Origin of the sequence: uncultured Eubacterium sp. (assembly GCF_934561735.1) — a bacterium.
In the GTDB taxonomy this organism is placed as follows: Bacteria; Bacillota; Clostridia; order Oscillospirales; family Acutalibacteraceae; genus Eubacterium_R.
Genome location: NZ_CAKTGT010000004.1, coordinates 57,672 through 145,041 on the forward strand (window position 1 = coordinate 57,672; position 87,370 = coordinate 145,041).

The 87,370-nt window shown below is 41.5% G+C and carries 76 protein-coding genes and 1 pseudogene (1 of these 77 running past the window's edge); 26 read left to right on the top strand and 51 right to left on the bottom strand.

Annotated elements, in window-relative coordinates:
• On the top strand, positions 1-813 hold the 3' portion of the coding sequence (locus Q0E08_RS04990; RefSeq protein ID WP_294777601.1) for a flippase. The gene continues 633 nt to the left of window position 1, outside the view; only the last 813 of its 1,446 coding nucleotides appear in the window; its start codon lies off the left edge, out of view; it ends in the stop codon at positions 811-813.
• Positions 810-1,790 (top strand): DUF6625 family protein, encoded by a 981-nt coding sequence (locus Q0E08_RS04995; RefSeq protein WP_294777603.1) that lies wholly within the window; start codon positions 810-812, stop codon positions 1,788-1,790. The genes Q0E08_RS04990 and Q0E08_RS04995 overlap by 4 nt, the downstream gene beginning before the upstream one ends.
• Before the next feature lie 45 nt (positions 1,791-1,835).
• Here Q0E08_RS04995 and Q0E08_RS05000 read toward each other — a convergent pair whose 3' ends face one another.
• Positions 1,836-2,870, bottom strand: a complete 1,035-nt coding sequence (locus Q0E08_RS05000) for a zinc ribbon domain-containing protein (RefSeq protein ID WP_294777605.1) — start codon at positions 2,868-2,870, stop codon at positions 1,836-1,838.
• 226 nt (positions 2,871-3,096) lie between these two features.
• Here Q0E08_RS05000 and Q0E08_RS05005 point away from each other — a divergent pair, with 226 nt between their 5' ends.
• Genes Q0E08_RS05005 through Q0E08_RS08890 form a run of 4 tightly spaced genes read left to right on the top strand, consistent with a single transcriptional unit; the run spans position 3,097 to position 6,193 of the window.
• The gene (locus Q0E08_RS05005; RefSeq protein ID WP_294777607.1) at positions 3,097-3,309 is read left to right on the top strand and encodes a FeoA family protein; all 213 of its coding nucleotides are present in this window, start codon (positions 3,097-3,099) and stop codon (positions 3,307-3,309) included.
• Between the two features lie 25 nt (positions 3,310-3,334).
• Positions 3,335-3,556 carry a FeoA family protein gene (locus Q0E08_RS05010; RefSeq protein WP_177665634.1) on the top strand — a complete coding sequence of 74 codons (222 nt, stop codon included), beginning with the start codon at positions 3,335-3,337 and terminating at the stop codon, positions 3,554-3,556.
• A 51-nt stretch (positions 3,557-3,607) separates the two neighbouring features.
• Positions 3,608-5,767: a ferrous iron transport protein B gene (feoB, locus tag Q0E08_RS05015; protein ID WP_294777609.1), complete on the top strand. Its 2,160-nt coding sequence runs from the start codon at positions 3,608-3,610 to the stop codon at positions 5,765-5,767.
• A gap of 30 nt (positions 5,768-5,797) precedes the next feature.
• Positions 5,798-6,193, top strand: a complete 396-nt coding sequence (locus Q0E08_RS08890) for a FeoB-associated Cys-rich membrane protein (protein ID WP_367118526.1) — start codon at positions 5,798-5,800, stop codon at positions 6,191-6,193.
• Positions 6,194-6,509: 316 nt separating this feature from the next.
• Here the strand turns inward: Q0E08_RS08890 and yfbR are convergent, their stop codons facing one another.
• The 11 genes from yfbR to prfB form a co-directional block, all read right to left on the bottom strand.
• Complete coding sequence (yfbR, locus tag Q0E08_RS05030; RefSeq protein WP_294777611.1) at positions 6,510-7,100, bottom strand: 5'-deoxynucleotidase; 591 nt, start codon at positions 7,098-7,100, stop codon at positions 6,510-6,512.
• The gene (gene aspS / locus Q0E08_RS05035) at positions 7,093-8,883 is read right to left on the bottom strand and encodes an aspartate--tRNA ligase (protein ID WP_294777613.1); all 1,791 of its coding nucleotides are present in this window, start codon (positions 8,881-8,883) and stop codon (positions 7,093-7,095) included. Before aspS ends, yfbR begins: the two co-directional genes overlap by 8 nt.
• The gene (gene hisS / locus Q0E08_RS05040) at positions 8,876-10,225 is read right to left on the bottom strand and encodes a histidine--tRNA ligase (protein WP_294777615.1); all 1,350 of its coding nucleotides are present in this window, start codon (positions 10,223-10,225) and stop codon (positions 8,876-8,878) included. The genes aspS and hisS overlap by 8 nt, the downstream gene beginning before the upstream one ends.
• Before the next feature lie 70 nt (positions 10,226-10,295).
• Positions 10,296-10,712: a methylglyoxal synthase gene (locus tag Q0E08_RS05045; protein ID WP_177665652.1), complete on the bottom strand. Its 417-nt coding sequence runs from the start codon at positions 10,710-10,712 to the stop codon at positions 10,296-10,298.
• A gap of 101 nt (positions 10,713-10,813) precedes the next feature.
• Positions 10,814-12,841 carry a penicillin-binding transpeptidase domain-containing protein gene (locus Q0E08_RS05050; RefSeq protein WP_294777618.1) on the bottom strand — a complete coding sequence of 676 codons (2,028 nt, stop codon included), beginning with the start codon at positions 12,839-12,841 and terminating at the stop codon, positions 10,814-10,816.
• Between the two features lie 35 nt (positions 12,842-12,876).
• Positions 12,877-13,392: a rod shape-determining protein MreD gene (mreD, locus tag Q0E08_RS05055; protein ID WP_294777620.1), complete on the bottom strand. Its 516-nt coding sequence runs from the start codon at positions 13,390-13,392 to the stop codon at positions 12,877-12,879.
• Between the two features lie 10 nt (positions 13,393-13,402).
• On the bottom strand, positions 13,403-14,236 hold the full coding sequence (mreC, locus tag Q0E08_RS05060) for a rod shape-determining protein MreC (protein WP_294777622.1): 834 nt from the start codon (positions 14,234-14,236) through the stop codon (positions 13,403-13,405).
• 15 nt (positions 14,237-14,251) lie between these two features.
• Positions 14,252-15,232, bottom strand: a complete 981-nt coding sequence (locus tag Q0E08_RS05065) for a rod shape-determining protein (protein ID WP_294777624.1) — start codon at positions 15,230-15,232, stop codon at positions 14,252-14,254.
• Between the two features lie 402 nt (positions 15,233-15,634).
• On the bottom strand, positions 15,635-17,590 hold the full coding sequence (locus tag Q0E08_RS05070) for an MFS transporter (RefSeq protein WP_294777626.1): 1,956 nt from the start codon (positions 17,588-17,590) through the stop codon (positions 15,635-15,637).
• 104 nt (positions 17,591-17,694) lie between these two features.
• The gene (locus Q0E08_RS05075; protein ID WP_294777629.1) at positions 17,695-18,549 is read right to left on the bottom strand and encodes a polysaccharide deacetylase family protein; all 855 of its coding nucleotides are present in this window, start codon (positions 18,547-18,549) and stop codon (positions 17,695-17,697) included.
• Positions 18,550-18,613: 64 nt separating this feature from the next.
• A complete protein-coding gene (prfB, locus tag Q0E08_RS05080; protein ID WP_294777630.1) occupies positions 18,614-19,732 on the bottom strand; it encodes a peptide chain release factor 2 in 1,119 nt (372 codons plus the stop codon).
• A gap of 230 nt (positions 19,733-19,962) precedes the next feature.
• On the opposite strand from prfB, the gene Q0E08_RS05085 reads away from it, so the two are divergent.
• The 5 genes from Q0E08_RS05085 to Q0E08_RS05105 all read left to right on the top strand — a co-directional run bounded on the left by Q0E08_RS05085 (position 19,963) and on the right by Q0E08_RS05105 (position 24,515).
• On the top strand, positions 19,963-21,321 hold the full coding sequence (locus Q0E08_RS05085; RefSeq protein WP_294777632.1) for an SLC13 family permease: 1,359 nt from the start codon (positions 19,963-19,965) through the stop codon (positions 21,319-21,321).
• A gap of 12 nt (positions 21,322-21,333) precedes the next feature.
• The gene (locus Q0E08_RS05090; protein WP_294777634.1) at positions 21,334-21,927 is read left to right on the top strand and encodes an AAA family ATPase; all 594 of its coding nucleotides are present in this window, start codon (positions 21,334-21,336) and stop codon (positions 21,925-21,927) included.
• A gap of 58 nt (positions 21,928-21,985) precedes the next feature.
• Positions 21,986-22,729 carry a class I SAM-dependent methyltransferase gene (locus tag Q0E08_RS05095; protein ID WP_294777636.1) on the top strand — a complete coding sequence of 248 codons (744 nt, stop codon included), beginning with the start codon at positions 21,986-21,988 and terminating at the stop codon, positions 22,727-22,729.
• Between the two features lie 486 nt (positions 22,730-23,215).
• Entirely contained in the window at positions 23,216-23,557 is a 342-nt protein-coding gene (locus tag Q0E08_RS05100; protein ID WP_294777638.1) for a VanZ family protein, read from the top strand.
• 37 nt (positions 23,558-23,594) lie between these two features.
• A complete protein-coding gene (locus tag Q0E08_RS05105; protein WP_294777640.1) occupies positions 23,595-24,515 on the top strand; it encodes a hypothetical protein in 921 nt (306 codons plus the stop codon).
• A 71-nt stretch (positions 24,516-24,586) separates the two neighbouring features.
• Here the strand turns inward: Q0E08_RS05105 and glgA are convergent, their stop codons facing one another.
• The 4 genes from glgA to glgB are packed head-to-tail and all read right to left on the bottom strand — an operon-like array spanning position 24,587 to position 30,429.
• Positions 24,587-26,014: a glycogen synthase GlgA gene (gene glgA, locus Q0E08_RS05110; protein WP_294777643.1), complete on the bottom strand. Its 1,428-nt coding sequence runs from the start codon at positions 26,012-26,014 to the stop codon at positions 24,587-24,589.
• Positions 26,015-26,026: 12 nt separating this feature from the next.
• Complete coding sequence (glgD, locus tag Q0E08_RS05115; RefSeq protein ID WP_294777644.1) at positions 26,027-27,148, bottom strand: glucose-1-phosphate adenylyltransferase subunit GlgD; 1,122 nt, start codon at positions 27,146-27,148, stop codon at positions 26,027-26,029.
• 2 nt (positions 27,149-27,150) lie between these two features.
• Entirely contained in the window at positions 27,151-28,356 is a 1,206-nt protein-coding gene (locus Q0E08_RS05120; RefSeq protein WP_294777645.1) for a glucose-1-phosphate adenylyltransferase, read from the bottom strand.
• Positions 28,357-28,374: 18 nt separating this feature from the next.
• The gene (glgB, locus tag Q0E08_RS05125) at positions 28,375-30,429 is read right to left on the bottom strand and encodes a 1,4-alpha-glucan branching protein GlgB (protein ID WP_294777647.1); all 2,055 of its coding nucleotides are present in this window, start codon (positions 30,427-30,429) and stop codon (positions 28,375-28,377) included.
• 334 nt (positions 30,430-30,763) lie between these two features.
• Between glgB and Q0E08_RS05130 the strand changes: the two genes are divergently transcribed.
• From Q0E08_RS05130 to purB, 5 genes are read left to right on the top strand one after another with little or no spacing between them, the layout of a single operon-like run.
• Positions 30,764-31,279, top strand: a complete 516-nt coding sequence (locus tag Q0E08_RS05130; RefSeq protein WP_294777649.1) for an ANTAR domain-containing response regulator — start codon at positions 30,764-30,766, stop codon at positions 31,277-31,279.
• Between the two features lie 8 nt (positions 31,280-31,287).
• The gene (dapF, locus tag Q0E08_RS05135; RefSeq protein WP_294777651.1) at positions 31,288-32,139 is read left to right on the top strand and encodes a diaminopimelate epimerase; all 852 of its coding nucleotides are present in this window, start codon (positions 31,288-31,290) and stop codon (positions 32,137-32,139) included.
• A 24-nt stretch (positions 32,140-32,163) separates the two neighbouring features.
• Positions 32,164-33,381, top strand: a complete 1,218-nt coding sequence (locus Q0E08_RS05140; protein WP_294777653.1) for an LL-diaminopimelate aminotransferase — start codon at positions 32,164-32,166, stop codon at positions 33,379-33,381.
• Between the two features lie 47 nt (positions 33,382-33,428).
• On the top strand, positions 33,429-34,139 hold the full coding sequence (gene purC, locus Q0E08_RS05145) for a phosphoribosylaminoimidazolesuccinocarboxamide synthase (RefSeq protein ID WP_078767768.1): 711 nt from the start codon (positions 33,429-33,431) through the stop codon (positions 34,137-34,139).
• Positions 34,139-35,572, top strand: coding sequence for an adenylosuccinate lyase (gene purB, locus Q0E08_RS05150; protein WP_294777655.1), 1,434 nt, complete (start codon positions 34,139-34,141; stop codon positions 35,570-35,572). Before purC ends, purB begins: the two co-directional genes overlap by 1 nt.
• Positions 35,573-35,659: 87 nt before the next feature.
• Here the strand turns inward: purB and Q0E08_RS05155 are convergent, their stop codons facing one another.
• The 13 genes from Q0E08_RS05155 to miaB form a co-directional block, all read right to left on the bottom strand.
• Entirely contained in the window at positions 35,660-36,517 is an 858-nt protein-coding gene (locus tag Q0E08_RS05155) for an HAD-IIB family hydrolase (RefSeq protein ID WP_294777656.1), read from the bottom strand.
• Complete coding sequence (locus Q0E08_RS05160; RefSeq protein ID WP_294777658.1) at positions 36,501-37,430, bottom strand: RluA family pseudouridine synthase; 930 nt, start codon at positions 37,428-37,430, stop codon at positions 36,501-36,503. The genes Q0E08_RS05155 and Q0E08_RS05160 overlap by 17 nt, the downstream gene beginning before the upstream one ends.
• Entirely contained in the window at positions 37,423-37,920 is a 498-nt protein-coding gene (lspA, locus tag Q0E08_RS05165) for a signal peptidase II (protein WP_294777661.1), read from the bottom strand. Before lspA ends, Q0E08_RS05160 begins: the two co-directional genes overlap by 8 nt.
• Positions 37,921-37,983: 63 nt before the next feature.
• A complete protein-coding gene (gene ileS, locus Q0E08_RS05170; protein WP_294777663.1) occupies positions 37,984-40,773 on the bottom strand; it encodes an isoleucine--tRNA ligase in 2,790 nt (929 codons plus the stop codon).
• A gap of 31 nt (positions 40,774-40,804) precedes the next feature.
• Complete coding sequence (locus Q0E08_RS05175; RefSeq protein WP_294777665.1) at positions 40,805-42,061, bottom strand: DivIVA domain-containing protein; 1,257 nt, start codon at positions 42,059-42,061, stop codon at positions 40,805-40,807.
• Between the two features lie 14 nt (positions 42,062-42,075).
• Complete coding sequence (locus Q0E08_RS05180; protein WP_294777667.1) at positions 42,076-42,564, bottom strand: cell division protein SepF; 489 nt, start codon at positions 42,562-42,564, stop codon at positions 42,076-42,078.
• Positions 42,565-42,584: 20 nt separating this feature from the next.
• A complete protein-coding gene (locus Q0E08_RS05185; protein ID WP_294777669.1) occupies positions 42,585-43,310 on the bottom strand; it encodes a YggS family pyridoxal phosphate-dependent enzyme in 726 nt (241 codons plus the stop codon).
• Complete coding sequence (locus Q0E08_RS05190; protein WP_294777673.1) at positions 43,291-44,520, bottom strand: HlyD family efflux transporter periplasmic adaptor subunit; 1,230 nt, start codon at positions 44,518-44,520, stop codon at positions 43,291-43,293. The genes Q0E08_RS05185 and Q0E08_RS05190 overlap by 20 nt, the downstream gene beginning before the upstream one ends.
• A gap of 16 nt (positions 44,521-44,536) precedes the next feature.
• Positions 44,537-45,454, bottom strand: coding sequence for a tRNA (adenosine(37)-N6)-dimethylallyltransferase MiaA (miaA, locus tag Q0E08_RS05195; protein ID WP_294777676.1), 918 nt, complete (start codon positions 45,452-45,454; stop codon positions 44,537-44,539).
• Entirely contained in the window at positions 45,454-47,361 is a 1,908-nt protein-coding gene (gene mutL / locus Q0E08_RS05200; protein ID WP_294777678.1) for a DNA mismatch repair endonuclease MutL, read from the bottom strand. Before mutL ends, miaA begins: the two co-directional genes overlap by 1 nt.
• Before the next feature lie 29 nt (positions 47,362-47,390).
• Positions 47,391-50,027, bottom strand: coding sequence for a DNA mismatch repair protein MutS (gene mutS, locus Q0E08_RS05205; RefSeq protein WP_294777680.1), 2,637 nt, complete (start codon positions 50,025-50,027; stop codon positions 47,391-47,393).
• 55 nt (positions 50,028-50,082) lie between these two features.
• Entirely contained in the window at positions 50,083-50,493 is a 411-nt protein-coding gene (locus Q0E08_RS05210) for a YlbF family regulator (protein ID WP_177665709.1), read from the bottom strand.
• Positions 50,490-51,920, bottom strand: coding sequence for a tRNA (N6-isopentenyl adenosine(37)-C2)-methylthiotransferase MiaB (gene miaB, locus Q0E08_RS05215; protein ID WP_294777682.1), 1,431 nt, complete (start codon positions 51,918-51,920; stop codon positions 50,490-50,492). Before miaB ends, Q0E08_RS05210 begins: the two co-directional genes overlap by 4 nt.
• A gap of 179 nt (positions 51,921-52,099) precedes the next feature.
• On the opposite strand from miaB, the gene malQ reads away from it, so the two are divergent.
• Positions 52,100-53,674, top strand: coding sequence for a 4-alpha-glucanotransferase (malQ, locus tag Q0E08_RS05220; protein WP_294777684.1), 1,575 nt, complete (start codon positions 52,100-52,102; stop codon positions 53,672-53,674).
• 53 nt (positions 53,675-53,727) lie between these two features.
• Here malQ and Q0E08_RS05225 read toward each other — a convergent pair whose 3' ends face one another.
• The 10 genes from Q0E08_RS05225 to Q0E08_RS05270 form a co-directional block, all read right to left on the bottom strand.
• Positions 53,728-54,687: a diacylglycerol kinase family protein gene (locus Q0E08_RS05225; RefSeq protein WP_294777686.1), complete on the bottom strand. Its 960-nt coding sequence runs from the start codon at positions 54,685-54,687 to the stop codon at positions 53,728-53,730.
• 35 nt (positions 54,688-54,722) lie between these two features.
• The gene (locus tag Q0E08_RS05230; protein WP_294777688.1) at positions 54,723-56,003 is read right to left on the bottom strand and encodes a galactokinase family protein; all 1,281 of its coding nucleotides are present in this window, start codon (positions 56,001-56,003) and stop codon (positions 54,723-54,725) included.
• Between the two features lie 23 nt (positions 56,004-56,026).
• The gene (locus tag Q0E08_RS05235; protein ID WP_294777690.1) at positions 56,027-56,797 is read right to left on the bottom strand and encodes a hypothetical protein; all 771 of its coding nucleotides are present in this window, start codon (positions 56,795-56,797) and stop codon (positions 56,027-56,029) included.
• Between the two features lie 20 nt (positions 56,798-56,817).
• Positions 56,818-57,951, bottom strand: coding sequence for a bifunctional chorismate mutase/prephenate dehydratase (locus Q0E08_RS05240; protein ID WP_294777692.1), 1,134 nt, complete (start codon positions 57,949-57,951; stop codon positions 56,818-56,820).
• A 17-nt stretch (positions 57,952-57,968) separates the two neighbouring features.
• Positions 57,969-59,042, bottom strand: a complete 1,074-nt coding sequence (gene aroC, locus Q0E08_RS05245) for a chorismate synthase (protein ID WP_294777694.1) — start codon at positions 59,040-59,042, stop codon at positions 57,969-57,971.
• Complete coding sequence (gene aroA / locus Q0E08_RS05250; RefSeq protein WP_294777696.1) at positions 59,023-60,231, bottom strand: 3-phosphoshikimate 1-carboxyvinyltransferase; 1,209 nt, start codon at positions 60,229-60,231, stop codon at positions 59,023-59,025. The genes aroC and aroA overlap by 20 nt, the downstream gene beginning before the upstream one ends.
• Positions 60,231-61,283: a 3-dehydroquinate synthase gene (aroB, locus tag Q0E08_RS05255; protein ID WP_294777698.1), complete on the bottom strand. Its 1,053-nt coding sequence runs from the start codon at positions 61,281-61,283 to the stop codon at positions 60,231-60,233. The genes aroA and aroB overlap by 1 nt, the downstream gene beginning before the upstream one ends.
• On the bottom strand, positions 61,283-62,110 hold the full coding sequence (locus Q0E08_RS05260; RefSeq protein WP_294777700.1) for a prephenate dehydrogenase: 828 nt from the start codon (positions 62,108-62,110) through the stop codon (positions 61,283-61,285). The genes aroB and Q0E08_RS05260 overlap by 1 nt, the downstream gene beginning before the upstream one ends.
• A 173-nt stretch (positions 62,111-62,283) precedes the next feature.
• The gene (locus tag Q0E08_RS05265; protein ID WP_294777702.1) at positions 62,284-62,433 is read right to left on the bottom strand and encodes a hypothetical protein; all 150 of its coding nucleotides are present in this window, start codon (positions 62,431-62,433) and stop codon (positions 62,284-62,286) included.
• Positions 62,434-62,456: 23 nt separating this feature from the next.
• Positions 62,457-68,261, bottom strand: a complete 5,805-nt coding sequence (locus tag Q0E08_RS05270; RefSeq protein ID WP_294777704.1) for a hypothetical protein — start codon at positions 68,259-68,261, stop codon at positions 62,457-62,459.
• A 590-nt stretch (positions 68,262-68,851) separates the two neighbouring features.
• Between Q0E08_RS05270 and Q0E08_RS05275 the strand changes: the two genes are divergently transcribed.
• The 3 genes from Q0E08_RS05275 (at position 68,852) to Q0E08_RS05285 (ending at position 72,442) form a co-directional block, all read left to right on the top strand.
• The gene (locus Q0E08_RS05275; protein ID WP_294777706.1) at positions 68,852-70,084 is read left to right on the top strand and encodes an argininosuccinate synthase; all 1,233 of its coding nucleotides are present in this window, start codon (positions 68,852-68,854) and stop codon (positions 70,082-70,084) included.
• Between the two features lie 120 nt (positions 70,085-70,204).
• The gene (gene argH / locus Q0E08_RS05280; RefSeq protein WP_294777708.1) at positions 70,205-71,578 is read left to right on the top strand and encodes an argininosuccinate lyase; all 1,374 of its coding nucleotides are present in this window, start codon (positions 70,205-70,207) and stop codon (positions 71,576-71,578) included.
• Positions 71,579-71,596: 18 nt separating this feature from the next.
• Positions 71,597-72,442 (top strand): acyltransferase, encoded by an 846-nt coding sequence (locus tag Q0E08_RS05285; protein ID WP_294777710.1) that lies wholly within the window; start codon positions 71,597-71,599, stop codon positions 72,440-72,442.
• 47 nt (positions 72,443-72,489) lie between these two features.
• On the opposite strand, the gene Q0E08_RS05290 is transcribed toward Q0E08_RS05285, so the two are convergent.
• From Q0E08_RS05290 to Q0E08_RS05310, 5 genes are read right to left on the bottom strand one after another with little or no spacing between them, the layout of a single operon-like run.
• Positions 72,490-73,353 (bottom strand): hypothetical protein, encoded by an 864-nt coding sequence (locus Q0E08_RS05290; protein WP_294777712.1) that lies wholly within the window; start codon positions 73,351-73,353, stop codon positions 72,490-72,492.
• Positions 73,350-73,898, bottom strand: coding sequence for a hypothetical protein (locus Q0E08_RS05295; RefSeq protein WP_294777714.1), 549 nt, complete (start codon positions 73,896-73,898; stop codon positions 73,350-73,352). Before Q0E08_RS05295 ends, Q0E08_RS05290 begins: the two co-directional genes overlap by 4 nt.
• A complete protein-coding gene (locus Q0E08_RS05300; protein ID WP_294777716.1) occupies positions 73,899-74,732 on the bottom strand; it encodes a hypothetical protein in 834 nt (277 codons plus the stop codon). It lies immediately after the preceding gene.
• Between the two features lies 1 nt (position 74,733).
• Positions 74,734-75,675: a hypothetical protein gene (locus Q0E08_RS05305; protein WP_294777718.1), complete on the bottom strand. Its 942-nt coding sequence runs from the start codon at positions 75,673-75,675 to the stop codon at positions 74,734-74,736.
• Positions 75,653-75,943: a hypothetical protein gene (locus Q0E08_RS05310; protein WP_294777720.1), complete on the bottom strand. Its 291-nt coding sequence runs from the start codon at positions 75,941-75,943 to the stop codon at positions 75,653-75,655. The genes Q0E08_RS05305 and Q0E08_RS05310 overlap by 23 nt, the downstream gene beginning before the upstream one ends.
• Before the next feature lie 173 nt (positions 75,944-76,116).
• Here Q0E08_RS05310 and Q0E08_RS05315 point away from each other — a divergent pair, with 173 nt between their 5' ends.
• Genes Q0E08_RS05315 through Q0E08_RS05330 form a run of 4 tightly spaced genes read left to right on the top strand, consistent with a single transcriptional unit; the run spans position 76,117 to position 80,740 of the window.
• A complete protein-coding gene (locus Q0E08_RS05315) occupies positions 76,117-77,184 on the top strand; it encodes a D-alanine--D-alanine ligase family protein (RefSeq protein ID WP_294777722.1) in 1,068 nt (355 codons plus the stop codon).
• Positions 77,184-77,609 carry a DUF1934 domain-containing protein gene (locus Q0E08_RS05320; protein WP_294777723.1) on the top strand — a complete coding sequence of 142 codons (426 nt, stop codon included), beginning with the start codon at positions 77,184-77,186 and terminating at the stop codon, positions 77,607-77,609. The genes Q0E08_RS05315 and Q0E08_RS05320 overlap by 1 nt, the downstream gene beginning before the upstream one ends.
• 14 nt (positions 77,610-77,623) lie before the next feature.
• Entirely contained in the window at positions 77,624-79,312 is a 1,689-nt protein-coding gene (gene argS / locus Q0E08_RS05325) for an arginine--tRNA ligase (RefSeq protein ID WP_294777725.1), read from the top strand.
• Between the two features lie 24 nt (positions 79,313-79,336).
• Positions 79,337-80,740: a radical SAM protein gene (locus Q0E08_RS05330; protein ID WP_294777727.1), complete on the top strand. Its 1,404-nt coding sequence runs from the start codon at positions 79,337-79,339 to the stop codon at positions 80,738-80,740.
• A 61-nt stretch (positions 80,741-80,801) separates the two neighbouring features.
• Here the strand turns inward: Q0E08_RS05330 and ybaK are convergent, their stop codons facing one another.
• The gene (ybaK, locus tag Q0E08_RS05335; RefSeq protein ID WP_294777729.1) at positions 80,802-81,281 is read right to left on the bottom strand and encodes a Cys-tRNA(Pro) deacylase; all 480 of its coding nucleotides are present in this window, start codon (positions 81,279-81,281) and stop codon (positions 80,802-80,804) included.
• Positions 81,282-81,379: 98 nt separating this feature from the next.
• Complete coding sequence (locus Q0E08_RS05340) at positions 81,380-82,774, bottom strand: sodium-dependent transporter (protein WP_294777732.1); 1,395 nt, start codon at positions 82,772-82,774, stop codon at positions 81,380-81,382.
• A 173-nt stretch (positions 82,775-82,947) separates the two neighbouring features.
• On the opposite strand from Q0E08_RS05340, the gene Q0E08_RS05345 reads away from it, so the two are divergent.
• Complete coding sequence (locus Q0E08_RS05345) at positions 82,948-83,658, top strand: AzlC family ABC transporter permease (RefSeq protein WP_294777734.1); 711 nt, start codon at positions 82,948-82,950, stop codon at positions 83,656-83,658.
• Complete coding sequence (locus tag Q0E08_RS05350) at positions 83,658-83,987, top strand: branched-chain amino acid transporter permease (protein ID WP_294777736.1); 330 nt, start codon at positions 83,658-83,660, stop codon at positions 83,985-83,987. The genes Q0E08_RS05345 and Q0E08_RS05350 overlap by 1 nt, the downstream gene beginning before the upstream one ends.
• Before the next feature lie 56 nt (positions 83,988-84,043).
• On the opposite strand, the gene Q0E08_RS05355 is transcribed toward Q0E08_RS05350, so the two are convergent.
• The 5 genes and pseudogenes from Q0E08_RS05355 to Q0E08_RS05375 all read right to left on the bottom strand — a co-directional run.
• Complete coding sequence (locus Q0E08_RS05355) at positions 84,044-84,484, bottom strand: MerR family transcriptional regulator (RefSeq protein WP_294777738.1); 441 nt, start codon at positions 84,482-84,484, stop codon at positions 84,044-84,046.
• A 126-nt stretch (positions 84,485-84,610) separates the two neighbouring features.
• Positions 84,611-85,540: a zinc dependent phospholipase C family protein gene (locus tag Q0E08_RS05360; RefSeq protein ID WP_294777741.1), complete on the bottom strand. Its 930-nt coding sequence runs from the start codon at positions 85,538-85,540 to the stop codon at positions 84,611-84,613.
• Between the two features lie 157 nt (positions 85,541-85,697).
• Positions 85,698-86,693: an aldo/keto reductase gene (locus Q0E08_RS05365; protein ID WP_294777743.1), complete on the bottom strand. Its 996-nt coding sequence runs from the start codon at positions 86,691-86,693 to the stop codon at positions 85,698-85,700.
• 18 nt (positions 86,694-86,711) lie between these two features.
• Positions 86,712-87,080 (bottom strand): InlB B-repeat-containing protein, encoded by a 369-nt coding sequence (locus Q0E08_RS05370; RefSeq protein WP_294777745.1) that lies wholly within the window; start codon positions 87,078-87,080, stop codon positions 86,712-86,714.
• An 83-nt stretch (positions 87,081-87,163) separates the two neighbouring features.
• A pseudogene (locus Q0E08_RS05375) lies at positions 87,164-87,370 on the bottom strand (beta-methylgalactoside transporter); the annotation flags it as partial.

Consider the following 87,370-nt stretch of genomic DNA (forward strand, 5'->3'; position numbering starts at 1 on the left):
CTGTTTATACCAAGCATAGCAACACAGATATTTGCAGTGCTTGACAAATCGATGATAGGCTGGCTGACAGGCTCAATGGAGCAAAACGGATACTATGAGCAAGCATTTAAAATTATTGATATGATAATGGTTATCGTAACAACGCTCAGCACGGTTATGATACCTAAAGTTTCAAGAGAATTTAAAAACGGCAACAAAGATATTGTTGTAAAATCTCTTGACACATCATTTAAATTCATATTCTTTTTGAGCCTGCCTATGTGTTTGGGTGTAATAATAGTTTCGCCTATATTTGTGCCTTGGTTTTTTGGCAACGAGTTCACTCAAGCAACCTCAATTCTTCAAATACTCAGCGTTTTGTTTATATTTACGGGACTTAACAGCGTAACCGGCACGCAGTACCTGATTTCCACAAATCAAACAAACAAGCATATCATAATGCTTCTTATAGGCGGCGGCGTTAATGTTTTATGCAACTTTTTGCTTATTCCCAAAATCGCCGCAAATGGAGCCGCCATCGGTTCTTTGGTAGGTGAAATTGTTATTGCGATACTTGAAATAAGTTATTTGCAAATTACAAAGCAATACAAATTTACAAACATTATAAAAAGCTGCTACAAATTTGTCATTGCGGTTTTGATAATGAGTGCCGTTGGGTTTGCAATAACAAAATTTATGCCGAGCACGGTTTTGACAATGATACTCACCGCGGTTATATGTGCCGCTATCTATGTATTTGCTTTGCTGTTGATGAAGGAAGAATTTGTTTTAAACGAAGCAAAAAATATAATCAAAAGGATAAAGAAACAATGAAAACTATTGCATATTTTATTCCGTATTTCGGCAAATTGCCCGAAAGTGTAAATATGTGGCTACTGTCGTGCAAAATGAATCCTACCGTTAATTGGGTTCTTGTTACCGATGATAAAACACAATACAACTATCCGGATAATGTAAAAGTTGTATACTGTACCTATGAGGACTTCAAGAAGAAAATTCAGGATAACTACGACTTTACCGTAAACATTTACAAACCGTGGAAACTGTGTGAATTTAAGCCTGCATACGGAGAAATTTTTGCCGACCTGCTTCAAGGATATGATTTTTGGGGGCAGTGCGATATGGACCTCATTTGGGGCGACATAAGGAAATTTGTCACCGATGATATGCTGGAAAAATATGACAAAATCGGCTTTCAAGGTCATTCGACCCTCTACAGAAACACCCCGGAAAACAACGCAAGATACAAAAGTGAAATTCCCGGACTTCTTTCATACAAAGAAGCATTTGCTTCCGACAGAGGTCATTGCTTTGACGAAGTGGCTATTACGGAAATTTTTGACAAGCTCGGACTTAATCAATACACAGAAACAAACTTTGCCCACCTAAGTGCATTTTCAAACAGTTTTTACTTGGGTCACTTAGATAAAAGTGAGGACTACAAAAACAACCGTCAGGTTATAGTTTGGAAAAACGGCAAAATTTTCAGATATTACAATCATAACGGCAAAATGTATACCGATGACGAATTTATGTACTTCCATACATTTATGCGTCCTATCAAATACAAAATCGACAAGTATGACGAAAACTGTGTTTATGTTGCATATCCGGATGTTATTAAACGAATTGACGAAAAAGAACTTACATATGCCTTTGTCCAAAAGCACGGAACCTGCTCAATGCCGAAATTTTACATTCGCCTTGCTTGGAAAAACAGAAAAAAACTTACCGTAAAGAAAGTAATCAAAGGACTTAAACTCAAGCTTAAATGGAAAAAAAGCCAATAAAAAAAGCTCTCATCTTTAAAAACATTGATGAGAGCCTTTTTACTTTTACAGTCCGAAGAAATCCTCGGCATTTTTTACGCTGTTGTATTTGCGTGAAGTCAATTTGTTTTTGCCCTGACTTATTGTTTGCTTCTTTTTATCAAGAGTAAGCTCGTCCGTTTCACCGTCAGAAGTACTTATTGCAAGCTTATTTCCGTCAATCTTAAACTCGCCCTTATTGGTTGATACTACCCAATCATCTCCACCTGTTTTTGAATAATCGGTTGAGGTAAATGTACCGTCATCGTTAAACTTAAATGCCGAAATGCTGTAGTTGTCGGCATCATTGTACGGAGAAGTGTACCAGTAATTATCATAAATATAATCAACCGAACTTTGCTTTTCGGTTGTGGTTTCCTCCTGCTTAGCCGAAGTCGGCTCCTCGGTGGTGGTTTCATCAAGCGAATGGTCAAAAACTATGCTACTTGCATCAACTTTTGTACTGCCCGTGAAGTTAACCGTTTTATAATAAGTATATCTGTTGTCATCGTTATAATTTGAAAATGTCATTTCAAATGTATAGGTATAATTGCCTTTTTTCTTCAAATTAAGGCTGTCTGTATCAAAAAAGATACATCTGAAGGAATTGTCTACATTTTCGGTATAACTGTAATCAAACGATACAGGGTCATCTTTTTTTATGGTTTTTTCATCAACTACACCGTTATAAAGATTAACGCCGTGAATATACTGAATTGACGACGAATCATCGATTGTAACATAAATTACCTGCTCGTCACCGTTAATCAAACCGTATCCCGAGTTAAACGACAGTTTAGGTTTATCGCTTGAATTATGCATGCCGTAAAAAAAGAAATATGAAACAATGCAGGAGCCGATAATTACAGCAAGCGACAGAATAATCGCAAGTGCTTTTGTTAACGGTCTACGCCCTTTTCTTTTTGAAGAATACACATCCTGATAAACCTTATCCTGATTGGTAAGGAGAACATAATCGGAATTTTTATTGACTGTTGCGCCGCAATTTGGACAGATACTTGATTGCTTATCCACCTTTGCTCCGCAATTTTTACACTTCATATTTTCACCTACTATAATAATGTATAAAATAACTATATCGGTTTTGATTTTATTTGTCAACAATACTTGCAAAAATATTCAAAAAATTATTGACAAATATATTAGATTGATGTATTATATACACGGTTAGCAAGGTCTAACTAATATTTTTAGTATTTGAGTTAGTCTGAACTAACTATTTTTTAGGCATAAAGGTTAGCACGAACTAACTAAAGGAGATAATTTTATGATGCCATTAAAACTTGCCGGCATTGGTGAAGAATTGACCATAGGCAGAATTGCGGGACTCCCTGCCGTTAAGGCACACCTTGCGGATCTCGGCTTTGTTGTGGGTGCAAATATTACCGTTATTTCAAGCGTTGACGGTAACTTGATTGTCAATGTAAAAGGCAGCAGAATTGCACTCGGCGAAGATATGGCAATGAAAATTTTTGTTTAATATTTATTTATATAGGAGGAAAAATATGAAAACGCTCAAAGATGTAAAAATCGGCGAAACCGTAAAAGTTGTTCGTATTCACGGCGAAGGCGCACTTAAACGCAGAATTATGGATATGGGCATCACAAAAGGCGTAGAGGTTTATGTAAGAAAGGTTGCACCTCTCGGAGACCCTGTTGAGATTACCGTAAGAGATTACGAGCTTTCGCTCAGAAAAGCCGATGCAAAACTTATCGAAGTTGAATAATTTTTTTAACATAAGAGTTAGTTGTAACTAACTAAGAAAGGATGAAAACATATGGGTATTAAAATTGCTCTTGCCGGTAACCCTAACTGCGGTAAAACGACCTTGTTTAACGCACTCACGGGTTCAAACCAATATGTTGGTAACTGGCCGGGTGTAACAGTAGAAAAAAAGGAAGGCAAACTCAAGAAGCACAGTGATGTAACAATCACCGACCTTCCGGGTATATATTCCCTCTCCCCTTATACAATCGAAGAAATCGTTGCAAGAGATTATCTCATCAACGAAAAGCCCGATGCTGTACTTAACATCATCGACGGCACAAACCTTGAAAGAAACCTTTACCTCACAACACAGGTTGTTGAACTTGGTATTCCGGTTGTTGTTGCCGTAAATATGATGGATATTGTAAGAAAGAACGGCGACAAGATTAACATTGAAGAACTTTCTCGCCAGCTTGCCTGCCCTGTATACGAAATTTCGGCACTTAAAGGCACAGGCATTAAGGAAGTTGCAAATGCGGCTGTTGAGGCGGCAAGCAAAGAGCCTACTGAGCCACAACACAAATACAGCGGTGTTGTTGAGCACGCTTTGGCTCACATTGAAGAAGCTGCTTTGCATTCAATGCCCGACAATCAACAGCGTTGGTACGCAATCAAGATTTTTGAAGGCGACGAAAAAGTTCTTGAACAAGTAAAGATTGACTCTGCAACACTTGCACATATCAAAAACGATATTGAAAGTGCGGAGAAAGAACTTGATGACGATGCGGAATCAATCATCACAAACGAGAGATACCTCTACATTGCATCAATCATCAAGAGCGTATATACAAAGAAAAACAAAGGCAAGTTGACAACTTCCGATAAGATTGATAAAATTGTTACAAACAGATTTTTAGGTTTGCCGATTTTTGCCGGTGTTATGGCACTTGTTTACTTCATTGCAATGAAATGGATTGGTGCAATCGGTACTGACTGGGTAAACGATGTACTCTTTGGTGAATGGGTGCCAAGCCTTATTGAAAAAGCACTTGAGGGCAGAATTGCAGATTGGCTCTACGGTCTTATCCAAGACGGTATCGTGGCCGGTGTAGGTGCGGTTCTCGGCTTCGTTCCGCAGATGATTGTATTGTTCCTCTGCCTTGCATTCCTTGAGGGATGCGGTTATATGAGCCGTGTTGCGTTTGTAATGGACAGAATTTTCCGCAACTTCGGTCTTTCGGGTAAATCATTCATCCCTATGCTTATCGGTACAGGCTGCGGCGTTCCGGGTATTATGGCTTCTCGTACAATCGAAAACGAGCGTGACCGCCGTATGACAATTATGACAACAACATTCATTCCTTGCTCTGCAAAGCTTCCTATCATCGGTCTTATCGCAGGTGCATGCTTCGGCGGAAGCGGTTGGGTAGCAACTTCGGCTTACTTCATAGGTGTTGCCGCTATCATCGTTTCGGGTATTATGCTCAAGAAAACAAAGATTTTCTCAGGCGACCCTGCTCCGTTCGTAATGGAACTTCCGGCATACCATTTGCCGACAGTAGGCAGTGTGCTCCGTTCAACTTGGGAGCGTGCTTGGTCATTCATCAAAAAAGCAGGTACAGTTATCACACTTGCAACAATCCTCATTTGGTTCTTGCAGGCATTCACCTTTAAGGGCGGATTCCAAATGACAGACGATATGGACATTTCAATTCTTGCATACATCGGCAAGGCATTCTGCTGGTTGTTCATCCCACTCGGTTGGGGCGGTTGGAAACCTGCCGTTGCAAGCGTTACAGGTCTTATCGCAAAAGAAAATGTTGTTGGTACATTCGGTATTCTCTATCACTTTGCAGGCGAGCTTGCAGAAAACGGTGATGAAATCTGGGGCAACTTTGCCAAGGACCTCAATACACTCAGCGGCGGTCACGCAAGCCTCGCAGCTTACAGTTTCCTCATCTTCAACCTTTTGTGTGCTCCTTGCTTTGCGGCTATCGGTGCTATCAAGAGAGAAATGAACAACGCAAAATGGACTTGGTTTGCTATCGGTTACCAATGCGGATTTGCTTACATCATCGGTCTTATCGTATATCAGTTCGGCATCGCATTTGCAGGTGCACCGAATGTTATCGGTTTGATTGCCGCTATTGTTCTTACTGTAGGCATCCTCTACTTGCTCTTCAGAAAGAATAAGTATGACGACAACAAATTGACAGTTAAATCAAAGTAATTTATTACATAACAAAACGAGGTGATTCTTGTGATTGAATTTCTAAAACAAAATATGTACACAATCATTGTGCTTGCCGTACTTATAGTTATAGTTGCTCTCATCATAAGAAGTCTTGTAAATAAAAAAGGCGGAGGCTGTACAGGAGATTGTTCCTCCTGCGGCGGAAGCTGTTCATCGGCAGACGGTTCAAAATATATGGTGAAAACAACACTTGCGATTGACGGAATGATGTGCTCTATGTGCGAAAGCCATTTGCAAGATGCAATCAGGGCGAACTTTGATGTGAAAAAAGTGAAAGCAAGCCACCAAAAAGGCACAATAATCATCATAAGCAAACACCGCCTCGATGAAGAAAAATTGAAGAATGTAATTAGAGAAACAGGCTACACATTACAAAATATACAATTCGAATTAGCAAAATAGTAATCCCTTCCAAACACAGCCGGTTACTCTTTTACAATACCAAAGCTCGTGCAGACATCCCACCTGCACGGGCTAAAATATTTGTTTTATTTGATTAATTTTACTTCTATTTAATAATAGTGATTGTAAACTTTACGAATAAGTCAGGATTTTCTGACTTCTTTTTTGTAGCGTAGGGGCGAACTGTGTTCGCCTGCGGGAAGATAATATCTTCCCCTACAAATCAAAAACAAAATATGTTTACCTTTTAACCCCTCAGTCGCATATAAAATGCGACAGCTCCCCTTGAAAAAACAAGAGGAGCCCTAAATAGGTTTTATTTTGTGTGTTCATCAAGGGTGAGGTAATAGGCTTTGAGGAAGTGGTCGGAGAAGTATTTTACCTCCGGCATATCGATGTCGGCGATTTTTTGTTCCTGTGCCTTGAGGGCAATGTCAAATTCTCTGTTGCCCATTCTGTTTTCCTCAATACACTTGATGAGAGCCGAGATTTTGTCGGCAGCCTTAACAAGTTTCCACAACTCTTTTTCGTCCTCGTTCGGCTTGAACAAAGAGTTATATTCTGCCCTGTAATCATCAGGGAGCATTGCAAGAAGTCGTTGCCCCGCAACAGCCTCTATATCCTTATAAACACTTTTTATATCATCATTATAATACTTAACGGGAGTTGGCATATCGCCTGTGATAACCTCGGTTGTGTCGTGATACAACGCAAGCACGGCAACACGATTTTCGTCATAATCCTTGCCAAATTCCCTTTTGCCGATAAGTGCAAGCGCATGTGCAATAACAGCGACGCTGTGGCTGTGCTCGGCAATATTTTCCTTTTGAGTGTTCGGCATAAGCGCCCAACGGTCAATATACTTCATTCTATTGACCATTGCGAAAAAGTTGTAATTATCACTCATCGTCTTCACTCGCCTTAATATCAATTCCAAGTTCGCCGAGTTGAACATCATCAATATATGACGGAGCACCGCTCATAAGTTCACTTGCATTTTGTACCTTAGGGAATGCAATAACATCACGGAGCGAATCAGCACCGCAGATGAGCATTGCAAGACGGTCAAGACCGATACCCATACCACCGTGAGGCGGAGCGGCATAGTGATAAGCATCAACAAGGAAGCCGAACTTTGCATCAATTTCTTCCTGCTCCATGCCGAGAAGTTCAAACATCTTGGTTTGAAGCTCGCAATCGGTAATTCTCATTGAGCCTGAAGAAAGCTCTGTGCCGTTGAGTACAAGGTCAAACGCCTGTGCCTTAACCTTTGACTTATCGGTGTCGAGATACTGAATACTCTCCTCCATAGGCATTGTGAACGGATGGTGAGCGGCAACCCACTCGCCTGTTTCTTCGTCCATTTCAAAGAACGGCATTTCTGTAATCCAAAGGAAGTTCCACTTACCTTGCGGAATAATGTCAAGTTCCTTGGCAACCGCAAGACGAAGTGCACCCATAATTGTGAGAGCCTTGCGAGTTTTGTCGCTTACTATAAGAACAACATCGCCCTGCTCTGCACCGAGAGTTGAAAGGAGTTCTTCAAGTTCGCCGTCCTTGAGGAATTTTGCAAACGAGCAATTTGGTGCTTCATCTGCCCAACGAACATAAGCAAGACCCTTTGCACCGATACCCTTTGCAAACTCTGTAAGCTTGTCAATCTTCTTTCTTGTGTATGTTGAAGCGGCATTCTTTGCAACGATAGCCTTAACAGCACCGCCGTCTGCGATTGCACTCTTAAACACAACAAAATCGGTTTTGTCTGCCCAATCGGAAATATCCTCGATAAGCATATCAAAACGGGTATCAGGCTTGTCAGAGCCGTATTTATTCATAGCGTCGGCAAAAGTCATACGAGGAAGCGGAGCATCAATATTTACATCAATGGTTTCTTTCATAAGTTTTGAGATAAAGCCCTCTGCCATATCCATAATATCGTCACAATCGACAAAGCTCATTTCAAGGTCGATTTGAGTAAATTCAGGCTGACGGTCTGCACGCAAGTCCTCATCACGGAAGCAACGGGCAAGCTGAATGTATCTGTCAAAACCTGCAATCATTGTAAGTTGCTTATAAATCTGCGGTGACTGCGGCAAAGCATAGAACTTGCCGTTGTGAATTCTTGACGGAACAACATAGTCACGAGCACCCTCCGGAGTTGACTTAATCATCATCGGAGTTTCAATCTCGATAAAGTCGTTTGCATAGAAATACTCTCTTGCAATCTTTGCAATTTTGTGACGCATAAGAATATTCTTTGTAAGTTTTTCGTTACGAAGATTGAGGTATCTGTATTTAAGAGTGGTTTCGTCACCGACTTTCTCGCTCTTTTCAATCTCGAAAGGAGGAGTTTTTGCCTTTGAAACAATACGAAAATCGTTTACGATAACCTCGATTTCGCCTGTCGGAATATCCTTATTCTTGCTTTCTCTCTCTGCAACAACACCTGTTGCGGCAACAACATATTCACTCCTTACCGACTGTGCATCGGCAAAAATTGCTCTGTCTGTTTGGTCGTTGAATGAAAGCTGAATAATACCTGTTCTGTCACGCAAGTCAATAAAGATGAGGTTGCCCAAATCTCTTTGACGCTGTACCCAGCCAAAAACAGTGATTGTTTGACCTACATTTGAGATGTCAAACTTTGCACAATAATCTGTGCGTTTCATACCCTTGATTGAATTAGTCATTATTTTGTCCTCCGAGAAACAGTGAATTAAAATCGAACGCCTCGCCGTTGATTTCCAAATCTTTAAGCTGACTGTCGAGTGTTATGCTGTAAAAACCCGAAACAAAGGTTTCAAGGCTGATATCGCTTTGCTCGCCTGTTGCCATATCCTTGAGGACCGCCGATTTTGTATCCACCTCGTTGTCGCCGATAACAACATTGTATTTTGCATTAATCTTGTCGGCATATTTCATCTGCGCACGAAGTGATCTGCCGTTCAAATCATAAACAACGCTGTATCCCTCGTCACGCATATCTTTTGCAATTTCCACCGCTTTGAGAGTTGCCTTGTCGCCCATGGCAACAATGAACAAATCAGGACGGGACGGTTCAGGGAATTCGCAACCCTGTGCTTCCATAACAAGCTGAAGTCTTTCAAGTCCCATAGCGAAGCCGAGCGACGGTGTGTGCTGACCGCCGAGTTCCTCGATAAGTCCGTCATATCTGCCGCCACCACAAACAGTGCCCTGTGCACCGATAGAATCGGCAACAAATTCAAATACGGTTTTTGTATAATAATCAAGTCCTCTTACGATTTGAGGATTTACGATATATTCGATATTCATAGCGTCAAGGTAGCTCTTTGTTTTTTCAAAATGCTCCTTGCACTCGTCACAAAGATAATCAAGAACAACCGGAGCGTCTTTTGCAATTTCACTGCAAACAGGGCTTTTGCAATCCAAAATACGCATTGGGTTGCGGTCAAGTCTGTCACGGCAGGTATCGCAAAGCTCGTCAACTCTTGAAGCAAAATATTCCTTGAGTGCCTTGTGATATTCCGCACGGCATGTCGGGCAACCGATTGAATTAAGTTCAAGATGCAAATCCTTTACGCCGAGTTCATCAAAAATCTGCTTTGCAAGTGCAATCATCTCTGCATCTGCAAGCGGCGAAGTTGCACCGAAGCACTCAATGCCGAACTGGTGGAATTCACGAAGTCTGCCTGCTTGCGGCTTTTCGTAGCGATAGCAAGAAGTGAGATAGCAAATTTTTTGAGGAAGAGCCTCGTTTGAAAGACCGTTTTCCAAAAATGACCTTGCCGCACCTGCTGTGCCCTCCGGACGAAGAGTGATTGAACGACCGCCCTTGTCGTCAAATGTGTACATCTCTTTTTGTACAACATCTGTTGTGTCACCCACACCTCTTTGAAAAAGCTCGGTATGTTCAAACACAGGAGTTCTCATTTCCTTGTAGCCGAAATTCTCGGCAACTGTGAGGCAAGTAGCCTCGATATATTGATTTTTGTACACTTCGGACGGCAAAACATCCTTTGTGCCCTTGATAGCTTTTGTTACAAGTGCCATAACTTTTCTCCTATATACAATTTTTGAGGTGCAAGGAAAAACTTGCACCTCGTTATTATAATTTATGAAATTACTTTTTTTGATTATATCTTGGGTTAACGATTTCTCTCCATTCAAAGTCACCTCTTTCAACACCTCTGATAAGTGCCTCGGCAGTAGCGATATTTGTTGCAAACGGAATATTGTGCACATCGCAAAGACGGAGCAAATCATTATCGTTAGGTTCGTGAGGTTTTGGATTAAGCGGATCTCTGAAGAAAATCAAGAGGTCAATTTCATTGCACGCAATACGGCTTGCAATCTGCTGACCGCCGCCCTGTGCGCCACTCAAAAAGCAATTAATTTCCAAGCCTGTTGCTTCTTTGACAAGTTTACCTGTAGTACCCGTTGCGCAAACATCGTGTCTGCTGATAATTCCGCAATAAGCAATACAAAACTGAACCAAAAGTTCTTTTTTTGCATCGTGTGCTATAAGTGCGATGTTCATAATACCCTCTCCAAATTTTCATATAAGTTATCATATAAATTGTTACTATTATTAATATAATACCATATTACAGCGATTTTTCAAGATTTTTTTGAAGTTTTTTACTGCAAAAGTGTAGAATCGGTCTGTGCTTTTTCCTCTCTTGTATTATTACTGTAATAATAGTCGATAATTGCCGCCGTAATTTCTGCCGTTGAAGAACCCGAACCTGCCGTTTCGATAGCCGAACCGATACTGATTTCGGGGTTGTCATACGGAGCAAATGTAATAAGGAAGCCGTTGTTATGCTTAACGCCGTTTACAACTACCTGTGAGGTACCTGTTTTACAAGCGGTTTTTACTTTAAGTTTGTTGAAAAGTTTGTTAGGACCGCCGTAAAGCGAAACCTTACGCATACCCGACCTTACTATTTCAAATGTTTTTTCACTGACGCCGGTTTCTTCCTCAACGGTAGCACCGGTTTCATTAACAACTCCCGTTGCGGATGAAATTTTTGATTTTACAAAATGGGTTTTGTATCTTGTGCCGCCGTTTGCGATTGTTGCACAATAATTTGCAAGCTGGAGCGGAGTTAAAAGGTTGTCGGACTGACCGATTGCACATTGAACAGTGTCGCCCGGCTTCCAAATCATATCAAACTTTTTTCTGTATTCCGGACCCGCCATAATGCCCTTGGATTCCGGAATTTCAACGCCTGTTTTTTGACCTAAGCCGAACATTTTGCCATACTTATTCATAAGGTCGATACCGAGCCTTTGTGAAGTATTATAAAAGAAAACGTTGCACGAATGTTGAAGTGCACCCTCAACATTTAATCCACCGTGAGAGTCGGTGCACTTGAAGGTCATATCTGATATTTTAAAATATTTATCACAATAAAAATATGTGTCCTTTGTAATTTTGCCCTCTTCAAGTCCTGCAACAGCCATAAGCGGCTTGAATGTTGAACCGGGAGCGAACGCGCTCATTGCAAAACGGTTGAAAAGCGGTTTTTTGCTGTCGGATGCAAGTTTTTGGTAATCGGAATAATATTCTTCCAAATTAAATGTAGGATAGTTTGCGGCAGATAAAATTTCACCGCTGTGAACATCTTCAACAACAACGGCACCCGTTGCCTCACCCGAAGTTTTAAGACAGATTTTACGCAGCTTTTGCTCTGCGATTTTTTGCATATCCTTGTCAATGGTTAAAACAATCGTATCACCTTGAACAGGCTCTTTAGTAACCGTTTCGGTAACATTGCCCTCTGCGTCGATTGTAACCGTTTTTTCACCCGGAGTGCCTCTCAAATCGCTTTCGCAAGCTTTTTCAATGCCCGATTCGCCTATTTCATCGTTAATGCCATAACCGCTGTCCTTCAACTCGGCATATTCCTCGGCATTAATCTTTCTGACCGTACCCAAAATATGTGATGCAAGAGTAGGGTCGGTATAAAAACGATACGCAACAACCTGCACATCGGCACCGCGATATGCCGTTTTGTTTTCCTTAATCTGAGCAACTGTTTTGTCGCTTACATCATCGGCTATGGTAACCGGTGTCGATACAGAAAAAAGACACCTTGTAAGCTCATATCTGATATTACCGATAGCAAGAGCAGTCTTGGCATCATACTTTTCAAGTCCGTATTTTTCAACCATTGCGTCAAAGCAATTTTGAGCGGTTGCATACGATTGAAGATTAAACATATCCTTGCTTTTCATTGTCTTGATAGCGGATTCGTAATTCTCGTCATCTTTTTTTGTATAAAATTTTATTTTGCCGTTTTTTCCTATTTTTAGCGGAAGATTGTGCACATATTCTTCGTTATTTTGATTAAAAAGTTTTATAAGATTTATTATAATGATATTTCGTGCATCGTTATTTTTTGCACTCGGAAAATATGCGGCGTCAAGAATAATACTGTTGCCTTTGCGATTTGTAACAAGAGTGTTGCCGTTACGGTCTACAATATCTCCTCTTGCCGCCTCGATAGACACGGTATAGGTTTGGACAGCGCTGCTTTGAGCAACATAGTATTCATTGTTTTTTATTTGAATATTATAAAGGTCATAGCTAAATCCAAGCAAGGTTGCTACAACCAAAATAACAGCTATTACGGTTCTTGTGCTTTTATATCTGTTGCCCATAAAACGCCCTCCTTTCCTGAAATTCCGTTATAACATTATGCTTTATTGAGTTTTCTTTTAAGCGGAACAAAAGCGATGTTCATCAAAACGGTTAAAACAGCCGTGTAAATAAACGACGGCAAATAAAAGGTAAAAAATACAACTCCCGAGCCGTCACCGCCTTTTATCAACACAAAAACGAGCCAATAAACAAGCACATAAAGGAAGGTGAACAATACCGCTCCGACAGTACCGACCCAAAAAGTTGCCCTGAAAAGGTGCGTTACAAGCACACTCATAATATAGCACGAAACCATAATAAACAAGCAGTTAAAACCCATATGATGTGCCGCAGTTATATCCCACAAAAGACCTGCAAACAAACCGATAATTGCTGCAGTTTTTTCATCCTCATCAAGCGACAAAAGTACAGCCGCAGGAACAAGGAAGAAACATCTTGCACCGCCGATTTCAAACCACAATCCGCCTACATTTTGGAGCAGCGAAAGCACGGCGATAATCACGGCATAAACGACATATTTAATTGTTCGTTCCTTTTTTGTGAGTTCCATTAATTTATCCTTAATTCTTGTAATCCGTAAGTATAAAGCAAGTGTTTATTTCTTCTATGGAAGTTCCCGGAGTAATAACGGCGTAAGAAGAAATATCCGTTGATTCGTCATCAATTTCATCAACCGTGCCGATAATCAAGCCCTTTGGCACGGTTCCGCCGATACCTGCTGTGCAAATAATAGATTCGTTTGTTATTTTTGTTGCGGCATCAAGATTTGCCATCTTGCACTTGTTATCCTTGGCAAGTGTTGCATTGCCTGTAACATAAGATATTTCGTTTGAAATAATCTCGTAAGCGGAAACACTAAAGTCCGGGTCAAGTATAGTCTTAATGACGCTGTAAGTAGGATAAGCCTTGTCCACAACGCCGACAAGATACTTGCCGTACATAACGGCGTCGCCGACCGCAACACCGTTGACCGTACCTTTTGACACGGTGAACGATTTGTATATATCCGCACTGTCCCTGCCGATAACGGACGCTTCAACAAACTTGAAATCCTTGTGTTCTTCTTTAACGCCGAGGAAATCCTTATAAAGTTCATTTTGTCTTTTCAAATTTTCGTAATCAACAAGCTGTGACTGAAGGTCGCCGATTTGCGATTGCAAATTCTGTATTTCTTTTTCATACTGAGCGTTGCCGCTTACATTACCCGAAATTTTATCGATACCGTTTGATATTTTTTGTGCAACATAATGTGCCGGATAAAACACCGTACCGACAATAGTTGACTGTGCGGTTTCGCCGTGACCGTTTGCGGCGGCAATAAGCGCACCGATTAAAAACACGGCGATTATGCTCACAACCAATTTAAACGGCTTTGTCTTAAATAAATTTTTCATACTGTGCCACTTTTCTTATCTTGCCTGACGAAGCTTGATTGATGTGCCGAGTGCAACACAATCGTTTGAATTTTCAGGCACGATTATAGGAATCTTAATTTCATTTTCAATCAAATCACGAAGTCCGCGAAGCTGACTTGCACCGCCTGTAAGATATATACCTCTGTCGATGATATCTGCGGCAAGTTCAGGCAAAGTAACCTCGAGCGTTTCCTTAACAGCGGTTAAAATTTGGCTTACAGGCTCTTCAAGCACGGCACGAATATCCGAAGAAGTAACTTCAACGCTTCCCGGAAGTCCGTCGTTAAGATTTCTGCCTCTTACTTCCATAGCCGCCTCGCCGTCGTATTCCATAGCAGAGCCGATTTTAAGTTTAATATCCTCTGCTGTACGCTCGCCGATAAGGAGATTATGCGTTTTACGCATATACGAAACTATGGCATCATCCATAGCTTCACCGCCGACCTTAATACTATTGCAACACGCAATACCGCCAAGCGACAACACGGCAACATCCGTTGTACCGCCGCCGATGTCAATAATCATTGAGCCTGTTGCCTCGTATACGGGAAGACCTGCACCGAGAGCCGCCGCCATAGATTCTTCTATAAGCTCAACCTCTTGGGCACCTGCCGAACGCACGGCATCCTCTACCGCTCTGCGTTCAACCTCCGTTACATCGGACGGAACGCAAACAACAACCCTTGTTTTTGTAAAAACATTGCGTGATGTTGAACGGTCCATAAAATCGTGAAGCATATCGGCTGTCATATCAAAGTCGGCAATAACGCCGGCTTTCATAGGGCGAACGGCGACAATAGAACCCGGAGTTCTGCCAATCATTTTTTTAGCCTCATTGCCCGTTGCAAGCACTCTTTTTGACTTTACATCAACTGCCACAACAGACGGTTCATTTATTATTATATGACCTTTTCGGTCGGTTACTTTTGTATTTGAAGTACCGAGGTCGATACCTATATCTCTTGAAAAAAGCATTTTAAAGCCCGCTTTCTTAATTAAATTTCATATCAATTTATTATTATATAATATAAAATAACTAATCTCAACAAATATTTTGTAAATTTATAATTTTGTCAAATTATACAAAAAACCTCCCGATTTTTCGAGAGGTTTCAGCGTGTCGAAAAAGTGTTTTGACACGCCGCAGGCTGTTGAGAAAGGTTCTGAATTTCGTTTTCTTGCGAAGGAAGATGTACGATGGTACCTCGACTGAGCAAAAAACGAAAAACGCCAAAAGTGCCGCAAACTCGATGTTTGCGGCACTTTTACAATCCCTCCGAGTGCGATAAATCACACCCACCTCCCTTTACACAAGGGAGGCATTAAGCGGTTAGTTTATTTTATCGGCGTGGTTCAGGGGCTTTATCGACAGTCTGACTATGCGTTTTGTAATTCGTTTGTAAATATTTCGTCCCAATGAGTGTAATATTCATTTTGCTTTACAAGCTTACGAGCCTGAATATAATCATAGGCTTTTTTGTGGAAGGTATCAAGTTCCTTAGAAGCTTCCTTGAGCTTTGCGGCTTTGATTTTGGCTTCTTCCTTTGTGTTCTCGCTCATAGCGTTTGCCTCATTATACTTATCAAGCGTAGGCTCGCTGATGCCGTAAAGTTCTTCTACCGTATGGGTCAAAAGTTCTTTTGCCTTTGCGGTTTTCTTCAGCATCTTCTCTGTTGCAAAACGGTCTTTTTCATCAATAACAATTTCAAGTGATTTGATTTTTGACTGCAACTTTTTGCGTTCCTTACGGTTTGAAGCAGTATTCAAAGCCTCAATGCACTCATTGTATTCGTTAACCGAATCGGCATAGATTTTCTTTGCCTCGTCAAGCTGACCTTCCGAAAGAGAATCGGTTGCATAATCTTCAAGAGCGGCACGGATTTTAAGCACCTTAATATGTGAATCGTGCTGTTCTTCCGTAAGAGTATACATGGTAATAAACGGAATAAGTGCAAGCACAAAACCGACGATTGCAATAACAATCATACCCTTTGAAAGCGGCTCTCTGAAAGAAGCCTTGTACAAATCGTCATAGTTATCCACAAGACCGAAATGGTTTTGCATAACGATTGTTTGAGTAAAATATGTAATACCCATAGACACAAATACGCCGATTGTACCTACAAACTGACCCATAAGACCCTCAAGTCTGTCGCCGGATTTGTACTGTTGATAGTCGAGTACATCGGCACTCATAGCACTGTCCGCAATAAGAGGAAATGTATTAAAAAATCCTCTTATCCAAATAAAAGCATACAGCACCCAAATTTGTTCGATAAACAAATACATACCCACAAGAGTGATTACATTACCCAAGATATAGAAAATATACATATTACGCTTGCCGAGTTTGCGTATAAGCAACGGTGACAAAAGCATTGCCGGAGTTGCCGCAGCACCCAGAATTGTCATCAACGTACCGTTCAAAACGCCTTGCTGCTCTGTTGAAAGGTTAAGAACATCTTTTATGCCGTAATAAAAATACCAAGTTGTGACATTGCCGACGCCCGCCTGAAACAAAATGCACCAAGAAGTAAGCGAGCGTGCCCATTGATATTTGTTTGCAATTCCTGCACCGATACCTTTAAAAAACGGAACCTTAGGTGTATAGTCTTTTGAAACGATAATACGCTCTTTTGTGCCGAAATAGCTGAAAAGCCCGATAAGCGCACCGCCTATACCGAGTGCCGGCATAATAACACGATAAGCGTTGATATGCTCAAGACCGCCGGTAAAACCTGCGATAAGCGGCACAAAAAATCCCATAATCGACGGAGCGAGTGAATAAATAAATGTTGAAACCGTGATAACATCCGCACGCTCGGTTGAGTTAGGGCTCATTACCTGAACAAGCGTTGTATATGCCTGGTCATAAAACGGATAACACAATTGAAGAAGCATATACGATATAAACAGCGACCACAATTTTTGATTGTAAGTCATTGTTTCAAACGGCAAAAATGCAAAAATCGTAAGCAAAATTGCCGACGGAATGCCTGTGTAAAGCAAATACGGGCGGAATTTACCTTTACTGCTTCGGGTATTATCGATAATCAAGCCTCTGATAGGACCTAAAAACAAACCGATAATCGTTGCAATCATATTGAGTTTTACAAGGTCGCCGTTTTTAAGTCCGAGAGCCGACCCCGCAAGCAAACTTGTTGCCGACAGTGATATATACCAAACCGTATATATTACAAATTTTACACCGATACCGCCGACGCTGTAGGCAAGTATTTCTTTGTACGGAATATACCTGCCCTCGGGCGGAGTGCTCCAGTGTTCTTTTACAGACGACACGGTCTGTTTAATCTTTTCACCTGATATTTTCATTACTACCCCTTTGTGAAACTTTCATAATTTATTGCCTTATTCAGCACAAGTTTCTGTTAAATTATAACATAGGGTAACAGTAATATCAACATAATATTAACATTTTATTTTATTTCGGTTGTAAAGGTATATCCCTGCTTTGTAATATCATCGATAACCTTGCCGAGAATATCGGCATTTGTTTTACTTACGGCGTGAAGCAGCAAAATCGCACCCGGGTGCGTGCTTTCGCAAATATGCGTGAACGCCTGATTTTCTTCCGTCTGATTATCGGGGTCCCAATCGGCATAGGCAAAGCTCCAAAACACGGATTTGTAGTTCAAGTCCTTTACTATCTGTAACGAGCGTTCCGAAAATTCGCCTTTCGGAAATCTGAAATAACTCATTGTATAATTGAATTTGTCTTTTATATACTTATGAAGATAGGTCACTTCTTCCTTGGCAACATCATCGCTCACCTCGTCCATACTGTAATGACGGTAGGAATGGTTGCCGACAATATGCCCCTCGTCTATCATTCGCTTGACAAGGTCGGGGTTTTGTGACGCAAAGTCATAGGTAACAAAGAAAATCGCCTTAACATTTTTCTCTTTCAGAGTGTCTAAAATCTGCGGAGTATAGCCGTTTTCGTAGCCTTCATCAAAAGTTAGGCATATCTTTTTGTCATCATCCAAAAGCCATTTTGCATTCATTGAAGCATACTGTTTTTGAAGCAGCAAAGGGTCGTTTGGTTGCTTGTGGTCAACAATATTGCCGGGGCCCCAAACAACCTTTTCGGTGCTCAGCGAATCAAGCCCTGCAACAGCTTTTGCCGTAGGTGCGGATGTTTCAACAGCTTTGGTTGTGGTTTCTGCTTTTTTACTTGCTGTAATATTTTCATTACTGTTTGTATTCCCTTTTGCACAGCCGAAAAGCATACAAACGCACAATAAAGGCAATAATATTTTTTGAAATTTCATAATAAAAACCTCCCGAATTTATTGTTTGATTCGAGAGGTCAAAATAGTATTGTTAAATTTTGAATTACTTGTCGGAATTTTCAAGACTTTTCATTTTGAGATAAGCGTTGATAAATCCGTCAAGGTCACCATCCATAACGGCGTTGATGTTGCCCATTTCAAAGCCTGTTCTGTGGTCTTTTACCATTGTGTACGGCATAAATACATAGGAACGGATTTGACTGCCCCATGCAATTTCTTTTTGGTCGCCCTTGATGTCGTCAATTCTTTCAAGATTTTCTCTTTCTTTAATTTCAACGAGTTTTGATTTGAGCATGAGCATAGCCATTTCACGGTTTTGGTGCTGTGAACGCTCAACCTGACACGAAACGACAATACCCGTAGGAATATGAGTAAGACGAACTGCGGAAGATGTCTTGTTTACCTTTTGCCCGCCGGCACCGGATGCACGGTACACATCCATTTTGATGTCCTCTTCACGAATCTCCACATTAACATCATTGTCAATTTCAGGCATAACCTCAAGAGAAGCAAACGATGTGTGACGACGACCCGATGAATCAAAAGGTGACACACGAACAAGGCGGTGAATACCCATTTCGCCGTGAAGATAGCCGTAAGCATTTTCGCCCTCTACACGGATTGTGGCACTCTTAATACCTGCAACATCACCTTCAAGATAGTCGAGTGTTGACACTTTATAGCCGTTTCTTTCGCCCCAACGGTTGTACATACGGAAAAGCATTTCCGCCCAGTCCTGAGCCTCTGTACCGCCTGCACCTGCGTGGAATGTAAGAATTGCGTTGTTGTCGTCAAACTCACCCGAAAGAAGAGTTGAAAGGGTCAACTTTTCAATCCTCTTTTCAATATCGTCAACGGATTTTGTGCAATCCTCAACAAGGCTTTCGTCTTCTTCCTCATTGGCAAGCTCAATCATAACCTGTGCGTCGTCAAAATCATTTTTAAGATTTTCGTATGACGCAACCTTGGCTTTTAAAGAGCCGATTTTTTGCATAGTTTTTTGACTGTTTTCCATATCGTCCCAAAAATCGGGAGCGGCACTTTGCTTTTCAAGTTCGGCAATCTGCACCTTGACATTGTCTATATCAAGTGCTTCTTTTAAATTGCCGATAGGTTCTTCAGACTGCATAAGTCTTTGATTCAATTCTTCAAACTCTATCATTATTCTTTCTCCGAAATCTTTAATATATTATTTATCTGCAAATATTGTTGTTATATCACATTGTTTTCACCGAAGCATTATAAATATGTTACTTAATTTACGATATAATATTATATATTAAAAATTATAAATTTTCAAGTAAAAAATATTTGTTATATTTACTCTTGAAAATCAAAATCAATAGGCATATAATAAAGGCGAAAAATTCATAGAAAAGAGGGCTATATAATATGGCAGCACAAATCTGTGCCGTAATAATATTTGTGGTTATGTTTGCACTTATTATTATGGACAAAATCCCACGCCAGTGGGTAACGCTCGGTTGCGGTCTTGCAACTATTGTTATTGTATTCGGCATTTGTATGAAAAGTCCGAGTGCAATAATGGAAACGCTCAATGTCAAAAGCATATTCACAACAGAGTTTTGGCATGTTTCGTCACAAGGCGGCGAAAGCTCGAGCGGCATTAACTGGTCTACAATCATTTTCATTGCAGGTATGATGGTTATGGTTGAGGGCATGGCAAAAGCAGGATTTTTCCGTTGGCTTTGCCTCACAATCGCAAAAGCGGTCAAGTACAAGGTTATGCCGATACTCGTAACATTTATGATTATGAGTGCCGTGCTTTCAATGTTCATTGACAGCATCACCGTAATTCTTTTCCTTGCGGCTGTTACGGTAGAACTTTCACAGCTTCTCAAATTCAGTCCGGTTCCGATGGTACTTGCGGAAGTTTTCTGTGCAAACCTCGGCGGTTCCGCCACAATGTGCGGTGACCCGCCTAACATCATCATCGGTACGGCACTCGGCTACAGCTTTGCCGATTTCCTTACAAACACAGGTCTTATCGCAGGTATTTCACTTGTATTTATCGTTATTTTCTTCTATTTTGCATTTAAGAAAGAGCTTTCTGCCGCAAACGGTGAGTCTGTTGACCCGGCAACTTTTCCTAATCCGGCAGACGCTATTGAAAACAAAAAGGACTTTATCGTAAGCACAATTATTTTCCTTATCGCTGTTGTTCTCCTTGTAACGCATGCACAAACAGGACTTACCGTTGCGTTTATCGGCGTAGTTATTGCGGCAATTACGCTCATAACTTCGTTTAAACACATCAAGTTTATTTTGAAAAAGATTGACTACAAAACACTTTTGTTCTTCATCGGCTTGTTCATAGTTGTCGGCGGACTTGAACAAACAGGCGTTTTGAAGCTTATTGCAAACTTTATTGAAAAAATCTGCGGCGGCAACTTCTTTGCAATGGTTCTCATCATTATGTGGATTTCGGCAGTTGCAAGTGCATTTGTTGACAACATTCCGTTTGCTGCAACTATGGTACCCGTTATCAAGAGCCTTGCGGCTACAACTCCGGGTGCAGAACTTGCAACCCTTGCATATTCACTTTCTGTCGGCACAGACATCGGCGGCAGTGCAACACCTATCGGTGCATCGGCAAATGTTGTAGGCACATCCGTTGTTTCAAAGGCAGGACATCCTGTAGGCTGGGGCAAATATTGCAAATCGGCAATACCGGCTACGGCTATCGTTCTTATTATCTCTATGGTGGTTATTAAACTCAGGTATTTTTAAGGGGGATTTATTATGGCAAAGCAATTCATAATTTCAATCGGTCGTGAATACGGCTCGGGCGGTCGTGTAATTGCCGAGGAATTGGCAAAAAGATACAATGTAAATCTTTACGGCAAAAACCTTTTGGACTTGGTTGCAAAAGAAAAAGACCTTAATCTTGACAAATTAAAAAAATACGATGAAAAGGCAAGAAACATTTGGCTTTCTCGCTCGGTTGACGGATTTTCAAATTCGCCTGAGGACACGGTTGCTCAAATGCAGTTTGACTACCTCAAGGAGCGTGCAAACTCCGGCGAATCGTTTGTTGTTCTCGGCAGATGTGCAAGCTATGTTTTGCGTGAATATGACGGTCTTGTTAAAATCTTTGTCACCGGTGAAAAGGACGCAAAAATCAAGCGTATCGCTTCAATCGAAAAGCTCGGCTATGACGAAGCGGAAGCACTTGTTGAAAAGCGTAACAGAATAAGACGCAACTATCACAACTACTATTCAAAAGAAAAATGGGGCGATTCAAGGCACTACGATTTGATTGTTAACTCAAGCAAAATCGGAATTGACAACGCTACCGATGTAATTGACACATACATCAAAAGCATAATTGACTAAAACACACGGCGGTAAAGTAAATAAAGCTTTGCCGCCGTTATTTTTTCGAGGTATCGCTATGGACAATACAAAAAGATTTGACAACAAAGGCGAAATTTACGCCAAGGCAAGACCGAAATATTCACAAAAGCTTTTGGAACACTTAAAATTACGCTCCGATATTCCCGAAAATGCCGTTATAGCGGACATTGGCTCGGGCACGGGTATTTTCACCGAGCAGCTTCTAAACGCAGGTTACAAAGCTTTTGCCGTTGAACCTAACAACGATATGCGAAAAATTGCGGAACAGAATTTATCGGGCAATCCGAACTTTACTTCCGTAAATGGCAGGGCTGACAGCACTTCTCTGCCCGACAATAGCATTGATATTGTCACGGCGGCACAAGCGTTCCATTGGTTTGACAAGGATTTGTTCAGAGCCGAGTGTAACAGAATTCTCAAAAAGAACGGCTTGATTATCCTTGTTTACAACTCGCGGATTGAATCCGCCGAATGTACGATTGCACTCAAAGAGTTAAGAAAAAAGTACAATCCCGAGTTCAACGGTTTTTCAAACGGCATAAGCGAGGACAAATGCAAGGAATTTTTCAACGGCAAATGTGAAATTCTCACCTACGATAACAGCGTAACCTATGACAGAAAGGGATATATAAACCGTATTTTGTCATCCTCATACTCGCTCAAAAAGGGCGACGAAAAATTCAACAATTATCTTAACGACATCAATGCGCTGTTTGACAAATATTCACAAAACGGCACCTTGACCGTACCTACCGACACCGTGGCATATATAGGAAAATAAAAGCATAATAAAAAAGCTTTTAAAATATAGAACTTGACCGATTTTTTCAAATAACTTATAATGAATCTATAATTAAACCATAAGGATGTGATTAAATGAAGCATAAAACAATTAATATCATTAAATATGCTTTAATCATAATAAGCAGTATTATTGCTGTTGGGTACATAATTTATATTTGCCTTAACTACAATGATATGCTGACCGCTGTACCGCTGAGAATGTTTATTGAAATCATAGTTCTTGCTTGGCTAATTTTTAATGCAATAGTTTTGTTGATAAGTAAAATTATAAAAAAGGTCAAAGATAAGCGTAATAAAAATAACATTTTGTAAAAAACTCTAACAAACAAATTCAACATTTATAATTATGAGATTTGATATAATATTAGATTTACTGAAAAGATATTCCGTTTTTGCAATTATTGTTGTACTATGCTTGACAATACTATTTTTATTTGGCTATTTTGTAATTTACAAAAAGCTAATGCACGGTGATAAAAAGCTCAACAAAAAGAACATATTGCTCGCTATTATCGGTTTATTCTATCTGCTTGTGGTTTTTTGTGCAGTATTTATGAACCGAAACAATGTTACAGATTACAGCGTTCAGGACCTGTTTTCAAGCTATAAATCGGCATGGTATACCTGCTCGGCACAGGCTTGGCGAAACATTGTTTTAAATATCCTGCTTTTCGTTCCGTTCGGTATACTGCTTCCGCTTTTGAGCAAAAAGACAGACAAGCCGTATTTTGTTATACCTATAGGTGCGGCTTCATCACTTATTATTGAAGCTATACAATATATTTTCAAAATCGGTATTTTTTGAATTTGACGATGTGCTGAACAACACGGTTGGCGTTATATTGGGATATTGTGTATACCGGCTGTTTTTCGCAACAAAAAATAAAGCCGTAACTCCTAAAAAAGTAATCATCTGCCTTTTGCCGTTTCTGATTGTAATAGGAACATTTTCGGGCATATATGCCGCATATCAAATTCAACCTTACGGCAATTTATATATTTCCAATTACGAAAAGCACAATATGAAAAATACAAAAATCATTTGTGACACGGCAATTTCGGATAAAAGCACAACGAAAAATATATACCGTGCAAAAGAATATACAATTAGCGATGCAATAAAGCAAGCTAAATGCTTTTTTCAAAAAAGTAACATTGAGGTTGATTACAAATCATATGTAATTGAAAATGATACGCTTAAACTTAATTCCGTAGACGGCAAATATCATTTTTCAATGGATTTAACAAATGGAACTTACAATTTTCAGAACGAGGATTTTTTTCAAGTATACACAAACGAAGTGCCCGACACATCATACACGGAAGATGAAATCAGAAATATACTTAAAGAATATTCCGTATTTCCGCCTGTTAATTCCGAACTTACCGTAAATGAAAATTCATACTATGAATTCAGCCATACAGTCAGAGAAAACGACAAATCATTTTGTAACGGCACAATTTACTGCTATTTATTTAATGGTGATGTTTTAGGTCAAATTGACAACAATATGGTTGATTTGGACAAATGTGCTACCGAAAGCATTTTGAGCAAAAAAGAAGTTATAAATTTGATTAAGCAGGGCAAATTCTGCTCTGGTGAATATGATTTTGAAAACAGTACTATTCAAATTAACAGTATAGAATTAACATATCTAAGTGATTCTAAAAATTATTATCAACCAATATATTACATCAAAGCAAGCCTTACAAACAGTAAAGTTCAAGAAATCGAGCTGTTCATTCCGGCATTAAAAAAATAATTCTTATATATCTGCATATAAAAAAGTGCATTGGTACTTCACAATACCAACGCACTTTTATTTTGTTTGTCTTAATCTTTAAGAAGTGATTTGTACATCTTGATGTACTCGTTTGCGGATTTGCCCCAAGACATATCACAGTTGAGTGCACGCTCAACAAGTGTTGGCCAATAATCCTTGTTGTTATAAGCCTCTACGCCACGGTAGATTGCACCGAGCATATCGTATGCGTCGTATGTTTGGAAAGTAAATCCGTTGCCCTCGCCGTCACCCGAATCGGTGATTGAGTCCTTAAGACCGCCCGTTTCACGAACGATAGGAACCGTGCCGTAGCGAAGTGCAACCATCTGTGAAAGACCGCAAGGCTCGCTCTTGCTCGGCATAAGGAACAAGTCTGCACCTGCATAAATCTTGCGTGCAAGGTCAGGAATAAATCCGATTGTTACGCCGACTTTATCAGGATATTTATCGTGAAGTTCTCTAAAAAAGCTCTCATACTGCCATTCGCCCGAACCGAGAACAACATACTGAACATCACGCTCCCAAAGGCTCTTTTCCATAACTTCACGGATGAGATCAAGTCCCTTGTGGCCGACAAGACGAGATACGATACCGATAACCGGCACATCATCTCTGACAGCAAGACCCATCTGCTCTTGAAGAGCCTTTTTGCACTCTGCCTTACCCTTTTTCCAATTTTCGGCATTGTAATTTGCAACAATGTTAGGGTCGGTTTCAGGGTTATAATTTTCGGTATCAATACCGTTGAGGATACCGCAAAGTTTCCAGCTACGCTGATTGAGAATAGGGTCAAGACCGTAGGAATACCACGGGTCAAGAATTTCCTTTGCGTAGGTCGGAGAAACGGTTGTTACTTTATTTGCACACTCGATACCTGCCTTCATAAAGTTAACAAGTCCATCGTACAAAATAAGATTGTTATATTCAGGTGCAATGCCCAAAACATCGTTGAGAAGTTCGTCACCGTACTTGCCCTGATACTGAATGTTGTGGATTGTGAAAACAGTTTTGATGTTTTCATATCCCATTTGGTTTGCATAATAGCAAGAATAATAAAGCGGTGTGAGAGCCGACTGCCAATCGTTGCAATGAATGATGTCCGGCTTCCAATCAATGTGAGGAATAATCTCAAGAACCGCTCTTGAGAAGAAAGCAAATCTTTCCGCATCGTCATAGTGACCGTAAATTCCGTCACGCTTAAAATAATACTGATTGTCAAGGAAGTAATAAATTACTCCATTGTGCTTTGCTTCAAAAATACCGCAATACTGTCTACGCCACGAAACAGGAACGGAAATCGATGTAATAAACTTCATTTTATCCTTATATTCCTGCTTAATGGAATCATAAAGAGGCATTACAACACGGCAACCGATAAGGCGTTTGCGAAGTGCAACAGGCAACGAGCCGGCAACATCACCCAAACCGCCGGAAGCCATAAAAGGCAACGCTTCAGATGCAACATATAAAACCTTCATTTGTAAATCCTCCTAAATTTTTGTACCCTTTGAAAGACAAACCGGATAGTTAGCCGCACCGGAAAGCTCAACATCGGATTTAATAACGCAATCCTTATCGGAAATGACATAATTCATTTTTACATTTTCGCCGACAACGGTGTCCTGCATAAGGATAGAATTCTTAACAACTGCACCTGCTTTAATTTTAACACCCTTGAAAAGAATGCAGTTTTCAACAGTACCCTTAACCACACAGCCGTCGGCAACAAGAGAATTTGTAACTTCTGCTTCCATACCGTAAAGGGTTGGCATATCGTCACGCTCTTTTGTATAAATAGGGCGTTCCTTTGCAAAAAGCTTTTTCTTATTTTCTCTGTCAAGAATACTCATTGAAACATCATAATAGCTTTGAACACTGTCGATAGTGCCTACAAAGCAATCTGTTGCATCATAAGAATAAACCTTTTTGTTCTTAATGTTTTGAAGAAGGATGTTACGCTGGAACGAAACCAAGTTTTTTGAATGAGCGGCGGTCACCAGTTCCTCAAGTAAATACTTTTTGATGAGCACAACATTTGTAGAATAAAAAGCAGTTTCAACATCAGGGTCAATGGAAGCCTCTAAAATTCTGCCGTCATCCGCAACCTTGTCAAAAACAAGGATGTTGCTGAACGCTGTCGGCTTTTTAGCCTTGACGCCAACGATTGTAATATCCGCCTCGGACTTTTCGTGTGCATCAAACACCTTGGACAAATCGATATTCATAAGATTATAGCAATCCGACATCAAAACATATTCCTGCGTTGAATGGTCAAGAAATCCCATATTGCCGTAAATAGCATCAATTCTGTTGCCCCACATGGTAACGGAATTGCTTGAATACGGCGGAAGAATATGCAAACCGTCTGTTTTGCGTGACAAATCCCAAGGCTTGCCTGTGCCTACATGGTCCATGAGGGAATTAAAGTTTGCGTTTGTTACAACGCCCACATTTGTAACCGAGCTTTCCACCATATTGGAAAGCGGGAAATCGATAAGGCGGTATCTTGCACAAAACGGAACGGAACCCATAGTTCTCAATTCTGTAAGTGATTCAAGAGTTTCTTCGTGAATATTGGCAAAAATCATGCCGAGTACATTTTTTCCGTTCATACTTATACCTCCTCCCCTGACGGAATCATATCTTTAGGTTCTACTTTTTTACCTTTTGTAATTGTTGCGTTTGAGCCTACAACCGCAACGCCCCAAGTTGACGGATCTTCCAAATTTTCAGGAATTGCACCAACCTGTGCATCTTCCTCAATAACAGCGTCTTCTGCAATTATAGAATAGTACACTTTTGCACCCTTTTTGATTGTTGCACCGGGCATAATAACGGAAAATCTAACATCTGCATCTTCCTCAACTGTTACCTTTGATGAAACAACGGAGTATTCAACCGTGCCGTCAATATCGCAACCCTCGGAAATCGAAGAATTTTCGATAGTTGCATTTTTGCCTATGTAATGAGGCGGTGCGTCAGGTGTTCTGCTGTAAATTCTCCAAGATGTATCCGAAAGGTCGAGGTCAACATTTGGATTGATGATGTCGAGATTTGCCTCCCAAAGAGAATCAATTGTGCCAACATCCTTCCAATAGCCCTTAAATGGATAAGCAAACATACGCTGACCGTCGTTAAGCATATTAGGAATGATATTTTTACCGAAGTCATTTGATGAATTTTCATCGGCTTCGTCCTCGCAAAGATACTTTCTGAGCTTATCCCAAGAGAACACATACACACCCATAGAAGCCTTGTTTGACTTTGGTACGGCAGGCTTTTCGGCAAATTCATAGATTTGGTCGTTATCGTCTGTTGCGAGAATACCGAAACGAGATGCCTCCTCCCACGGAACTTCAAGAACTGCAATTGTGCAATCGGCATTATTCTTTTTGTGGAACTCAATCATCTTTGAGTAGTCCATCTTATAGATATGGTCGCCCGAAAGAATAACCACATACTTAGGGTCATATTTCTCAATAAAATTGATATTTTGATAAATAGCATTAGCCGTGCCCTTGTACCAAGAAGCACCGCCGATTGCCTCATACGGTGACAAAATATGTACGCCGCCGTTGAGTCTGTCCAAATCCCAAGGATGACCGTTGCCCAAATAATCATTGAGTACAAGCGGCTGATATTGTGTGAGAACGCCGACTGTATAAATACCGCTGTTTACGCAGTTTGAAAGCGGGAAGTCGATTATACGATAGTTACCGCCGTAAGGAACCGCAGGCTTTGCAACGCTTTTGGTAAGAACGCCCAAACGACTGCCCTGACCGCCGGCAAGAAGCATAGCAACAACATCTGTTTTTGACATACTGTAAATCCTCCTGTATTATCTCTTTTTCTTTTTACTGTTTGTTTTGGAATCTTTTGCAGGTACGGTTTGTTTTGCCTTTGCCTGCACAGGTTTCTCCTCTTTTATTTCCGCTTCGCTTACCTGCTGTTTTGTAGGCTTTGCCGGTTTTGTTTCCGACTTAACCGCCTTTTCTTTTTTAGCCGGTAATTTATCGGTCGTTTTTTTGAGGAACATTGCCGACAATCCGTGAAGTTTCAAATCAATATACTGTTCATAGCCGTGGATGCTGCCCTTTTTAGACTTATACGAGCCGGACATTCTGTGCTTATCTCCGCCGAATTTTTCAAGCGAGGTATCAAACACAACCTTATAAGTTCCGTTCTTAGGAACTCCGATACGGTATGAATCAAAACTGTTCGGAGTCCAATTAAACACGGCGATAAGTTCTTCGCCTTTTTTGTTCATTCTTCTAAAGGCAATTACGCTGTTGCAATTATCCTCGGAAGAAATCCACTGAAATCCGTCCCAACTGTAATCAATTTCCCAAAGTTCGCTGTGCTCCTTGTAGAACTTGTTAAGTTCTCTTGAGAACTCCAAGGTTTGTCTGTGTTTTTCGTAATCGAGAAGAACCCAGTCAAGTCCTTGCTTGTAATTCCACTCGATGAACTGACCGAACTCACTGCCCATAAAGAGAAGCTTTTTGCCCGGATGAGCCATCATATATGCAAGGAACAACCTCAAGCCGTCAAACTTCATATCATATTCGCCCGGCATTTTGTTAAGCAAACTTGCCTTGCCGTGAACAACCTCATCGTGAGATACAGGCAAAACAAAATTTTCGCTGAACGCATAGAAAAAGCTGAATGTAATGCAGTTGTGATTGCCTTTTCTGAAAAGCGGGTCAAGCGATGTATAGCGAAGCATATCGTTCATCCAACCCATATTCCACTTGAAATTGAATCCAAGTCCGCCCTCTGACGGAGGCATTGTAATCATCGGCCAAGCGGTGCTTTCCTCTGCAATCATCATCGAACCCAGATGATTGGTGAGAATGGTTGAATTGAGTTGGCGGAAGAAATCAACCGCTTCAAGATTTTCTCTGCCGCCGTTTTTGTTAGGAGTCCACTCGCCGTCTTTTCTGCAATAATCAAGGTAAAGCATTGAAGCAACGGCGTCTACACGAAGACCGTCAAAATGGAATTCTTCAATCCAATAATTAGCTGACGAAATAAGGAACGACTTGACCTCTTTTTTGGCATAGTCGAACACTCTTGTGCCCCATTCCTTATGCTCGCCTTTTTTCATATCGCTGTATTCGTAACAGCAAGTGCCGTCAAATTCATACAGTCCAAAGGCATCCTTTGGGAAGTGGGCAGGAACCCAGTCGAGAATAACGCCTATTCCCTCCTTATGGCAGGTGTCCACAAAATACTTCAAGTCCTCAGGAAGTCCGTATCTTGAAGTTGCGGCAAAATAGCCTGTTACCTGATAACCCCAAGAGCCGTCAAACGGATATTCCATAATCGGGAGCATCTCAATGTGAGTGTAGCCCATATCCTTTACATAAGGAACAAGCTGCTCGGCAAGTTCACGATAAGTCAGGAAGTTGCCGTCATCGTGCATTTTCCACGAGCCCATATGAACCTCGTAGATATTAACAGGCTTTTCCAAAATATTCTGTCGGCTTTTGTCAAGTTGCCATTTGGAATCTTTCCATTTGTAATCTTTGAGTTCGTAAACTTTTGAGCCTGTGCCCGGTCGTGTTTCCTGATGCACCGCATACGGGTCTGCCTTAAGAAGTGTTGCACCCGTGTTGGTTTTGATTGCATATTTGTAACAGTCATAAACCTTTACATCATCTATAATCACTTCCCAAATTCCCGGAGAAACGGCAACACATTTGTTTGCACTTTCGTCCCAAGAATTGAAATCGCCCACAACAGACACACCTTGAGCATTAGGTGCCCAAACTCTAAAGGCTACTTTGTCGCCGTCAATACGGTGATTGCCGAAAAACTCGTATGCCTTATAGTTGGTTCCGTCATGAAAAAGATACACGGGAAGTTGGTATTCTTCTTTCATTTTTTTCATAGAAAATCCTTTCGTTAACAATTACTAAACAACAAAAAGGGTACACTTTCCCTACTTTGAATATTCTATAAAATAATAATAACACTATTACAAACAGTTTTCAAGAGTTATTTGGTTATTTTGTTACAAGAAAATGTAAAATATTTATAAAATCTGTGCACTTTGTCAAATACGCACAAAAAAAGTACTACTCGGTAAAAGTAACAAAATTTTTATAAAATTATAGTATATTTTCTATTGCCACATTTCATTATAATATGTTATAATAATTTATATTTTTAAAATAACAAACATATATATTAAGGACTAACATATTTGGGGTGGAGAACAGGCTATGAAAAACATCATTGTTGCATACCCTAACAGGAACACGGCTTTGCAGCTGAAAAGCGTTCTTGAGCAAGACGGCCTTTATGTATCGCACATCTGTGCCACGGGTGCAAGTGCCCTTGGTATTGCGGCGGATATGCGTAGCGGCGTTATAATCTGTGCATCTATTTTGCGTGATATGGGTGCGGCGGTTATGGCGGAAAGATTGCCATCGGGCTTTGATGTAGTCGCTCTGTCAAGAAGCGGAAAAGAAGATTACATGGGCAACCTCATTTGTCTTCCCCTACCGCTTGACAAAGATGATTTTTTAAGAACGGTTGAAATTCTTGTTACAACCGAAAGTTCTTTTACCGACAGAAATCTTAACGACAACGAATACATATCAAATGCAAAAGCCGTATTGATGAACATCAATTCAATGACCGAAATGCAAGCACACAAATTTTTGCAAGGCGAAAGTATGAAAAGCGGTATGAAAATGGTTGATGTTGCAAAAGACATCATTACAAGATTTGAATAGGTGATACAATGAAATTACAATTTGTTAAAATGCACGGTGCCGGCAACGACTATGTCTATGTTGACGGAATGAAATATCAGATACCCGATGAAAGTGCGGCGGCAAAGAAGTTGTCGGACAGACATTTCAGCGTAGGCGGTGACGGGCTCATTATCATCAAAAAAGGCACAAAAGCCGATTTTGAAATGGTTATGTACAATCCCGACGGTTCAAGAGGTGCAATGTGCGGCAACGGTATTCGCTGTGTTGCAAAATACCTTTTTGACGAGGGATATACAAACGGCAAAACGGAATTTACAATCGAATCTATGGGTGCCATCAAACACATCAAGGTAAATGTTATTGACGGCAAGGTTGTATCCGCAAGAGTTGATATGGGCAAACCGATACTCAAGGCAAGCGACATTCCCGTTAACTTTGACGGAGAGAAATGCGTTAATCAACCTGTTACATTCGCTGACAGAAAGTTCAATATGACCTGCGTTTCAATGGGCAACCCTCATGCGGTTATGTTCATTGACGAGCATCCGACAGATTTTGATTTGAACAAATACGGCAAAACAGCAGAGCAAAACACCGAATTGTTCCCCGACAGAGTAAATGCCGAATTTGCAAAAGTTATCGACAGAGAAAATATTGAAATGCGTGTTTACGAGCGTGGTACGGGAGAAACTCTTGCCTGCGGCACGGGTGCATGTGCAACCGCTGTTTCCGCAATTCTCAACGGCTACTGCGACAACAAAGTTACCGTTCACCTTCTCGGCGGAGATTTGATTATAGAATGGAGCGGCAACGAAAACGACAGCGTTATTATGACCGGACCGGCAGAATATGCTTTTACCGGTACGGTTGAAATATAAGTAATTTAACGGAGGTTTAAAAATATGAAAATTAACGACAACTTTTTAAAGATTGAGTCAAGTTACCTTTTCTCAACGGTTGCAAAGAAGCAAAGAGCATACCAAGAAGCTCACCCGGATGCAGATGTTATCCGTCTTTCAATCGGCGATGTTACAAAGCCGCTTGCTCCGGCTGTTATTGATGCAATGCACAAGGCAGTTGAGGAAATGGCAGACGAAGCAACATTCAGAGGTTACCCGCCTGAATACGGCTATGACTTTATTCTTGACGCTATTCAAAAGAACGATTACACAGACAGAGGCATTGACATTGCAAAGGACGAAATCTTTTTGTCCGACGGTGCAAAGAGTGACTGCGGCAACATCGGCGACATTTTCTCGGTAGACAACAAGGTTGCCATCTGTGACCCTGTTTACCCGGTATACATTGACACAAATGTTATGGCAGGCAGAAGCGGCGACAAGGACGAAAACGGTCTTTGGAGCAACATCATCTATATGCCTTGCACGGCAGAAAACAACTTTACACCTGATCTTCCGTCGGAAGTTCCTGATGTAATTTACCTTTGCTTCCCTAACAACCCAACAGGTATGGTAGCAACAAAGGAACAGCTCAAAAAGTGGGTTGATTATGCACTTGAACACAAGTCACTCATTCTCTTTGACTCGGCTTACGAAAGCTTTATTGTTGAAGAAAACATTCCAAAGTCAATTTACGAAATCGAGGGTGCAAAGAAGTGTGCTATCGAGCTTCGTTCTTTCTCAAAAACCGCCGGCTTTACAGGTATGAGATGCGGCTACACTGTAGTTCCTAAGGACCTTGTATTTGAAGGCACATCGCTCAATCCTCTTTGGGCAAGACGCCAGGCTACAAAATTCAACGGTGTGTCATACATCACACAGAGAGCGGCAGAAGCTATCTACTCGGAAGAGGGCAAGAAGCAAATCAAAGAAACACTTGCTTACTATCAAAAGAACGCAAAGGTTATCTTTGAGGGACTTAAAGAAGCCGGTTTTGAATGCTACGGCGGCGTTAACTCACCATATATTTGGCTCAGAGTTCCGCAAGGTTACACAAGCTGGGAATTCTTTGATGAACTCCTTGAAAAGTGCCAGGTTGTAGGTACTCCGGGTTCGGGCTTCGGTCCTGCAGGTGAAGGCTACTTCAGACTAACAGCATTCGGCAACGCAGAAAAGACTGTTGAAGCTGTTGAAAGAATCAAAAAGGCATACAAAAAATAATTAAATTATATTTCATTTAAAACATATTTATTCAGGAGGATAACATTATGACTAAAACAGAGCAGCTCTATGAGGGCAAGGCAAAAAAGGTTTGGGCAACAGACGATGAAAACATCGTTATCGTTGACTACAAGGACGACGCAACAGCTTTTAACGGAATCAAAAAAGGTACAATCGTCGGCAAGGGCGTTGTAAACAACAAGATGAGCAACTACCTTATGCAAATCCTTGAAAAGCACGGTATTCCAACCCATTTTGTTGAAGAATTATCAGACAGAGAAACAGCAGTTAAAAAGGTAAAGATTGTTCCTCTTGAAGTTATTATCCGTAACAGAGCCGCAGGTTCTATCTGCAAAAGACTCGGTCTTGAAGAAGGCATGGATTTTGTTTGCCCTTCAATCGAATTCTCATACAAAGATGACGAACTCGGCGACCCGCTCATCAACGGCTATCATGCTGTATCATGCGGTTTTGCAACCAAAGAAGATGTTGAAACCATCAAGGAAATGGCATTCAAGGTTAACGATGTACTCAAGGAATACTTTGCATCAATCGGTGTTGAACTTATCGACTTCAAGCTTGAATTCGGCAAAACAGCAGACGGCACAATTGTTCTTGCAGACGAAATCAGCCCTGATACCTGCCGTTTTTGGGACATCAAGACACACGAAAAACTCGACAAGGACAGATTCCGTCGTGACCTTGGCGGCGTAGAAGAAGCATACGAAGAAATGATGAAAAGAGTAGGACTTAACTAATGGAACACAACACATACAATTCCCCGTTTAATGCCCGTTACGCAAGCAAGGAAATGCAATACATCTATTCTCCGGACTTCAAGTTCAGAACATGGAGAAAGCTTTGGATTGCCCTTGCCGAAACAGAGCACGAGCTCGGACTCAATGTAACGCAGGAACAGATTGACGAATTAAAGGCTCACGCAGACGACATCAACTACGAAGTTGCAGAGGAATACGAAAAGAAATTCCGTCACGATGTTATGAGTCATGTGCACGCATACGGCGAGCAATGCCCTAAGGCGAAAGGTATCATCCACCTCGGTGCAACCTCTTGCTATGTAGGCGACAACACAGATGTTATCACCATGCGTGAGGCACTCAATTTGGTTAAGAAAAAGCTTGTAAACGCCATTGCATCGGTTGCCAAATTTGCAGACGAATACAAGGATATGCCTTGTCTCGGCTTTACCCACTTCCAGCCGGCTCAACCTACAACGGTGGGCAAGAGAGCAACTCTTTGGCTTATGGATTTGGTTATGGACCTCAACGAGGTTGACCATGTACTTGACACCCTTATGCTCCTTGGATCAAAAGGCACAACGGGAACACAGGCAAGTTTTCTTGAACTCTTTGACGGCGACCACGAGAAGTGCAAGGAACTTGACAAAAAGATTGCCGAAAAAATGGGCTTCAAGGCTTGCTTCCCTGTAAGCGGACAAACTTATGCAAGAAAGCTTGACACCATTGTTTGCAACTGCCTTGCACTCATTGCACAAAGTTGTTGCAAATTTTCAAACGACCTCAGACTTCTTCAAAATCTTAAAGAAATCGAAGAACCGTTTGAAAAGAACCAAATCGGTTCATCCGCTATGGCTTACAAGAGAAACCCTATGAGAAGCGAAAGAATTGCATCTCTTTCAAGATATGTTATGATTGACGCACTCAACCCTGCTTGGACAGCTTCTGCACAATGGTTTGAAAGAACACTTGACGACAGTGCAAACAAGCGTGTAAGCGTTGCCGAGGCCTTCCTTGCTATTGACGGAATACTCGACCTTTACATCAATGTTACAAGCGGTCTTGTTGTTTATCCAAAGGTTATTGAATCAAGACTTATGAGCGAACTTCCGTTTATGGCAACAGAAAACATTATGATGGACGCTGTTAAAAAAGGCGGCGACAGACAGGAACTTCACGAAAAAATCCGCCAACACTCAATGGCAGCCGGTGCTGTTGTTAAGGTTGAAGGCGGAAAGAACGACCTTGTGGACAGAATTGCGGCTGACCCTGCATTTATGACTACTAAGGAAGAAATTCTTGCAATTTTGAAACCTGCAAACTTTGTAGGCAGAGCACCTGAACAAACAGCAGACTTCCTTAGTGAAGTTATCAATCCTATTCTTGAAGAAAACAAGGATTTACTCGGTGTTGATGTTGAAATTAATGTTTGATTGATACAGCAAAAAACCGACAAGTACTCAACGGTATTTGTCGGTTTTATTTATTTTGTGACAGATAAATCTGTCCCTTGCTATTTATTAAATTTTTCCGTTTGCAATGTCCTCATCGGCTTTACCGCTCATGATATATTCAAGCAAATCGGCAACGCAACCTTTGTTGCAATGACACGCTTCAAACTTGCAAATTTTGTGTATTGAGCTTGGTGCCTGACCCGCACATGCCGGCAAACCGACTGTTTTGAGCATATCCCAATCGTTATAATAATCGCCGATTGCTGCAACATGGCTTTTTTCTATGCCGAGCATATCGGCAAGTTTCATAATTCCGACGCCCTTGTGGGTGTCCTTTTGGAGCATTTCAAGGGTGAGGATTGACGACGACATAAAGTTTGCATCGGGATTTTCAAGTCTTGAAACAACCTTATGCAGTTTTTCGATAGTAACAGGATTTGACCAAAATATAACTTTCATCCAGCCTTCCTGCGGAACATCGTCAACACTCTTTACAATCTCATACTTTGCCTTGTCGGCAAACATGGTAAAGTTTGAAAGCAAGCCGTTTTTTACAATATAAACATAATCGTCAAAATAAACGCCGATGTCAACGCTCTTGAAAATCTCGTCAAATTCTTCGCTAATATACTTAACAAACTCTCTGCCTTTTTCACCTATCGTAGAACGCCACATCATCTCCTGCTTGCGATAATCGTACAAGCCGGCACCGTTGAGCACAATCGCCGGCTGATTTGCCGTGATACGATTGTAATTGCGTTCAAGGCTCGACTGAAGTCTACCCGAAGCAAGAGTAAAATTTCCGCCTCGGTCGGTAAATTCCTTGATAGCGTTATAATTACGCTTTGGGAGCTTACGCAATTTATTATTAAGGGTTCCGTCTATGTCGGATACAACCAACCAATTTTCAAATGTTTTCTCCATATTTTTTCTCCAACAAATTCAAAAACGAAGTAAAATATTCAGGTAATTCGCTTTCAAATTCCAAATACTCGTTTGTTATAGGATGGACAAAGCCGATATGCTTTGCATGCAGGCATTGACCGTTTAGGCTTGTAATAACCTTTTTGGGACCGTAAACAGGGTCGCCTGCAACGGGATGACCTATATACGCCATATGCACTCTGATTTGATGAGTGCGTCCCGTTTCAAGTATACATCTTACATGAGTAAACTCGCCGTATCTTTTGATAACCTCAAAATGCGTGGTGGCAGGCTTTGAATTTTTCATAGTGACAGCCATCTTTTTTCTGTCCTTACTGTCCCTGCCTATCGGCTGACAAATCGTGCCGCTGTCCTCTTTGATATTGCCGTAAACCACAGCCTCATACGCACGGGAAAAACTGTGTTCTTTAATTTGTTCGGCAAGACCGATATGTGCCTTATCCGTTTTGGCAACAATCAAAAGACCCGATGTATCCTTGTCTATTCTGTGCACAATCCCGGGTCTTATAACGCCGTTAATACCCGATAAGCTGTCGCCGCAATGATAAAGCAGAGCATTAACAAGTGTACCGTCGGGATTGCCGTTTGCCGGATGAACCACCATGCCCTTGGGTTTGTTAACCACAAGCAGATATTCATCCTCGTATACAATTTCTATATCGATATTCTGTGCAACCGCCTCAAGCGGTTTGGCATCGGGAACGGTAACATCTACACTGTCCCCCGCCTTGCATTTGTAGTTTTTTGCAACTACCCTGCCGTTTACAACAACATTGTTTTCCTCAATGATTTTCTGCACGGCGGAGCGAGTAATGTCCTCAATGTTTTCAGTTAAAAACTTATCTATTCGTATTCCGTTTGACGGGCATACAAAACTGTAATTTTCAGCCATCGGAGTTCTCCTTTGGCTTTTTTACATCCTTAAATGCGTCATAAAGCAAATAACCCACAAGCACAACGGCACCGCAGGTTACGGCACAATCGGCAATATTGAATATAGCAAAATTAACAAATGTAGGTTCGATAAAATCAACAACATAACCGAATCTTATACGGTCTATAAGATTGCCGATACCGCCCGACAAAATCACGCCGAGGCTCCAATACAGCCACAGGTTTTTGCACCTGTTTGAAAACAAATAGTAAAAAACGCCGACGCATACAACAACGGTCAAGGCAATAAACACCCACCTTGCACCGCTTAGCATTGAAAAAGCCATACCCGTGTTTTCGGCATATTTGAACTGCACAACTCCGGGAATAAACTTTGCAACGCTTCCGTCGGCAAGCTTTAATGAAGCAAAATATTTAGTTATTTGGTCAAATGCAACGATAAGAATAATCATTATCGTGCAGGAAATATGTTTTTTTGTATGCTTCATATATATCCTTATAATACGGGAGGGGCAAGCCCCTCCCCTACAATTTTTTATAAGTTCAACTTATTAAAGTTCTTTCATTGTTTGAGCACAATGCGCACAAAGTGTCGGATGCTCTGCGTCCTGACCGACTGTATCGGAGAACTTCCAGCAACGCTCACACTTTTCGCCGTCTGCCTTTGCGATTGTTACGGAAAGACCTGCAACATCGCCCTTTACGGCACCCTCACCGTCTGCAACTTCAACAGCGGAAGTGATGAAGATTTCAGGCAATGCGTCAATTTCAGCCTTGAGGAAATCTGCAAGGTCGCCTTCTGCATGAAGGATTACCTTTGCTTCAAGCGGCTTACCGATTACTTTTTCGTTACGGGCAAGTTCAAGAGCCTTTTGAACATCGGTTCTGATTTCGTGAATCTTATCCCACTTTGCGATGAAAGCTTCATCTGTATCAATGTAATTACCCTGAGGAATGTCGTTGAAAAGCGGTGACTCAACATTTCTTGAAGAATCGTGAGGCATAGCCTTCCAAATTTCATCACAGGTGAATGCAAGAATAGGAGTGAGGATAAGGCAAAGAGCGTCAAGCACCTTGTAAAGAACTGTTTGAGCGGCTCTTCTTGTCTTTGACTGAGGAGCAGAAGTATAAAGTCTGTCCTTAAGAACATCAAAGTAGAAGTTTGACATATCAACAACACAGAAATTGTGAAGTGCATGTGCTGTTGTATGGTACTCATATTCGTTATAACCCTGATGAGCTGTTTTGAGAACTTCATCAAGTTTCATCAAAGCGTACTTATCAAGTTCTTCCAAATCCTCATTTGCAACCATATCGGTATCAGGATTGAAGTCGTAAAGGTTGCCGAGGCAATATCTTGCAGTGTTTCTGATTTTACGGTAGTTATCGGAAATTTGCTTCAAGATTTCAGGGCTGATACGGATATCTGCATGGTAATCGGCAGAAGCAACCCACAAACGAAGAATATCGGCGCCGTACTTGTCGATAACCTCTTGCGGAGCGATACCGTTGCCGAGTGACTTAGACATCTTTCTGCCCTCACCGTCTACTGTCCAGCCGTGAGTGATAATCTGCTTATAAGGAGCACCGTTGCCGCCTGCAACAGATGTAAGAAGTGATGATTGGAACCAACCGCGGTACTGGTCTGCACCCTCAAGATAAACATCAGCCGGCCACTTGAGATAATCTCTGTTTTTGCAAACAGCGGCGTGTGATGAACCGGAGTCAAACCAAACATCCATGATGTCCTTTTCTTTTTCAAAGCCGTCAGCCTTGCCGCAATGAGGACACTTGAAGCCTTCAGGGAGGAAGTATTCTGCATCATGAGCAAACCAAGCGTCCGAACCTTCTTCACCGAAAATGTCGGATACCTTGTTCATAATACCCTCGTCGATGATTTCCTTGCCGCAATCCTTGCAGTACATAACAGGGATAGGAACGCCCCATTTTCTCTGACGGGAAATGCACCAGTCTGCACGCTCAACTATCATTGACTGAAGTCTGTCCTTACCCCATTCAGGATACCATTTTACATCTTCGGCAGCCTTAACTGCGGCATCCTTGAAATCGTCAACAGAGCAGAACCACTGTGATGTTGCACGGAAGATAACAGGCTTGTGGCATCTCCAGCAATGCGGATATTGGTGCTTAATCTTTTTAAGTGCAAAGAGTGCACCGATTTTTTCAAGATGTTCTGCGATAGGCTTATTTGCTTCTTCTGTTGTAAGACCTGCAAACTGACCTGCTTCTTCTGTAAGAACGCCCTTATCGTTTACAGGAACAACAATAGGGATTTCCTTATACTTTTGGCAAACGATAAAGTCATCAACACCGTGACCCGGAGCTGTGTGTACGCAACCTGTACCGCTTTCAAGAGTTACGTGGTCGCCGACAATAACAAGAGATGTTCTGTCGATAAACGGATGAGCGGTTTTCATATATTCAAGCTCATCACCACGGATAATGCCTACTGTTTCGTAATCTGTGATACCTGCATCTTCCATTGCCGTAGGTGCAAGGTCGGTAGCCATAACATAATATTCGCCGTTTGCCTTGAGGAGGCTGTACTCATAGTTAGGACCTACACAGATAGCAACATTGGCAGGAAGTGTCCAAGTTGTTGTTGTCCAAATTACAAAATATGTTTTGTCAAGGTCTGCACCGAGAGCGGCAAGCTTGCCCATATCGTCTGTAACCTTAAACTTAACATAAATTGAATGACAAGGGTCCTCTGCATATTCAATTTCTGCTTCTGCAAGAGCTGTGTTACAATCCGCACACCAGTATACAGGCTTCAATCCCTTGTAGATATAGCCCTTTGATGCCATAGAAGCAAACACCTTAATTTGCTCCTGCTCAAATTCCTTTTGAAGTGTGATATACGGGTGATCCCATTCGCCGATAACACCCATACGCTTAAAGCTTTCTCTCTGCAAGTCAACATAGCCGAGAGCAGTTTCACGGCAGATTTTACGAAGTTCCAAATCGGTGATGTTTGATTCAGCGGTAATACCTGCCTTTTTACGAGCCGCAAGTTCGGTAGGAAGACCGTGAGTGTCCCAACCCGGTACATAAGGTGACTTAAAGCCTGTCATATTCTTGTATCTTACGATAAAGTCTTTAAGTGTCTTATTAAGTGCATGACCGATATGAATATCGCCGTTTGCATACGGAGGTCCGTCGTGAAGAACGAAAAGCGGCTTGCCGTCATTGTGCTTCATAAGTTTTCCGTACTGGTCATTTTCGTACCAGCCTTTAAGAAATTCAGGCTCTCTTTGCGGGAGCGATGCCCTCATAGGGAATTCGGTTTTTGGCAGATTAAGTGTTTTGTTATAATCCATTGGTTTTTACTCCTTACAGTTTGTTATAGTATCACTTTTTCTTTTTGAAAAAGCCCTTAAACTTTGGTTCTTCGTCCTCGTCGTCCTCAGGCGGAATCAAAGATATTGTTTGTGTTTTGTCATTATGTACATCTTCACGATTTACATTAAAATAGTTTTCAAACGGAAGTTGTTCGCTTTCATTAAACAACGACTCGTCATCTTCCATATCGGCGTCTTCGCTGATTTCCGGAACAGCAGTTTTTTCAATCGGAGTTATCTCATTTTGTGAAAATGCTTCAACGGCTTTCATAGGGTCAAGCGGTTCTTCGTCATCTTCGTCATCATCCGTAGTGATAACCGGCGGTTCGCTCGGCTCGCTGTTGATAATTTCGTTTACAACCTCGTCAATGTTGTTTTCCTGTTCATCGGATTCTATCTCCTGCTTAGGTTCTTCCGGTTTTGCTTCTTCCTGTGCAGGCTTGTTAAAAACCGGTTTTTCAACCTTTACATCCGAATCGTCAAATTCCTTGTGCGGAATTTCCGGAATACTGATTTCTTCCGGAATAGCACTTGAAAATTCCTTTACCTCATCAACAAGATTTGACACATCGCTGTGTACATCTTCAACCTTTTGTTCGGCAACCTTATTGTCTGCCGACTCTGTATCAAGCTTTGAAGAATTGAGCATATCGAGCTGATCGGTATAAAGTTTCTTTATATTTTCAACAAACGACTTTGCATCACTCTTTATTGTAGAAATCAAAATTTCATACGCTTCTTTTTCAGCCTTTGATTTGTCAATCAAATCATTTGAAATAGCCTTTGCCTGATCAAGAATATCCTGTGCAACAATCTTTGAAGAATTAATTGCCTCATTAGCCTTGTTTTGAGCGGTTGTGATAATCTCGTTTGCTTCGTTGGTTTTATTATTAATAAGGTTGGCGGAATAATCTCTCGCCTTCCTCACGATAGTTTCAGCCTCTGTATTGGCTGTGTCCATCTTTTGCTTTGCCTCTGCTTCGCTGCTTTCGATAAGAAGTGACGCAGCATCCTTTGATTCTTTTTTGATTTTGTCTGCCATCTTTTGAGCGGTTACAAGTGCCGTTTTGATAGCATCCTCTTCTGAGCGGTATTCTTCGATTTTGCTTGCCAAAACCTCAAGTTTATGATAAAGTTCCTTGTTTTCACGCTGATATGCCTCGATAGTGGAAGCGGCTTCTTTAAGAAGTTTGTCAACATCCTTTGTAACATATCCGGAAGCGGCAACAGCCAAATCCGCATTTTTTAATTCCTTTGCACTAATCATCACATTGTTCTCCTTTATTTAGTAAACATTCCGTTATTTTCAAGTTCGTCAATCAAATCGCCCATAACATCAACATTGTACGGAGTGATGATGTAAGTTGAGTTTGCAACCCTTTTAATTTGACCGTTGTTTGCATAAGCCACACCGGACAAGAAATCCAAAAGTCGTCTTGCAACTTCACGGTTTGCACTTTCAAGGTTTAATACAACAGTTCTTCTTGCATTAAGATTGTCGGCAATAGAAGCCGCTTCCTCAAATCCTTCCGGCTTTACAAGTACTACCTGAAGCTGAGCTGTTGTGTGAATATTAACAACCTTATCGTTTTTCATATGTCTTGACGGACGCTCGGCGCGTTCTTCTCTTTCATATGACGGCGGGTCAATCTCTCTTTCGCGTTCTCTTCTGCGAGGAGGCTTTACAAAGTTTTCGCTTTCTTCGGTGTATTCTTCAAAATCGTCCTCTTCGTCGGTCATAATGTCTTTTATCTTATCAAATAATCCCATCTTTTCTTCCCCTTACTAAACTAAAAATACTTTCTTGCTCCGAAAATAGCAGAGCCTACTCTTACAATGTTTGAACCCTCAAGTATAGCCGCCTCATAATCGGCACTCATACCCATAGAGAGAATTTGCATTTCAACACCGCTGATATTCTTTTGCTGAAGTTCAACAAATTTGTCGTGCATTTTTGCAAAATACTTTCTTGCTTCGCTTTCATCACAAATCGGCGGAATGGTCATAAGACCCTTAACTTTGATATTGTCAAGCTCGCTTATTTGACAAAGCAATTCTTCAAGTTCTTCAATATCGCATCCGCTCTTTGATTCTTCCTTGCCGATATTAACCTCAACAAGCACATTCGCAACAGCTTCCGCCTTTTTGAATTCCTTGCTGATTTCCTTTGCAAGTTTTATTGAATCAACGGATTCTATCATATCTACCCTGCCGGCAATGTACTTAACCTTATTGGTCTGCAAATGACCGATAATATGCTTTTCCACTCCGTCAAGGTGCAGTGTTTCAAGTTTTGAACAGTATTCCTGAACACGGTTTTCACCAATCAAATCGGCTCCCAAATCAAGCACCGGATTGATATATTCGGGTTCAACTGTTTTTGTAACGCACATAAGTCTGACATTGTTTTCGCTTCTGCCCGATTTTACGGCAGTTTCCATAACATCGTCTTTAATACGCTTGTAATTATCTATGCACGATTTTACCCGTTCTTCATCAAGTATAAACTTTTCCATCTTTTAAGTCCTTTCCTTGAGTAATTATTTTATCATAAAGATGAATCGAATCTGTATTTGATTCATCATATTCTGCAAGAACATAATCGTCATCGCTGTAAATAACATTGACTTCTCTGAATTTAATTTGGCTGGCAATAAGGACATACACTCCCTTTTTACCGTCAACAACATGGAGAGCCTCGCTCGGAATTTTTATTCCCTCGTAAGTTTTGCGTCTGATTTCAATTTCAGCCTTACGAAGCTTTGCTATATCGGCATCCATTTCGTTAAGTTTAAGAATAAGAAGCGTTTCTTTTTGACCGAGCGAAACATCCGCTCCGCTGACAATTTCTGCCTTAAACTCTCTGCTGACATCATCTTTAAGAACTATATTTACATAATCACCGTTTTCAAGATTTTTAATTGCATCTGTGCTTACAAGCGTTTGAACATACCATGTGTAGCTTGTTACAAGTTTACCGATATTATTACCGACATCCTGCGACTTGTCAACCGCTTTAAGTGCCGATTTAAACTGTTTAACCGAAGTTTCCTCGGCTTTGTCAAAATCAATAATATTTTCGTATCCGTCGGTGTAGCTGCTGAACACGCCCGACTCATCGGCTTTTATATACTTATCCGGCTTTGAAAACGAACTGTAAGAATTACGCTTGTCACGAAGATTTTCAATTATCGAGAGCAAATCGACATCCTCACCGATAATAAGCTGGCGGCGGACAAGCACGGAATCAAGTTCCTCTGCGGTGTCGCCTATTTTATTTTTGCAAACCCCGTCGGCATAATTGATAACCTTTTGCTCAATATCCTCATTGATAGTTTCGAGGTTTGCGGACTGACCGACTGTTTGTGCTTCGAGTGTTTGATAATATTTTATTTGATTTGTAAGGTCGGTATATTTTGAATAATTTGCAGCCGCCTTTGATGACGAAAACTGCATTGCAACATTGCCTTTTACATTAATCTTATCTCCGTCCTCAAAACAAGGAACGGTAACACCCGTTGCGGATTTTTCAACCACAGATTCATCACGGATGAACAATGCCTCACTGCTCACCTTGTCATACACGGTTGAAACCGTGGCGGTTTGTGTTTTAAGTTCGATATGAGTAACCTTATAAAACTGAATAACCACAAACAAAACTATCAAAACAATTACCGAAATAATAAGCCAATTACCTTTGTTTGCAGTAAAATTTTGCTTTTTCATACCGAACTCCTTTCGTTTATTTTAAATGTTTTTGAACAAGTTCAACAGCTTTTTTTACAAGCTCGTCCTTGCTCATTTCATCGGCATACAGCCAATTTATATTTTCGTTCCGTCTGAACCAAGTAAGTTGTCGCTTAGCGTAACGGCGTGTTTCTCTTTTTAAATTCTCAGCCGCTTCATCAAGCGTTATTTTTCCGTCAATATACGGCTGAAGTTCCTTATGACCGATTGCCTGACGGGCGGTTAAGCCCTGCTTGCCGAGCATTTGCCTTGCTTCATTTTCAAGTCCTGCTTCAAGCATCAAATCAACTCGTTTGTTAATCCTGTCATAAAGCTTTTGCCTATCCTTATACCCGATACCGATATAAAGTGCATCATACGGGCTGTCGCAAAGCAATGAATTTTTGTTTTGCTCGGTTTTTGAAGTTCCCGACATACAAAGTTCAAGTGCTCTGATAACTCTTTTGCGATTGTTTGGATGAATATCGGCAGCCGCATTCGGGTCAAGTTTCAAGAGTTTTTCATAAAGTTCCTCGTTGCTTTTTTCAGCAAGTTCGGTTCTTATTTCTGCATTTGAACCGACCTCGGAAAAGCTGATGTTCTTCACCAAACTGTCAACAAAAAGCCCTGTGCCGCCTGCAACAATCGGCACTCTGCCTCTTGAAGTAATTTCGGCAATCTTGCTTTTGGCAAGTTCAACATAATCGGCAACCGAAAATGTTTCGTCCGTGTTGAGAAATTCCACAAGATGGTGCGGCACACCGTCCTGTTCCTCTTTGGTGGCGACTGCGGTTGCAATCGGCATATTCTTGTACACCTGCATTGAATCGGCAGAAATAATCTCACCGTCAACAGCCTTTGCAAGTTTTACCGACAAATCGGTTTTGCCCGAAGCGGTTGCACCGACAACGCAAATTATCTTTGTCTTTTCCATTACTGTATCCTGCCGAACTGCTTTTCTATATCATATTTTGAAAGCTTAATCATAACAGGTCTGCCGTGAGGACAATACCTGATGTTAGGATTTGAAAGAAGTTTTTTTACAAATAACTCCATCTCATACGGTGAGGTTTTGTCCCCTGCCTTAACTGCCGCTCTGCACGAAGTGGAATGGAATATCCAATCCATCTGCTCGGGTATAATGTCTGTTTTGCCGTCAAGGAGCTTTGCCGCAGTTTCTTCAACCAATCCGCTGACATCTTCGCCGTCCAAAATTGACGGACATTCACGAACCAAAACTGTTGAGTTGCCGAAGTCTTCAATTGCAAATCCGCATTTTGAATACAAATCAAGATTTGAAAGAACGGCATTGTATTCTTCTCTTGAAAGTCTTACTGCCACGGGTGACAGCAAAACCTGTGAAGCAATTTGAGTTGAAGCCTTGAGTGCTTCAAAATTCATTCTTTCGTGTGCGGCGTGCTTGTCTATCATATAGCAGGCGCCGTCCATTTCAATAATAATATATGTTTTAAATATTTCACCTACAAGTCTGAAATCCGGCACTTCTACACTTTCAGCCTTTTCCTGCTTTGGTAAAGGCTTCGGCTGTTCCTGTGTTTCAGGCTCGTTGTTTGCCTGCTGTTCGTTTGGTGTATCAGACTTTGTGAATTTGTTTAAATCAAGTTTTGCGGTTGTGGTTGATTCCTCAACATAATTTTGTTCTTCCTCTGTTTTAGGTGATTTTTCACGCAAAACATCGGGAGCGGCAACCCTCCAAAAATCATCGGGATTGCTTTCCTGTTTAAACTGAATTTGAGTAGGCGTTTCTTCCTTTGACTTGAAGAAATCAATTTTGCCGTTGACAGTTGTTTGAGTCGGTCGAGGTGCGGAAAAATGTGCTTCCTTTGGAGTGTCAAGCGTTTCTATAGCATTTTTCACTCCGTAATACACAAGTTCAAACACCGGCTTTTCATTGGCAAATCTAACCTCGATTTTTGCCGGGTGAACATTGACATCAACAAATGACGAATTGCACTCAATATTAAGCACACAGCCCGGAAATTTGCCAACCATAATCGAATTGCGATAAGCCTGTTCGAGTGCCGCCATGGCGGTTTGCGATTTTACAAGTCGGGAATTGATAAAGAAAAACTGCATTCCACGGCTTTTGCGTGACATTGACGGTTTTGTGACAAAACCGCTCACACGCATATTGTTAATCTCGTAATCAACAGGAATGAGCGAATTTGCAAACTCTTTGCCGAATACGGAATAAATTGTACTTTTTAAATCTCCGTTGCCCGATGTGATAAGCGTTTGCTTACCGTCACGGATAAATCTAAACGATATTTCAGGGTGGCTGACGGCAATTCGCTCAACCACACCTGCCACGGCATTAGCCTCGGTGACATCTTTTTTTAGGAACTTCATTCTCGCCGGAGTGTTGAAGAAAATATCGGCAACGACAATCGTTGTGCCCACAGGACAGCCGGCATCCGAAAAATCAAGTTCCTGACCGCCGGCAATCTCATACCTTGTGCCGATTTCCTCATCAGGTGTTCTGGTGAGAAGCTGAACCTTTGCAACGGCAGAAATTGAAGCCATCGCCTCGCCTCTGAAACCGAGTGTTCCGATTTTGTCCAAATCATCGCTGACCTTAATTTTTGAAGTTGCGTGAGAGATAAAAACTTTTTTTACCTCGCTTCGTGCTATGCCACAGCCGTCATCGGTTATACGGATATAAGTTGAACCGCCGTTTTTGATTTCGACAGTAATGTTTTTTGCACCGGCATCAACGGAATTTTCTATCATTTCTTTAACTACCGAGGACGGACGCTCAACAACCTCACCTGCTGCAATCAGCTGATATACTTCTTTTGGCAATATATTAATTTGAGGCATTTCGTCACATCCTTTCGGTATAAATTATTTTAACCCATAATTTCCTCTGCTTTTTTCTTGAGGTCGTAGAGGGTTTGCATCGCTTCAATAGGTGTCAGAGTGTTGACATCTGTCGCCTTGAGAAGTTCAAGTATTTCATCGGTGGATTTTGCCTTGAAGTTGAACTGAATTTCATCATCAGTCGGTTCTTCCTCGACAGCCTCCTCCGCCTTAAAATCAATTTCAATTTTATTCGCTTCAAGTTCTTTAAGGATTGCCTTTGCTCGCTTTGTGACCGCTGACGGAACACCAGCAAGCTTTGCAACCTCGATACCGAAGCTTTGGTCTGCACCGCCGTGAACAATTCTGCGAAGAAATGTAATGTCATCCCCACGCTTCTTAACGGCGATTGAATAGTTGTTTACGCCCTTTAGCATACCCTCCATAGCGGTAAGTTCGTGATAGTGGGTTGCAAAAAGTGTTTTGGCTCCGATTTTCTTCACCACATATTCAAGCACGGCTCTTGCTATGCTCATACCGTCAAAGGTTGATGTGCCTCTGCCGATTTCATCAAGGATAATGAGTGATTTATCGGTAGCGTTCTTCAGGATTGTTGACACCTCGTTCATTTCAACCATAAAGGTTGACTGACCTGTTGCCAAGTCGTCCGAAGCACCGACTCTTGTAAATATCGCATCACAGACAGAAACCCTTGCACTCCTTGCCGGAACAAAAGAGCCAATCTGTGCCAAAAGGACGATAAGAGCGGTTTGACGCATATATGTTGATTTACCCGCCATATTAGGGCCGGTAATTATTGAGCATTTGTTGCTGCCGCAATCAAGGAGCGTGTCGTTTGGAACAAACGGCGAATCGGTGAGCAGAGCCTCAACAACAGGGTGCCTGCCGTCCTTGATTTCAAGTGTGCCATCCGTTGTAATCTGTGGACAGCAATAATTATTTTTGGTGGCTATCTCGGCAAGAGAAGCAACCGTGTCAAGAGTTGCAAGAGCCTTTGCGGTCCGTTGAATTCTCTCGACCTCGCCTGCAACCGTTGTTCTGACGGCACAGAAAGTTTCGTATTCAAGAGCAACGCATCTGTCTTTTGCACCGAGGACTTTGCCCTCAAGGTCTTTAAGCTCCTGAGTTATATATCTTTCACAGTTTGTGAGAGTTTGTTTTCTTATGTAGGTATCGGGAACGAGATTTTTGTACGAATTGGTAACCTCGATGAAGTAGCCGAAAACCTTGTTGTAGGAAACCTTGAGTTTCGGTATTCCCGTTGCTTCCTTTTCTCTGTTTTCAATTTCTGCAAGAACAGAAGCACCGCCCTGCATAATTGTGTGAAGCTCGTCTATTTCGGCATTATAGCCGTCCCTAATCATTCCGCCCTCACGCATAGAAAACGGAGGCTCGTCCACGATTGACGAATTGATAAGTTCATACACATCCTGCAATGTGTCAATATTATTATAAATCGATTTGAGCAATGCCGAATTTGCATTTTGCAAAAGTTCCTTGAGTGCCGGCAATCTTTCAACCGTTGCACAAAGCGAACGGAGTTCCTTTGCATTTGCCGTGCCGTATGCGATACGGCTCATAAGTCTTTCAATATCGTTGACTCCCGTAAGAAGTTCCTTGACCTCATCACGAAGCATCGGCTCGTCAACAAGTTCACCCACCGCATTTTGCCTTTTGCTGATTTGCGAAACGCTGATAAGCGGTCTTTCAAGCCAAGAGCGAAGCATTCTTTTGCCCATTGCGGTTTTTGTGTTGTCGATAACCCACAAGAGTGAGTGCCTTTTGTCGCCTGTCATCATTGAGCGAGTAAGTTCAAGATTTCGCCTTGCACTGATATCAAGGTTCATAAACTCGGTTTCTTCGTAAAATTCAATTTCCGACGGAGTTTCAAGTTCATCGGTTTTTCTGTTTTCACGAAGATAGGAGATTACCGCACCGAGTGCGGAAACCGCAGGCTTGCTTTTGCCGAGTCCGAGCGAGTCAATCTTGTCCTTGTTCATTGTTTGCAAAATGAGATTTGTTGCATTGTCAAAATCAAAGCAACTGTCGTCAAGAACTTCAAGTTCAATATCAAGCCTTGACTTAACAAACTTTGCAACCTCGTCAAGCTCATTTGCAAGTGAGTTAACCAAAATTTCCTTTGGTGCATAGGTAGAAAGCTGATTGTTGATTTTTTCCTGTTCATCGGTTCTGCCTATTGAAGTGATATGGAACTCGCCCGTTGACACATCAACAAAGCAAACGCCCGTTTCGTTGTCGCCCTTGCACAGAGCACAAAGATAATTGTTCACCCCGTCATCAAGAATATTGTTTTCAATAACCGTGCCGGGAGTGATGACCCTTACGACATCTCTTTTGACAAGTCCCTTTGCCTTTGCAGGGTCCTCGGTTTGCTCGCAGATTGCAACCTTGTACCCGTATGAAACAAGTTTTGCAATGTAACTGTCGGACGAATGAAACGGAACACCGCACATTGGTGCACGCTCGCCCTGACCGCAATCCTTGCCTGTAAGAACAAGGTCAAGAACCTTTGACGCAATTTTTGCATCGTCAAAAAACATCTCGTAAAAATCACCCAGACGGAAGAACAAAATAACGCCCGGATAATTCTTTTTTATTTCAAAATATTGAGCCATCATAGGAGAAAGCTTTTGTTCCTTTGCCATTTTGTTCACCGTCCTTACGCAATTTTTGAATCAGTAGTTATCGGAATAAATCCTATTAGTGGCAACCGCCGCATGTGCAGCAATCATGTGTGCAATCGCTTGCAGGAATTTCGCATGTTGCAGGGTCTTGTCCGTCAAAGAACAAACCGATCATTTGGCTGATGTACTGTGCCATCTGCTCCATCTGTGCAGCAGCTTCTGAATACTTCTTCATATTCTCGCCGTCCATAACCTTTGTGTAAAGGTCCTGATATTCCTTTTGGAGTTCTGCAATTCTGTCCTGAGAAGCTTCTTCGCCCTTTTCAGCCTCTTGCTGATACTTAAGAGTGATGAGCTGCATCTCCTGCATTTGCTGCTGAAGTGCCTCGTCTGCATCGTTAACCTTTGCGGCAGCCTGAAGTGCCTCAAATCTTGGGTCAGCCTGAATTTCCTTGCCAAGCTCTCTGAGTGCTGATTCTAAACTCATATGTCATTCCTTTCTAATTCACCCAACATAACATAGGTGAGCGGCTCTGTTACTTTTATTTTTTGGAAGGTTCCGATGAGCCCCTCGTCACCAACAAATTCTATAATCAAATTGCCGTCTGTTCTTGCGGCAAGATAATTATCACCTTGCTTGCCTTTTCCGTACACAAAGCATTTGAAAGCCTTGCCTTTGTGAAGTGCCATTTGTTCGCCCGATATTCTCTCCTGGAGTGCAAGAAGTTCCCTCATCCACTTTGACTTTTCCTCATACGGAACAGGGTCGTCCATTTCTGCGGCGGGAGTGCCTTTACGCGGCGAATAGATAAAGGTGAAAAGGCTTGTTGCCTTTATCTCTTCAACGAGCGACTTTGTGTCGCAAAATTCTTCATAGGTTTCACCCGGGAAGCCTACGATAATATCGCTTGTGATTGACAGTTCATCACCCATAAGTTCCTTGGCATAGTTGATAAGCGACAAATACTTTTCTCTTGTGTAAGACCTGTTCATAGCCTTGAGCACTCTGTCATTACCGCTTTGAAACGGCAAATGCAAATGCGTTGCAACCTTGTCGCACTCTGCCATCGTTTCGATAAGTTCTTTGGTACAATCCTTTGGATGAGAAGTCATAAAGCGAATTCTAAAATCACCGTCAAGTTCGTTGAGCGTACGAAGAAGCTGCGAAAATGTAACCCTCGGCTCCAAATCCTTGCCGTACGAATTTACATTTTGACCGAGAAGCGTAATTTCTTTATATCCCTCGTCAACAAGAACCTTAAACTCTTTTACAACATCTTCAACTTCCCTGCTGCGTTCTCTGCCTCGTACATAAGGCACAATGCAATACGAACAAAAATTATTGCATCCGTACATAATCGGAATCCAAGCCTTTTTGTCATTGTCACGCTTAACGGGAATACCCTCTGCTATTACGCCGTCAACATCGGGAAGTTCAAACACTCTCTTTTTTCTTGTAAGAGCGGTGTAAATAAGTTCAGGCACTTTATAAACAACATGAGTGCCGAAAACCAAATCAACAAACGGAAATGATTTTTTGATTTTTTCTGCGATGTGCTGCTGTTGCATCATACAACCGCAAAGAGCGATTACAACATCAGGATTAGCAAGTTTGTACTTTTTCAAAGCTCCGACATTGCCGAACACTCTGTCCTCGGCATGTTCTCTTACGGCACAGGTGTTAAAAATAATAAGTTTTGCCTGTGTGCGTTCTTCGGTAAAGCCGTAGCCCATAGTTTCCAGCATACCTTTGATATGCTCGCTGTCTGCAACATTTTGTTGACAACCGTAGGTGACTACGCATGCAAGAGGCTTTGATTGATAACGCTTTGATGTGAGTTCGTTAACCTTGTGGGCAAACTGCTTTTGCGTTTTTAATTCTTCCTCAGACACTTTTTTGATTTTTGCAGGCATAGTTGCACCTCCTTGCAGTGATTTAAAAGTACGGATAAACACAATAATCCATACTATTTGTTATTATAACAAATGACAGTGTGTTATTCAATAATAAATTATAAAAATAATATAAAAATTATATATAAATAAACAGAAAATATTTTATATAACTTGTACATTGATTTTTAATGCCGTCAATGGTAAAATTAACAAGACCGAAAACAAAACAAAAGGTGAAAAATATGCTTAAAAAACGAGGGGCAGGAGTACTGCTCCACATAAGTTCGATGCCGTCACCGTACGGCGTCGGTGTTTTGGACGAAAATGCCAAGCACTTTATAGACAGAATTGCCGATATGGGCTTTACCTATTGGCAGGTTTTGCCGTTTAATCCGACCGACAGTGCAAATTCTCCGTACTGTTCGCCGTCGGCATTTGCGGCAAATTATATCTACATCAATCCGCAAGGGCTCAGAGATATGGGGCTTATAACGGACGAAGATGTAAATCAAAATATCTATGACGGCACACCGTACACAGCCGCATACGAATTTGCCCTTGAAAAGCGACTTGCAACGCTCAAAAAGGCATTTTTAAATGTGGGTGAAGAACTTGCCGCAGATATAAAGCAATTTGAAATTGACAATCCGTGGCTCACCGATTACGCCGTTTTTATGGCTGTAAAAGAACAGGAAAACTTTAAGCCGTGGTGGGAATGGTCGAGTGAGCACGCACATTATTTTGAATGTATAAAAAACATTTACGACTACGAAGAAAGTGCCGCTTTTTGGAAATTTGTGCAGTACATTTTCTACAAACAGTGGGGCGAAATAAAAAAATACGCCAACAAAAAAGGCGTTGCCGTTATCGGGGATATGCCTATTTATGTGGCGATGGACAGCGTTGATGTTTGGTCAAATCTGCCTATGTTTTTGATAGACGAAAAAACACTTAAAGTAGAAAAAGTAGCCGGAGTTCCGCCCGATTATTTCAGCGAGGACGGTCAACTTTGGGGCAATCCGATATACGATTGGAAGGCTATGAAAAAAGACGGCTACAGCTGGTGGCTGTCACGACTTGAGCACAATCTCAAAATCTACGACACCGTAAGAATAGACCATTTCAGAGCCTTTGCATCATATTGGGAGATACCTGCCGACAGCAAAACGGCTAAGGTAGGCAAATGGATTGACGGACCTAAAACAGACTTTTTCGACAAGGTGTTTGAAAAATTCGGCAAAGATGCACCTATCATTGCAGAAGACCTCGGAGTGTTCGGCGAAGATGTTGTAAAGCTCCTCAAGGACACCGATTTTCCCGGTATGAATGTTGTTCAATTCGGCTTTGACCCTAATTCCGATTCATCTCATCTGCCGCACAATGCAGGTCAAAACAGCATAAATTATGTAGGCACTCACGACAACAATACCATCCTTGGTTGGCTGTGGGAAGCAAGCGAAGAAGAACGCCGATTTGCCCTTGATTACTGCCATTTTAAGGGCGATAATTGGGGCGAAGGCGGATACCAAAGTGCCTCGTGCCGAGCAATTATTGAGGCGGTATGGCAGAGTGCGTCAAATGTTGCAATCATTGCCTTGCAGGATATGTGCGGCTTTGGCTCGGATGCAAGAATGAACATACCCGGTGTGCCGGAAAAGAACTGGAGATTTCGCACCACAAGGGAAACAATCGACAGCATTGATACCGATTACTTTAAGCACATAAATTCGCTTTACCGCAGAATGTATCCCGTATTTGACAAAGAAAATTAAAATTTATACATAACAAAACGGAACTGTTAATATAGCAGTTCCGTTTTTACTTATTAATCTTTAATTACGCAAAGCTTAACAGCCTTTGGTTCAACCTTAAATTCAACCTCGGAATAATGGAAGTTTTCACCGTCACAATTACCGATAAGAGGTGAACCGTCTTCCATAAATACCTTGCCTGATTTTATGTAATAATTTGTGCAAACATCGCAGGTTTGTGCGTTAACCGTTCCTTTTGAATATTTAGGCACAAGACCCACCGCTTTGGAAAGAGGTATCCCGTCAACAAGGCAAACATCAAGAAGTCCGTCATCAAGTACAGAATTAGGTGCGGGACAAAAGCTTCCGCCGTACCAACTTGCATTGCAAATTGCCATAAGAGCATAGTCTTTGTTGCTTTGCTCAACGGTAAATTCTCTGCCGGTTTCTTTGTCAACACAATCAAGTCTGTAAGAGATTGTATAATGAAGCGGTTTTGCAAGGACGGGAACAACCGCCACCTTATAAGCATTATGCCCCAAAAACGGTACTTTTGCGGCGATTTTTCTGCCCATGGTTTCAACAAGAGTATCAAGACCGAACGACATAACATTTATGCCTTTTTCGCCGTTATAATCAATAACATCAATAGGCATAATGTCATATTTGATTTTGCCGCTGTAAAGGCCGAAAGACTTGATTACATTTTCCACGTTAATATTTTTTGTATCATAAATCTTTTTTGCAAAATCATTGCCCATACCAAGCGGAAGAACCATCATAGGAGTATCCGTGCCGGCAAGTCCGTTAACAATTTCATGAATGGTGCCGTCACCGCCGCACGATACAACAACACAGTCTTTGCCGTACTTTGCAGCATAATCGGCACTGATTGTTTTTGCTTCACCCGGCTTATGAGTTTCTTCAATTATCAACTCATCATCAATTTGACGAAATGCCGATTTGATTCTGTAAAAAAGTTTTTTCTTATCGTCATTACCGGCGACAGGATTAACTATAAAAACATACTTCATACAAACTTATCCTCCTTTTCATCATAGGCGACAACTTATATTACCTGAGTACCGCCTACAGGACGAATAATAAGAACATGACAACTGCCCTCGCCGAACACGCCCTCGATAGTTTTCTTGTAAGTGTCAAGCATATCGTTAGGAACAAAAGCCTGAATTGTACCGGCAAATCCTCCGCCGTGAACTCTCCAAGCTCCCTTTCCGTCAAGAAGTTCTTTGCTGATTGCAAGTGCCAAAGAAAGCTTTTGCTCGGTAGGATTTTTCGGAGTATACACATTTTGATTGAGCATAAACGAAGAACGGCCCGATTCGATAATAACCTGCTTAAAGCCCTCAAAGTCGTTACTTTCAAGGCATTTTACGGCTTTTTCAACTCTCTTGTTTTCGTTGAAGAAATGAATTGCACGGAGAATTGCACGGTCGTTTACTCTGCCTGTAAGTTCAGGCAAAGCCGCAAAGAATTCTTCATACGAAACCTCACGCAAAACATTTTTGCCGAGTGCCTGAGCAACAGATTCCATTTCTGTTCTTACTGCGGCATAATCATCTGTCAAATCAGAGTGGTTGCCGTGAGTGTCAACTATGCAAAGAGAATGTCCCGATTTTGAGAAGTCAAAATCAATTTTCTTGATAACAGGGTCTTTTGTTGACTTAAAGTCGATTGTAACAAATGTTCCGACAGATGATGCCATCTGGTCAAGAAGACCGCAAGGTTTGCCGAAAAATACATTTTCGCTGTACTGAGCAACCTTTGCAATCTCAACAGGGCTGATTTTGCCGTCATTAAACATATATGACAAAACAGAGCCCAAAAGCACCTCAAATGCTGCTGATGACGAAAGACCCGAACCGCCCATAACATCACTTGTTGTGCAAGCGTCAAAGCCTGCAACTGTGTAGCCAAGGTTCTTAATTGTTGCGGCAACACCCTGTACAAGAGTTGTTGATGAGCCAAAATTAGCCTCATTTGGAACAAGGTCATTAAGGTCAACAACATTCATCTTGTGACCCTTTGATTTTACTCTGATAATATTATCGTCATTTTTTGAAACAACGGCGATAGCGTCCAAATTAATTGAAGCGGCAAGAACCTTACCGTTGTTGTGGTCGGTGTGGTTACCGCAAACCTCGGTTCTGCCCGGAGCAGACATAATGTTTACTTCTCTGTCATATCCGAACAGTTCACCGAAATCGTTAAGAGTTTCCACATAACGGGGTTTTTGGCTTTGAACAGCCTCATCTGTTACATAAACAGCCTTTAGGTTTTCATCATAAGTGCCGTCATTGATAGCGGCAATGAGTTCGTTAACGTTCATAATTAAAATTCCTCTTTTAAATTTTATAATACTATTTTATACTTATCTTTTTCGCTGTAAATCAAGAGTGTTTGAGTCATCTGCCGTGACCTTACACCGTAAAAGATATTGAATATTAATGTTGAAAATCCGCTGAACGCAACTATTATCATAAGCGTTGTTATGAAAGTTACGGAAAACGGGTTTGTATATGATGTGCCGAGCTTTGTATAAATGAACAATCTCGGAGCAAATCCAAGCATGCTCAAAAGCGAATAATACACAAAATCATACCGCATAGAGCCGTAATACTTTGACACCATACCTACAGGAATAATCGGCACAAGTCGGGTAACCGCAAGCACATAAGGATTGCCGTTGCCCTTAAAATGAATCCAATCCCTGACAAATCGCAGATTGTCAATATTAAGAATCATACCGGTCCATCCGCCGCCCAAAAATGTACCCTCAACATACTTAACCGTGAAGAAAAAGAAGATAAACACGGCGTTGAGTGCCAGAGCGGGACCGAGCGGAAACACCATACCGGATATTACGCACAGTGCCGACAGCGGAATGGGAAGCTGACATTTGGCAACATAAAGTGCAAAAATACACAGTATAATTTCCATCGGGGTTTCAAGCCTTGCAACTGCGTCATCTATCCTTTTAAGCAGATTTATAAGCACTTCAAATCTTTGCTCAAGGGTTTCGTGTTCATAAAGAGCTATACCCAAAAGCACAAGTGCGGCAACAGTCACGGCAAGTATCAAAAACGATGTAAAGCCCGTGCGGTGACGCTTTGTTTGTTTCATCAAATCATACCAATACTTTGTTATTTTCCTTCGTAATAATTACCGAGGAATGAAAATTCAGGCAATTCGTCCGACAGAGCACAAAGCAAATCAAGCGTTTGCTCATCTCTGACCGAGCCTAAAATATCAACATAAAAATAATAGTCAAATTTACCGTTTGCAATAGGTCGTGATTCCAATTTTGTAAGGTTAAGACCGGTCATTGAAAATCTGCCGAGCACTCTGTAAAGCGAACCCGTACGGTGAGGTGCGGAGAAAATAAGCGAAATTTTTTCGGCATCGTCATCAATAACAAGTTCCTTTGAAATCACGATAAAGCGAGTGGTGTTGTTTGTAACATTTTGAATACCTTTGCGGATAATCCTGAGTCCATATTTTTTAGCCGCACTTTCACTGCAAATTGCGGCAATATTATTCTTATCGCTTTCTGCCACAAACTTTGCCGCAGCGGCTGTATTGCTGAAGTTAATGCCCGTAAAGTCAAAGTTTTTAAGGAATATATTACACTGACTGAGTGCCTGCGGATGTGAATAAACATCATCGATATTTTCAAATTCAACACCCGGCTTTGCACAAAGGCAATGGTCCACCCTTAAATCATATGCACCGACGATGAAGAATTTGTACTTCATAATCAAATCATAAGATTCGTGCACCGAACCTGCAGTTGAATTCTCTACGGGAATAATACCGTAACGGGCCTTATTTTGGTTGACAGCCTCAAAAACATCCTCAAACTGCTTGTAAAAAATTATAGGAGAATCCGGGAACAGTGCCTCTGCGGTTTTGCCGCTGTATGCCCCTTGAACGCCCTGACATGCGATAGGCTCGCCGTGTGCGGTTAAATTTTTGCCGCTCTTAGCCGAATTAATCAGCGTGCGAAGTTCATCGCCTCCGCCGATAATTTTGTGTTGAAGAGCTCTTGAAGCGTCCATAATAGCCGAAAATACAGTTTTCATCGCCTCACCCTGCTCACCGCATTTTGAAGCAACATCATCAAGTATTTCAAGTTCCCTTTTCTCATTGAGAACAGGAATTCCGTTTTTCACCTTATATTCGGCAACCTGACGGGAAATATCCATTCTTTTAAGCAAAAGAGGGATAAGTTCGTCATCCAATTTATCAATTTCGTTTCTTAATTCCAACAAATCCATTAAAAGTATTTCCTTTTTTACATCATTAAATCAAGCAGACCGATTGCAACCGCAGCCTCAACAACGGGTACTGCACGAGGCACAATGCAAGGGTCGTGTCTGCCTTTAATCTCAAGCTCGGCATTTTCCATAGTTTGAAGATTAACGCTTCTTTGCTTTGAAGCGATTGACGGAGTAGGCTTGATTGCAACGGACACCACGATAGGTGCACCGTCGGTCATACCGCCCAAAACACCGCCGTTATTATTTGAAAGAGTGGCAACCTTGCCATCCTTAATTTCATATTCATCATTAACATTTGATGCGTTTTTGTCGGCAAAATCAAAGCCCAAGCCAAACTGAACACCCTTTACGGCAGGAATACCGAAAAGAAGTGAGGCAAGTTTGCTTTCCACCGTATCAAAAATATTTGCACCGACACCTACGGGAAGTCCCACGGCAAAGCATTCAACAACACCGCCCACACTGTCAAGGTTAACTCTTGCCTTTTCAACATCGGCACGCATTTTTTCTTCAACGCTCTCATCAATAACGGAAAAGGTTTTTGACGAAAGTTCGCACAGCATATCGGCACTTATATTATTATAATCAACCGCAGTGTCGCAAACCGAGCCGATTTGTCTGATGTGAGCACCAACGGTAATTCCCTTTTCGGCAAGGATTTGCTTTGCAACCGCACCTGTAAAAACAATAGGTGCAGTAAGTCTGCCGCTGAAATGTCCGCCGCCGCGAATATCGTTAAATCCGTTGTATTTAACATAAGCGGGATAATCGCTGTGACTCGGACGGGGAACGGTCATCAAATTTGAATAATCGCCGCTTTTTGTATTTGTGTTTTCAATCACCATGGCAAGCGGCGCACCCGTTGTAACGCCGTCAAGAACGCCCGACAAAATGTGCGGAATATCCTTTTCAAGCCTCGGAGTGGCGGTTTTATCCTTACCCGGAGCACGGCGTGACATATCTTTGTATATTTTGTCCGTATCAAGCTTAACGCCCGACGGAAGTCCGTCGATAACACAGCCGATAGCTTCACCGTGACTTTCGCCAAACACGGAAATTTTAATATTATCACCTATCGATGAAGACATTTGCGTTACCTCCGATACTGTTAAAATCATTGAAAAAGTCGGGATACGACTTATTTATACTTTGTGCGTCATCAACTGTTGAAAGGCCGTCAACACCGGTAGCGGCAACCGTCATAGCCATAACAATTCTGTGGTCGTTAAACCCTTTCATATTTGCCGCATGAAGCTGTCCGCCGAGAATTTCCATACCGTCGGCAGTTTCTTCAACCTCCGCACCGAGTTTTTTAAGATTATATACTATGCTTTCTATTCTGTCCGACTCCTTATATCTGAGCCGTTGAGCGCCGGTAATAATGGTTTTTCCGCTTGCATATATGCCTGCAACGGCAAGTGACGGAACCATATCCGGAATATCCGTTGCATTGATTTCTATGCCGTGAAGCTGTGATTTTTTTACAACAACACGGTCATTATTGACGGTAACATCTGCACCGAATTTTTTAAGAATATCGGCAATTTTCTTGTCACCCTGCGTGCTGTTGACATCAAGTCCCGTAAGAGTAACATCACCGAAAAGTGCACCTGCGACCATAAAAAACGCCGCCTGCGACCAATCCGCCTCAACCGTGTAATCACGCTTTTGGTACACTTGATTGCCCGGGATAAAATACGAATTTTCTCTTTCTTCAATCTTAACGCCGAAGTCCGCCATAACCTTAACGGTCATATCAACATAAGGCTTGGACTGAAGTTCTGTTGTAAGCACAATTTCGCTGTCGCCGTCAAGAATCGGCAGTGCAAGAAGCAATCCCGTGATATACTGCGAGCTGACATTGCCTGCAATTTCAAACCTACCGGGCATAAGTTTTCCGCTGACTGTAAGCGGCAAAGTGCCCGTGCAATCGCACTTCACCCCGTGTTCGGGAAGCAAGCGAAGATAGTCACCGATAGGACGCTCGGGGAGTTTACCCCTGCCGACAAATTTTACCGTTTTGCCGAGTGCCGCCGCAACGGGAATCATAAATCTCAGCGTTGAGCCGGACTCTATGCAATCGGCAATCGGCTTGTTATCCCGAAGTGCCGATATGACGCCCAGGGTTGCCTGCATATCCTTTGAATCTATAAGCGGAGATACATTGCCGCCTCCTGCCAAAAACGAGCAAATAAGTGCTCTATGAGCCGCTGATTTTGACGGAGGAACCTGCACCGTTCCGCTGATATTCGATTTTTGTATTTTTGCTATTCTCATTATTTCAAACCGAAGAATTTCGGTATATCCTCATTCTTAATTTTCTGCGTAAACGACTCGCCGATTTTGCTCAAAAGCACAAAGTTGATTGAATCCGCCGTACGCTTTTTGTCGGCGTTCATACAAGCGATGATGTCCTGCAAAGTGTTGCTGTCCTCGGTCATGAGATTGTACTTTTTGAGCACATTTGCAATGCGTTTGCAAGTACCTTCTTCGGTAATTCCGTTTGCCTCGCCGGCTTTTGTAATCATTACCATACCGATGCCGACAGCCTCGCCGTGCGAAATCGTTGTGAAGTTGTGCAATTTTTCAATAGCGTGACCCGAAGTGTGACCGAAATTGAGAAGTGCTCTTTCGCCGTGCTCCTTTTCGTCACGCTCAACAACACCCGCTTTGATGCTGACGCATTCAAAAATAATATCGTCGATTATGTCCTTGGCATTCTGCTTTTCCGTTTCTTCAAACAACGAAGCGGATTTTATGCAGCCCGTCTTGATAACCTCTGCCATACCGTCCGAGAAAAAGTGCGGCGTCAAAGTGTTAAGCGTGTTAGGGTCAATAAGAACCAAAACGGGTTGATGAAACGCTCCGCAAAGATTTTTGCCCTGAGGCAAATCAACCGCCGTTTTTCCGCCCACGGATGAATCCACCTGAGCAAGAAGCGATGTCGGAATTTGAACAAAATCAATACCTCTGAGGTAAATTGCGGCGGCAAAGCCTGCCATATCTCCGCAAACACCGCCGCCGAGAGCAACAACAAGGTCATTTCTTGTAAGCCCTTTTTCTGCCATAAATTCCACCATAGAAATTACCGTGGCTGTGGTTTTGGACTCCTCACCTGCGTCAAAAACAAAGGTGCAAACATCGTAACCGACTGATTTTAGCTGTTCTTCAACGGTGTTGCCGTAAATTTTGTAAACATTGGTGTCGCTTATCAGGCAAACCTTTGCCGCATTTGACACCTCTTTGATATATTTTCCGCAAGAGGACATCAAGCCTTTTTCAATAAAAATATTGTACCCCTTGCCTACTTTTACATTGAGTGTTTTCATTATCCGATTTCTTCCTTAATCTTGTTCGCTCTGTTCATCAAATCCTTGAGCGCCGGAGCGTCCTCATTTACGATGTTATATTTAAACTGCATAAGATTTGATACAAGGTCGTCAATTTCTTTTACAAGAGCATCTTTGTTATCAATGAAAAGGTCTGCCCACATATCCGCATTGATTCGTGCAACTCGTGACACATCACGGTACGAGCCTGCCGAATATCCGGCATGTGACGGAGCAAGAGGAGAAAGCACATATGAGCACGCAAGCACATGAGCGATTTGCGAAGTAAACGCAATCATTTCGTCGTGGTGCTCGGGAGTTGTTACAACCGTTCTTGCAAAACCCATACCCTGAGCAAGCCCTACAAGTGCGTCAATTTTGTTACGAGGCGTGCCGTCAACCGGCGTCACAATAAAACTTGCATTGTCATACAAAGTGTCAAGGCTGTTGTCGTAACCGCCGACTTCCCTGCCTGCCATCGGGTGAGCACCGATAAAGTAAAAATCAAGCTTTTCCTTTTCCATAGCACGGCAAATCTTTGTTTTGATGCCGCAGGAATCGGTTACAACGCTGTCTTTTTTAAAGCTGTTTTTGTGCTCCAAAATAAACGGAACAATAGCCTCCGGATAAAAATTAACAAAGGTGATGTCGGCTTCTGCCATAAGGGAGTCAATATCGCCCGTTCTGTCGATAACACCGTCACGAAGAGCCTTTTCTGTAACAGACTCTGTTCTGTTCCAGCCGAGGACGGTGTGGTTGGTATTCTTTTTTAGGGTCTTTGCCAAGCTGGCACCGATAAGACCCAAACCGCAAATTAAAATGTTCATTAGTTTGTCATCCTGTTATACATAAAAATACATATTAATATTAACTTATAAAAGACCCAATGTCAAATTATATGCGAATAATGTAATAAATTGTTAACAAAGGCAAAAAGACAAAATATGTATGCAGACAGAAAAAAGGGCCGTGGATTTCTCCACAGCCCTTTTGTAATTTTTTACTCACCGTCGCCGAGCAAATCGTAATTATCGTCCTTGTTAAGGTCGTTCTTACCATTTTCTTCAGGATTCGATGCAGTTACCACACCGTTGCCCGACAATGAATATTTCCTGATTTCTAATTCAGGCTCAGAATAAAATTTCTTCATTACTTTTACCTCCTTAGAAAATCTTAAAATGTATCTGTCGTATTTGTAGGTGTTGTAACCGGTGAATATTCGGTTACAAGTTCGCCCTTGGCATTCTTGTAAGTCAAGTAAGATACCCACTGAAGACCTACTTGAGAAACAGCCTTGCCTGCGATTGAAGATGTCTTAATTGAGACTACAAATTGATCGCCGCTTGTTGTGTAATTTGACTTAAGTCTGTTTACACCGTTCTTGCCGGCATTAGCAAGTTTGAGGTCACTGCCGTCGCCGTCAATAGCGCCGTTCTTGTTTATCTTGAGCAAAAGACCTTTTTCAACCAATTCGCAATTAGAAGGAAGTACGAATTGAGAGATGATTGAGAGCTTTTCGCTCGGAGCAATAACAAGATCTGATCTTGAGTCAACTCTTGCACCGTCACTGTTGCCCGGTTCTGTAATAATGCCTTGCTTAACACCCAAGTTGTAGGTGTATTCATCAAGAGGAATAAGGAGTGTATCCTTGTGAACACGGAATGAGTAATCTGTGCCAAGCTTTACAACCTTACCCTTTGTGATAGCAGCAGCTACAGGGTTCCAAGCTCTTGTGTCTTCAGTACTACCATAAATGTAACCGCCGTCTTTGAATGGTTCCGGTACATCAGGTTGTGAAGAACCGTGTGCATACCAATCTGCAAGATCATCTGCACCAACCTCTACCCAAGCATAAACTTCAGGGTTATTGTAATCAGCAATAGCTCTGCCGGCATCTGCAATAGTTGTTGTCTTAGAATCATTACCACGGTTAACTGTGTAGTGCATTGCTGTGCCGTTATATCCTTCATCAGCAGTTTGGCCGCGTTTAAATACTAATTCATCGTTGTACTGAAGATTTTCAATCTTGAAATCAAGACCGGTTTGACCGTAACCGTAAGACATATCTACAACATAAACTGTGTAGTTCTTTGAACCTGTAAAGTTATAAACAAGTGTGATGTTGGTATTGTCTGAAATAGTTACCTTTTCACCTGCGCTGTAAGTCTTGCCGTTTACCTTGAATGAATCGAAGGTGTAGTACGGATACTTAGGAGCAAGAGAAGCATTAAGTGTAAGTTCTGAGCCTGTTGCAACATAATCTGTAGCAACAATGGTTGAGTTGATACCGTTGAAGTATGTAACCTTGCTCTGATTTGTTGTTGATGCACTCTTTGTAGTAAGAACTGTGTCACCTCTGATGATGAATGTAAGTTCTTCTGTTGTTGAGAAAAGCTTGTTTGCAACAGTCGATGTAGGTGATGTCATTTGATAATACCAGTCTACTGTTGGTTTGCTTGGAAGTGCAACTGTAACTTGTGTACCGTATGCGTATTCTCCCTTTTGATATGCCTGTGATTGGTCACCGTCAGGAACAATTGTTACTGTGTAATGTCTGAGCTGAATGCCGTTGAGAGCATTTGTAACAGCGTCATCACATTCTTTTTGAGTTGCGAATGCTTTACAAGTAACTCTTGAAGTACCGAGAAGTACTGTTTGAGTGTCTGTAAGTTTAGCAAGAGCAGCATCTATAGCTTCTTGGTCATAAGCATCAGGGTCGGTCATCTTTGATCTGCCCTCTGCCTTCAATGCTTCAAGTACAGATGAATCAACTGTGCTTTCAACAAGGAGTGATGCCAAACCAGGAATTGTTTTTTCTGCTTCTTCTTTAACAGCCGCAACAACATCGGTTTCGTCCTCGTAGTGAGTCTTTCTTTCTGCGGTTGACATTGTGTAGAAATGCAATTTGCCGATTTCATCTGCAACTGCCTGAACTGAAGCAGCTGTGTACTTGTTGTCTTCTACGCTGTCAACAAGAGTTGCAACTGCGTTGTCTACAGGAGTGAAATCAATCATGTAAACAAGTCCGTTAAATGCGTTTGTAAGTGCTGTTGTATATTCGTCAACTGCGCTTTGATCGGAAGCAGCTACATTAACGATATTAATGTCGCTGTATTCGTTTTGATACTTTGAAAGTGCTCTTTCGTAAGCAGTCTTAAATGTAGTCCATGTTTCAGGTCTAACCTTAGCTTCATCTTTGTTGTAAGCATTTTCGGCAGCTGTAAGAGCGTTCTTGAGAGCTGCATTGCTTGCAGCTTTTTGAAGGTTTTTCTTAGCCAACCAAAGTGCATCGTACCTTCTGTCGCATTCTGCAATGATGTCGGCATATTCCATATTGCCGTAATCAAAGTTTTCGTTTGCTTCTTCAATAGCGTCTGTAAGAGTCTTCCATGAAGCTGCAGTGTATTGATTCTTTGTTGCAACAAAGTCAGCACTTGAACATTGGTCGATAAGTTCAAACAATGTGTAAAGGTCTACAAATCTTACATTAAGTGCAAGCTTTGCTCTTTCGAAGTCATAACCTGCGAAGTTTGCGAATACGTTGTCGCAATATCTCCAGAAGAATACAATACCGAAGTATGCAGTTGAGTTACCGAGTTGGAGAGCCTTTGAAACCTTTGAAGGTTTGTTTATTTCATTTACCGGTGCACTTGTGTAGTCTGTGATTGTTACAGTTGTTTTTGTATTGAACTCTGTCCAGCCGTTCTTTGCGTAAATACCGCCACGGCCCGGAGCTGTTGAACCGTCTGTAACTTCAAGTTCTTTAATGAAATCATGGTCGGCATTTGTGATGTCGGCACCTGCAGAGTCAACACCGTAAGCCTTACCTGTTGACTGTGTAACCTTAGCGGATGTAATAGCAACATCCATACCGCCAACATTAAATTGAGTTGAAGCCTTATAGTCTTTAAGCTGTGAAGCAGTCAAGCCGCAATCTGTAGGCCATTTGCTCATACCGCCTGCCTGCTTTGAAACAATTTCGCCTGATGTAAGTCTGTTGGCATCAAGGATGATTGAGTCAAATACAGTTTCGTAGTCGGTACCTGTTTGAACATTCCATGAACCCCATTTTGATGTCGGAAGTTCATAAGTATAAGATGTACGCTCTGTTCTGAAAATAATCGGGTCGGTTGTATATTCCCAATAGAACTTTTGGCAATTTGCTCTTTGACCTGTAAATTCAGTTTTAATTGTTCTGCCCTGGCTTGCAGGAGTACCGTTTGAAATTTGTGAGAAAGCAGGCTGCAAACCACGAACAGCACTGACAATTTTTGTTACGATGCCGGAATAGTTTGAAATAGCCGCTGTAACGGTTTCCTTAATTCTGCCGTTGAATGTGCCGAGTGATGCCTTATATGTTTCGGCATCGCTGAGAGCAGATTCAAGAGTCATGTAGTTACCGTACTTGCTCTTGTCTTTTTCATATGTCTTTGCATATGCGATTGCCGATGTCAACGAATAGCCTGTATCAACCATTACATTGTCAAGGTTAACTTCTGCCTTTTCAATCAAAGCACAAAGTTGAGTGAGGTAATTTTCTACCTTTGCCTGAGCCTCGGCTGAGTCTTCGATTTTTTCCGTATCAAAGCCGTAAGCCTCTTCCGAGCCCCAAATAGCAATTTTGATTTCTTTGGTAAGAGCAGTGATTGTTGTTGCATCAACAGTGCCACTCTTGAAGTAAGTTACATTGTGAGCAAGAGCCTCTGCGTTGTCAATAGCATATTCAAGAGTCTTTGTTTCAACAACAGTCTTGATCATACCGTTCTTGAGGTTTTCTCTTGCAGTTGTGAGAGGTTGAGTGTACTGTTCTGCATCAGCCATTACCAAATCATTTGTGTAAAGATTTGCAAAATAACCTGTTGCTGCCTGGTACTTTGCTTCAAACTCATCCCATACTTCTTTATTATACTTTGAATAGTCGGCATTGCCTGAGTTGTAAATCTTCTTTGACTTTGAGATTTCGCTCTTCAATGCATCGTAAGCAGAAGCACCTGTGTCTTCTGTAACTTCAGCTTCATTGATTCCGTCGATGTACTTAGTGATCTTTTGACCTTCTTTAAGTACATTGTCGGTTGTAAGAGTTTTGATGTTTGCTTGGTTTGCATAAGTTGTTGCGTTGTCAAACAAAGCAATGAGATCGTGCAAGCCGTTTTGCTTGTAGCTTGAAACTGCCGCAAGCTTGCCGAGCATGGTTCTGTTTTGGATAGCGTCTGCAAGACCCTTGTAGTTGAATACGGCGATTCTTCTTGGTTGAATTGTGTAGTTACCGCTTGAATCCTTTACGCCGTTTGTGATCTTGTAGCCCTTCATGTTACCGTCTACGGCTGTAACATCTGTACCTTCGCTACCGCCGTACCAAGCCCAGTACTGACCTACTCTTCTGTAACCTCTGTTGTCTGTAGCGTCTGATGTAAAGTCGGCATTGATTGCAGTGCCGTCAACCTGGAATGATGTAGCATAAGCATTCCAATAGTTACCTGCAGAGTAACCGAGGTTATCCGACTTACCTTCTGTAATATTGTTTACTTCGGCACCTACATAAGCACTACCGTTATTACGGCAGTTGTTGAAGTCAAGGTTGTTGGTACCGTCCTTACCCTTCCAAGTAAGTTCTTTGTTATTGTCGTTAAATGTAGAAATACAGTTGAAGTTTTTATCTACACCGATTTTCTTATCCGACCAGTCCGAAGTGGAGTTGGCAGCCTGACAAGCATAAACATTGTGGATATATCTTGCCTTATTTTGAAAAGCATTACTGAATGTTTTTCTTGCCATGAACATAACAGGCATGATGGCAGGTGTTTTGCCGTCATAAAGAAGAACCGTGTTAGGGAAATAAATCTGTACATATGTATTGCCTGCTTCATCAAACTGAGCAGCCATACCGGAAGAATCGCCACCCTTTTTATCGTGGTTTAAGCCAACGCAGTCTTCGGTGTAAACGATGTTGCTGTAATATGTAACTGTTGTGTTGTTAACAAGGCCCTTACCTTCGTTGCTGGTGAATGAAGGCTGAAGAGATTCAAACTGACCTGTTACATCATCAACCCAAGCTTCCATTGCCGCAGTTTTTGCAGCAAGGTCTTCGGAAGCCGCATCGAGTTCTGCCTCGGTAGGAGGAGCGGTTGCAGCACCGTATGCAAATGCGTCACGATAGCGAACAGCCTTTACATATGCCTCATATGCAGGGAGCATTTTTTTGTAAACAAGGCCGTTTGTACCTACATTGGACATTTTTTGTTCGTAAGCGGCAATCTGCTTGTCGATACCTTCAACGCCCGGGATAACCTCTACTTCTTCGCTATACTTGCAAGTAACGGAAGTTTTGCTTGCAGTAACATAGATATCGGACCAAGGAGAACCCGAAGCAGATGCACTTGAGCACATAACCATAAGGGTTACATACTTTTCTTTTTGTGCGATTGCATAGTTGAATGCGTCCTTAACATCTACAGTAACTTTACCGCCGCCGGTAATTTCGCTTCTGGCGATGTCGGTAATCTTTTGAAGATTGAAGTAAGTTGTTGCTTTGTTGATATGATCCGAGCCGGTGTAAAGGGTTGAAAGGCGTGTATCCCCACCTGTCAATTCGTTGGCTTTGTCATTTGCAACATAGTAAACGCTGAGGGAAACAGCACTGTCCGACTCACCGGCAAACGCCGTGCTTTCGAAATTAATATCAAAAGATGCGGAAGTGAACTCGCTTGCACTGGAAGAAACATCCGAAGTGTTGTACTGCCAATAAGCAAGAGAATAACTGTTGTCCGTGCTGTCGTTTACAATTTGATAGTACGAATTCTTGAAACGGCCGCCATCATAGTTAATCAAACCTGTTTTGCTGAACTTAGCAGTAGCGGTTTTTTCAACTATAACGTTGTCCGTTGTAGAGTCAGCCAATGCTGTAAGAGGCAGAGCGGTAACAATCATTAACACTGCCAACAAACAAGCTATTGACTTTTTGAATAGTCTTTTAACCATTTAAAAAACCTCCCTAAGATTTAACGAATTATGTACATAGATACAGTTTATACATAATACCATTATTTAATTCTCTTAAATAATAGCATATATATCAAAAATAATCAAGAGAAAAATGAATTTTTTTAACAATTTGTAAATTTTTTAAAAAATGCCCTATTTACGCGGTTTTTGACGGATTATTTTGGTATTTGCGAAAAAAGTTTATAAAAAAATTTTTTGCGGATTTAATTTTTTGTCAATTTATTATATGCAAACGCCAAACTATAATGATATTTATTATATATTATATACATTTATATTGGGTAACCGTAGGGGCGAACTGCGTTCGCCTGCGGAAATACGGGAAGATAATATCTTCCCCTACGGTATTTACGGGAGGATGATGTTCTCCCCTACAGTATTCATTGTTTTGTATATTTATGCGTGTTTTGTTGTAAATATATACATATAACAGCGAATTTTTGCAATTTTATTTGTATTTTTATGCAGAAATTTGCAAAAAGGGGTTGCAATATAAATATGAAGTGATATAATAGTGACAGTTAGAAAAAACGGAGCCGCAAAGGCGGCATAAAGGAGTTTATATTATGGACAAGAAAGACATCAAAAAAGTTGTTCTCGCATACAGCGGCGGACTTGATACATCAATCATCATTCCTTGGCTCAAGGAAAACTACAACAACTGCGAAGTTATCGCAGTAAGCGGTGATGTAGGACAGGGCACGGAGCTTGACGGACTTGAAGAAAAGGCACTTGCAACAGGTGCATCAAAGCTTTACATCCTTGACCTCAAAAAGGAATATGTTGAGGATTACATTTGGCCTTGCCTCAAAGCAGGTGCAGAATACGAAAACTATCTTCTCGGCACATCTCACGCTCGTCCTTGCATTGCAAAGGCACTTGCAGAAGTAGCCAAGAAAGAGGGTGCAGACGCTATCTGCCACGGTTGCACAGGTAAGGGCAACGACCAGGTTCGTTTTGAGCTTACACTCAAGGCATTTGCACCTGAGATGGAAATCATTGCTCCATGGCGTGAGTGGGACATCGTATCCCGTGAGCAGGAAATCGAATATGCAGAAGCACACAACATTCCTCTTAAAATAAACCGTGAAACAAACTATTCAAAGGACAAGAACGTATGGCACCTCAGCCACGAAGGACTTGACCTTGAGGACCCGGCAAACGAGCCGCAGTACAACAAGGAGGGCTTCCTTGAACTCGGCGTATCGCCTGAGCAGGCACCTGACGAGCCTACATATCTTACACTTCACTTTGAAAAGGGTGTTCCGACAGCTATTGACGGCAAAGATATGGGTGCACTTGAAATCGTTGAAAAGCTCAACGAAGTAGGCGGCAAGAACGGCATCGGTCTTCTTGACATTGTTGAAAACCGTCTTGTAGGTATGAAATCCCGTGGCGTGTATGAAACTCCGGGCGGCGAAATCCTCTACAAGGCTCACGAAATGCTTGAAACAATCACACTTGACAAGGAAACACAGCACTACAAGAAGCTCATCGCTCAAAAGTTTGGCGAACTTGTATACAACGGTCAATGGTTTACTCCTCTTCGTGAAGCACTTTCTGCTTTTGTTGACGAAACACAAAAGACTGTTACCGGTGATGTAAAGGTTAAGCTTTACAAGGGCAATGTTATCAACGCAGGTATCACATCACCGTACACACTTTACGATGAAAATGTTGCATCATTCGGTGATGACGGCGGTGCATACAATCAGGCAGACGCTGCAGGCTTTATCAACCTCTTTGGTCTTTCAATCAAAGTAAAGGCATTGCTTGACCAAAACAGGGACAACAAGTAAGGCAATTTCCCTTTACACAAGGGAGTAATAATATCAACTCTGTTTGACAATACAAATGTAATATATTATAATTAGGGCGGTTAGTAAATGACCGTCCTAAACTTTTAATGAGGTACTTATATGGCACAATTATGGAAGGGCAGGTTCAAGAAGGAGCTTGCCAAAGAAACCAACGACTTTAACTCATCCATCGGCTTTGACTGCCGTATGTTTGAGCAGGATATTAAAGGCTCGATTGCACACGCAACAATGCTTGGTGCAACGGGAATCATCGACAAGAGCGAAAGCGACAAAATCGTTGACGGCTTGAACGATATACTGAATGACATCAAAAGCGGCAAGCTCCACATCGACATGGAAGCCGAGGACATCCACACATTTGTTGAGGGCGAACTCACGGCAAGGCTGGGACAAACGGGCAAGCGACTTCACACCGCACGCTCAAGAAACGACCAGGTTGCACTTGACATTCGTCTTACTCTCCGTGACGAGATTGACGAAATCATTGCAAAGCTCAAAGGTCTTGTAACCGTTCTTTGCAACAAGGCGGAGGAGCACAGCGAAACGATTATGCCGGGCTACACGCATCTTCAAAGGGCACAGCCAATCACATTCGGTCATCATTTGATGGCATACTGTGCAATGATTTTGCGTGACATTGACCGCCTCGGCGATGTTAAAAAGAGAATGAACATATGCCCGCTCGGCTCGGGTGCTCTTGCCGGCACAACCTATCCGCTTGACAGAAATATGGTTGCGGATTTGCTTGGATTTGACGACATTACATACAATTCGCTTGACGGCGTATCAGACAGAGATTTTTGCATTGAACTTGCAAGTGCACTTTCGCTTGTAATGGTGCATCTTTCACGCTTCAGCGAAGAAATCATTATGTGGTGCAGTTGGGAGTTTAAATTTGTTGAGCTTGACGACGCATTTTCAACAGGCTCATCGATTATGCCGCAAAAGAAAAACCCTGATATTGCAGAACTTGTAAGAGGCAAGAGCGGACGGGTTTTCGGCGACCTCACTACCCTGCTCACCGTTATGAAAGGCATTGCACTTGCATACAACAAAGATATGCAGGAGGACAAAGAGGCTGTATTTGACGCTGTTGACACGGTTAAAATGTGCCTCAACGCATTTACTCCGATGATTGACACAATGACTGTGCTCAAGGACAATATGCGAAATGCGGCGGCAAAGGGATTCATCAACGCTACGGACTGTGCGGATTATCTTGTAGGCAAAGGTTTGCCGTTCAGAGATGCGTACAAATGCACAGGCGAACTTGTTGCACTTTGCATAGACAAGGGGCTTACGCTTGAAACGCTTCCGCTTGAAGAATATCAAAAGATTTGCGACCTCTTTGATGACGAGGTTTACACAGCGATTAATCTTGAAAAATGCGTAAATGACAGAAAGGTTGCAGGCTCTCCGTGCCCTGAAAATGTTTTGGCACAGGTTAAAGCCGCAAGAGAAAAAATCAAATAGCACATTGAGGTGTTAACTATGATAACAATTACCGACAAGACACAATTTGACGATGTTGGAGAGAACAAAATCATCCACGGCGACATAAATAACATTGAATTTGAGCAAAGCAGCATTACCTTTAACGGCTCAAACAACATAATCGTGATTGAAGACGGGGTTAAGATGAAAAACTGCATGCTGAAAATTAACGGCGAAAACACGCTGTTTTACCTAAGCAAAAGCAAGCATTGGTATTATCTTGACATCACGGGCAACAACAATACTTCAATTTATTTTGGCAAAAACTGCTTTCTCAACGGCAGACTTGTTGCCGTTACATCCGAAAGGCAAAATATTTTCATCGGCAACAACGGATTGTTTTCTTACGGAATAACATTGCGTACAGCCGACCCGCATTTGGTATTTGACTGCGAAACAAAGCAACGCATAAACCACAGTGCATCGGTGCTTTTGGGTGACCATGTTTGGCTTGGTCAGGGTGCAATGCTCCTCAAAGGAACGCAAATCGGCTCGGGTTCTATCATCGGAGCGGCGGCAGTATGTGCCGGCAAAAAAGTGCCTTCCAACGCATCTTATGCCGGAAATCCTGCCAAACTCATCAAACAGGGAGTGTTTTTCACCAACAAGTGCGTTCATCAATGGACGGAGGAAACAACCTCCGAAAACGAGGTTGACAACAGCGACGAATGGATTTATTCGCACGACAAAAGCACGGTGAGCCTTACATCGGTTGACGAAGCACTCAAAAAGTGCAAATCGGCAGAAGAAAAGCTTGAATACCTCCAAAACGGCCTCCCGAAAGGCAAAAACAGATTTTATATTGAGCCGAAAAAAATAAAAAAAGGTTTATTTTCAAGATAAAGTAAAAGAGTACGAAGCAAAGAAAGCCTCGTACTCTTTATTTTCTGCTATAATTTTGAAATGATTTTGGAATACCGTGTATTCTTACGCATTTGCTCACGGTTTATCCTATGCTGTGCAAATACGAACAGAGCCGTGCCGATGAGTAAAACAACAATTCCGGCAATAATCCTAAAGAGCAAAACATTGCTTGCCATATTATCAAACACAGTGTTCCACACGGCAGGCGAAACCGTAACCGTCCCGATATGTGCAAGCCTCATCACAAGCGATGACAAAACCGTCGCAACACCGCCTGTAATAATTCCGCTTGAAAAATACAGCACAAACCGAACCTTTTTATCATAAATATAAGCAAGTATAAATGCCGCCAAAGCAAACATAATAGCACAGGCGGAAAAGCAATGAACAGCCCTTGTGTTTTGCCTTTGCACATCGTTTTTCAAAAATTCAAGATTGTGAATTCCTACGGTATCCGAATAAATCTGCTGGGCTTCCGTTGCAACAAGGTCAACGGTTTTATCAGGCATTTTTATATCATTTGCTTCGATATATTCACCAATTGTTGACTTAAAGTAATTATATCTGCTGCCGTTTTTCAGCGTTGCGTCATTTTCATCAAACAAGAATTCAGCCGCTTGACTGAGGCTTTCTTTTGTATCAAACTTCACCTTTACACTGTCAAAAACATCAAGCGGAAGATTGCTTTTCGTTGACAAGGTCTTATACTTTTCAGTCAGTTGCTTATCGCACTCATCTGCCAAAGCCCGAGTTGAAAAGGAGTTAATATAAAAATTCTTATTACCTATCGTTAAATGATTTACGCCCGATATAACGGCAACAACAAGCGAAACGGCTGTTATCACCGACAACAAATAAGACAAAATTTTGCGTGAGGAAGCGTGCATCATTCGGTCACCTCCTCATAAACAAGTGCGGTGCAATCGGACGAAAAACCGTATTTTTCCGCATTTTGGAAGTAAAGTACAATGCCTTTACTCACATCGCAATTATATGTAAAAACTTCATTTTCATTTTTTACCGAAAATTCGTTTTTGTACTCATATTTATAAGTTTTATCACCGACAACTACGGTAATATTTTCCTTATCAAACGGCTCAATTTGATTTTTCAAAACGAGATAATACCCTACCCCGACTTCACCGAAGCGAGAACCTTTTATAAAGCACGCACCGTTGTTCAAAAACGAGTAATCATATCCGTCAACAACCGATATTTCACTGTCGCCGAATTGAAATTTTGCAATTTTAGTGCTGCCGTTTTTTGAATCAAAATAGGCAACATCACTATTATTTGTTACATCAAAAAAAGAGCCGCCGAAATTAAAACCCACAATAACAGCGGCAATGATAATTCCCGCAACAAGCGGAAATATCACTGCTTTTGTCAAAACGGATTTTTTGTTTTTCGGCGTTAATTTACTGTTGTTTATCATTTAGTTACCAAGCTGATTTGCCATACTGAAGGTCTTATTTTTCTTTGGCTTATAAGCCGGCGGATTTTTAAGTTTCTTTGTATATTTATTATTTTTTGCAGTAAGCTTGTTAACCTCATGAACGGCACCTGCCATATATTCGATCATATACTTATCGGCAACAGCCATCATTTCCTTATCGTTTTTCATCTCTCCGAGAATAGTTACGGCAATAACATCCTGAACATCATTTATACCGTCCTCATACACTTCGTTGAGCAATTTGAAAAGTTTTTTACGCTCTGCTTCCGTGCCGTTTTTAATGACATCAAGCACCTTAGGAGTGCCGTAATTCATAAAGAAATCTTCAGGCAAAAACTCGCCGTATTGCATAACATTTCTCTTGATTTCATCCTTAAATTCGGGATAAAGTGTGCCGAAACGATTTGCAAGGCTGTCCACATCATAGCTTACAAGACCGTTTTTAGCCTTGGTTCTTGATACAGATTTAGGCATTTTAACCTTGTCAAGATTAACCTGCTTGCGTACCTTGAAAAGTCTTTCAAGTTCATCAACAATCTCGTTTGATGTTGATTTTACATCTCTGTCATCAATAACATCAAGTTCAAAAAGGCTGCGTGAAATGGTATTGTATTCGGTTTCATCGCCCTTATCCTCATAAGCACATTCAAATTGAAGAATGTTTGTACTCTTATCGTGAACAAGACGATAAACGCCCTTTTCGCCTTTAAAGTAAATCGATGTTTCGTCCTCGGCAGTTTTTTTAAAGCCGAGTTCTTCGTTAACGGTAGAAAGATTTTTTTCTATATCCTTAAATGCCGAAGTTAATTCCATATTAGCTGTTCTCCTGTTTATTCATTCCCTGCTGTTCAACAAGTTCACCGATGGTTTTGTCACCGTCTGTACTGTCTACATAAAGGGTTTTGTTTATTTCCAATTCTAAATTTTGATGTTCTGCCTTGCGTACATAATATCTGTACACAAATATCATCATACTGTACCCGCCGATGACAAGGACAGCTCCGAAGCACGCTTCAATGATAAAATACAAATCAAAAGCTTTGCCCATTGCTATATTAACTCCCCCGTTTTCGGTGAGATACATATTTTGGCTGAACGAAAAAGCAAAATTTGCCGCACAAAGAAGTATCAAAGCAACACCGACACAAATCATAGCCGAAGCGTAATGGCTGAACATTTTTGTGCGTGCACCGTTGAGCATATAAATTTTAACGCAAACGGCTATTATAACAATAAGCACCGCAATAACCAGCATAACCGCAGTTCTTCCGAGTCTGCCGACAAACTGCGAAAACTCAACATTGTTGTCTATTCCCATAGCCTCATTAAACGCCGTGCAAGCAAGCTCAACGGCACTGTCAAGTGCCTTTTCGTCAAGTTCAAATCCGTTATAACGGTAAAATTCGGTTATGCCGTCACGATAACAGCCCTCGATATTTGAACTTTCGGAATAATCATAATTGCCGCCGCTGAATGCGGACTTGACTATTTCTTTTTGTAAAGTACTGATTTTGTTTTTTCCCACGGCATATTCAAACGCCTTAGGTTCAATACCTGTTTTTTCGGCTATTACGGCTGTCTTTTCGTTCAAAGAGGTTTGTATAGCCTGTGTAACATTATCTCCGCTGAGAAACTTGCCGTAAAAATCGGCATTGCCTATTGTGGGAGATGCAACTGCGAGAATAAAAAACAAAAACAAAAGCAGTGCAAGCAGCACATCGTAAAATGTGCCTTTAATCTTGTATAACCTGTGCATATTCATCTTCATCAAACTCCGTTGTTTGTGTTGGTGCCGTTGTGGTCAAACTGTCGTGATGATTGCCGCTCGGAAAAAACGCAACATTGTCACTTGCGAGAAAAACACATAAGCTCACAACAATAATTGCAAAAATAATCGGAATAAGTATACCCTTAATCTTCAAATTACGACTGAGCGATTTTTCGGTTTTGTTAACAAAATCGCTGTTTTTTTCATTTTTCAGTATAACCGCCCCTTTACAAATTTTTAATTTGTTGCAAGACACAATCCCACTAATTAATGAATTATAACATATCAAAAGCGTTTTGTCACTAATTTATTATAAATTTATTTTGTAAATATTATTTTAAGATAATTTTTAAAGTAATATTGAATTCTTTATTAAAATATGATAAACTATATAGAATATTGCCCACGGGCATTAAGCAAGGTGAAAAAATGAGCAAATTAACACTCTGTGTACTCTTTGGCGGTGCATCGTCGGAACACGACATAAGCTGCATAAGTGCAAAAAGTATACTTGAAAATATAAATAAAGAAAAATACAACATTGTAAAACTCGGCATAACAAGACAGGGCGAATGGTTTTTGTTTGATGACGATGTAAATATGCTTCCTAACGACGAATGGCTCAAATCGGCTTCGCTCAAAAAAGCATACATCACACCTGACAGCAAAATCCACGGTATCGTAACAGAGGACGGCGAACAAATCAAACTTGATGTTGTATTTCCTGTTCTTCACGGCAAAAACGGTGAGGACGGCACAGTACAGGGGCTTTTGCAGCTTGCACAAATTCCGTTTGTCGGCTGTGATGCAACCTCATCGGGCAGCTGTATGGACAAAGCGGTTACAAACGCCGTTGCCGATGCTTTTGGCATTGAGCAGGCAAAATGGTGTGCATTTACCGAATACGAATACGGCAAGGACAGCAGAAAATGCCTTGACCTTGCAATCAGCAAATTAGGCTTCCCTATTTTTGTTAAACCTGCAAACGCCGGTTCATCGGTCGGCATAACAAAGGCTCACAACGAGGAGGAACTCATTGTAGGCATAGAAAAGGCATTCAAAGAGGACAAAAAAGTTGTTCTTGAGGAATTCATCGAAGGTCAAGAAGTGGAAGTTGCAGTTCTCGGCAACGAAGAACCTGTTGCGGCAGAAGTCGGTCAAATTGTTGCGGCCGCGGAATTCTATGATTTTGACGCAAAGTACAACAATCCGGCATCTGAGCTTCATATTCCGGCTCTTTTGAACGAAGAAAAGAGAAACGAAGTCAGACAGGCGGCTCTCAGAGCATACAAGGCTTTAAGCTGTGAGGGTATGAGCAGATGCGACTTTTTTGTTACAAAAGCAGACAAAAGAGTTTTGCTTAACGAAATAAATACTATTCCGGGTCAAACATCAATCAGTATGTACCCTAAATTGTTTGAAGCCGTAGGCGTAGGATATACGGAGCTTATCGACAGGTTGATTGACCTTGCAATTAAGCGTGGAGGCATTATCTGATGGCTAAGGCATTGATAACTATCATAGGTCATCAAAAATTTGACGATGACAAAGACCAAGTTGAAATGAAAACAGTCGGCACGGTTGAACATGATGACGACAATTACATAATCAGGTATAACGAAGAACTTGAAACCGGTTCAACACCTATCCGTGCAAAGCTCAACATTGCCAAAGACGAAAGCAAGGTTGAGATGATTAAATCGGGACCTTACTCCTCTTGCCTGATTATAGAAAAATCAAAGCGTCACCTGTGCAATTACGGCACGGAATACGGCGATATGCTGATGGGGATTTTCGGCAGAGAGGTTGAAAACGATTTTAACGAAAACGAGGGAACATTTAAGTTTAGCTATGACATAGATATAAACGGTGCAATTTCCTCGCAAAACGATGTAATAATAAAATTCAAAGTATGTGAATAATCGGGAGAACAGACATGTCAAAAATGGTAAAAGAAGTAGAAAACAAACTTTACGAGGCTATCGAAAATGCTGTTAATTCGGCAATCGAAAACGGAGATTTGCCTCAGGCGGATATGCCAAAATTTATAATTGAAAAACCTGCCGACAAGAAAAACGGCGACTTTTCATCAAACATCGCAATGGCAGGTGCAAGAGCATTTCATCAGGCACCTCGTATGATTGCGGAAGCAATAGTAAAGAATTTCAGCCTTGACGGCGGCTACATCGACAGATGCGAAATCGCAGGTCCGGGCTTCATCAATTTTTATCTTTCGGACAAGTATTACAGCGATGTACTCAAAGACATTGTTGCAAGCGGTGACAGCTACGGCCGTTCAAACTACGGCGAGGGTAAAAAAATCCTTGTGGAATTTGTATCTGCCAATCCGACGGGACCTATGCACATCGGCAACGCTCGCGGCGGTGCAATCGGCGACTGCCTTGCAAGTGTGCTTGATGCGGCAGGATATGATGTTCAAAGAGAATTTTATGTTAACGATGCCGGCAACCAGATTGAAAAATTTGCAACCTCGCTTGAAGTAAGATATTTGCAGGAATGCGGCAAGGATGTTGAACTTCCTGAGGACGCATACCACGGCGAGGACATCACCGTGCATGCAAGAAACTTCTTTAGCGAAGTCGGCGACAAATACGCAGAATGTGACTCACAGGAACGCAGAGATGCACTTGTTGCGTATGCTTTGCCTAAAAATATCGCAGGTCTTGAAGCAGACCTCGGCAAGTACAGAATTAAGTACGACAAGTGGTTCAGAGAATCAACTCTCCACAAGGACGGCTCGGTTCAAAAGGTTATCGAAGCACTCAAAGAAAGAGGCGTAACCTATGAGCAAGACGGAGCACTTTGGTTTAAAGCAAGCGAATTCGGCAATGATAAAGACATCGTGCTTATCCGTGCAAACGGTATTCCTACCTACATTGTGCCTGACATTGCATACCACTACAACAAGCTTGTAACCCGCGGATATGACAAAGCTATTGATGTTCTCGGTGCAGACCACCACGGTTACATTCCGAGAATGAAAGCGGCACTTACCGCTCTCGGACTTGATGCAGACAGACTTGACATTGTTATTATGCAAATGGTTCGCCTTGTCAGAAACGGCGAAACAATCAAACTTTCAAAGCGTTCGGGCAAAGCCATCACACTTAATACTCTTCTTGAAGAAATTCCGATTGATGCGGCAAGATTCTTCTTTAATCTCCGTGAGCCGAATTCGCACTTTGATTTTGACCTTGAACTTGCGGCAAAACAAAGCAGCGAAAACCCTGTATATTATGTTCAGTACGCTCACGCAAGAATTTGCTCAATCATCAAAAAAGCCGCAGAAGAAGGCATTGAGGTTGTTACACCGTCTGCAGAAGCACTCAACAGACTTAATTCGGACGAGGAGCGTGACCTTATTTCTCACCTTGCAGGACTTACCGATGAAATTATCGGTGCGGCAAAGAATTACGACCCTGCAAAAATCACTCACTACGTAATTGACCTTGCAACTCTTTTCCACAAATTCTACAACGCACACAGAGTTGTAAGCGAGGATAAAGAACTTACCGAAGCAAGACTTTTCCTTTGCACTGCGGTTAAAAACACAATCAAAAACATTCTTGTTATGCTCAAGGTTGATGTTCCTGAAGCAATGTAAAAAGCACAAAAAAGAGGTATAAATATGAAGTTCAAAGCAAGCACATTACACAAGATAGGCAGACCTCTTGTTAATTATGTTTACAAAAATCCAAAAAGGAATATACCAAAGGTACTCAAAATCGGCAAAGCGGTTACAGGAAATCTGTTCCCCGAATCAACCTGGACCGCTCCGCTTGATGTTATCACCAATCCGCAAAACACTTGGAACGAATATGTTTACCGTATTATTGAAGAAACCGACAAGGAGCTTCTTACAAATGTGCTCCTTACCTTTGCGATTGATGCAGGATATATTGGAACTTCAACCCTGCGTGAAAACAGAGATAAACTCAAGTGCAACATTCCGTGGATTATTCTTATGGACCCTACCTCTGCATGCAACCTCAAATGCAAAGGCTGTTGGGCTGCCGAATACGGTCATCACTCAAATCTTACTCTTGACGAAATGAGAAAAATCGTTACCGAGGCAAAGGCTCTCGGCACGCACTTCTTTATGTTCACGGGCGGCGAGCCGCTTGTACGCAAAAAGGATATTCTTACCCTCACAAACGAAAACAAAGACTGCATCTTTCTTGCATTTACAAACGGCACGCTTGTTGACGACGAATTCTGCGAAGAATTGAAGAAATCGGGCAACTTTGCACTTGCACTTTCTATTGAGGGCACAGAGGAAACAACAGATGCAAGACGAGGCGAGGGCGTTTACCAAAAAGTTGTTGACGCTATGGCGTTGCTCAAAAAACACAAGTGTATTTTCGGCACATCGGTTTGCTACACAAGTAAAAACTATGACGCCGTAACCTCGGACAAGTTTTATGATATGGAAATTGAAGCGGGTGCAAAATTTGCTCTTTACTTCCACTATATGCCGGTCGGCTCGGATGCAGACACTTCATTGCTTCTCACTCCGGAGCAAAGAGAACATGTTTACAGAACTATCCGCAAAAAGAGAAGAACACGAAAAGGCAAGCCGATATTTGTTATGGACTTCCAAAACGACGGCGAATTTGTAGGCGGTTGCATCGCAGGCGGAAGAAACTATTTCCACATCAACAGCGAGGGTGATGCAGAGCCTTGCGTATTCATCCATTACAGCGACAGCAACATCAGAGAAAAGAGTATTCTTGAATGTTTGCGTTCGCCTCTTTTCAAGCAATATTACAAGGGACAGCCGTTCAATAACAATATGCTCCGCCCTTGCCCGATGCTTGAAAATCCGCAGGCGTTAAGGCATATCATTGATGTAACGGGTGCAAAATCAACAAACCTCACCTGCCCTGAATCGGCAGAAGAACTTTGCTCAAAGTGCGACCTTTATGCAAAAGAATGGGCACCGATGGCAAAGCAGATTTGGGAGGAGCAGGAACGCTTCCACCCATTCACACAATACTACCGTGACACCGACGAAGCCAAAAACGAACAATAAAAAATATAACCCCGAACCGTTCCGAAATGAAGCGAACGGCTCGGGGTTATTTATTATTAATTCAATCGGCGTCTTTGATTATATCTTTATACTGAAGTCGGACTACCTTTTCCAAATTCTTTGGCGAGGTGCAGACCTGACAGCCCACTCTGCCGCCCGAGAAAAAGATTTTTTCCGCTTCTTGAGCGTTGATATGGATGGTTGTCTTAAACTGCTTTTTCATCCCGATAGGCGAGCATCCGCCGTGGATATAGCCTGTAAGCGGCAGAAGTTCCTTTTGCGGAATCATCTCGATACTTTTTTCACCTACTGCCTTTGCGGCTTTTTTCAAATCAAGCTCGTGCTCGGCAGGCACCATAAAAACATAATGTTCCTTTGACTTGCCGACCGTCACCAAGGTTTTGTACAAAAATTCCGGGTCGGTACCGAGTCCGTTTGCCACTTCAACCGCATTTGTGGTCATATTGTCATATGCGTAATGCGTGTATTCAAGTTTCTTTTGGTCAAGCACACGCATAACATTTGTTTTGTCCTTTTGCATAATGTCACCTCTAAAAAATAATAGCACAAACCAAAATTAATATCAATACAAGGTAAAATAAAAATGCAGACCGAAAAAGTCTGCATTTTTGTTAGATTTTAAAAACTGAAAAGTCCGATTGCCTGAGCAAAAAGGATAACCAAAAGCACAGGTGCAACAAACTTAATCGTTACATTGTAAATAATCTTACGGTTGAACTTTTCGCCGTTCTTTGTAACTTCATCAATAATAGTCTTTGGCTTTGCAACCCAGCCGACAAGAATACAGGTGAAGAATGCAACAATCGGCATAAAGATATTGTTGCTGACATAGTCCATAACATCAAGAATTTGACCGACTGTGCCGTTTGGAAGTGTAAGTTCAAAGTAAAACTTATTGTAGCCGAGGCAAACGATTGTGCCGGCAATCAAAGCATATACCAAAACGACAACACCGGCGGTGTTACGCTTCCAATGGAATCTGTCCATAAGTGACGAAACGATAGCTTCCATAATTGAAACAGATGATGTAATAGCGGCAAAAAGCACCATAACAAAGAATACAACACCTACCGCAATACCGATTTTGCCCATTGCGGCAAATACCTTCGGAAGCGAGATAAACATCAAGCCCGGGCCTGCTGTCATACCGTCCTTGCCCATAAACACGAACACTGACGGAACAATCATAAGACCTGCAAGAAGTGCAACCAAGGTGTCAAAAATTTCGATTTGGTTAACCGACTTCATAAGGTTTGTGTCGTCATCAACATAAGAGCCGTAGGCAACCATAATACCCATAGCAACGCTGATTGAGTAGAAAAGCTGACCGAGAGCGTCAAAAATAGTTGTAAATGTTGATTTGAGCGTAAGTGATTTAAAATCGGGTACAAGATAAATCTTAAGACCCTGCAAACCTGTACGGGTTACGCCGTCTGCATCTGTGTACTTAAGAGTGAGTGCAAACACGCCGATACAAATAATAAGAACAAAAAGAATAGGCATAAGAATTCTGCTTGTTTTTTCAATACCCTTGTTTACGCCGCCGAAAACGATTACTGCGGTTGCAACAACATATACAGCCATCAAAATGATTGGAAGCCACAGACTTGTAATATGATCTGTGAAGTAGTTATCCGCTGCGGCTGCTACGCCATCGCCTGTTGCAAAGCTGATGAAATACTTGAGCACCCATCCGCCGATTGCACAATAATACGGCAAAATAATTATCGGCACAAGAGTTGCGATTGTACCGAGCGGTCTGAACTTTTTGTTGAGTTGACCGTATGCGGTAAGCGGAGATTGCTTTGTTTTTCTGCCAAGTGCAATTTCTGTAACCAAAAGCGTGAATCCGAATGTAAGAGCCAAGATGATGTAACAAAGAATAAAAAATCCACCGTTATCTTTAGCTGCCAAATACGGAAATCGCCAAATGTTGCCAAGGCCTACGGCACTTCCCGCTGCTGCAAGAACGAAGCCGATAGAGCCTTTAAAGCTGCTTCTTTTCTTTTCCATTTTAGTAGTCCCTCTCTGACATAATATTAGAATGAGTTTTAATTATACCATAAAACGACAAAAAATACAACTAAATTATTTTTCCTCGGTTGACAAAAATATACCAATGTTGTAAAATCATTTTGCTTTATGTAAATATACAGTATTCTGCTGTTGAGAGGGATAATTTAATAATGAATTACAACAAAACAAAGACGGTAAAATTTGCGTTTAAAATGTCTTTGCCCGTTTTGTTCGGATACCTGTTTTTAGGCTCGGCTTTTGGCATTTCTTTGTTTGAAATCGGCTACAACTGGGTTTGGGCGATTGTTATTTCGCTTCTTGTATATGCCGGCTCGGGTCAATTTTTGCTCGTATCAATGATTGGCTCGGGAGCAAATCTTGCAAACATTGCGATAATGACATTTTTTGTAAATTCACGCCATATATTTTACGGCTTGAGCTTTATAGAAAAGTTCAGAAGCTACGGTTGGAGATACCCGTCGCTTATTTTTTCGCTTACGGACGAAACATACGGAGTTAACACATCGTTTAACACCGTACCGAAAGGCGTTAACGAAGGCGACGCAAGATTTTTGATAGGAATATTCGACCACGCATATTGGATAATCGGTTCTGTCATCGGCAACCTTGCCGGTCAGCTGATAAAAATTGACTTTACGGGCATAGATTTTTCAATGACCGCACTGTTTGTAGTTATTTTCCTTGACCAAATTCTTGCTTCAAAATCCAAACTTCCGGGATTTCTCGGTATAGTATGTGCACTTATTTGCCTGTTTATTTTCGGACCGGACAAGTTTTTGCTTCCGAGCCTCATAGTTACGGTGTCGCTTCTTCTTGCGTTTAAACCGTTCCTGTCGGGTGACAAAAAGGAGGTAAAATAATGCTTTCTACATCTCAAATGCTCATCACCGTACTTGTTGCCGGTGCCGTTACATTTGCAACAAGATTGATTCCGTTTGCCGCTTTCGGTAAACGAGAGGTGCCGAAAATCGTTAAATACCTCGGCGACATTATGCCGCCTGCAATAATCGGAATACTGATTATCTATTGCATAAAGGACGGCTACACCTTTGATATGAACATACTTGCACCGCAGCTGATTGCCATTGCTCTCACGGTAATTGTACATTTGTGGAAGCGTAACACGCTAATCAGCATATCGGTCGGCACCATATCATATATGTTACTCATTCATTATGTATTTGTATAAATTAACAACACCGCAAACTCAACTTTTTGAGCTTGCGGTGTTTTACTTTTAGACATTTAACTTTTATGAGTTTTATTATAAAGTTCCTGTATGCCATCAGGGAATTTATCCGGGAACATTGCAAGCACATTTTCGTCCGTGCCATCCTTAATCGCCGTGTCATAATACCAATATTTAAAATTAAGCATATCCAAACTATGTTCCATTTCAGCCATTTCGGTCCTTATAACTTCACGACGCTTGCCGAGAAGTTCTCTGCGTTTTTCAAATGTTGACGACCCTTCTTGACACCAATCCATAAACTGCTTGATTTCCTTAATCTCAAGCCCCGATTTTTTAAGACACTCAATCACACGAAGCGATTCAATCTCGTTATCTGAAAACTTGCGTATGCCGGAAACTCTCTCTAACTTTGGAAAAAGCCCCTCTTTATCATAATATCGCAATGTTGAAACCGGCAAATCAAACATATTTGCGACTTCGCTGATCGAATACATATTTCATCTCCTTTAAATTATAGACTTAAAGTTAACTTTAACTATTACTATACTTTTATAATATCACTTTAAGCACAAAAAATCAATACCAAAGCTTGAAAAGGCTGCGTTTTTAGAGTTTTGCCGCTAAACATCACATACCCTCTCGCCTGTTAAAAACGACAAATCGCCTGTAAGTTCAAAAGTGTCTTTATTTGCAAAAAAGCCTTGTATCATAGAGATTGCTTCAGGCTTTGCCTTTTCATACAAATCAGCAAAACTTTCATTTCTCGCAACGCTTTTATTATACGGTGAGTACCAGATACCGTGTCTGTTGTTGGCAAACTTTGCGGCATATTGCATATCGTCAACCCTGAACATAGAGGACGGCTTAAAATTCTTTGTGAACGGCGAAGCAAAAGTTTCGGCAGGCTTCAGCACCTTGCAAATTTTATCGTTTGGGTCAAAGGTGACCTTTTGAATGTATTTTAAATCGTCTATCGCCTGTTCGGCATCGAATTTACTGACAAAATTCTCCGTTGAATTCGATACAAAAAAACTGATGATTTTTGCACAATGCGTGCGTGTTAAATCTGTATAATTAAGAGTTTTTGAAGTATCAAACGACGCAGGATTTTGCACGCCTAACCTCTTAAACAGCAAATAAGAATCAAGTGCAAACTCTGCCATATTGTGAGCCGTAAAGGTATGAATATCGGGATAAAGTTCCTTAAATCTGTATTGCATAAAATACACATACGGATGGCAAACCCTGTCAAGTGCATAGTGAAGAATAAAACCCACGGCATAAGATTTTGCAATATCGTCATCAGGATATTGATTTACATAATCACGCAAAGCGTCAAACTGAACACTCGGCTTTGTCCTGTGCAAAACAGAACCGACTTTACGCAAACTTTTGCCGCACATCCATGGCAAAATTCTGTGGTCATAAAATATATCGGGACCCTGAGTGCCGATATATACCGCCTGTTCGTCAAGGGCAAAATCAACATTGCTCTTAATTTTTTCCATAAGTTCATACGCAAACAAATAATGAGTTGAGTAAGCCGGCATAACATCACCTTTCCTTTAATAATATTATAAATCATTTAGTGTTTAAGCACAAGAAAAAATGCACATTACGAAAATGTGCATTAATATGTCGAAAACCTTTTTTCACAGCCTACAGCGTATCGAAAAAGGTTCCGGATTATCTTTAATCATTAATATGTCAATCCAAACTTATTTTATCTATTGCTTCAAGTTCTTCAGAAGAAAACGAAGTGTTTTGAATAGCTTTGATATTATCAAGAATTTGTGACGGCTTTGATGCTCCGATTAAAACAGAAGTAACCGCACCGTCCTTGAGCACCCACGCAAGAGCTGTTTCGGCAAGAGTTTGACCTCTTTGCTCCGCAATTTTTGACAATGCCTTGATTTTTGCAATTTTTTCATCGGTTATCGCCGACTGCTTCAAAAATCTGCTGTCTTTTGCAACCCTGCTGTCGCTCGGAATGCCGTTTAAATACCTGTTTGTGAGAAGCCCCTGTGCAAGAGGACTGAAAGCAATTATGCCTTTTTTGAGTTCAACCGCAGTTTGCTTTAAGCCGTTATTCTCTATGGTTCTGTCAAAAATCGAATATCTGTTTTGATTGATGACAAACGGACATTTCAGGTCGGTAAGTATTTTACACGCCTTTTCCAAATTTTCGCCGTCGTAATTTGAAACGCCTACATAAAGTGCCTTGCCGCTTTGAACCGCTGTTGCAAGTGCACCCATGGTTTCTTCAAGCGGAGTTTCGGGGTCAAGACAATGATGATAAAAAATATCCACATAATCAAGGCCCATACGCTGCAAACTTTGGTCAAGACTTGCAAGAAGATATTTGCGACTGCCGTTTCTGCAACCGTAAGGTCCTTGCCACATCTCATAGCCTGCCTTGGTGCTGATTATCATTTCATCACGGTAAGCCTTCATTTCCTGATTTAAGATTTTGCCAAAATTTTTCTCGGCACTTCCCGGTTCGGGACCGTAATTATTTGCAAGGTCAAAGTGGGTAATACCGTTGTCAAAAGCGGTAAAGCACAAATCCTTCATATTTGAATAAAGGCAATTATCGCCGAAATTATGCCAAAATCCGAATGACACGGCAGGGAGTTTTAATCCGCTGTTGCCGCATCTGTTATAAACCATAGTATCGTATCTTTTTTCACTTGCTGTATACATATAACCGTTCTCCGTTAATTATTTCTTTGCCCAACCCGAATACAAAGTTAAGCTGTCGCTGACTGTATCTTTGTTGACATCAAACCGATTTGTGCAATCCTTATCGGTGTACCATCCGGTAAAGGTGTAACCCTCTTTTACCGGATTTTCATCCACATCGACAAGTTGACCGTACATAACCTTTTGACTGTCTATTTGAGAGCCGCCGTCTGTATTGAATGTGACAGTGAAGCCTGCATGACTTACCGCAAAAATCATACAGGCGATAAGAACGATAATACCTATAAGAATGAGCTTGTCGGCGGTTTTTACCGACATTTTGACATTTCGGTAAAGTCCTCCGGGCTTTCTTTCCGTATTCAAATTCATTGTATTGTTTTCATTCATATTTTTCACTGCCTTTCAGGGGGATTTATAACGCTTGCTTTGACACAGACAAAACTGTTCTCCACAAGATTTTAACAAATAATTTATCTGCGTGCAAGATATTTACGCATATCAATTGCACAAGCCACGAGAATGATTACACCCTTGATGATATAAAGCATATTTGCCGATACCGAGAGGAAATTAAGTCCTGCAAAGATAATCTGCAAAAGAAGTACGCCGATTACGATACCGCTGATTTTACCTGTACCGCCTACAAACGATACACCGCCGATTACGCAAGCCGCAAT

What these genes read in the sequence shown, in the direction of transcription:
- Q0E08_RS05130 (WP_294777649.1), top strand. Translation starts at nt 30,764, where the DNA reads ATGAAAAACATCATTGTTGCATACCCTAACAGGAACACGGCTTTGCAG.
- Q0E08_RS05290 (WP_294777712.1), bottom strand. Translation starts at nt 73,353, where the DNA reads ATGATGCACGCTTCCTCACGCAAAATTTTGTCTTATTTGTTGTCGGTG.
- Q0E08_RS05330 (WP_294777727.1), top strand. Translation starts at nt 79,337, where the DNA reads ATGAAGTTCAAAGCAAGCACATTACACAAGATAGGCAGACCTCTTGTT.
- hisS (WP_294777615.1), bottom strand. Translation starts at nt 10,225, where the DNA reads ATGGCACTTGTAACAAAAGCTATCAAGGGCACAAAGGATGTTTTGCCG.
- Q0E08_RS05270 (WP_294777704.1), bottom strand. Translation starts at nt 68,261, where the DNA reads ATGGTTAAAAGACTATTCAAAAAGTCAATAGCTTGTTTGTTGGCAGTG.
- Q0E08_RS05265 (WP_294777702.1), bottom strand. Translation starts at nt 62,433, where the DNA reads ATGAAGAAATTTTATTCTGAGCCTGAATTAGAAATCAGGAAATATTCA.
- Q0E08_RS05050 (WP_294777618.1), bottom strand. Translation starts at nt 12,841, where the DNA reads ATGGGCAACAGATATAAAAGCACAAGAACCGTAATAGCTGTTATTTTG.
- Q0E08_RS05235 (WP_294777690.1), bottom strand. Translation starts at nt 56,797, where the DNA reads ATGAAACAAACAAAGCGTCACCGCACGGGCTTTACATCGTTTTTGATA.
- glgB (WP_294777647.1), bottom strand. Translation starts at nt 30,429, where the DNA reads ATGAAAAAAATGAAAGAAGAATACCAACTTCCCGTGTATCTTTTTCAT.
- Q0E08_RS05005 (WP_294777607.1), top strand. Translation starts at nt 3,097, where the DNA reads ATGATGCCATTAAAACTTGCCGGCATTGGTGAAGAATTGACCATAGGC.
- Q0E08_RS04995 (WP_294777603.1), top strand. Translation starts at nt 810, where the DNA reads ATGAAAACTATTGCATATTTTATTCCGTATTTCGGCAAATTGCCCGAA.
- Q0E08_RS05070 (WP_294777626.1), bottom strand. Translation starts at nt 17,590, where the DNA reads ATGAAAATATCAGGTGAAAAGATTAAACAGACCGTGTCGTCTGTAAAA.
- purC (WP_078767768.1), top strand. Translation starts at nt 33,429, where the DNA reads ATGACTAAAACAGAGCAGCTCTATGAGGGCAAGGCAAAAAAGGTTTGG.
- Q0E08_RS05320 (WP_294777723.1), top strand. Translation starts at nt 77,184, where the DNA reads ATGGCTAAGGCATTGATAACTATCATAGGTCATCAAAAATTTGACGAT.
- Q0E08_RS05285 (WP_294777710.1), top strand. Translation starts at nt 71,597, where the DNA reads ATGATAACAATTACCGACAAGACACAATTTGACGATGTTGGAGAGAAC.
- Q0E08_RS05355 (WP_294777738.1), bottom strand. Translation starts at nt 84,484, where the DNA reads ATGTATTCGATCAGCGAAGTCGCAAATATGTTTGATTTGCCGGTTTCA.
- glgA (WP_294777643.1), bottom strand. Translation starts at nt 26,014, where the DNA reads ATGAAGGTTTTATATGTTGCATCTGAAGCGTTGCCTTTTATGGCTTCC.
- Q0E08_RS05260 (WP_294777700.1), bottom strand. Translation starts at nt 62,110, where the DNA reads ATGAACATTTTAATTTGCGGTTTGGGTCTTATCGGTGCCAGCTTGGCA.
- aroA (WP_294777696.1), bottom strand. Translation starts at nt 60,231, where the DNA reads ATGAGAATAGCAAAAATACAAAAATCGAATATCAGCGGAACGGTGCAG.
- feoB (WP_294777609.1), top strand. Translation starts at nt 3,608, where the DNA reads ATGGGTATTAAAATTGCTCTTGCCGGTAACCCTAACTGCGGTAAAACG.
- dapF (WP_294777651.1), top strand. Translation starts at nt 31,288, where the DNA reads ATGAAATTACAATTTGTTAAAATGCACGGTGCCGGCAACGACTATGTC.
- ybaK (WP_294777729.1), bottom strand. Translation starts at nt 81,281, where the DNA reads ATGCAAAAGGACAAAACAAATGTTATGCGTGTGCTTGACCAAAAGAAA.
- Q0E08_RS05360 (WP_294777741.1), bottom strand. Translation starts at nt 85,540, where the DNA reads ATGCCGGCTTACTCAACTCATTATTTGTTTGCGTATGAACTTATGGAA.
- mreD (WP_294777620.1), bottom strand. Translation starts at nt 13,392, where the DNA reads ATGGAACTCACAAAAAAGGAACGAACAATTAAATATGTCGTTTATGCC.
- Q0E08_RS05340 (WP_294777732.1), bottom strand. Translation starts at nt 82,774, where the DNA reads ATGGAAAAGAAAAGAAGCAGCTTTAAAGGCTCTATCGGCTTCGTTCTT.
- Q0E08_RS05065 (WP_294777624.1), bottom strand. Translation starts at nt 15,232, where the DNA reads ATGCTTTTTTCAAGAGATATAGGTATCGACCTCGGTACTTCAAATACA.
- Q0E08_RS05295 (WP_294777714.1), bottom strand. Translation starts at nt 73,898, where the DNA reads ATGATAAACAACAGTAAATTAACGCCGAAAAACAAAAAATCCGTTTTG.
- Q0E08_RS05275 (WP_294777706.1), top strand. Translation starts at nt 68,852, where the DNA reads ATGGACAAGAAAGACATCAAAAAAGTTGTTCTCGCATACAGCGGCGGA.
- Q0E08_RS05120 (WP_294777645.1), bottom strand. Translation starts at nt 28,356, where the DNA reads ATGTCAAAAACAGATGTTGTTGCTATGCTTCTTGCCGGCGGTCAGGGC.
- mutS (WP_294777680.1), bottom strand. Translation starts at nt 50,027, where the DNA reads ATGGCAAAGGAACAAAAGCTTTCTCCTATGATGGCTCAATATTTTGAA.
- Q0E08_RS05160 (WP_294777658.1), bottom strand. Translation starts at nt 37,430, where the DNA reads ATGGCTGAAAATTACAGTTTTGTATGCCCGTCAAACGGAATACGAATA.
- Q0E08_RS05240 (WP_294777692.1), bottom strand. Translation starts at nt 57,951, where the DNA reads ATGGATTTGTTGGAATTAAGAAACGAAATTGATAAATTGGATGACGAA.
- mutL (WP_294777678.1), bottom strand. Translation starts at nt 47,361, where the DNA reads ATGCCTCAAATTAATATATTGCCAAAAGAAGTATATCAGCTGATTGCA.
- Q0E08_RS05190 (WP_294777673.1), bottom strand. Translation starts at nt 44,520, where the DNA reads ATGAAAAAGCAAAATTTTACTGCAAACAAAGGTAATTGGCTTATTATT.
- aroC (WP_294777694.1), bottom strand. Translation starts at nt 59,042, where the DNA reads ATGTCTTCATCGATAGGTGATAATATTAAAATTTCCGTGTTTGGCGAA.
- aspS (WP_294777613.1), bottom strand. Translation starts at nt 8,883, where the DNA reads ATGACTAATTCAATCAAGGGTATGAAACGCACAGATTATTGTGCAAAG.
- Q0E08_RS05230 (WP_294777688.1), bottom strand. Translation starts at nt 56,003, where the DNA reads ATGAACGTTAACGAACTCATTGCCGCTATCAATGACGGCACTTATGAT.
- mreC (WP_294777622.1), bottom strand. Translation starts at nt 14,236, where the DNA reads ATGAAAAATTTATTTAAGACAAAGCCGTTTAAATTGGTTGTGAGCATA.
- Q0E08_RS05175 (WP_294777665.1), bottom strand. Translation starts at nt 42,061, where the DNA reads ATGATTAGTGCAAAGGAATTAAAAAATGCGGATTTGGCTGTTGCCGCT.
- Q0E08_RS05345 (WP_294777734.1), top strand. Translation starts at nt 82,948, where the DNA reads ATGAATTACAACAAAACAAAGACGGTAAAATTTGCGTTTAAAATGTCT.
- Q0E08_RS05155 (WP_294777656.1), bottom strand. Translation starts at nt 36,517, where the DNA reads ATGGAGAAAACATTTGAAAATTGGTTGGTTGTATCCGACATAGACGGA.
- argH (WP_294777708.1), top strand. Translation starts at nt 70,205, where the DNA reads ATGGCACAATTATGGAAGGGCAGGTTCAAGAAGGAGCTTGCCAAAGAA.
- purB (WP_294777655.1), top strand. Translation starts at nt 34,139, where the DNA reads ATGGAACACAACACATACAATTCCCCGTTTAATGCCCGTTACGCAAGC.
- glgD (WP_294777644.1), bottom strand. Translation starts at nt 27,148, where the DNA reads ATGAACGGAAAAAATGTACTCGGCATGATTTTTGCCAATATTCACGAA.
- miaA (WP_294777676.1), bottom strand. Translation starts at nt 45,454, where the DNA reads ATGGAAAAGACAAAGATAATTTGCGTTGTCGGTGCAACCGCTTCGGGC.
- Q0E08_RS05370 (WP_294777745.1), bottom strand. Translation starts at nt 87,080, where the DNA reads ATGAATGAAAACAATACAATGAATTTGAATACGGAAAGAAAGCCCGGA.
- Q0E08_RS05305 (WP_294777718.1), bottom strand. Translation starts at nt 75,675, where the DNA reads ATGCACAGGTTATACAAGATTAAAGGCACATTTTACGATGTGCTGCTT.
- lspA (WP_294777661.1), bottom strand. Translation starts at nt 37,920, where the DNA reads ATGAAGCATACAAAAAAACATATTTCCTGCACGATAATGATTATTCTT.
- Q0E08_RS05085 (WP_294777632.1), top strand. Translation starts at nt 19,963, where the DNA reads ATGGCAGCACAAATCTGTGCCGTAATAATATTTGTGGTTATGTTTGCA.
- argS (WP_294777725.1), top strand. Translation starts at nt 77,624, where the DNA reads ATGTCAAAAATGGTAAAAGAAGTAGAAAACAAACTTTACGAGGCTATC.
- Q0E08_RS05010 (WP_177665634.1), top strand. Translation starts at nt 3,335, where the DNA reads ATGAAAACGCTCAAAGATGTAAAAATCGGCGAAACCGTAAAAGTTGTT.
- Q0E08_RS05185 (WP_294777669.1), bottom strand. Translation starts at nt 43,310, where the DNA reads ATGGAAAAGTTTATACTTGATGAAGAACGGGTAAAATCGTGCATAGAT.
- Q0E08_RS05095 (WP_294777636.1), top strand. Translation starts at nt 21,986, where the DNA reads ATGGACAATACAAAAAGATTTGACAACAAAGGCGAAATTTACGCCAAG.
- prfB (WP_294777630.1), bottom strand. Translation starts at nt 19,732, where the DNA reads ATGATAGAGTTTGAAGAATTGAATCAAAGACTTATGCAGTCTGAAGAA.
- Q0E08_RS05315 (WP_294777722.1), top strand. Translation starts at nt 76,117, where the DNA reads ATGAGCAAATTAACACTCTGTGTACTCTTTGGCGGTGCATCGTCGGAA.
- Q0E08_RS05210 (WP_177665709.1), bottom strand. Translation starts at nt 50,493, where the DNA reads ATGAGTTTAGAATCAGCACTCAGAGAGCTTGGCAAGGAAATTCAGGCT.
- Q0E08_RS05365 (WP_294777743.1), bottom strand. Translation starts at nt 86,693, where the DNA reads ATGTATACAGCAAGTGAAAAAAGATACGATACTATGGTTTATAACAGA.
- Q0E08_RS05300 (WP_294777716.1), bottom strand. Translation starts at nt 74,732, where the DNA reads ATGGAATTAACTTCGGCATTTAAGGATATAGAAAAAAATCTTTCTACC.
- Q0E08_RS05090 (WP_294777634.1), top strand. Translation starts at nt 21,334, where the DNA reads ATGGCAAAGCAATTCATAATTTCAATCGGTCGTGAATACGGCTCGGGC.
- malQ (WP_294777684.1), top strand. Translation starts at nt 52,100, where the DNA reads ATGGTAAAATTAACAAGACCGAAAACAAAACAAAAGGTGAAAAATATG.
- Q0E08_RS05000 (WP_294777605.1), bottom strand. Translation starts at nt 2,870, where the DNA reads ATGAAGTGTAAAAATTGCGGAGCAAAGGTGGATAAGCAATCAAGTATC.
- Q0E08_RS05180 (WP_294777667.1), bottom strand. Translation starts at nt 42,564, where the DNA reads ATGGGATTATTTGATAAGATAAAAGACATTATGACCGACGAAGAGGAC.
- Q0E08_RS05140 (WP_294777653.1), top strand. Translation starts at nt 32,164, where the DNA reads ATGAAAATTAACGACAACTTTTTAAAGATTGAGTCAAGTTACCTTTTC.
- Q0E08_RS05045 (WP_177665652.1), bottom strand. Translation starts at nt 10,712, where the DNA reads ATGAACATCGCACTTATAGCACACGATGCAAAAAAAGAACTTTTGGTT.
- miaB (WP_294777682.1), bottom strand. Translation starts at nt 51,920, where the DNA reads ATGCCTGCAAAAATCAAAAAAGTGTCTGAGGAAGAATTAAAAACGCAA.
- Q0E08_RS05225 (WP_294777686.1), bottom strand. Translation starts at nt 54,687, where the DNA reads ATGAAGTATGTTTTTATAGTTAATCCTGTCGCCGGTAATGACGATAAG.
- Q0E08_RS05350 (WP_294777736.1), top strand. Translation starts at nt 83,658, where the DNA reads ATGCTTTCTACATCTCAAATGCTCATCACCGTACTTGTTGCCGGTGCC.
- Q0E08_RS05075 (WP_294777629.1), bottom strand. Translation starts at nt 18,549, where the DNA reads ATGAAATTTCAAAAAATATTATTGCCTTTATTGTGCGTTTGTATGCTT.
- ileS (WP_294777663.1), bottom strand. Translation starts at nt 40,773, where the DNA reads ATGGATTATAACAAAACACTTAATCTGCCAAAAACCGAATTCCCTATG.
- Q0E08_RS05100 (WP_294777638.1), top strand. Translation starts at nt 23,216, where the DNA reads ATGCACGGTGATAAAAAGCTCAACAAAAAGAACATATTGCTCGCTATT.
- aroB (WP_294777698.1), bottom strand. Translation starts at nt 61,283, where the DNA reads ATGAAAACACTCAATGTAAAAGTAGGCAAGGGGTACAATATTTTTATT.
- yfbR (WP_294777611.1), bottom strand. Translation starts at nt 7,100, where the DNA reads ATGAGTGATAATTACAACTTTTTCGCAATGGTCAATAGAATGAAGTAT.